Annotated in this window: 75 protein-coding genes and 1 tRNA gene (1 of these 76 only partly in view); 46 read left to right on the top strand and 30 right to left on the bottom strand. The window is 55.6% G+C overall.

The window, feature by feature from the left end; genetic code table 11:
• Positions 1 to 747 carry the 3' portion of an ATP-binding protein gene (locus tag SV7mr_RS16600; protein ID WP_145274587.1) on the top strand. The gene continues 690 nt to the left of window position 1, outside the view, so 747 of the gene's 1,437 nt are visible here — the last part of the coding sequence; its start codon lies beyond the left edge, outside the window; the stop codon is at positions 745 to 747.
• A 34-nt stretch (positions 748 to 781) separates the two neighbouring features.
• Here the strand turns inward: SV7mr_RS16600 and hemL are convergent, their stop codons facing one another.
• Entirely contained in the window at positions 782 to 2,104 is a 1,323-nt protein-coding gene (hemL, locus tag SV7mr_RS16595) for a glutamate-1-semialdehyde 2,1-aminomutase (protein ID WP_145274584.1), read from the bottom strand.
• Positions 2,105 to 2,413: 309 nt separating this feature from the next.
• On the opposite strand from hemL, the gene SV7mr_RS16590 reads away from it, so the two are divergent.
• Entirely contained in the window at positions 2,414 to 3,640 is a 1,227-nt protein-coding gene (locus SV7mr_RS16590) for a c-type cytochrome (RefSeq protein WP_145274581.1), read from the top strand.
• Positions 3,637 to 6,018: a PVC-type heme-binding CxxCH protein gene (locus tag SV7mr_RS16585; RefSeq protein WP_145274578.1), complete on the top strand. Its 2,382-nt coding sequence runs from the start codon at positions 3,637 to 3,639 to the stop codon at positions 6,016 to 6,018. Before SV7mr_RS16590 ends, SV7mr_RS16585 begins: the two co-directional genes overlap by 4 nt.
• 199 nt (positions 6,019 to 6,217) lie before the next feature.
• On the opposite strand, the gene SV7mr_RS16580 is transcribed toward SV7mr_RS16585, so the two are convergent.
• Together SV7mr_RS16580 and SV7mr_RS16575 are read right to left on the bottom strand one after the other, a co-directional pair.
• Positions 6,218 to 6,694: a hypothetical protein gene (locus SV7mr_RS16580; protein WP_145274575.1), complete on the bottom strand. Its 477-nt coding sequence runs from the start codon at positions 6,692 to 6,694 to the stop codon at positions 6,218 to 6,220.
• Positions 6,695 to 6,898: 204 nt separating this feature from the next.
• Positions 6,899 to 7,228 (bottom strand): RNA recognition motif domain-containing protein, encoded by a 330-nt coding sequence (locus SV7mr_RS16575; protein WP_145274572.1) that lies wholly within the window; start codon positions 7,226 to 7,228, stop codon positions 6,899 to 6,901.
• 492 nt (positions 7,229 to 7,720) lie between these two features.
• On the opposite strand from SV7mr_RS16575, the gene SV7mr_RS16570 reads away from it, so the two are divergent.
• The 9 genes from SV7mr_RS16570 (at position 7,721) to SV7mr_RS16530 (ending at position 14,659) form a co-directional block, all read left to right on the top strand.
• A complete protein-coding gene (locus SV7mr_RS16570) occupies positions 7,721 to 7,912 on the top strand; it encodes a hypothetical protein (protein WP_145274569.1) in 192 nt (63 codons plus the stop codon).
• 34 nt (positions 7,913 to 7,946) lie between these two features.
• On the top strand, positions 7,947 to 8,564 hold the full coding sequence (locus SV7mr_RS16565; RefSeq protein ID WP_419187493.1) for a hypothetical protein: 618 nt from the start codon (positions 7,947 to 7,949) through the stop codon (positions 8,562 to 8,564).
• Positions 8,557 to 8,961: a TadE/TadG family type IV pilus assembly protein gene (locus SV7mr_RS16560; RefSeq protein ID WP_419187492.1), complete on the top strand. Its 405-nt coding sequence runs from the start codon at positions 8,557 to 8,559 to the stop codon at positions 8,959 to 8,961. The genes SV7mr_RS16565 and SV7mr_RS16560 overlap by 8 nt, the downstream gene beginning before the upstream one ends.
• A gap of 17 nt (positions 8,962 to 8,978) precedes the next feature.
• Positions 8,979 to 9,566, top strand: a complete 588-nt coding sequence (locus tag SV7mr_RS16555) for a hypothetical protein (RefSeq protein WP_419187491.1) — start codon at positions 8,979 to 8,981, stop codon at positions 9,564 to 9,566.
• Between the two features lie 116 nt (positions 9,567 to 9,682).
• A complete protein-coding gene (locus SV7mr_RS16550) occupies positions 9,683 to 10,048 on the top strand; it encodes a hypothetical protein (protein ID WP_145274560.1) in 366 nt (121 codons plus the stop codon).
• 312 nt (positions 10,049 to 10,360) lie between these two features.
• Positions 10,361 to 11,446 carry a DUF4339 domain-containing protein gene (locus SV7mr_RS16545; RefSeq protein ID WP_419187490.1) on the top strand — a complete coding sequence of 362 codons (1,086 nt, stop codon included), beginning with the start codon at positions 10,361 to 10,363 and terminating at the stop codon, positions 11,444 to 11,446.
• A gap of 133 nt (positions 11,447 to 11,579) precedes the next feature.
• On the top strand, positions 11,580 to 12,128 hold the full coding sequence (locus SV7mr_RS16540) for a hypothetical protein (RefSeq protein WP_145274554.1): 549 nt from the start codon (positions 11,580 to 11,582) through the stop codon (positions 12,126 to 12,128).
• A 188-nt stretch (positions 12,129 to 12,316) separates the two neighbouring features.
• On the top strand, positions 12,317 to 13,825 hold the full coding sequence (locus tag SV7mr_RS16535) for a hypothetical protein (protein WP_145274551.1): 1,509 nt from the start codon (positions 12,317 to 12,319) through the stop codon (positions 13,823 to 13,825).
• Positions 13,826 to 13,891: 66 nt separating this feature from the next.
• Complete coding sequence (locus SV7mr_RS16530) at positions 13,892 to 14,659, top strand: CPBP family glutamic-type intramembrane protease (protein WP_145274549.1); 768 nt, start codon at positions 13,892 to 13,894, stop codon at positions 14,657 to 14,659.
• A 1,193-nt stretch (positions 14,660 to 15,852) separates the two neighbouring features.
• Here the strand turns inward: SV7mr_RS16530 and SV7mr_RS25500 are convergent.
• The gene (locus tag SV7mr_RS25500) at positions 15,853 to 16,068 is read right to left on the bottom strand and encodes a hypothetical protein (protein WP_419187489.1); all 216 of its coding nucleotides are present in this window, start codon (positions 16,066 to 16,068) and stop codon (positions 15,853 to 15,855) included.
• A 332-nt stretch (positions 16,069 to 16,400) separates the two neighbouring features.
• On the opposite strand from SV7mr_RS25500, the gene SV7mr_RS16525 reads away from it, so the two are divergent.
• The 3 genes from SV7mr_RS16525 to cbiE all read left to right on the top strand — a co-directional run bounded on the left by SV7mr_RS16525 (position 16,401) and on the right by cbiE (position 19,412).
• A complete protein-coding gene (locus SV7mr_RS16525) occupies positions 16,401 to 17,306 on the top strand; it encodes a rhomboid family intramembrane serine protease (protein WP_145274547.1) in 906 nt (301 codons plus the stop codon).
• A gap of 127 nt (positions 17,307 to 17,433) precedes the next feature.
• Positions 17,434 to 18,108 carry a redoxin family protein gene (locus SV7mr_RS16520; RefSeq protein ID WP_145274544.1) on the top strand — a complete coding sequence of 225 codons (675 nt, stop codon included), beginning with the start codon at positions 17,434 to 17,436 and terminating at the stop codon, positions 18,106 to 18,108.
• A 56-nt stretch (positions 18,109 to 18,164) separates the two neighbouring features.
• Positions 18,165 to 19,412, top strand: a complete 1,248-nt coding sequence (cbiE, locus tag SV7mr_RS16515) for a precorrin-6y C5,15-methyltransferase (decarboxylating) subunit CbiE (RefSeq protein WP_145274541.1) — start codon at positions 18,165 to 18,167, stop codon at positions 19,410 to 19,412.
• Positions 19,413 to 19,565: 153 nt separating this feature from the next.
• Here cbiE and SV7mr_RS16510 read toward each other — a convergent pair whose 3' ends face one another.
• The 3 genes from SV7mr_RS16510 to SV7mr_RS16500 form a co-directional block, all read right to left on the bottom strand.
• Positions 19,566 to 21,104 carry an FG-GAP repeat domain-containing protein gene (locus SV7mr_RS16510; RefSeq protein WP_419187488.1) on the bottom strand — a complete coding sequence of 513 codons (1,539 nt, stop codon included), beginning with the start codon at positions 21,102 to 21,104 and terminating at the stop codon, positions 19,566 to 19,568.
• Between the two features lie 298 nt (positions 21,105 to 21,402).
• On the bottom strand, positions 21,403 to 22,104 hold the full coding sequence (locus tag SV7mr_RS16505; RefSeq protein WP_145274535.1) for a YceH family protein: 702 nt from the start codon (positions 22,102 to 22,104) through the stop codon (positions 21,403 to 21,405).
• Positions 22,105 to 22,210: 106 nt separating this feature from the next.
• Entirely contained in the window at positions 22,211 to 23,566 is a 1,356-nt protein-coding gene (locus SV7mr_RS16500) for a dihydroorotase (protein WP_145274532.1), read from the bottom strand.
• Between the two features lie 232 nt (positions 23,567 to 23,798).
• Here SV7mr_RS16500 and SV7mr_RS16495 point away from each other — a divergent pair, with 232 nt between their 5' ends.
• Positions 23,799 to 24,995, top strand: a complete 1,197-nt coding sequence (locus SV7mr_RS16495) for an aldose 1-epimerase family protein (RefSeq protein ID WP_145274529.1) — start codon at positions 23,799 to 23,801, stop codon at positions 24,993 to 24,995.
• Positions 24,996 to 25,091: 96 nt separating this feature from the next.
• On the opposite strand, the gene SV7mr_RS16490 is transcribed toward SV7mr_RS16495, so the two are convergent.
• Positions 25,092 to 25,871: a metallophosphoesterase family protein gene (locus tag SV7mr_RS16490; protein WP_145274526.1), complete on the bottom strand. Its 780-nt coding sequence runs from the start codon at positions 25,869 to 25,871 to the stop codon at positions 25,092 to 25,094.
• Between the two features lie 21 nt (positions 25,872 to 25,892).
• Entirely contained in the window at positions 25,893 to 26,660 is a 768-nt protein-coding gene (locus SV7mr_RS16485; protein WP_145274523.1) for a metallophosphoesterase family protein, read from the bottom strand.
• A gap of 346 nt (positions 26,661 to 27,006) precedes the next feature.
• Between SV7mr_RS16485 and tsaB the strand changes: the two genes are divergently transcribed.
• Positions 27,007 to 27,789 carry a tRNA (adenosine(37)-N6)-threonylcarbamoyltransferase complex dimerization subunit type 1 TsaB gene (gene tsaB, locus SV7mr_RS16480; RefSeq protein ID WP_145274521.1) on the top strand — a complete coding sequence of 261 codons (783 nt, stop codon included), beginning with the start codon at positions 27,007 to 27,009 and terminating at the stop codon, positions 27,787 to 27,789.
• A 421-nt stretch (positions 27,790 to 28,210) separates the two neighbouring features.
• Here the strand turns inward: tsaB and SV7mr_RS16470 are convergent, their stop codons facing one another.
• Together SV7mr_RS16470 and SV7mr_RS16465 are read right to left on the bottom strand one after the other, a co-directional pair.
• Positions 28,211 to 28,690, bottom strand: coding sequence for a hypothetical protein (locus tag SV7mr_RS16470; protein ID WP_419187487.1), 480 nt, complete (start codon positions 28,688 to 28,690; stop codon positions 28,211 to 28,213).
• 314 nt (positions 28,691 to 29,004) lie between these two features.
• Positions 29,005 to 30,261 carry a peptidylprolyl isomerase gene (locus SV7mr_RS16465; RefSeq protein ID WP_145274515.1) on the bottom strand — a complete coding sequence of 419 codons (1,257 nt, stop codon included), beginning with the start codon at positions 30,259 to 30,261 and terminating at the stop codon, positions 29,005 to 29,007.
• Positions 30,262 to 31,200: 939 nt separating this feature from the next.
• Between SV7mr_RS16465 and SV7mr_RS16460 the strand changes: the two genes are divergently transcribed.
• Complete coding sequence (locus SV7mr_RS16460; protein ID WP_419187486.1) at positions 31,201 to 33,453, top strand: dockerin type I domain-containing protein; 2,253 nt, start codon at positions 31,201 to 31,203, stop codon at positions 33,451 to 33,453.
• On the opposite strand, the gene SV7mr_RS16455 is transcribed toward SV7mr_RS16460, so the two are convergent.
• Positions 33,436 to 34,614: a redoxin domain-containing protein gene (locus SV7mr_RS16455; protein WP_419187485.1), complete on the bottom strand. Its 1,179-nt coding sequence runs from the start codon at positions 34,612 to 34,614 to the stop codon at positions 33,436 to 33,438. The genes SV7mr_RS16460 and SV7mr_RS16455 overlap by 18 nt on opposite strands.
• Before the next feature lie 178 nt (positions 34,615 to 34,792).
• Complete coding sequence (locus SV7mr_RS16450; protein WP_145274506.1) at positions 34,793 to 36,028, bottom strand: NAD(P)/FAD-dependent oxidoreductase; 1,236 nt, start codon at positions 36,026 to 36,028, stop codon at positions 34,793 to 34,795.
• Positions 36,029 to 36,327: 299 nt separating this feature from the next.
• On the opposite strand from SV7mr_RS16450, the gene SV7mr_RS16445 reads away from it, so the two are divergent.
• A complete protein-coding gene (locus tag SV7mr_RS16445) occupies positions 36,328 to 39,411 on the top strand; it encodes a DUF7133 domain-containing protein (protein WP_145274503.1) in 3,084 nt (1,027 codons plus the stop codon).
• A gap of 19 nt (positions 39,412 to 39,430) precedes the next feature.
• On the opposite strand, the gene SV7mr_RS16440 is transcribed toward SV7mr_RS16445, so the two are convergent.
• Positions 39,431 to 40,480 (bottom strand): Gfo/Idh/MocA family protein, encoded by a 1,050-nt coding sequence (locus SV7mr_RS16440; protein ID WP_145274500.1) that lies wholly within the window; start codon positions 40,478 to 40,480, stop codon positions 39,431 to 39,433.
• 282 nt (positions 40,481 to 40,762) lie between these two features.
• On the opposite strand from SV7mr_RS16440, the gene mfd reads away from it, so the two are divergent.
• The gene (gene mfd / locus SV7mr_RS16435) at positions 40,763 to 44,029 is read left to right on the top strand and encodes a transcription-repair coupling factor (protein WP_145278520.1); all 3,267 of its coding nucleotides are present in this window, start codon (positions 40,763 to 40,765) and stop codon (positions 44,027 to 44,029) included.
• 87 nt (positions 44,030 to 44,116) lie between these two features.
• On the opposite strand, the gene SV7mr_RS16430 is transcribed toward mfd, so the two are convergent.
• The 3 genes from SV7mr_RS16430 to SV7mr_RS16420 all read right to left on the bottom strand — a co-directional run bounded on the left by SV7mr_RS16430 (position 44,117) and on the right by SV7mr_RS16420 (position 52,962).
• Positions 44,117 to 48,061: a DUF6797 domain-containing protein gene (locus SV7mr_RS16430; protein ID WP_145274497.1), complete on the bottom strand. Its 3,945-nt coding sequence runs from the start codon at positions 48,059 to 48,061 to the stop codon at positions 44,117 to 44,119.
• A gap of 149 nt (positions 48,062 to 48,210) precedes the next feature.
• Complete coding sequence (locus tag SV7mr_RS16425; protein ID WP_145274494.1) at positions 48,211 to 49,662, bottom strand: sialate O-acetylesterase; 1,452 nt, start codon at positions 49,660 to 49,662, stop codon at positions 48,211 to 48,213.
• A 537-nt stretch (positions 49,663 to 50,199) separates the two neighbouring features.
• Complete coding sequence (locus tag SV7mr_RS16420; protein WP_145274491.1) at positions 50,200 to 52,962, bottom strand: serine/threonine protein kinase; 2,763 nt, start codon at positions 52,960 to 52,962, stop codon at positions 50,200 to 50,202.
• Between the two features lie 164 nt (positions 52,963 to 53,126).
• Here SV7mr_RS16420 and SV7mr_RS25495 point away from each other — a divergent pair, with 164 nt between their 5' ends.
• Entirely contained in the window at positions 53,127 to 53,480 is a 354-nt protein-coding gene (locus tag SV7mr_RS25495; protein WP_419187484.1) for a hypothetical protein, read from the top strand.
• A 249-nt stretch (positions 53,481 to 53,729) separates the two neighbouring features.
• Positions 53,730 to 55,931: a threonine--tRNA ligase gene (thrS, locus tag SV7mr_RS16410; protein ID WP_145274488.1), complete on the top strand. Its 2,202-nt coding sequence runs from the start codon at positions 53,730 to 53,732 to the stop codon at positions 55,929 to 55,931.
• A 164-nt stretch (positions 55,932 to 56,095) separates the two neighbouring features.
• Here thrS and SV7mr_RS16405 read toward each other — a convergent pair whose 3' ends face one another.
• Positions 56,096 to 56,578 (bottom strand): CBS domain-containing protein, encoded by a 483-nt coding sequence (locus tag SV7mr_RS16405; protein WP_419187483.1) that lies wholly within the window; start codon positions 56,576 to 56,578, stop codon positions 56,096 to 56,098.
• Between the two features lie 283 nt (positions 56,579 to 56,861).
• Between SV7mr_RS16405 and SV7mr_RS16400 the strand changes: the two genes are divergently transcribed.
• Positions 56,862 to 57,341 (top strand): hypothetical protein, encoded by a 480-nt coding sequence (locus SV7mr_RS16400; protein WP_145274485.1) that lies wholly within the window; start codon positions 56,862 to 56,864, stop codon positions 57,339 to 57,341.
• Between the two features lie 14 nt (positions 57,342 to 57,355).
• Here SV7mr_RS16400 and SV7mr_RS16395 read toward each other — a convergent pair whose 3' ends face one another.
• Entirely contained in the window at positions 57,356 to 58,636 is a 1,281-nt protein-coding gene (locus SV7mr_RS16395; protein ID WP_145274482.1) for a DUF1501 domain-containing protein, read from the bottom strand.
• 186 nt (positions 58,637 to 58,822) lie between these two features.
• Positions 58,823 to 62,665 carry a DUF1553 domain-containing protein gene (locus tag SV7mr_RS16390; protein WP_145274479.1) on the bottom strand — a complete coding sequence of 1,281 codons (3,843 nt, stop codon included), beginning with the start codon at positions 62,663 to 62,665 and terminating at the stop codon, positions 58,823 to 58,825.
• 485 nt (positions 62,666 to 63,150) lie between these two features.
• Here SV7mr_RS16390 and SV7mr_RS16385 point away from each other — a divergent pair, with 485 nt between their 5' ends.
• Positions 63,151 to 64,581, top strand: a complete 1,431-nt coding sequence (locus SV7mr_RS16385) for a hypothetical protein (RefSeq protein ID WP_145274476.1) — start codon at positions 63,151 to 63,153, stop codon at positions 64,579 to 64,581.
• 121 nt (positions 64,582 to 64,702) lie between these two features.
• On the opposite strand, the gene SV7mr_RS16380 is transcribed toward SV7mr_RS16385, so the two are convergent.
• A complete protein-coding gene (locus tag SV7mr_RS16380; RefSeq protein WP_145274473.1) occupies positions 64,703 to 65,074 on the bottom strand; it encodes a hypothetical protein in 372 nt (123 codons plus the stop codon).
• Positions 65,075 to 65,545: 471 nt separating this feature from the next.
• Between SV7mr_RS16380 and SV7mr_RS16375 the strand changes: the two genes are divergently transcribed.
• Both SV7mr_RS16375 and SV7mr_RS16370 read left to right on the top strand, forming a co-directional pair.
• A complete protein-coding gene (locus SV7mr_RS16375) occupies positions 65,546 to 65,824 on the top strand; it encodes a hypothetical protein (RefSeq protein ID WP_145274470.1) in 279 nt (92 codons plus the stop codon).
• Between the two features lie 34 nt (positions 65,825 to 65,858).
• The gene (locus tag SV7mr_RS16370; protein WP_145274467.1) at positions 65,859 to 66,917 is read left to right on the top strand and encodes a PA0069 family radical SAM protein; all 1,059 of its coding nucleotides are present in this window, start codon (positions 65,859 to 65,861) and stop codon (positions 66,915 to 66,917) included.
• A 93-nt stretch (positions 66,918 to 67,010) separates the two neighbouring features.
• Here SV7mr_RS16370 and SV7mr_RS16365 read toward each other — a convergent pair whose 3' ends face one another.
• Complete coding sequence (locus tag SV7mr_RS16365) at positions 67,011 to 69,161, bottom strand: sialate O-acetylesterase (RefSeq protein ID WP_419187482.1); 2,151 nt, start codon at positions 69,159 to 69,161, stop codon at positions 67,011 to 67,013.
• 2,924 nt (positions 69,162 to 72,085) lie between these two features.
• Positions 72,086 to 72,439, bottom strand: coding sequence for a transposase (locus SV7mr_RS16360; protein ID WP_419188479.1), 354 nt, complete (start codon positions 72,437 to 72,439; stop codon positions 72,086 to 72,088).
• Positions 72,440 to 74,028: 1,589 nt separating this feature from the next.
• On the opposite strand from SV7mr_RS16360, the gene SV7mr_RS16350 reads away from it, so the two are divergent.
• From SV7mr_RS16350 to SV7mr_RS16335, 4 genes are all read left to right on the top strand, one after another.
• Positions 74,029 to 74,763, top strand: coding sequence for a hypothetical protein (locus SV7mr_RS16350; RefSeq protein ID WP_145274455.1), 735 nt, complete (start codon positions 74,029 to 74,031; stop codon positions 74,761 to 74,763).
• A 759-nt stretch (positions 74,764 to 75,522) separates the two neighbouring features.
• Positions 75,523 to 76,494 carry a formylglycine-generating enzyme family protein gene (locus SV7mr_RS16345; RefSeq protein ID WP_145274452.1) on the top strand — a complete coding sequence of 324 codons (972 nt, stop codon included), beginning with the start codon at positions 75,523 to 75,525 and terminating at the stop codon, positions 76,492 to 76,494.
• 99 nt (positions 76,495 to 76,593) lie between these two features.
• Complete coding sequence (gene avd / locus SV7mr_RS16340; protein WP_419187481.1) at positions 76,594 to 76,980, top strand: diversity-generating retroelement protein Avd; 387 nt, start codon at positions 76,594 to 76,596, stop codon at positions 76,978 to 76,980.
• Positions 76,955 to 77,995, top strand: coding sequence for a reverse transcriptase/maturase family protein (locus SV7mr_RS16335; protein WP_145274446.1), 1,041 nt, complete (start codon positions 76,955 to 76,957; stop codon positions 77,993 to 77,995). The genes avd and SV7mr_RS16335 overlap by 26 nt, the downstream gene beginning before the upstream one ends.
• A 1,316-nt stretch (positions 77,996 to 79,311) precedes the next feature.
• Here the strand turns inward: SV7mr_RS16335 and SV7mr_RS16330 are convergent.
• Positions 79,312 to 79,385: transfer RNA gene (locus SV7mr_RS16330), tRNA-Arg, on the bottom strand.
• Positions 79,386 to 80,309: 924 nt separating this feature from the next.
• Here SV7mr_RS16330 and SV7mr_RS16325 point away from each other — a divergent pair.
• The 3 genes from SV7mr_RS16325 to SV7mr_RS16315 all read left to right on the top strand — a co-directional run bounded on the left by SV7mr_RS16325 (position 80,310) and on the right by SV7mr_RS16315 (position 83,811).
• Complete coding sequence (locus tag SV7mr_RS16325) at positions 80,310 to 82,052, top strand: sensor histidine kinase (RefSeq protein ID WP_419187480.1); 1,743 nt, start codon at positions 80,310 to 80,312, stop codon at positions 82,050 to 82,052.
• A 10-nt stretch (positions 82,053 to 82,062) separates the two neighbouring features.
• The gene (locus SV7mr_RS16320) at positions 82,063 to 83,406 is read left to right on the top strand and encodes a sigma-54-dependent transcriptional regulator (RefSeq protein ID WP_145274441.1); all 1,344 of its coding nucleotides are present in this window, start codon (positions 82,063 to 82,065) and stop codon (positions 83,404 to 83,406) included.
• Positions 83,407 to 83,553: 147 nt separating this feature from the next.
• On the top strand, positions 83,554 to 83,811 hold the full coding sequence (locus SV7mr_RS16315; protein WP_145274438.1) for a hypothetical protein: 258 nt from the start codon (positions 83,554 to 83,556) through the stop codon (positions 83,809 to 83,811).
• A gap of 418 nt (positions 83,812 to 84,229) precedes the next feature.
• On the opposite strand, the gene SV7mr_RS25490 is transcribed toward SV7mr_RS16315, so the two are convergent.
• On the bottom strand, positions 84,230 to 87,082 hold the full coding sequence (locus tag SV7mr_RS25490; protein WP_419187479.1) for a hypothetical protein: 2,853 nt from the start codon (positions 87,080 to 87,082) through the stop codon (positions 84,230 to 84,232).
• Between the two features lie 1,395 nt (positions 87,083 to 88,477).
• On the opposite strand from SV7mr_RS25490, the gene SV7mr_RS16305 reads away from it, so the two are divergent.
• Positions 88,478 to 90,163, top strand: coding sequence for a S41 family peptidase (locus SV7mr_RS16305; RefSeq protein ID WP_419187478.1), 1,686 nt, complete (start codon positions 88,478 to 88,480; stop codon positions 90,161 to 90,163).
• An 80-nt stretch (positions 90,164 to 90,243) separates the two neighbouring features.
• On the opposite strand, the gene SV7mr_RS16300 is transcribed toward SV7mr_RS16305, so the two are convergent.
• The 3 genes from SV7mr_RS16300 to SV7mr_RS16290 all read right to left on the bottom strand — a co-directional run bounded on the left by SV7mr_RS16300 (position 90,244) and on the right by SV7mr_RS16290 (position 94,031).
• The gene (locus SV7mr_RS16300) at positions 90,244 to 91,065 is read right to left on the bottom strand and encodes a polyprenol monophosphomannose synthase (RefSeq protein ID WP_145274432.1); all 822 of its coding nucleotides are present in this window, start codon (positions 91,063 to 91,065) and stop codon (positions 90,244 to 90,246) included.
• Positions 91,066 to 91,181: 116 nt separating this feature from the next.
• Complete coding sequence (locus SV7mr_RS16295; protein ID WP_419187477.1) at positions 91,182 to 92,819, bottom strand: ExeA family protein; 1,638 nt, start codon at positions 92,817 to 92,819, stop codon at positions 91,182 to 91,184.
• A gap of 111 nt (positions 92,820 to 92,930) precedes the next feature.
• Complete coding sequence (locus SV7mr_RS16290; RefSeq protein WP_145274426.1) at positions 92,931 to 94,031, bottom strand: hypothetical protein; 1,101 nt, start codon at positions 94,029 to 94,031, stop codon at positions 92,931 to 92,933.
• Positions 94,032 to 94,216: 185 nt separating this feature from the next.
• On the opposite strand from SV7mr_RS16290, the gene SV7mr_RS16285 reads away from it, so the two are divergent.
• From SV7mr_RS16285 to SV7mr_RS16250, 8 genes are all read left to right on the top strand, one after another.
• Positions 94,217 to 94,891: a phosphoribosylanthranilate isomerase gene (locus SV7mr_RS16285; protein ID WP_145274423.1), complete on the top strand. Its 675-nt coding sequence runs from the start codon at positions 94,217 to 94,219 to the stop codon at positions 94,889 to 94,891.
• A 630-nt stretch (positions 94,892 to 95,521) separates the two neighbouring features.
• Positions 95,522 to 96,868, top strand: a complete 1,347-nt coding sequence (gene ahcY, locus SV7mr_RS16280) for an adenosylhomocysteinase (RefSeq protein WP_145274420.1) — start codon at positions 95,522 to 95,524, stop codon at positions 96,866 to 96,868.
• Positions 96,869 to 97,357: 489 nt separating this feature from the next.
• Positions 97,358 to 98,104, top strand: a complete 747-nt coding sequence (locus SV7mr_RS16275) for a ParA family protein (RefSeq protein ID WP_145274417.1) — start codon at positions 97,358 to 97,360, stop codon at positions 98,102 to 98,104.
• The gene (locus tag SV7mr_RS16270; RefSeq protein ID WP_419187476.1) at positions 98,097 to 99,110 is read left to right on the top strand and encodes a ParB/RepB/Spo0J family partition protein; all 1,014 of its coding nucleotides are present in this window, start codon (positions 98,097 to 98,099) and stop codon (positions 99,108 to 99,110) included. The genes SV7mr_RS16275 and SV7mr_RS16270 overlap by 8 nt, the downstream gene beginning before the upstream one ends.
• Positions 99,111 to 99,415: 305 nt before the next feature.
• Positions 99,416 to 101,740: an NfeD family protein gene (locus SV7mr_RS16265; protein ID WP_145274411.1), complete on the top strand. Its 2,325-nt coding sequence runs from the start codon at positions 99,416 to 99,418 to the stop codon at positions 101,738 to 101,740.
• A gap of 3 nt (positions 101,741 to 101,743) precedes the next feature.
• Positions 101,744 to 102,460: an NfeD family protein gene (locus tag SV7mr_RS16260; RefSeq protein ID WP_145274408.1), complete on the top strand. Its 717-nt coding sequence runs from the start codon at positions 101,744 to 101,746 to the stop codon at positions 102,458 to 102,460.
• A 496-nt stretch (positions 102,461 to 102,956) separates the two neighbouring features.
• On the top strand, positions 102,957 to 104,057 hold the full coding sequence (gene floA / locus SV7mr_RS16255) for a flotillin-like protein FloA (protein ID WP_145274405.1): 1,101 nt from the start codon (positions 102,957 to 102,959) through the stop codon (positions 104,055 to 104,057).
• 53 nt (positions 104,058 to 104,110) lie between these two features.
• A complete protein-coding gene (locus SV7mr_RS16250; protein WP_145274402.1) occupies positions 104,111 to 104,491 on the top strand; it encodes a hypothetical protein in 381 nt (126 codons plus the stop codon).
• Positions 104,492 to 104,613: 122 nt separating this feature from the next.
• Here the strand turns inward: SV7mr_RS16250 and SV7mr_RS16245 are convergent, their stop codons facing one another.
• Positions 104,614 to 105,558: an IS110 family RNA-guided transposase gene (locus SV7mr_RS16245; RefSeq protein WP_145274399.1), complete on the bottom strand. Its 945-nt coding sequence runs from the start codon at positions 105,556 to 105,558 to the stop codon at positions 104,614 to 104,616.
• A gap of 679 nt (positions 105,559 to 106,237) precedes the next feature.
• Complete coding sequence (locus tag SV7mr_RS16240; protein WP_145274396.1) at positions 106,238 to 109,246, bottom strand: vitamin B12-dependent ribonucleotide reductase; 3,009 nt, start codon at positions 109,244 to 109,246, stop codon at positions 106,238 to 106,240.
• A gap of 921 nt (positions 109,247 to 110,167) precedes the next feature.
• Between SV7mr_RS16240 and SV7mr_RS16235 the strand changes: the two genes are divergently transcribed.
• The 4 genes from SV7mr_RS16235 (at position 110,168) to SV7mr_RS16220 (ending at position 115,167) form a co-directional block, all read left to right on the top strand.
• Complete coding sequence (locus SV7mr_RS16235; RefSeq protein WP_419187475.1) at positions 110,168 to 110,452, top strand: hypothetical protein; 285 nt, start codon at positions 110,168 to 110,170, stop codon at positions 110,450 to 110,452.
• A 201-nt stretch (positions 110,453 to 110,653) separates the two neighbouring features.
• On the top strand, positions 110,654 to 111,466 hold the full coding sequence (locus SV7mr_RS16230; protein ID WP_145274393.1) for a TatD family hydrolase: 813 nt from the start codon (positions 110,654 to 110,656) through the stop codon (positions 111,464 to 111,466).
• Positions 111,467 to 111,604: 138 nt separating this feature from the next.
• Complete coding sequence (locus SV7mr_RS16225; RefSeq protein WP_419187474.1) at positions 111,605 to 113,788, top strand: amino acid permease; 2,184 nt, start codon at positions 111,605 to 111,607, stop codon at positions 113,786 to 113,788.
• A gap of 71 nt (positions 113,789 to 113,859) precedes the next feature.
• Complete coding sequence (locus tag SV7mr_RS16220) at positions 113,860 to 115,167, top strand: serine/threonine protein kinase (protein ID WP_145274390.1); 1,308 nt, start codon at positions 113,860 to 113,862, stop codon at positions 115,165 to 115,167.
• The last annotated feature ends 176 nt before the right edge of the window (positions 115,168 to 115,343 follow it).

The following is a 115,343-nucleotide window of genomic DNA, read 5'->3' as shown; positions in this document are numbered from 1 at the left end:
CTATTACGAGCTCGTGAAAGGCAGTTGCGTGAAAGCCAGTTGGCTCAGGCGGCGGATCGGCGTTTGGAGGCCCTGACGACTCTGGCCGCCGGTGCGGCTCATGAGCTTGCCACGCCGCTTTCAACCATTGACGTCATTGCACGCGAATTGACTCGGCACTTGGAAAGCGTTCCCAAGCCAGCGACCGTCGATCAAGATTTGAAACTGATCGATCACCAGCTGGATCTTTGTCGCCATATCTTGCAGCGGATGCGTGGTGCGGCCGGGGATTCAATGGCCCAGCAGTGGTACGAAACCACCGTTGGAGATTTGATTGATGCGACGCTGGAGGGGATTCGTGATCCGCACCGGGTCGATGTGATCGACAATTCGGAAGAGGTTGAAAATGAAACCTTGTGGATGCCAGAAGAAGCTGTTGCCCAAGCGGTGCGCAATTTGATCCACAATGGCTTGGATGCCAGCGGTGCAGACGGTCGCGTGCGTGTCGAGTCGCGGCTGGATCAAGGCAACGTGGAATTCATCATCACCGATCAAGGCGAGGGCATGGACGTCGAAACCTTGCGCCGAATCGGCGATCCATTCTTCACAACCAAGGAACCAGGACGAGGCATCGGCCTGGGGCTTTATTTGACTCGCAATGTGATCTCACAACTTGGCGGCACGCTAGACTTTAAGTCGATCCCTGGGCAGGGAACACGAGCGACCGCTAGCCTGCCGGTTTCCAATCCGCAGAACCATCAGGCGTAGTTCGCCCCATGGTCCTGCGTCAGCGAAGCCTTGCTTATCCGCGGGCCAGCACGCGATCCGCCGCGTCAATGGTCTGTGCGATCATTTCTTCGCTGTGATGAATGCCAAAGAACAATGCTTCAAACTGGCTGCAGGGCAGGTAAATGCCTTCTTCGATGAGTCCCCAGAAGTATCGTCCAAACGCCTCGCGATCGCTCTTGTCAGCCTCTTCCCAGTTCGAAACGGGGTCAGGGTTGAAGAACAGCGTCAACATGCTGCCAACGTGCTGCACTTGGTGTGGGACGCCATGTTTGGCGGCCACTTGAGTGAGGCCTTTTGCCAGTTGATTGCCACGTTGATCCAGTTGCTCGTAGGGTGGATGGGTCTCCAGTTCCTTCAGCGTCGCGCTACCGGCGGCCACGGCAACTGGATTACCGCTCAGTGTCCCCGCTTGGAACACCTTGCCTGCCGGCAGAACGTTATCCATGATGTCCGCTCGTCCGCCATAGGCTCCCAGCGGCATACCACCGCCGACGATCTTGCCTAACGTTGTCATGTCAGGGACCACGCCATAGCGTTCCTGAGCGCCGCCATAGGCGAGCCGGAATCCGGTCATCACTTCGTCAAAGATTAAGACAGTCCCCGACTTGAGCGTCAGCTCTCGCAGTGCGGTCATGAATTCCTTGGTGGCGGGCACGCAGCCCATGTTGCCCACGACAGGTTCCAAGATAACGGCAGCAATCTGGTCACCTTGTTCAGCAAACGCATTTTGTAGGCCTTCGCAATCGTTGTAACACAGGACGATGGTGTCTTGGCCGGCCCCCGGAGTGACGCCGGGCGAGTCTGGCACGCCCAGGGTTGCAGCTGCACTGCCAGCAGCAACCAAAAGACTGTCAACGTGCCCGTGATAGTTGCCAGCGAATTTGATAATCTTGTTGCGTCCGGTCGCCCCGCGAGCGACGCGAATCGCGCTCATCGTCGCTTCGGTGCCGCTGTTGACCAAGCGAACTTTTTCGATGCTGGGAACCGCGTTTATGATTTGCTCTGCTAAGCGTGATTCGGCTTCCGTTGGGGCGCCGAAACTGGTCCCTTTGGCGACCGAACGCTGAATCGCCTCGACAACAGCTGGGTGTTGATGTCCCAGGATCATCGGACCCCATGACCCGATGTAGTCGATGAATTGCCGACCATCAATGTCATAGAGATAGGGGCCTTCACCGCGATCGATGAACAACGGTGTTCCGCCGACGGCACCAAATGCTCGCGCGGGGCTGTTGACCCCGCCTGGCATCAGCTTTCTGGCGTTCTCAAAGGCCGCTGCACTCTTGGGGCCAATGGAAAAAGACGGGCTGGCATGGTTGTCGGTCGAATGGCTCATGGTTTCCTCTGCGTAACTTGGACCACCCTATTTTGACCGAATTGCGGAACTTGCAAACCGCTGACGCAGATGAACACCTGTTCGTTTTCAAAAATTGATTAAACTATGGAGTGCTGGCGCAGAACGCAGGCTGTTTAATCGCGCAATAGACTGCAGTGTGTTCGTTCGGCCAAAAGGCTGTTTTTATGGCCAATCGACTGCGGTTTCTTTGTCGTCACCCTGTCAGCTGTTCGGCGTCGAACAGGTTGTCGATTGATTGACCGCCGGCCTCCTTCCCACCTGGTTTCCCTCCCTCTGGCTTTTCTCCTCATGATTTGGAACTCGATAAACGGCAGAGTGAAGCCTGCGACATGGTTGCTGGTCTTGACCTGTTTCTGTATTGGCCACGGTAAACCGGCTTGGTCGCAGAAGCTCACTGATTCTCAAGCCCTGGACTTGATCGTCGCTGCCGTTCAGCAGACTCCCGATGCAGACGTACAAGCTGCTTTGCTGGAAGGGATGTTGCAGGGCTTGGAAGGGCGACGCAACCTGAAACCGCCAGCCGGATGGGCACAATTACAGCAACAACTCGCTGCCAGCAACGAGTCGCAGTTGAAACAGTCCGCACAGCGATTAGCACAGATGTTTGGTGATTCGGCTGCCACAGAAACTGCGTTTCGAATCGTGTTGAATCGAAACGCGACAACTGATGAGCGTCGCAAAGCCTTGGCCGCCTTGACCGCCCAGCGCTATCAGCCCTTGTCGGCAAAGCTGATCGAATTGATCGACGACCCCGAATTACAACTGCCAGCGATCCGTGCAACCAGCGTGCTGCCAACAAAGAATGTCGCCGATCAGTTGCTGAAAAAGTACCGGAGCCTTGATCTGGCGGCGCAGCGAGTCGTCGTGGAAACTCTGGCAACTCGGAAAGACTTTGCTGCGGCCATGGTCCGCGGGCTAAACAGCGGGACGATCAACACGCAAGATGTGCCCACCTATGTGGCTCGTTCGATGCGCGAGATCGCCGGTAAGTCCTTTGTGGATGCTTATGGTGAAGTGCAAGAGCTAAAACAAGACACGGCGGCAACGATCAAAAAATACAAGTCCATGATCACACCGACCGCGCTGGCCAAAGCCGACGCGGGTAAAGGACGCATGGTTTTTAAGAAGACTTGCGGTGCCTGTCACAAAATGTACGGTGACGGAGGATCGGTGGGGCCAGATTTGACCGGATCCAATCGCGCTAACCTGGACTACTTGCTGCTCAATAGTGTCGATCCCAGCGGAGATGTTCCCGAAGGCTATCGCACTGTGATCGTTCAAACCATTGATGGCCGAGTGTTGACCGGTGTGATCGCTGAAGAAGACAACCAACGGGTGATTCTGAAGACCGTTGATAATCCTCGGGTCGTGATCGCAAAGGATGAGATTGAATTTCGCAAAGTGTCCCCCAAGTCGATGATGCCCGATGGGCAACTTGATCAAATGAAGCCGGCTGAGCTCTTGAACTTGGTCAAGTACATGCAGACCACTTCTCAGGTGGAGGCCGTCAAATGAGCTGGAAAGTGAACCCCGCTGTTTGTCACCCCTCTCGCAACGACGCCGTCCCCTCCACTGCCATTAGTCTGACCATGAATCATCGTTTGCTCGCCATTGTCGCTGTCTGTTTGCTGGCTGTCACTTGTTCCGGCATCGCAGAGGCCCAAAACACGCTCCCAAAGAAGCAGCATCGCACCAGTGATGCACCGTTCTTGAGTCCCCCACAAGCTGTTAAAGCGATGTCGATCCCCTCGGGATTCGAGGTTTCTGTGTTTGCCGCAGAGCCAGACATCGCCGAGCCGATCGCGTTCACGTTTGATGATCGTGGCCGCATCTGGGTGGTCGAAAACATGAACTACCGCACGCGACGGGCGCACACCGATGATCCGGTCACGCGGATCGTGATTTTAGAAGATACCGACAGCGATGGCGTTTTTGACAACAAGAAAACGTTTGCTGACAACTTGACCTTTACCTCCGGGATCGCGATCGGTTTTGGAGGCGTGTTTGTCGGTTCACCACCGAACTTCAGTTTCATTCCGGATGCCGATCAAGATGATCGTCCCGACGGACCGCCTGTCGTGCTGCTGGACGGCTGGGGCATTAATGATCGGCACGAAACACTGAACAGTTTTATCTGGGGACCCGATGGCTGGCTGTACGGTTGCCATGGCGTGTTCACCCAGTCACGTGTTGGCAAACCCGGTGAATCAGCCGAACGCCGACAGTATATTGATGGAGGCATTTGGCGCTACCATCCAGTGACTCAGAAGTACGAGGTCTTTGCCCGCGGATTATCCAATCCCTGGGGCTTTGATTTTGATGATCATGGACAAGGCTTCGCAACCTGCTGTGTGATTCCGCACCTGTTTCATATCGTGCAGGGGGGAGTGTTTACAAAGCAAAGCCGGCCTCACATCAATCCCTATATCTACGATGACATCAAGACCATTCGAGATCACACCCACTTGTCCGCTCATGGAGGAGCACGGTTTTATCTCGCTGATGCGTTTCCCAAAGAGTACCAGGGGCGTTTGTTCATGTGCAACATTCATGAACATGCTGTGTTGACCGATGTGATGGTGCCCAGTGGATCAGGATTCATTGGCAAGCACGGTGATGATTTCTTGCCGACCAACGACTTGGCTTGGGTGGGATTCAGCGTTGAGATTGGCCCCGAGGGAGGCGTCTATTTATTGGATTGGCACGACACCGATGTGTGTGGCAATGCGATTAACTTTCCAAACAGTGGACGCATTTATCGCGTCATGCCGAAAGGCAGCAAGCCGATTCAGCGGCCAAACCTGAGGCAGCTCTCGGACCTAGAATTAGTCGAAATGCAGTGGCATGCCAACGACTGGTATGTCCGTCAAGCACGCACGCTGCTGCAGCATCGCGCTTTCACCAAGTCTTTAAAAGCCGATGCGGTCCGGCAGAAACTGATCGCCATGTTCGACCAGGCCGCTGATTCTGCACAACGCTTGCGAGCCCTATGGGCAATGCACGTCACGCAAACCATTGATCAACAGGGCTTAATCGATTTGCTCGATCATGAGGATCCCTATGTGCGTGCGTGGAGCATTCAATTGCTGGGCGAAGCGACTCAGGTGGATTCCTTTTTCCTGGTAGACGTTGAACAAGCAACCACTCAGCTTCCCGATTCGCTACTCGCTCGATTCAAACAGCTGGCCGCCAATGATCCCTCGCCTGTGGTGCGGTTGTACCTGGCAAGTTTGCTGGGCCGTTTACCGTTTGACCAGCGCTGGCCAATCTTGGAAGCCTTGGTTCAGCACCGTGACGACTTGCAAGATCACAATCTGGCTCGCATGTATTGGTTTGCACTCGAACCGATGGTGCCAACGCATCCCGCGCGGTCGCTCAAGCTGGCAGTCGAGGGGAAGTTGCCAAACCTGCAGCAGCATGTTGCTCGGCGGCTCGCCACCGGCGGCATGATCAGTTCCGGAGGCATGGATTGGCCGAAAGTCGTCAAGCGTTTTGCGGATGGATTCAGCGTCAACCACGTCGGTGAAGGTGGCGTGGTGGGGCATGATGTCTTTCGTAACCTTCCAGCGATGCAAACCCATCCCAAGGATCGAAAGCTTCCCTGCCGCATTCAGAAAAACCTGAACATCCCCGCGAATCGAACGACCACGCTGAAGCTGAAAGTCAGTCACCATCCGCACGGAGACTGGCAATTGCGAGTGTTGGCTGACGGCAAAGTCCTGGCGGATCAAATTGTCAGTTCAAAGACTGTCGGTGACGATGAATGGCTTGACGTTGATGTCGATCTGTCACCGTTTGCCGGAAAGGCAATTCGTTTGGTGATCGAAAACCGAGCGAATGACTGGATGAACGAATGGGCCTACTGGAACAAGATTCAACTCGTCAGTGAGTGATCTGTCCCGGTGATCGGCTGCTGGCAAGCTCCAGGCAGTGAATCAGTAAACGCCGCGAAGATTGTCCGTCATGAACTGGCTGGGCAATCTTGCTGGCTGGGCAATCATCCCCGTGCGACGAAAGCGTGCTTCGGTGCTCGTTGTCGCGGCCGAGCCCACTGCGGTCTGCAATGTGACTTGCGTCCCGGTTTTGGCAGGGCTAGGACCGAAACAGGCGGATCATGTTCATGAGGCTTGGTTCGTCACGGAAGTGTTCTTGGGGGATGTTGTTCACGTTCATCCATTCCAGCAGATCAAACAATTCCTCTGCGGTCAGTTCTCGACGCAGCGTTGGATTGATCGGATCTGGAAGCCCGTGCTGTTGGATCTTTTGGCAGACCTCTTGCAGTTCTGAGTGGCCCATCAGATTGGTTGCACCTGCCATGATCAGGGCGTGCACACCGAAGGGAGTTTGAGCGGGATTGTCGACGATGTACTGATCGGCGACTTCCCAAACACTGGCGACTTTGATGGTGCTTTGACTGAGATTGATCTCTTGCGTGTCGTCCGCTCGCAGCGTGGCTTCGCTGATGAGGGGGGATTCTGGTTCGACCGGCGCGGTTGGGGCGGATCCGACAAGAGATCTTAGCCAGCGAAACATGTGCAGTCCTACTTGCGGTGGGTCGATTGAGGGCATCCAATCGATTGTGAAGGGCCAAAAAGAAACGCGGTCGTCGAGCCTCGACGTCCGCGTTTGAATTTCAGTATGTTTGATTGCCGCACAGGCACAAAGCTTTGTGGCCGGGGCATTCAGATTGACGGTCATCGCGACTGACTGAGGGCTAGAGAGGGGACGTGATCCCCGGGAACAAGCCTTTCAGTTAGCTTCGCACGTCAGTGACTAATAGGAGCCACTGCCGGAGCGATTGGGTCCGCGTCCGCCGCCACCACCACGGTGACCGCCGCCGCCACCACCGCCACCGCTGCGTGGAGCACGCTCTTGGGCTTGGTTGACACGCAGTGGGCGACCTTCAAAGTCCATGCCATCCAGGGCTTCGATCGCTTCCTTAGCAGCATCGTCAGGCATTGTCACAAAGCCAAAGCCGCGGCTTCGACCGGTTTCACGGTCCGTTAAGACAATCGCGTCTTCAACTTGACCATATTGTTTGAACAGATCATCTAACTTGTCGGTCGTCACGCCCCAAGCTAGGTTTCCTACATACATTTTCATCGCAATCTATCTCCTAATACCAGAAGGCCTTCGCACTCGGAGCTGACTGCAACGCTATTAACACGTCCATAACATTCTGAGAGTTCGGTCTTCAATCCAAACGGACGACGCCGTTCGCCGTCCGAGCCATTCATTTAGTGTACCAATCGCCCCAGGGTAGGCGGGTAGAAATCTCCCCGGAATACAGAATTGTTTCGAAATTCCCTCTTGGCGCAGCTTGATCCGTGATTCCACGCTCAAACGAGCACGGGCAGGTGTTTCTCGGTCGCCCCCACTCTACTGAAATCGCCCAGTCGCACAGCCTGTCCAGACAAACAGTGTTCTAGGCCACTTCAGCCAGCCCACTTCAGCCAGGCCGGTTGAGGCTCCGGACCCATTGGCAGGTGTCGATCGCTCTGGAGTTCCGTCCACTGACCCCGGTGGCGTCGCTTTTGCTGATCGGGGACCCAACCGTGCATTGGGCACCGAAACGCTGTTTTCGACTGATTTTCGATGTTGATTTTTTGCAACAATCTGCCGCCAAAAACGCTAGATGTCGGCAATCGTGTCCTAGAGTTGCAGGAAGTGGTCAACGCAATGTGGCTGGCAACCACTTTCTTTAATTCGCTTTGGCACTGTGGCCTTGGTGGTGGACGCTCTGAGCGACTGCTCGCGGACACCCCAGACGGTCAGCAGTTCAAATAGACGGCGTCGAAGCAGTCCCAGCACGATGATTGCAATGTCACAGAATCAAAAGAAACGAACGCGTACGCTGGTGGATCTGCAGGTCCAACTGGGTTTAGTCCGGCACCTTGTTGTTCACTGGATCGTGTTTTTCCTGGTCAACACCTGTGCGTTGGTGATCTGGATCCGTCTGTTTCAGCGGCCAGATTTGACCTGGGGAGAATCGATCGCGGAAACGGGACGCCAGTTCTTTCCTTTCTTTGTGGTCACGGCAGCGTTGATCCCTGTCTTCGCTTGGGATTCACTCAAGCTTAGCCATCGTTTCGCTGGCCCAATCAGTCGCCTGCGAAGGACTTTGTTGGACATCAAAGCAGGTCGCGCTGTGGCTCCGCTGAAGTTTCGCGAAACCGATTTCTGGCAAGAGATCGCCAGCGATTTCAATGACGTGATGGAACTAGACGCTGCCAGTCAGCAATCCGATCGCGAAACGGTTCCGGCCTGGGTCGATACCGAACCAAACAGCCCATCGGTCGATGACTCTCAACCGATCGCAGCGGAAACCCCAAAAGGGGACGGCGTGGATTCGGCTTCGCCATCGGCTTCCCAAAGCCCCGTCGTGATCCCTCGCCTGACTACGCCCAGCGTGACGACCAATGAGGCCGGGCATGTTTAAAACAACTCTAGTCCAGCCCGCCAAGCGACGCGGCCAGTTGCTGATTGAGTTCGCCGTTTGTATTCCAGCACTGGTTCTGTTGGTGTTTGGTGCGATTGAATTTTCCGGTTATGTCTCGCTAAGTGATTCCGCAAACATGGCCGGACTAGAAGGCGCGCGGGCCGCGTCTTTGGTTGCCGCGACCGAACAAGAGGCACGTCAGGCTGCTGAACAGATCTTGCAAGCCCATGGCGTCAAGCAGTTTCAGGTCTCGTTTTCGCCACCCCTGGAGAGTGCTGATCGAGGTGACACCATTGAGTGTTTCGTCGAAGTCCCAATTCGCGATAACAGTCGTTTGCTGGGCCGGTTGTCCAGCGATCGCCAAATCGTCTCGCAGGCATTCATGGTCAAGCAGTGATGAGTGAATCAGCCCTAATGAAGACAGCCTCAATCAAGACAGGACGGCGCACTGCCAGGAAAGACGCCGCCAATTCAGTCACTCGCCCGCGTCGTCGCGGCGCCATGGGAACGCTGATGATGGTCGCCGCCTGCGGGTTGATCGCCACGGTGGTGTTTACCAATGACCTGGCGCATATGTACTTGTTCCAAACACAGATGCGCACTGTCGCCGAGGCAGCCGCATCGGCAGCGGCGATGAAGTTGCAGGCAACCGGAGATCGTTACCAAGCGCTCCAGGCCGCCCAGCAGATCGCTGATCGCAATTTGGTTGGCACAGCCTCCGTGGAGATCAGTCAAAAGAACCTCCAGTTTGGGAGGGCGATCAACAGAGGCGGGCAGTGGTGCTATGCGGATTCCGATCTGTCACCCAAAAACACGGCGTCCTCCGCTGAACGCACCTCCAATGCCGTCCGTGTCACCATTGATCGGCATCCTGACAATCTATTCGGCCAAGCGGTCCATTGGTGCTGTGCACAACTGGGCTTTGTTCGTTTGGATAAGCAATTCACTGCCGCAGCCTATTGTCCTGCGGCGGACCAAAATGTGATTGAGTTAACCGAGTGATGCCAAATCATCTATCTAGTCTGAACTCCAGTCCGGTTGCCTCACCAGGGCAACGTCTTGGGCGACCACACGCTGTGCCGCGTGCGCGACGTGGTGGGATGGCTTTGCAATTTGCAATGCTTGTTCCCTTGGTCTGGTGCGTGTTTTATCTGTGTTTTGAGAACTGCCGCGTTTCGCTGATTCCCAAAGCCGTCGAAAGCGCCGTCTACTCTGGATGTCGGACTGCTGCGTCCGCTGGATCAACCACGGCCCAGGTTCGACAACAAACCGAGCAGCAGTTGCTGAGTTTGGGAATTTCAAAGGCCACGATCAAAGTCATCCCAGCGGTGCTCGATGATTCGGTTGGCGAAGTAACCGTTCGCGTTGAAGTTCCGGTCGCAGAGAATAGCTTTCTGCTCGGTCACGCCGAAGGCTGCGAACACGTAGTGCGTGAACTGACCATGAACCGCCAATCAGCAGCCACTCGGTTGCCAAACGGGTGAACCGATTGATCGGGTCGTACCATGCTGGTGACTTCTAGCGGTTGCAGGGGCGGCTTTCGGTGGGGGCGTTCGGCTAGCTCTTTGAAGGCCGGGAATTCATTCCCCCTTTGTGACAAAAATTGGTTAGAATAGAAGCCTTTCAGAAGCTTGTCTCACTGGCAGCATGATGCTCACTGCGCAGCGGCATGCTGTGTGTTTGATTGGATGCAGAGCGGTGTTCACATCACCCCGCGTCAATCAGATGGCTCGCCTTACGGGTCGCTTGCCGGTGTAGGTGAAGGTTGTTTTTCTGTTCCAACCAAGAATGATTCTATGGGTGTTCGTTTTCGCTGTCACAGCTGTGCCAAACCGCTGAACATCAAGCAAGAACTTGCCGGACGCCGCGGTGTCTGTCCTGCGTGCAAGACTCGGTTTCGGATTCCATTGCAGGACGCCGATCTCTCCATTGCGCTGAACGATCGGGCTACGCAAAAAGTTGCCACGCAAGCTTCCGCCGGTCAGTCAGCACAACCGTTTGATGACGCGATTGATGATGTGCTGGGGATTGGCGCTCACAGCGCTGCTGGCGCGACCGGTTCAGCATCGATGCACTATGGCGGTTCCGATCAGGGGGGCAGCGACGAAGGCGGAGTTGCCACCGTTGTGCAGGACACACAAACCAACGCACCAGATCAGCCAGTTGATCAGCCCGTTGATTCCCAGCAGGACAGTCAGGGCGAGGTCCAGTCAACGCAAAGCGATCAGCAGTGGTTGGCCGCCCAGCAATTGAACGCCGAACCCAATGCCGCGTGGTACGTTCGGCCACCAAGTGGCGGTCAGTACGGACCGGCCAACACCGAAGTCTTCCAAGAGTGGATTCGCGAAGGCCGAGTGGCACGCAATTCGTTGATATGGCGCGATGGCTGGGCGCAGTGGCGACCGGCCAGCGAGGCGTTGGAGCAGTTAGGCGCCAGCCTGCCGGCACCCGCCAAGAAGCGTCCCGCTGCAGCCAAGCCGGTCAAGCGAACTGAGGCGCCGGTGATCCAGACCGAAAGCTCGTCGCCGGCCTCCCGAGCACCTGTGCCGGCCTCCCGAGCACCTGTGCCGGCCTCCCGAGCACCTGTGCCGGCCTCCCGAGCACCTGTGCCGGCCTCCACGCCCACTTCATCCCAGAAGCCAGGTGTTGGCCTGGCCAGTTCTGCGGGGCGTTCGGTTGCCACCAATTCCGAGGGATCGGCTGCGGCCTCTGCCGGCTTCGATCCCAGCGAGCGTCTGTCCGGTTCTGCCGAGCTGGGGATGGTCAAGCGACAGAGGACCCGCAAACGCATGCTGTCCGCTGGGCTTCTGTTCGCGGTCGCCTTGGCGTTGATCGTCGTTTTGGTCGTGGTGGTCATTCAGACTTCGCCGACGCCTGAGTGAATGCCTTCAAAATTGCATGATTTGGGAAGCATTGGCAGGTCCTTGGGGTTCTGTCCGTTGCCCATTAGCTTACAGTAAGCTAGTAACTGGTAATCCTTTCCCACATCCACTGTGTTCCGTTGGAGTCAATTCCATGCGATTGTTTTCCGCATTCACTCTATGCGCTCTTGTTGCTTCTTTTACTGCCTTGAATGTCACTGCTGAAGAAAAGGCAGACAAGCCATCGGAAGTCAAGATGTTCAAGACCGGCAGCTTGAGTGTGCCCGCTGTCTTCAAGAAAACCAAACCTGCCAACTTCGTCATCGAAGAGGAATTCAAGGCTGGCGAGGGTGAAAAAGCCGCTCGCTTGACCATGATGCACGCCAGCGGTGGCGTGGAGGCAAACATCAAACGCTGGAAAGGTCAGTTTGCCGGCGGTGATCCAGAGGCTCAAAAAGAAGAGGCCTTTGACGTCGGTAACTACAAGGTGCATGTTGTCGACATCTCCGGCAGCTTCGCCGAACGAATGGGTGGCGGTCCCTTTGCTGGCGGAAAGGTCGTTCAGCGAAAAAACCATGCCATGGTCGGTGCCATCATCAAAAGCCCCGATGGTCCCACCTACTTCGTCAAACTGATCGGACCTGCCGAAACGGTGACAGCAAACCGTGAAGCGATGGTCAAGATGATCAAAGCGGCCAAGTAACTACCGGTTGCTTGATTCGATTGATGCACGTGACATGCGGTTGAGGCGGGACTTGACCGTCACTGTGCCCAGGATTCTTTTTGTTCATGGCCGTTGCGGCCATGACGTCTATTGGTCAAACCTAGGTGCGACCCTCTTAAATGGTCCCGTCCAACCGGGCTAACCTCGGCGAACGAATTGCTTAGCTGATGAATATTCAGAGCTTTCTAGAAGCACATGGAATTGTAAGAAATCCGTTTGCAGAAGAAGACGCGCAAACGGATCAAGTGTTTAAAGAGCACTGTATCACCAATGCGTATCATCCCGTTTGGGATAAAGTTTACGGTGATCCCAAAGAACCCTCCACGGCGATTGTGTGTGGGCCGAAAGGCTCTGGCAAAACAGCCATGCGGCTGCAGATCCGCCGACAGTTGGAACAGTACAATCGGGAAAATCCCGATCAGCGCGTGTTTCTGATTCCCTATGATGACTTCAATCCGTTCCTGGATCACTTTAGTCAACGACTCAGCAAGCGGACCAACCGCAAGCCCGAGCGCGTGCTGGCGGGCTGGAAATTATGGGATCACATGGATGCGATTCTCTGTCTGGCAACCACCCGCGTCGTGGACCGGATCTTGCGCCCGGAGGATTACTCTGACGGATTCTCGCGAAATGATCTCACCAAACTGGATCGGACGGCATCGCGTGACTTGCTCATGCTGGCCGCTTGCTATGATCAGTCCAGTGAAGGCGCGTTTGTTGACCGCTGGAATCGTCTGCGTCGTGCGCTGGGCTATCGTAACGTGCAAGCCAAGGTTTCCTGCTGGGCGGCGATCGCGTGGTGCGTCTTGACTCTGGCGATCAGCACTTATCTTTTGATCGCGTGGGGTGTCAACGGCGGCGAGGAAGGCAGCAAGACCATTTGGGACTACTTATGGGCCGTGCCCTTTATCATGTTCGCTGGCTCGGCGCCCTACCTGTTGCGGTTGCTGAAGACCAGTTGGTTGACGTGGAAGATTCGTCGTCACATGCGTGTCGGGCGGCGCGACTTTGGGTCCTTGCGGAAACTGCTGCATGCGATCCCCGGCAAGGAGCTGGCGGGCCAACCCCTGCCACGCTACAGCAGTACCGATGATCGCTACGAATTGCTGAACAAGTTTCAGTTGCTGCTCAATCGTCTCGGTTACCGCGGGATCTGTGTGTTGATGGACCGCGTTGACGAGCCGCATTTGACCGGTGGGAAAGCCGAGTTGATGCGACTGTTCGTCTGGCCCTTGTTGGACAACAAACTGCTCAAACACCCTGGCATCGGTTTCAAAATGATGTTGCCGCAAGAGCTGCATCGGGCGATGGAACGCGAGACCCCTGAGTTTCATGAGCGAGCGAGATTGGACAAGCAAAACCTCGTGCCGGCTTTTCAGTGGACCGGTGAATCGCTCTATGACCTGGCTCGAGCACGCATGATCGCTTGTTCCGACCCGAACCAAATGGACAACGTCGGCGCCTTGGAACCCAAGAACCTCTTTGCTGACGTTGAATATGCACGCTTGATTTCAGCGTTCAACGACCTGCGAGTGCCCCGGCATCTGTTCCGATTTCTGTACCGTGTCCTGGTCGAGCATTGCAATTCGTACACCGACGCCGACCCACAGTTTAAGATCCGATCACAGGTCTTTGAAACTGCGTTGGCCGTTTACATGAAGGAAGTCGATGGCTGAGCCACGCTTGCGATTGGGACAGCCCTGGCGCTCGGTTGCGCCGCCAAGTCTTGAGGGCACCAGCTGATGGTGACTCAAGCGGGAAAAACGAACTCTGCAGAGACAAAACCTGCGGGCGTGCAGTCCGCTGGCTGGCAATCAAAGGCGGTTTGCATTTTGCCGCTGGTTTGCTTTTTTGTCTTGGGGGCGTTGATCGACACGCAGCCAATGGAGGCGGGACAGGCGATCAATCCCCAGGCCTATCAGTGGTTGGTCGTGCTGCGTGTGTTGGCGATGTCTGCCGTGGTGCTGACTTTTGCCTCCGCGCTGCGAAGAATGTTCCCGTTGCAGATGGACCACTGGGGGCTGGTGGTCGGTATTCTGGGCGCCGTGCTGTGGATTGGCATCTGCCACCTGCAACTGGAGCGATCGTTATTTGGCTTGCTCGGTGCGGGGGATTGGTTGCCCGATCGCGACGGTGTAAACCCCTGGCAGGTTTATCCGGATGCCGGCCAGCGGTTCTGGTTTTTGGTGTCGCGGTTTAGCCTCTTGGCGGTTTGCGTGCCTGTTGCAGAGGAGTTGTTTCTGCGTGGTTTTGTCATGCGAGCGGTCGAGTTTGAGGCCTGGGACAGCACGCCGCTGAATCGAATCGGTCGCACGGGACTGTTGGTCGGGACGCTTTACGGCGTGGCCACGCATCCCGCTGAGTTGTTTGCGGCGGCCGTTTGGTTTTCGCTGGTCACCTGGCTGATGGTCAAAACGGGTAAGTTCTGGAATTGTGTGCTGGCACACGCGGTGACGAATTTGTTGCTGGGCATTTACGTTTGCTGGTTTAGTCAGTGGCATCTGTGGTAGCACACCCCAGACCTCGCCACGCAAAAGCTCCGCCCCGAAGAAGCCACAGTAGGCATCGAAGCAGCCATTCCCACTGCCTCGCCAATCATGCTTGATGGCGGGGAGACGAGGTGCTTCGGAACAGCCAAACGGCGTCCCTGAAAGTGTGCCGGTCGCTGGAGGGTTGTGTCGGCGTATTGTTTGATGCCTGTCTTATCGCTGGAATCAGCATTGGCAACGATCGGACTGAAAATAACCAACATCGCCCGCCGCAAAACGGGGCGGAATGCTGAAGTCCTCTCCAGTTGTCGGCCCTTTTGATTTCCCACTGGCCAACGTTTCAACGCTCCTCGTTCGCTGCCGCCTGCAGGTTGCCAGAGGTCAGAAATCGCAGGGATTCCGGTGCTGGAGGTGTCGATGCTGCCCGTCTCTGTTTGCCTGATCGGCACGAACGAACGCCCCTCCGGCGGGTGTTTCGATTGCTGCTGGAGTGAAAACAGGCAAGCTTGCCAGCGCTGTTGTCTAGGCAGGCCCCATTACGGGTTGCTGTGGCGTTAATTTTTGCTAGTCTTTGGGTTGACCCGATCGCTGCGCCGACGGTGGGCCGGGGATTTCGCACAGATTTACAAGAGGCCGATCAAGTCGGCGACAAGACTATTGGAGACAATGATAGGTGGGTACAAAAAAGACAGGTAAAGGCCGACGCAAGGTAGGACGAAAGAAACGACGCATGCGCAGCAAGATTCGTCACCGTAAGAAATAGGTGAGATTGACCAGAAGCCTTTCTGGTCAGCGGCGTTCAACATGAGCGTCGCTCATGTGGTTTGGCCCGTCAGGGTGTTGTGTCGAAACACGCCCTGCTGACCATCACCACAGCTGCACTGATCAAACGTGCGACTTTTTTTGAGCCATCATGGACGTTTGAGCCCTCACGAATTGAGGCACCGCATGCTTGCGGTGCCTTTTCTTTTGCGCTGCTGGCAGCGACCGACAGCATCAAGCACCTGCAGGAAAGCCTTAGGCACGCGTTGAGCTGGTCTTAGGCACGCGTTGAGCTGGTCTTAGGCACGCGTTGAGCTGGTCTTGAGCACGCGTTGAGCTGGTCTTGGGCTTGCAAGGGACAACAACGCCGTTTGGCGGCACCGGCCTGGCACGGATGGTGATCGCCATAGAAAACGGTCAGTAATGCTTACCCGAAAGTGCCAGGCGGTTGCTTAAGACTGATCTAAGCTTTCAGCAGATCTTAGCCCATGTTTGTTCGTTGACAGCGTCTTCATGTACAGCGTCTTCATGTACAGCGTCTTCATGTACAGCGTGTTCATGTACAGCGTGTTCATGTACAGCGTGTTCATGTACAGGGTTCGGTGGTGTCGCCCCGCGTGCCACCGGGTTCTGTGCTTTTTCTGGTAGGGCTGTTTTCGATTGGTCATCCATGGCAGGACTCAAAGTTCAGTTGTTTCGATGCTGCACGGCCGATGCGTCACTCTTCGCCGATCTTCGCCAAAGATATCGACGTGGCACTAGCAGATGGTCTACCATGCTTTGACGGGCAAATCATTTGCTTGAGCCCCAAGGATTCCGGCCGCCGCGTGTTTTCTGAAACCGAGGCAGTGACAGCTTGCACAGTGGCTCCAGCGGTATTCAGTGGCTCCAGCGGTATGATGTGGGGACTCAGGCAGTCATGTGCCAGTGACTTGGTTGGTACGAGGCTCCTTCTGTCGCTTTGGGTGGTCCAAATTACACACAGTCGAGAAGCATTGGCATGGGATTAGACAATCGGGATTATGCCCGCGACGAGCCGCTTAGCCCTTGGGAGCAGCATCTGCGTGAGCGCGATCGTCAGCCGCTGAGCATGACCGCGAAGTTAATCATTGTGAACGTGGCCGTCTTTGTGATCGCCATGCTGATCACCGGTGGCAAGACCGGCGGAGTGGTCTTTGAGTGGTTTGGGCTGCCGGTTGAAGCTCTCCAAAAGCCCTGGCAGTGGTATCGCTTTCTAACCTATGGCTTTCTGCACAGTTTTAGCAGCATTCTGCACCTCGCCTTCAACATGATGGCGCTGTTCTTCCTGGGCCAGTCCGTGGAACGGCGGATGGGCAGGATGGAATACCTGAGGTTTTACTTGGTTGCCGTGGTGGTCTCGGGTGTCTTCGGCGCCATCGGTTACTGGATTGGTGGGGCTACCAACGTCAACATCGTGGGGGCCAGTGGCGCGGTGGTTGCCATCACCATTCTGTTTGCCTGCTATTTCCCGAATCAGGAAATTTTGCTGATGATGGTGTTGCCGGTCAAAGCCTGGGTGCTGGCGGCAATTGTGGTGGGATCGAACCTTTATCAGTCCATGGTGCCGGCAGCCAATGGAGCTCAGGAGGCAACGGCATTCACGGTGCACTTGGCCGGCGCTGCCTTTGCGTTTCTCTATTACTTCCAGCATTGGAATCTGGGCTGGCTGAATGTTGCTCGATTCAAAAATCCGCTGAACAAGTCGCTGCGTCGAAACCGCTTGAAGCTGCATGATCCCGACCAAAAGATGCAGCGTCAGAGCGAAGAAGTCGACGAGATCTTGGCGAAGATTCATCGCTCCGGTGAAGAGAGTTTGACTCGAGCCGAACGGCGGGCTCTGGAAAAGTACAGTCGCGCCAAACGCGAAAAACGCGGCGAAAGCTAACCTGTTCGGTGCAGCCAACAGCCTAGCGAGTCTGGACTCGTGGACCGGTGGACAGGAGCAGCGTTCGTTCATTGCTAGGCAGGTCTCGTTTTTTAAAAACTTCCACTTTCCCTCAGGCATCATCAAGATGATTTCGCTTCATTCTGCTTTGCGTCGTCTCCCGGCTGTTCCACAGTTGGCGTCGTTTGGATCGATCAGGCGTCCCATGGCCAGCGTGTCCGCCGCGGCATTGCTGGTGTTGGCCGCTGCGGTGATGGCTCCCGCCGCTGGTGCGGTGACTCCGAAGGGCCCCAACGCGCCAAAGGTTGGCCAGAAAGCCCCTGATTTTGAGCTGTCCGTATTGGGCGAGCAGGGATATCTGACACTTTCGGATTTGAACGCCAGCGGCACGGTCGTGGTGGTTGTTCTGCGAGGATTTCCGGGGTATCAATGTCCGCTCTGTCGACGTCAAGTCGCAGCCTACATGAATCGCGCGAACGCGTTCGTCAAAGAGCTGGGGAACAAAGACATTCGTTTCGTCATGGTTTATCCCGGTGCGGAGCAAGGGCTGGATGCGAATGCGAAAAAGTTTTCCGCTGGACGCACGTTGCCACTGCCGATGGCGATGGTGACTGATCCTGACATGAAAATGGTCTCCGAGTGGGGGCTGCGTTGGGACGCACCACGCGAGACCGCGTATCCGTCGGCCTTTGTCATCGGCCCCGGACGACGTGTTCTGTGGAGTAAAGTCAGCAAGGGACATGGCGACCGAGCGACAGCAGAAGATTTGCTGGCCGCGATTCGAGCAGCCAACAAAAAGTAGCGATTGGAGCAAGGTCCCGTCGCGCCAGATCAACCGTTGAGAACAAAGGACACAGCGTGACTGCGAAAATCTATATCGTTGGAATGGGTGATGACGGACTGGATGGATTGACCGGCCATGCCAAATCCAAGGTGCGTCGCGCCGAAGTCATCGTCGGTAGCACGCCGCTGTTGCAACGCGTGCCAACTGACCATCCCGCCGAACGCATTGTCTGCGATGGGGGCATGCAAGAGCTGGAATTATGTGTCGAGTCACTGGCGGATCGACCGACCGTGATGTTGGCCGGTGGCGATCCTTTGTTTTACGGCATCGCTCGTTTCTTGACCGATCGCATCGGCAAAAATCGCTTCGAAATCATTCCTCACGTCAGTAGCATGCAACTGGCGTTTGCCCGTGTCAAGGAAAGCTGGGATGATGCTTTCTTGACCAATCTGGCTGTTCAGCCGCTGGATCGCGTGGTCGACGTGGTTCGCGCCGCTGAGCGGGTTGGCATGTTCACGACCGAAGAGATTTCACCCAGCGTTGTGGCTGAATCCTTGTTGGACCGTCGCATTGATTACTTCAATGCTTACGTTTGTGAAAACTTAGGCACTCCCAACGAAACCATCACCGCCGGTGACTTGGCATCGATCCGTGGTCAAGAGTTTTCGCCGCTCAATGTGATGGTGTTGGTGCGACGAACCGGTGCTGCAGATCTGCCTTCGGGACCCGCAAAGCGACGTCTGTTTGGTAACCCCGATGACTACTTTTTGCAGTCGCGTCCCAAACGCGGTTTGTTGACTCCCTGTGAAGTTCGCTGCATCGCGATGGCTGAACTGGAGATTCAGTCCAACAGTGTTGTCTGGGACGTCGGTGCAGGCAGCGGGGCGCTGGCGATTGAGGCGGCTGCGATCGCGCGTGAGGGAGTGGTGTATGCCATCGAAATGGACGTCGAAGATTACAACTTGATGATCGAAAACGCCCAGCAGTTCAATGTGCCTTCGCTGATCCCCGTCCACGGACAAGCCCCGGAAGCCTGGGCGGAACTACCTGATCCAGACGCCGTGTTTGTCGGCGGCAGTGGTCGAATGGTGCCGGAATTAGTCGCCGGGGCGATTAGCCGTTTGAAGGACGGACGGATCGTGGTGAATGTTTCCAGCCCGGATAACCTGGTCGCCGTTCAAGCCGTTTTGGCCGAGCAGGGATTCGTCTCCGACGTTCGCATGATCAATATCTCTCGCGGGTTGCAGCAATTGGATCGAGTGCGATTTGAAGCCCTCAATCCCAGCTTCCTTGTCATTGGCTATCGCGAATCAGCATCGTGATTGGCGGACTGCCAAAGCACCGTTCGTAGCGGTCTATCGCAGATTTTGCCGAAGCCATGTTTAGCCGCAGCCATGTTCAGCATTGGCTCCGGTTCGGCTGCTTGCACGCACGACAGGCTGACCGGAGTGGGTGCGAAACCGTCCGCCAGACCGTTATTGCGATTGCCAGATCAGCAGATCCGGGGCGCTCTGGCGGTTGCGACTTTCCGGGTCATGAGGGGCAAAATAGTTTCCAATGGCGATGTCATCCATGCCATCGTCGTTGAAGTCACCGCAGCTAATCGCTTGCGATTCATGCAAGCGTCCGGAGAGATGAAGCGGGATGAACTGTCCGCCGTCGCGTTGTTGCAGCATCACCAAGGGCGAGGCTCCTCGGGCAATCCAGCGCTTGGAAAGTTGAGACGGCAACTGGGCGACCGTCATCACATCCAGATCCCCGTCTCCATCGAAGTCGCCAGCCTGCGCGGAGTAAATGCCTGGGGACTGGAACAATTCTCGTGACGTTAATTCACCGTCACCGTTGTTCTCCAGCCAGTAGATCCCTTGGTCTGCCCGCGGTTCTTGATCTCCAAAATCTCCATTGCAGAGCAAAATGTCTAGGTCCGCATCCTGATCTAAATCGACGATTTCAAAGTCGCTGCAGCCGAACGCGGGATTGTCGGCATCAAAGAGAGTCTCCGCAATGAACTCGTGTTTTCCTTCGTTGCGAAGCAAGATCACACGTTCATGCTGGCGGCCTTGCAGTGCCACCAGGTCAACTTTGCCATCCTGGTTAAAGTCGCTGGCCTCCAAGGCGATCAAGTCTGGAACTGCGTCCAGGTTGATCAGGTTGACAATCGGTTGGCCATCATCGGCGATCAAGACATGATCCAACAGGACCAGACTGTCAGGCTGGGCAACGACCACATCCTGGTCACCATCACCATCAAAGTCTCCGGCAGTGACGACGGTTTCAGCGGCGAGATTATTTATCAGAACGCGCATCGCATAATGATCTTGATCAGCCGCTTTGGACAGCAAGAACAAGCGGCCATCACTTGTGTCGACAGCATCCGTCCGGCCCTGGTCCATGACCAAGAAATCCATTTGCCCATCGCGATTGATGTCGTTGCAAACGATCTGACTGGGGCTGATCATGCGGGCGATGATGGAGACTTCACTGGAGAAATTGCCGGGCTGATAAAGGTTGACCGTTCCGCCGCCTTCGTCGCAGTAAACCAGTGTTTTGTTTTGTGAGTCACTTGTCGTCAACTGGCACCACTGAATGTCGGCAACACGCGCCGGGCGAACGCGTTTACCAAACATGCCATAGCGGTGATGTGGGACAACGGCCGCCGAGAGATTCAGGGCGGATGCGGGCGGCAGGTCGATCGCTTCGGGCGCATAGGCGACGAAGTAGCGTTCCACTTGAGCCGGACTGGGAAGCACCAGGTCCTGTCGGCCGGAAAGCCGGTAGTGGTCATAGCCACGGCTGATCACCGCAGCCCATTGTTTCTTGGTGTAGCTCTCGGCATGCGGCATCGCATGGCAATCGGCGCAAAAGCTTTGCACCATTGGCTGAGCGTTGGCTAGCCACTTGGATTCATCTGTCTGCGTCGTTTCACTGGATGTCGCGACGATTGGATCGGGCTTGGACGCGTTGGTAACCTTGGGCGTTTGCTCTCTATTGCAACCGGTCTGTGTTGACAGCAAGATTGCCAACAAAGCAACGGAGCCAAGCGGGCACCGTCGCCAGCGCGCAGGGCTTCGCGAACATTGTGCGCGAACTGGGCAAGATTTGGATGAGGTCACAGGCATGGTGGACAGACCAGCAGAATGCGGCCGAATAAGCTTTCCGAGTCTCTTTAGCTTATCATCTTTGCGCAGATGAAAAGTCATGTTTCTAGGCTTTTCGGCTAGTTTGCACCAGTCAGCGAAGCCTTTTCCACCTGAAAAACAGCAGGTCGCCATGCAGGACACCGGGCACGCCAGCGGTTGGATGCCGCTTCGTTCAGCGTTCGTTGTTCTCCAGTCGTTTTAACCGTTCTTCCAGGTCATCAATTCGTCCTGTCACCGCGTCCAGGCGTTCAATCAGCTGGTCGATCCGCTGTTGATGCTCATTGGGCAAGGCTGGGGGCGGATTGGTTTCAGTCGCAGCATCGCTGATTTTTTCGATTTTGGCGTTCAGGTGTGGCTGTTCTTCGGGGGGATACAGTTGGTGAGCAAAGACTTGGCCACGTCCACTTGGGGTGACCGGTTGGGCAAGCTTTTTGGCCTCCAACTCCGCCAGCGTTGATTTGACTGCGTCAAGGCTGGCAAAGTCACACATTCGCGAGGCTCGCGACCTCAGTTCACCAACCGTCTGTGGCCCGCGCAATAAGAGTTCGGTCATGATGGCAGATTGCGGGTTATCGAGATCCAGCCATTGATAGGCTGCATGCCGATACTTAAGCACTCTGCCATTGCCGTGAATCTCACGGGCCGCTCCAACCTGCCGAAGTTCATCCAACGCGATCAGCACCTCGCCTTCTGCAAGTTTCATTTGGGGCGAGCGATTGGATTTTTGATTGCTGCCAGCGATCAAGCCGGCAGCAGTCAACGGGTAGCTGTCCGGGGTGGTTTTCGCTTTTTCTAGCAACACACCGAGAACACGTCTAGCGTTGGCCGATAAGGGGACGATGGGATGGCTTGAGTCTTCGCCTGCTTGATTCATTGCGGAACGCCAGAAGAGAGGAGTGGCGTCATCCCTGACAATCAAATTGAATGTCAACGATTCCGGTTCGTTGACAAGCGTGAGAGGCTGTTCGGTTGGGGCACTTTTATTGTGTCGGGCCAATTCCGTCGGTCGTCTGATAGAACCCACCGCGACTGTGATCAAAACGCAGTTTTTTGCCGCGAAATGATTCGTCGAATCCCTGGTGCTGATCAAAGACTCGGTGGCCGCCAACGTAGGTTGCCACGGGCCAGCCCGTGAGTTCCGTGCCTGACCAGGGGCTCCATTTTGTCTTGGTGTGTTGATTCTGATCTTCAATGGTACGCGATTGTTGCATGTCGACAAGGACAAGGTCGGCGTCGTAGCCTTTGGCGATTCGGCCTTTGCCTACAATCCCCCAGACTCGGGCGGGGGCATCGCTCATCCAACTGGCGACTTGCGTGAGGCTGCATTTCCCTTGATTGACCTGATTGAGCATAAGCGCCAAACTGTTTTCGACGGCTGGCAATCCGGACGGACTTTCAGGGTAAGGCTTCGCTTTTTCTTCTAAGGTGTGTGGTGCGTGATCGGTTGCGATCACTTGAATCGTGCCGTCCAACAGGCCTTGGTACAACCGTTCATTGTCCTTTGCCGTTTTGATCGACGGGTTCATTTGAATGCGGCTTCCAAGGCGTGGATAGTCGTCCACATTGAAGAAGATGTGGTGCAGGCAGATCTCTGCGGTCAGATACGGGCCCGCTTCGCGAAGCAACGGCAGTTCGGCAGCCGTGGAAACGTGCAGGACATGGAAGCGATGCTTGTGGCGCTGCGCCAAGTCAATGGCTCGTTTCGTTGCGATCACCGCGGCTTTTTCATCACGGATGCGAGAGTGATCTGCAATGTCGTTGGTGCCAGCGAGCCGCTGAGCATTTTCGCGGACCGTTTGCTCGTCTTCGCAGTGAGCACAGATGGGAAGCGTGGTTTCACTGAAAATGCGCTCGAGTGCTTCCTGCTGATCAACCAGCAAGTTGCCGGTGCTGCTGCCGATGAAGATCTTAATGCCTGGCACATCGGTGGCTTTTTTTAATTCGTCGACGTTGTCAGGAGTCGCGCCGATGTAGAACCCATAATTGACCAGCGACTTTTCAGCGCCCAGGGCATCTTTTTGTTTGACGCCTTCGACCGTGACAGCCGGCGGTTTGGTGTTGGGCATCTCTAAAAAGGAAGTCACACCGCCGGCGGCACAGGCATGGCTGGCAGTGGAAAGGTCTTCCTTGTGTGTGAGCCCCGGATCGCGAAAGTGCACCTGATCGTCAACCACTCCCGGCATCAAATGCAGGCCTTGGCAATCAACGACCGTCTGGGCGTTGGTTGATGGGGAAGCCGCGACATCGATGATCACGCCATCTTCGACTAAGACATTGCCTTGAGTGACTTGATCCGGAAAAACCACGTTGGCGTTTTGAAACAATGTGCGTGTCATGGGATTGATCTGATTTGAGAGGACAGGCTGCTCCAGCAAGCCAATAACCTAAGCTTCCGAAGTTGTACAATTCAAAGCCAAAATCCTATCCGCGGCAGGCCCAATCGCACACCCGGTTAGAGTACGATACGACAAAGCTGGACCTGATTCCTGTCGTTAGGTTTTCCCCACTGGCAAAACTCCCCCGGTTCGTTTTGCCGGTTGCCCCTCCCTTTTTCTCGGATTTGCATCGATGAACTCTCTGTTTGCACCCGCCGGTTTTCGAGCGATTTGCAGTCTCATGCTGTGTTGTTTTAGTCTGTCCTGGGCCACCGGTGTGAACGCCGGACAGCGACATGTGTTGATCAGCGCTAAAGAGAACGTGCACGTTGGTGACCACCAGATCAAGGGTGATGGTTGGAGCGTGACCATGAAACGCTTGCATGGTGGCAAGCAACAAGGCGTCGATTTGATCACCGTCGATGCGGGCAGTGTACAGTTTGATGTGATTCCGACTCGCGGAATGAGTGTCTACCAGGTGCGCAGTGGCGAGATGGTTTTTGGCTGGGATTCGCCTGTCGATCCGATCGTCAACCCTGCGTTCATCGATCTGGAATCTCGTGGCGGACTGGGGTGGCTGGAAGGCTTCAACGAGTGGATGGTTCGCTGCGGTTTAGAATTTGCCGGACACCCTGGCACGGATACTCAAGTGGTCGACGGTGAAGAGAAGTCGATGGACCTGACCTTGCATGGCAAAATCGGCAACATTCCCGCGCGTGAAGTCGAAGTGACCTACGACGAAAAAGGTGAGGGACGCTTGCGCATTCGAGGTGTGATTTACGAAAAGTTCTTTTATGGACCCAAGCTAAAACTCGTCACTGAGATCTCCGTCATTCCTGGCCAGTCAACCTATCGCATCGATGATACGGTGACCAACGAAAGTTCACTGCCGCAAGAATTCCAAATCATCTACCACGCAAACTATGGCGCCCCCTTGCTTAGCAAAGGAGCCACCATGCACGCGGCCATCCAATCGATCGAAGGGATGAACGATCACGCGACCGACCACATCAAAGACCATGCAACCTACTTGGGACCGACATCGGGCTTTGCCGAGCAGGTGTATCTGATTGAACCCAAGGCCGATGCAGAAGGCAAAACCATTGCCGTCTTGGAGAGTGCTGATGGTCAACAAGCCGCGTCAATCACTTGGAATGTAAATCAATTGCCACACCTGACTCAGTGGAAGAATACGGCAGCGGTCGAGGATGGCTATGTGACGGGCATTGAGCCGGCGACCGGATACCCGTTCAACCGCATGGTCGAACGAGAGGCGGGACGTGTCCCGGTTTTGCAGCCCGGTCAAACACGACGCTTTACACTCGATTTTGGCTTTCACAAGAATCGCCAAAGCGTGCAGAGCGTGATCAGCAAAGTGAATGCGCTCTAACGCGGTTAACAGGTTCATGCCGCCGGCTGCATTGGCAATGCCGGCGGGGGTGTCGCTGGGAAGCAACAGGCAGGCGCTAACGGCAACAGGCAGGCGCTAACGGCCTTCACGCAATCGATAGCCCAAGAAATTATCGAGTTCCGCTTCGGCTTCGATTTGGCGAACCGTCGCTTCGATATCGTATTCCACGCGATGGAAGAAGACGCGGCTCTCATCGAGCACGACATAACAGCTGCGCGGATCCAGGTCCCGTGGTTGCCCAACGCTACCGACGTTGATCATGTACCGGGCATCGGGTTCGCTTAAGTCGTAGCCGTCGTCATCGATTTCTGCTGGCGGAGTGAACATCAGGTGATGTGAGAACACTCCGGGAACATGCGTGTGACCTTGGAAGCACAGACGTTGGACCAAGGAAAACAGCTTTTCCATTTTCTTGGTGTTCTGAATGTCTTCAGGCATCACGTATTCGTTGGTGGGTCCACGTGGTGAACCATGCACGAACAGCACGTCCTCTTCGCGGACCGAGCGCGGCAGGCTGCACAGAAAGTCCAGACGTTTTCGCGACGGACTGACTTCGTTGGGGGCCGATTCTTCTTGGTCGGGCAACTCTAGTTGAGCGCGCGTCCAGAAGATCGCTTGTTCGGCAGCCGAGTTAAATCCCTCGGGGTCAAACAGAGCGCTGCTGTCGTGGTTGCCAAGGACACAGAAGTCGAAGCCTGCCACGATGTCCAAGCATTCTTGAGGCTTGGGGCCGTAGCCGACCACATCGCCCAAGCAGACGATCCGATCAACGGATTGGGTCTTTACATGCTCGAGCACACTCTGCAAGGCAGTCAGATTGCCATGAATGTCGCTAAGGATTGCCGTTCGGGTCACTTCGCTTTCAATCCGTAATGTCTATCGTCCGTGCTTTAACCGATCGCCCAATTGATCCGACAGGTCGGCTTCAGCGTAGATTTTGTTTGCTGTTTGCTCAATGTCATATTCGACACGGCGATAGCTGACCAGCGGCCCGCCTTGGTGGTCCATGTCCAGGACAACGTAGCAAGCACGAGGATCTTCGTCGCGCGGTTGGCCGACACTGCCGACATTGACCAACGCTTTTTCGTTGCCCAGTTGGAAGTTGTAATCGCACTCATCGGGCTGAACAAAGTCACAACCCGTTGTGAATACACCTGGCAGGTGAGTGTGGCCCATGAAGCAATACTGAGTCACTTTGCCAAACAGAATCTCCATTCGGCGTTGATCAAAGATGTACTCTGGAAACACATACTCGTTGGTGGGGTCACGCGGTGAACCGTGGACGAACTTGTAGGTGCCTTCATCGTGGAACCGTGGCAGCTCGCCAAGGAAATCCCAGCGACCGTTGACCTGTGCTGTTGACCCGGGACCATTGTCTAGCTGGTCGCGTGTCCAGTAAATGGCTTGCAACGCCATTGGGTTAAAGCCATCGGGATCAAACAAGGCCGCTTGATCATGGTTACCCAGGATCGTCACTTTGGAGCGACGCATCACAAGATCCAAGCACTCACAGGGGTTGGGCCCATATCCGATAATGTCGCCCAAGCAGTAGATTTCATCGACCAACTGGGTCTGAATATCAGCGAGAACCGCTTGCAGCGCTTCCAGGTTGCCATGAATATCGCTAATCAGTGCTCGCTTCACTTCGATGCTCGTTTCACTGTGGGGAAAACTGTGGGGAATGGTTGTGAGGGTGACTTTGGCGTCGCGGCGTCAACGCAGGCCTTTCAGCAGTGCGTTGGGGGCGTGGTTGCCAGTCTTTGTCGCTGTCGAAGCGGGGTTGTTATAGTTCCACCCATTCAGGCGGAGGATTGTCGGCGCGTTTTGCCTTTTATTGACCGTTGGACCTTAACGTCTTACGGCGGCGTTCCTGTTTTTCATCTTGATCGGAAAGCCTGATTGTAAAGGTAACCAAATTATGACAACAATCCTATGATGTCTAAGCGTTCCCTGCCACGATTCCCCGCATTGTCTGGAAAGAAGTCCCCCGATGTTTCACCTTGCTCTTGAATCGATTGCGAAAACGGGCTCCCTGGCCATTTTTAGCGACGGCGAGGTGCTGTGGCATCGAGCGATCGGTGATTCTGGACGCACGGCCGCGGAATTTGCGGTGGTTTTAGATCAAGCCTTGCGTTGGCTGGAGAGCCAGCAGCAGCAACTTTCCTTCGTCTCGGTGGCCGCTGGGCCCGGTTCGTTCACTGGGCTTCGTGTGGGGATCACGACCTGCAAAACGCTGGCCTACGCGCTAAAGATACCGGTCATGCCAGTCGGGACAATGATCGCAATTGCATGCAATGCAGCGATCGCATCAGAGCATGAACCGGCCAGCGATTCCCCAGGCAATGCTTGGCAGGCAACGCATCGCTTTCAGGTCGGAGTCAATGCGTACCGAGGGCAAGTGTTCCGGGCAACGTTTACTGGAGCCGAGCTCCAGCGGCCGGAGATCAAGGGTCGGTCGGCAACGATCTGTTCTCGCAGCGAGTGGGACGCGCTGGTCAATCAGGCGGTTGCGGATCAAGAGACCGTTTGTGCCGATGCAGCCATTTTGCCCAAGGGCGATCTGCCGCCGGGCGTTTCTGAGATTCCAAAACTGCTGGCCATTGGCGTCGGCATGATTGCGTTTCGAAAACTCAGCAGCCAGTCGGCGGCAGCGGATCATCCATCGCTTGGGCTGCAGGTCGCTCAGGAGAACGAGTTGCTGATCGATCCCATGAAGCTGACCGCAGATTACATTAAGCGCAGTGCGGCTGAGGAGAAGGCAGATTCACGCTGATGCGTTCGTCATGCCTGCGGCTACCATCGGTGCCGTAATAAATGGTTGTTTTCTGTCGGCTATCATAAACCGCGGTCAGCTTGACACTCCGCGGGCCATGAACACAAAAGTAAAGTCCACACGAGGTGCCACCTCGAAGGACGGGTCGTTTGGTCATTGGAAATTGTCCGGTTTCCAACTGTCCCAGTCTGCACAGCATGGATTCGACATGCTGGCAAAACTGTTCAAACGAAAGGGTCGGCGAATGAAATCCTATCATGCAGTCAAAGACACCATAAAATGAAGCGGTTGGTGGATAGAAGAACGCCTGCTTAGAGTTAACGCTTTGTAGGGAAAAGCGAATGCGGGTAAGCTGGCAGCGTTGGTATCGGCGCGCGAAGCCTGGAAGATTAGTTTCCAGGAAAAACTTTAGATCGCGCGATCAGCGCGTTGGGGCGGTGGCTCGCGCGAAAATGTCCCTCAAAATCCGCTGTTCAAGTGAAGTGTCACGGCCTTGCGCGATCCAGCCAATGGTTTGTGGCAGGTTCTGATCAGCTGCATTTTGACGCACCATCGAACCGTCATTGCGCCGTGTGATTGCAGTCTCTGTCGAAAACTGTGTGCCATCGGTGTTTTCAAGATCCTTCTGCACAATCACTTCAACCAGGTATCCGGCTTCGCTCGGCCGGACGATAACAGTTGCTTTGCGGCGGATCGTTTGCAGCGTGCTCTCCCGCACTTCAAAACCCGCTGTGCTGTCTTTACGCCACAATTCACCGATCGAACCGCCAATCTGATAGGAGGTTTCTAAGCGGCCATCAAGCATGTACTGGTTACTGTTTTGAACGGGTTGTTCGGTCGCGATGCGAAAGTAGTCATCCACCGTGTCCACGACTTGTTGCCACAAGTACGTGTCTTGCATCGCCGGCAGCTCTAAAGGGTTGGGAACAAATTGTTTGGGTGGTCGACGGTCCAATCGGTAGCGGAGTTGTCGACAGCCAACGGCGCCGATCAGAAACAGCGCGAGACAGATGATTGAAAAGAATTTCCAAGATGAGCGATTTCCCCAACGCGCGTTAAGACTGGTACGCACTTGTTTCACCAATGGCTTGGTGGGGTGCCTTGTCACAGCTGTCGGCGCGATCGCGGATTGCGACGGGGAGGATTGTTCAAGCATCTTGGGGAGGGGACGTCGATGCCACCATCGGTGACGAAGGCGAATCGTCCGAGCAAGGATTAACGAAGAAGTGGAAGTGATTCGGGAACGTCGTCAGGAAACAGGGTCCAGACTGCAACACGGTGCCGCATCTTTTTAAGCACCGATTTCTGAGCAGCTTGAATTTTCTCTTTGCGAATTTGATCGATGATGTCTTCTTGGACCTCGGCAAAGCTGCGATAGCCACTGTCGGTTCGTTCGAGAACGCGAATGATATGCATGCCTTCATCATCGGTAATGAATTCGCTCAGCTGGTTCAGCGGTAACGAAAAGATCGCCGTATCAAGTGGTTTGGAAGCCAGCGAACCTTTGCTGATCCAGTCGTGAATGCCTCCGTCCCCGGCATAGGCTTCTTCACTTTTTTCTCGCGCGACAGCGCTGAGATTGCCGCCGAAGAAGGCCTCGCGCCCCATCAGGCCGAGCGTTTTGCCCGCCTCCTCAGGGCTGGGATGATTTTTGAACAGCACGGTGAGCTGTTCCCAGCGCGCTTTTTCAGGTTGATAGTATTCGTCAACCTGCTGTTGGTAGCGCTGGAAGGCCTCGGCGAGAGTAACTTTGGGGTTGTCGTCAACGACGCTGCGAATCCACATGCTAGCCAACATCTGATCGATGAAGTCACGTTGTTGCATTTGCAGGGTGACGCCGGTCTCCGTCAGTTTGGTCTCAAGTTCCGCCAGAGTGAGCGCGTCGTGCTTTTCCAATAAGCTGGGAACTTGTGTTTCAAAGAACAATTGACGTGCGCGGCTTTCCATTTGGTCTTGGACTTCTTTGCGCTTGTCCGCCGGTTGCGTTCCCACCTGATCCAACAGGAAACACTCTCGCATCTGTTTGTTTTGTATCGTCTGAACCAGCAGACCACGAGCAACCTGCGTGCGAACCAACTGCAACTGGTCGTCAGGGACTTTCTGGCCTGTCTTTTTAGACACTTCACTAATGCGAGCGTCGACGCGAGGCAGGATGTCGCCCAAGAAGATGGGCTGCTCGCCAACCACCGCTAAGGGCGCCGCAGGATCATTCGGCAACAGGACTTTCGGTGGTGCTGGAGCTTGCGGCGCAGAACGTCCCGACGGAGCACCTTGTTGAGCACCACGCGAACGCATTTGCTGGGTGGGTGATGCGAACTGTGCTTGGCTGATGTTGGCGGGCAGCAACGCTACCGCAAACAGTGCCAACAACAAACGGGCTGTTGTGCCTCGTTCATTTGAAAGCGTGATCGTGCCGCCATGCTTTAGGGCTGATCGTCCGACAGGTCGAGTTTCACGCAGTAAACGTTTCATGAGTCAACGAATGAATCAAATGAGAAGGTGTCTTGCCTTTAACAGGGCGTTTCAAGTTCGCTTGTAGGCAGTTTTTCCGGCTCAAGACAAGCCCACTCTCGGCGCAATCTAATTCCTGACAGCAGTCCGAATCGATTTTTGAAATCAAGCTTGACAGCGCGTTCGAGCTCTGGCTATTGACGTTCTAAACATTGCAAATGTTGGTTGCAGGGACGAAGTCCGTCCCCGGTTCTTCGGGCGCTTTCACTAACGCGTGTTTAGACAATCAGCTTTCCAAAACAACCGATTGATAGCTCCCGCTGTCGCACGGAACAATTTGGAGGTTACCAAGCGTAAGTCAACGTTTTGCGGGAATCGTTGACTTTCCCATTTCCGTGGGAGTGAGCAATAAAGCAGATTGAAGACGGTTTCTGGGTCAACCGTCTTTGTCAATGCTGTTCCACGCCGATAGCCTCCAACGTCGGGGCGTTGGTTCGCCAACGCCCCGACGACCCTTTCTCTGTCACGCCATCTCCGTGACTGCCAGCAGTGACTGCCAACATCTGCGTTTCGTGTTGCACGCTCGTTGCGACCCGCGTGGGCTTGATCCGTATCCCAGCGTCGCCACATCAACGTGACCGGTTCTGCCGCCCCAATTTTCCACACCAATCCTGACGCCGCGGGCATTCTGGATGGAATTTTGTAGGGGCTTTCTGTGCCAGATGGCGTTCTGTGGCGAGACAGGGTGGATGAGGGGATTGGCCTACTCTTTCTTTAGGGTGAGCTTGCCCCCGCCAGGGAACTTTCGTCATATTGGTATCGTCTAACCCACACTGGACAGTTCCCACTGGCGGCCCCACCGTGTTTTTCACGCCACCTGATTTTTCCGCCAACGCCTTGCTGATGGTCTGCGGCCAGTCCATTCAGCCGTCCATTGAGCGTTGGCAGAGGTGTTTTGCCATGTCCCTGCGAATTCGATCATTGCGCAAACGCACCAGGCATGCTGGTCTGCGTCGGCCAGTGCTGGAGTCGTTGGAGTCTCGATTAGCAATGGCTGCTGCGGTGGCGGTGGAGATTCCAGGGCCAAGCGCCGTTGAGGAGTCCGATTCCCAAGGTCTGGTGTATCGCTTCACACGAGATGACGCGACATCGCCGTTGGCGGTGGCGTTTGAGATCGATGCTCAGGCGACCTATGGAGAGGATTTCTCTATCCCAGGCGTTAATCGGCATCCAGTGTTTCTACGAACCATCGACGATCAAGTCGTCACTAGTCCGAAGCTGGTCGGTTCGGTGCAGTTTTTACCTGGTGAGGCCTCCGTTGAACTGACGTTGAAACCCGTTGACGATGCTAGAATCGAACCCGATGAACCCATCACTGTGCGGTTACTGGAGCCAGCAGCATTTGGCCCGGTGACCGGAGCGGCTAACAATCACGACGCACAAGCCGACCAAACAACCTATTACGTTGTCGACGCGTTCAACCGGCTAGGGGTGATCGATACGACGACCGGGATTGTTGATGTTGTGGGCACAATCCCAGTGCAGGGCACGATTACCGATATTGCCATCAATGAATTCGGGCAAGTGTATGTCATCACGTTTGATAGCTTGTACTATCTTGGACAGGTTGATGGTCTTGCAGCACCGCTTGGTGCGCTGAACCTGGGGCCTCACGGGGTGACCGATGCGAACAGCTTGGTGGATGCCAGGAATGGGGACTTCGGTAGTCAAGCCGGGGATCTGTTCATTGCCGGTACGAACCAGCTTTGGATTCAGCGAATCGACCTGGTTGAATTCAACCAACTGCCGGTCAAAGAAAACGTGGTGCCCGTATTTGCGGTTGATCAGGCGCTGTTCAATCGCGCGTTTCCTCATCAATACGTTGCTTCCGGTGATTTGGATTACGACCGTTCGGATGACTTAATTCTTACCGCTCGTCATGTGGACGAATCCTTTGATTCGATCATTGAGATTGAAGCGTCCGCAGAGTTCGGGATCATTGATAAATTGCCCGTGCCAGCCCAGGATATTCGGGAAGACTTCGTGGGAATCTCGGGAGTGGCCAGTTACGGCAGTCAGGGCTTTGGATTCGCTGGCTATCTTCAGCTGAGCGTCAATCAGATTACGCTGAACTCCAATCGTTCCCTGGAGATCGTTGGACGTGACTATGAATTGTCTGAAGGGGCCAGTGAGGCAACTGGCGAAATTCTTGGACAGCCCATTGATCCACCGATCGTGACACCGAACGCAGCTTTACCGGATGCTTTTGACTTGTCGCGTGGGCCGCAGCCAACGTCATGGCAGCAGCAGGCATCAACACTGCAGGGGATCTCGATCCAGCTGGGCGCGCCGATCGATGAGATTCCTTTGGATCAGATTGCCTTGACGAATCTTGGAGTGAACGCCTCAGCGACGCCAGAAAGTGTGACGCTAGATGCATCGCAATTGACACTGTCCGCATCAGGAGATCGGATCGAGATTTCGTTCCAACCAGGTGACCTGGCTGATGGCCGTTACCAGTTAGATTTAGGGCCCGATGTGACGAACGGACCGCCGTTGGAATTGCGCGGGGATGTAGGCAATCAGCTGTTTGTGCTGCGCGGCGATTTCGATCGGAACGGTCACGTGGACGCCCGCGATAGTGACACGCTCGCTTACTGGTATGCGCAGACAATCTTTCAGGCACCAAGCTACGTTGATCTGGATGGATCACGACGGATCGACGAGGGAGACTTGGAGGTCCTGCGCCAGCAGATTGGTGCAAGTGTTGTCTTGCCTGCGTTAAGTGATCCGCAACCCGAGTTTAACACCCCGCAAGCCATTGACTCGGCCATCTCAACCATTCTTGATCCGCTGGATGTCAATGGGAATGGGCGGGTCACGCCTTTGGACGCATTGATGGTGATCGGTCGATTCGTCCGTCAAATCGAAGGTCCACTGGATTGGCGATTCGACGTGAATCGCAACGGTTCGGTGAGCGTCTCGGACGCGATCTTTGTCATCAACTATTTGTCCAGCATCTACGCATCACCCGGTGGTGAATCCATCGAGATTGATCCAGAGGATGGATCTGGACCGCAAGCCAAAGCGTTGTCTGGGAATGCGTCACTTCAACCAATGGGGCCGCATCTGATTGACGACGGCCAGGCTGAGACTCGTCGCAGCTGGGAGCAGAATGTTGATCTGCTGGCCGCGTCACGCGTCCTCGGCTAGAAGTTGCTCGATGGTCTTGCGCATGTCCTTTTCGCCTTCGGTGCCTTGCCAGTTCATCTCGCCTTGCCACCAACGACGTAAGTAGCCCTGCTTGTCAATCAAGTAAACCGTTGGCCACATGGTGTTGCCCCAAGCGTTCCAGTTGGATGATTGACCGTCCATCAATACAGGGTACTTGATCTGCTCGTCATGCGCCGCTTGCAGAACCTTTTCCGGTGACCGTTCAGCGCTTGTTTCCGGCCGCTGAATGCCGATCACAACCAGCCCTTGGTCAGCGTAGTCTTTGTGCCAAGCGTTGTAGTGCGGCAGGTTTCGCCGGCAGTTGATGCACTGAAATGCGTAAAAGTGCAAGGCGACCACTTTGCCTTCGAGTTGGGCCAGGTTTAGCTGCTTGCGACCCGATTCAGGCAATGACTGCAACCACTGTGAACCTTGCATCTGGATCTCGGGAGCCAGTGGTAGCGAGCGAACCACTTGACTGAAATCAAACGTTTTGCCTGTCACGGTGGAAAAGCGTTGTTGCTGAGATTCAGTCAAAAGATCGCGAATCGCTTCACGTTCATCGACCTTGGCTTGGGCAATCGCCTTGGCCGTTTCCTTTTGATCCCACTCGCCAGCACCCAGCTTTTTCTGTGCGTCGGACACGGTGCTGTCTGACTGCTGATACAACGCAATCAATTTGTCACGCTGTGCGTCAGTGATCTTTAACGCTGCGGAACATTGGGGACGCAGGAACATGCGGGTTCCCAACGCTTGGTTTTGCAGCTGGTCCAGGCGTTCGATTTGCGACTTGCTGAGAACAGAGCCTAACTTGGATTGCAGGTTTCCAGTTAGCACGGCAACCGTTTGGCGACGACTCTTCGTTGGCGTGATCCGCGACCGGAACCAGATGCCGTCCGCCTCTGGTAACAGCGTCTGCACTTGCTGTGATTGAGTGTCACTCAGTCCCAGTTCAGCGTGGATCGCGGAGTCGCGAATCATCTTCAGCAGCACCGGATCAATTTCAATGTCCAGCACGCCGGATGCCTGTTCACCGGTGGCGGATTGACTGGCGCCAGTTTGAGCGGCGGCGTGGAAGCAGGCCAGTGTGTTGATCACAAGGCAAGCCAAGACCACTGCGGATTGCAGAGCGATTGAGCGCGGTGACTGAAGCGGCGACATAGAAGCACCAAAAGAAAAGAGACGAGTCAACATCCTTCTGCGAAGCGTGCAGTTGATTTTCGTGGTAATGGCTAAACCGCTCCGAAGGCCGCCACGAGAACGTTCACTCGGCAACATTCCCGCTTGGCCGGTCGAAGCTTCAGCGATTGACTTGTCAAGCAACGCCGCGGGCTTCGCTCTAGACCGCCATTTTGGCCTGGGCAATCGACTCGTCCATGTCTGCGAACAGCTGGGATGCATCTTCATCAAAGATCCGGCCGATCAACACGTTTGTCAGGTTGCCGTGATGTTCAGGATGCTCCTTCATGAACCGACCGATACTGAATTCCTTGGTGTAGAACGCATGGACCAGTTTGCGAACCCAGGTTGCACCCTTCATGAAGTCGTCGGTCCAGTTGCCGAGCTGATCTCCGGAGAGATCACCGTTCTTGAAACCTTCCACAACAGCGTCTCCTGCACGCACTCCCATATCCAGTGCGAAGTAGACTCCGGACGAATAGACCGGATCGATAAAGCCCAACGCATCGCCAACCAGCACCCAGCCGGGACCGGCATGTTGCTTGGTCATGTACGAGAACTCCTTGGCAATCTTAAGGTCACCAAGACGAGTCGCATTTTCCAGTCGGGGAGTCAAACCTGGGCAGCGTTGCAGTTCTTCAAGGAATGTTTCTTCCGGTGTACCGCGTCCTTTTAACATGTAATCGTTGTCGCCCACACAGCCAATGCTGGTCACGCCGCGTGAGAGCGGGATGAACCAGAACCACGATTCTTTGTTTTCCGTTTGCAAAATGATCGTTGCGCCAGCGTGTTCGCCGTCACCGCGGACGGCGTCTTTGTAGTATCCCCAGACGGCGGCTTTCCGCAGGTCAGGGTTGACTTCCTTGATCTTCAGTTTGTTGGCGAGAAATGACTGCTGTCCGGTGGCATCAATGACGACTTGGCACTTAATGTTTCGCTGCTGTCCCTGATCGTCCTTTAGGGTGACTCCACTGATCGCGGCATTGTCGTCAAAGTCGACATCCAGAAGCCGGGTGCGGTCCACACAATCGGCGCCGAGTTCCGCGGCGCGGTCGAACAGCATCTTGTCGAACTCACTGCGTTCAACTTGCCAGGTATCGCTGGATTCTCTGGAGTCGTGTTGCCGGAAGAAGAACGGTGCCGACTCTGTTCCGCGATGGGTGACAAACTGGACCGACTTTTTGACTTGCCATCCGGATTCTTTGACTCGCTCGTTCAGTCCGAGACGCTGCAAGGGCCAGTAAGTTTCCGGCATCAGAGATTCGCCAACATGGAAACGTGGAACCGACTCACGCTCGACGAGCAACGTGTTCAAACCACCTTGGGCCGTGATTGCAGCCGCGCTGCAACCTCCGGGGCCTGCCCCAATGACGACGCAATCGTATTCAGATTTCATCAGAAATGATCTAGCTTAAAAACCAAGAAATTGTGTGTTTGTGTAGTCGCAGCACACAGCGAATCGGCACGGATTGATCCGCCGCAACAGTGTACCAGATGGTCTAGCGTGCGACGCACCGCAGATCGGAGCTTCCCGAGTCGCGTTTGGAACGCCATGACGCTCTCGGTGCGTGACTGGCCAGCGATCTCCATCTGTCGGGGAGGGCAGGGGGCCGCCTGGCGGTTCTGGTGTCTGCACCGCGTTGCTGTTGGAGTATACTTTGGGCTTCTACTTGCCCCACTAACCGCCTGCCTCTGATGATTCGTAACACTCTTTTAGCGATCTTTTTCTCGTGTCATTTGCTGCAAACTGCGTTTTCCCAGCAAATGAGTTCCGTTGCCCCTCCATTGTCGCCACAAGAATCGATCGCGACGATGAAGATCCAACCGGGCTATTCCTTGGTGCCCGTGCTAACCGAGCCGCACATCCATGAGCCCTCTGCGATCGCCTGGGATGGGAATGGTCGCATGTATGTGGTCGAGATGCGGACTTATATGCAGGATATCGACGGCAACGATCAACTGACCCCGACAAGTCGTGTTTCGCGTCACGAGGACACCGACGGCGATGGGGTTTATGACAAGCACACCGTGTTTGCGGATAACCTGGTGTTGCCGCGAATGGTTTTACCGCTGCTTGATCGAGTCATCATTCGAGAAACCAACACCCTGGATTTGAAGAGCTATCAGGACACCGATGGCGATGGCGTTGCCGACAAAGTCGAGCTTTGGCACGAAGGTGGCAATCGAGGCGGCAACTTGGAGCACCAGCCGAGTGGCTTGGTTTGGAATCTGGACAACTGGCTGTACACCACTTATTCCCGTCATCGCTATCGATTCACCGGCGGCGAAGTCATTCGTGAACCGCTGCCTCATGGATCAGGTCAGTGGGGGCTAACGCACGATGACGAAGGACGCCTGTTCTACAGCACGGCGGGCGGCGAAAACCCCGCGATGGATTTTCAGCGGCCGATCATCTATGGACAGATCTCGTTGCCCGGTGAGCAGGCTCCAGGGTTTCGCGAAGTCTTTCCCATCGATGACGTTCCAGACGTTCAAGGTGGATTGGGGCGAGTTCGCAAAGACAACTCATTGAATCGCTTCACTGGATGCTGCGGTCAATCCATTTTCCGCGGAACCGGCCTGCCCAACGACTTCGCCGGTGATCTGATCATCCCCGAACCTGTGGGACGATTGATTCGTCGAGCGAATGTCATCAATGATGAGGGCCGAATCATTGTTGACAATGCTTATGACAAGCAAGAGTTCATCGCGTCGACCGATCCAAACTTTCGCCCCGTCAACAGTGCCACCGGACCCGATGGTTGTTTGTACTTGGTGGACATGTATCGCGGCATCATCCAGGAAGGCAATTGGGTCCGCCCCGGATCTTACTTGCGCGGTGTCGTCCAGAAGTACGAGCTTGAAAAGAATATTGGTCGTGGTCGAATCTATCGCGTTGATCACACCAGCACCAAACGTGGTCAACTGCCCAAGATGCTCGATGAGACTCCACAGCAGTTGGTCGCTCATCTTTCCCACGCCAATGGCTGGTGGCGTAGCGAAGCACAGAAGCTAATCATCTTGCATGGCGATCGATCCGTGCTGCCGCAGTTGCGTGATTTACTGACCAGCAGCGATCAGCCGCTGGCCCGTTTGCACGCTCTATGGACCTTGGAAGGCTTGGCCGGCACTTCGCCGTCGCTCTTGTTGGCCGCCATGCAGGATGCCGATCCACGAGTGCGTTCAGCTGCGATTCGCATTGCGGAACCCGAACTGGCAACCGAGCCGGGCTACGCGCCAGCGCTGGCAAAGCTGGCAAAAGACAGTAGCCCCGACGTCAAAATTCAATTGATTCTTTCCCTGGGGCGCGGTGGGCATGCTCAAGCGGCTGAACTCACCGATGCGATTGTCAAAGCAAACGGGGACAATCTGGCAATCAGTAAAATCGCCGAATCGTTGACGAGTCGTTTGGCATCCATGGAGGCGGAACGCAAGAAACTGGCCGAGTTGCGGCGGCGCAACAAGGTGCTGGCAGAGTCCGTGATTCGTGGGAAAACGATTTACAGCACCTTGTGTGTGACCTGTCACGCCGTCAACGGCAAAGGACAGCCTTCGCCCGATCATCCCGGCGTCATGTTGGCTCCGCCACTGGTCGGATCCGCGCGAGTGCTGGGGCATAAGGAACGCTTGGCACGCATTCTATTGCATGGCCTGATCGGACCGGTGGACCAAAAAGATTACACCGCTGGCTTGATGCTGCCTATGAAAGCCAATGATGATCGTTGGATTGCCGACGTTGCCACTTACATTCGCAATGAATGGGGGAATCAAGCGCCCCTGATCGAAGCGGACGATATCGCTCGCATTCGCAGCGCAACGGAGAAACGCCTAGGCCCTTGGTCACTGCGGGAATTGCAAAAGTACGACCCTCCTGCGGCCAATCGATCCGCGTGGAAGCTCACTTCGAGTGACAACCTGGGCAACGTCAGCAATGCCATCGACGGCAAAGCAAGTAGCCGCTGGGACACCGGTCGCACGCAGCGCCCCGGCATGTGGTTCCAGATCGAATTGCCCGAAGCGATTCGCGTGATGTCCCTGATTCTCGACTCCAGTGGCTCCAGTTTAGATTACCCACGCGGTTATACCGTTCAGTTATCCAATGATGGAAAAGCGTGGAGTGATCCGGTTGCACAAGGCAACGGTGATTCGAAAATCACAACCATTGAGATCGATCAAGAGCAACCTGCACGATTCATTCGCATCACTCAGACTGGATCCTCCAATAGCAAGTATTGGTCGATTCACGAGTTGCAAATCAAAGGCTTCGCAGCCGGCGAGTTGGAAGAAACCGTATCGCTTGCCGAGGTGTTGGGCAACATGGATCGTCAACAGTTAGCTCAGCAAGCTCGCTCCATCGGCAAAGCCGAACGCGGTGAAGCACTGTTTAAAAGCAATACACTGTCTTGTGTGAAGTGCCATGATGCGAAAAACAAAAAGCCCATCGGGCCGGACTTGAGCATCCGTCGCGATGAAGTGACCGATGTGTTCTTGGTCGATTCGGTCTTAGAGCCTTCGAAGGTGATTCACAAGGATTACAAGCAAGAGCAAGTTCTGACCATCGATGGTTTGGCCGTCACTGGCTTTGTCATTCAAGAGGACGATCAGCAGATCACGGTGCGTGAACCAGCCGGTGGGAAAGAGATCAAGATTCTGCAAGACGACGTGGACTTGCGACGCAAGTCCGACTTGTCCGCCATGCCTGCTGGCTTAGTCAATCAGTTGGAAAACCAGCAGCAGTTTCTGGATCTGATTCGCTACCTGATGGAAATCAGAAAGTGATCGCGAGGTTGAATTCGTCTCACTGTTGATTCAGTGAGACGATCTTGCCTGTCTTGGCGCTTTCATAGATCGCACAAATGACTTCGACGCTGCGGCGGCCTTCGTGACCGTCCAGCATCGAGGGGCGACCTTCGTTGATCGCGGCAACCATTTCTTCAAACATTTTCATGTGGCCAACGTGATTGATCGCTTTGGGATCCGCTGCGCCGCCTCCGGTCTGAGTCTTGCCCTGCATTTCTTCGCGGATCTGTTTGTCGGTCTCGGTTTCATCAGCAAAGTCCCATTGCTTGATGTCTTCTTCTTCTAAAACCGCGCTACCGTTGCTGCCGCTGATTTCGATGCGTTTCAGAGCGCCAGGAAAGGCGGTCGTGGTCGCTTCGATCACACCCAAGGCTCCGTTGGCAAATCGCAGCGTGGCCACCACGATGTCTTCGACTTCGATTCGCTCATGAGTCAACGTGTCGGCCATCGCGCTGACCTGAACCACCGGGCCCATCAACCAAAGCAGCAAATCAACGCTGTGAATGGCTTGATTCATCAACGCGCCGCCACCGTCCAAATCCCAGGTGCCGCGCCAAGCGCCGCTGTCATAGTATTCCTGAGTCCGATACCATTTCACATAGGCGTCACCGAGCGTGATTTTTCCAAACCGATCGCCTTCGACCGCCTGTTTCATCAGTTGACTGGATTGATGGAATCGACTTTGGAACGTGACGCCTAGACGGACGTTATTCTGTTCGCAGGCCTGAATGATCTGGTTGCAACGCTGTGGGGTGATCTCGAGTGGTTTTTCAACAATGACGTGTTTGCCGGCATTGGCAGTCGCCACGGCGGGATCAAGGTGATGGCCACTGGGAGTGCACACTGAGACGGCGTCAATCGCTGGGTCAGCCAGCATTTCGTCCAGTGTCGCGTAGGCCTGACAGCCGTATTCCTGGGCAAATGCCTGAGCCGCATCCGGCCGACGAGCGGTGACGCCGACCAAATGTGCCCCTTGGGCATCCGCGATGGCTTTGGCGTGAAAGTTGGCGATCATCCCGCAGCCGACAATTCCGATTCCAATACTCATGAGGCTCCTGGCACGCAGTGCAAAAGGGGTAGTTGGGTTTCTTCGATTGTCATCATAAAATTGGTCCCTGTGAACCGCCCCTCGCTCAGAACGTGTGGGCCGCCGTGCATCACGTTGTTGTACCGAACACGCTGTCGATTCACCAACCTGCTGCAACTGACTACCCTGCTGCAACTGACTACCCTGCTGAAACTGACTACCCTGCTGCAACTTAACCGGCAGCCGCTCCCCTAGCCCTCGGATCGTCCTTTGACTGTTACCAAGCCAATCTCTGCCGAACGAATGAGCCAGGTTGTGGACGTGTTGGATCAGCAGAGCCAGGTTTCAAGACAGGTCGCTGAGCTCAAACCGGGGCAATTCCTTTCCTTTTCAGGCGTCTGGGGCTCCTTGCGTGCCGTTTTGGCCTCGGCGACCACACGCGGTCGCAGCACGGTTTTGATGCTGTTGCCACAGGCTGCCGACGCCGATGTCGTCGCTGGCGATGTGCGTGAATTCGGTGTGCCCGATGCCTATGCGATGCCGCTGAGCGTCGGACGTGGCTCGAAACACGCCCCGGACAAGGATTTTGCTGAACGCCTGCAATTGCTACAGCGACTCAATCGACGCCAGGCGGGCGATGATCCGTTGGTGGTCACTGCCTATGTCGGCGGTGCCATTCAGATGGTTCCCAGCCCCGATCAGTTGCAGCAGTCCAGCCGTCGCTTGAAAGTTGGACAGCAATTGGCGATTGAAAGTTTGGCCGATTGGTTGACCGACGAAGGGTTTGTGTCCACCTCGGCGGTCGAACTGCCCGGTGAGTTCGCGATTCGTGGCGGCTTGATGGACGTCTATTCGGTTGACCAGTCCAATCCGATTCGGATCGAATGGTTTGGTGATGAAATCGATTCCATTCGACATTTTGACGCCGCCAGTCAGCGCAGCATTGAAACCGTTTCGGAAGTCGAGTTTACGTCCGTGCGGGACGAAGCCCAGTCGGAAGCCGAAGGGCTCGGTTCAATTGCCGAATACTTGCCTGAAGATACCTGTGTGATCATTTGTGAACCACACGATTGCAAGCTGTCGGCTACCAACCTGTTGCAGCGAACGGACGATGACTCGACGTTCCTTGAATACGAATCGTTGCTGCAGTCACTTGCTGAGTTTCCCATTGTTTCGGCGTCGCTGTTGCATGAAGGTGGCGAAAGCACAACGGATTTGCAATCAACAAGCGCCGAGGGCTTTGCCCTGTCGCTGGAAGAAACACATACCCGCATCGACACCGTTGCCGCTGATCATCAAATTTTGCTCGTTGGCGATACTGCCGCCGACAGTGAACGGCTGACGGATTTATTGGCCGGGACCAATGCCGCGATCCAAGGACGCATGAAGCCGGTGGTGGCGGAGCTGAGCGGGGGATTTCGGTTAGCAGGCGCCAAGCTGTTGGTGCTGACGGGTGCCGAGTTGTTCCACCGCAGTCCCGTCAGACGCGGCAAGTCCAAGCCGGCCGGCAAACCGATCACCGGTTCGATGCAACTGAAAGCCGGTGACTTGGTCGTGCACCTTTCGCACGGGATCGGGCTGTATCGTGGCTTGGAACACATTGAAAAGAACGGCCAGCATCTCGAGCACTTAGTCGTTGAATTTGATGGCGGTTCAAAAATCTATGTTCCCGCATCACGAATTGGATTGATCCAGCGTTACGTCGGTGGCACATCAACGCGGCCGAAACTGGCAAAGATTGGTGGACAATCCTGGACCAAGCAACGCAAGGCTGCCGAATCGGCCGTCACCGATATGGCGTCGGAATTGCTGGAGTTGCAAGCCACACGAACGGCCCGAAAGGGACTGACGTTTGATGCAGACAGTCAATGGCAGCACCAGTTTGATGCCAGTTTTCCCTATCAAGAAACACCGGACCAAGTCACTGCCATCGCCGCGACTAAGCAGGACATGGAGACCGCGAAAACAATGGACCGGCTGATCTGCGGCGACGTGGGGTTCGGCAAAACCGAAGTTGCGATGCGAGCCGCTTTCAAAGCAGTGCTAAGCGGGTATCAAGTCGCTGTCTTGGTTCCCACTTCGGTGTTGGCTGAACAGCACTTTCATAACTTTAAAAATCGCATGGCGGAGTTTCCAGTCCGAGTCGAAAAGCTCAGCCGTTTTGCATCCTCCGCCGAGCAACGCGAAACACGCGCGGCACTGAAAGATGGCAAAGTCGATATCGTGGTTGGAACGCATCGAATCGCCGGCGCGACGATTAAGTTCGCGAATCTTGGTTTGGTCGTCATCGACGAAGAGCAACGGTTCGGCGTCGCAGTCAAAGAACGCCTGAAGAACAAACATAGCAACGTGGACGTGCTGACGCTGTCCGCCACGCCGATCCCCAGGACGCTGCACATGGCGCTCGTTGGCGTGCGAGACATCAGCAACTTGGAAACCCCGCCTGCTGAACGACGCAGCGTCGAAACCGTTGTCACTCGTTGGGATAAAGAAATGATTCGCACCGCGATCATCCGTGAATTGAATCGTGGTGGGCAGATCTTTATGGTGCACAACCGGATCGCTGACTTGGATGATCTGGCCGCCAAGATCAAAGAGATTGTTCCCGAAATTCGTATTGTGATCGGCCATGGACAAATGCAAGAAAATCAGCTCGAACAAGTCATGGTTGACTTTATCGAACACAAGTACGACATGCTGTTGGCAACCACCATCATTGAAAGTGGATTGGATATTCCGAACGCCAACACAATGTTCATTGACGATGCTGATCATTATGGGCTAAGCGATCTGCACCAATTGCGCGGCCGTGTGGGGCGATACAAGCATCAGGCGTTCTGCTATCTGATGGTTGCTCCAAATAAGCACCTTTCGCCAGAGGCCACCAAGCGACTTCGTGCGATCGAAGAATTCAGCCAGATGGGGGCCGGCTTTGCGATTTCAATGCGGGACTTGGAAATTCGAGGCGCTGGTAACTTGCTCGGCAGTCAGCAAAGCGGTCACATCGCCGCGATTGGCTATGAGATGTATTGCCAGCTGCTAGAAGACGCGGTGCGGCAGATTCAGAATCTTCCGCCCGCGCTGTCCAGTGACGTCGAAATCGATTTGCCGGTGGAGGCCATTCTGGATCCAGACTACGTCCCCGATTTGCGTCACAAGATCGATTTGTACCGGCGGATTGCTAAACTGGATTCACAGGACAGCTTGAACGCGATTGGCGAAGAGCTGAGGGACCGGTTTGGGCCGCTGACGGATTCTGCTCGACGCATGTTGGAACTCGCTGAGCTGCGGCTTGATGCGGCGGCGTGGGAGGTCGATTCGATTTCCAGTGACGCGCGCTTCCTGGTGCTGCACTACAAGGAACGCGGCCGCATTGAGTTGCTAGCCAAACACTCCAAATTTCCTGTGCGAATCGTTGACCAACGCCGCGCTTACGTGCCCCTGCGGCCACAGAAGAAACCCGGTGCCAAGCAGCCGCCGCCAAAGAACTATGAAGGGATTGATATGGATCATCCCAGCGGCAGCGGCTTCATCGCCCTTGCTCGCGGCGTCTTCCACGGCAAGGAATAACAGCCACTTTTCGCCAACCCATTCGCCTATTCGATCGCCATCCCAGCGGCTTTGCGCCGCTTGCTCAATCGCCACCGCGACTCTCGATCACTCGCCTTCCGGGATCGCGTTGATCGTTAGATAAAGGTCTTCCACGAACGCTTGACCGTCGCGATCCTTGAGCTTGACTTTCATCAGCAGTTGGTTGCAGACCTTTAAATCAGGGATGTCCAAACGCACCGTCTGATTGTCCAGTGGGATGCACTTGGCGATGGTTAGCTTGTCGCGTCCCTTTTGGTCAGGGTTGTTGACCGAAAACTGATCCGAACCATAGCGTCGCGACCAGAGGTAGTTCCACATTTCGCTTTGGTACGAATCAGGGTCCGTTGCTGAGGCTTGGGCGAGATCGAAGTTGAATCGCAGGACGATTCCACCCTGGACGACTTTGACATCATCGATCAAACGCGATGCTTTGCCCGTGTATCGTAACCGTTGCAAGCAACCGTCTTTCCCGCCACGAGGTCCTTGCCAGCCAGAGAGGCCCGTTCCATAGACTTGGCCGTCAGCGGGATTCACTCGCAATCGCATCACGCCTGCATCCCATTGATGGGGCAGGGCCACGATGGATGATTGTGCCTGATCACCGACTTCTTGCAGCGACATGTAGTACAGCCAACCTTTGCCAAACGACGAATGAATCAATCGATTTGATAGGGGGCCAAACCGCTCGTCGGTGGACCAAACTTGACCACCGCAAGAGTTATCCAATTCCTGAGGCATCCAGATGATCGGTTGATCAAACGTCGTGGGTAGTTCGCCTTCGTAGCGACCACGCAGCCATGCGTCTTGCTCTTTGTTCAGCGGCATGTTGCCATAGAATCCGTTTCGTTTGATTAGCGAGATCTTGCCCGCTGGCATCCAAGGGCCTTGGTTGTCTGAAACCGTGAAGCGGTCATCAAACAGTTTGCCCATGCCGTTGGGAGTTCGTAATCCCCAGGCGACGATGTCGACTTTGCCTCCGTCTGGCGGAATACGCATGATCGTGCCGGGACGATGGTGCTTGGTGTATTGGCCTGCTTTGGCAAAGTAAAAGTAACCTTCCGAATCGGTTTGCAAATCAAAGTTGTAGGCGTGGAACATGCTGGAGACGTCATCGTCGTTCCAAAAGCATTCCACGAAATCGACTTCATCATCACCGTTGTAGTCATGCAAACGCTTCAGCCCATCGCGACAGGTGACATAGACCACATCATCGATCACGCGAAGACCAAAGGGCTCAAATAGCCCCGAGACATATCGCTTCCAAACCACGCGGTCCAGCTTGTCATCAATGCCGTCGACCAAGAACACATCACCGCCGTGAGTCGACACGACAGCGCGGCCATCACTTAGGAAATCGACGGCACTGGTGCGCAACCATGCATTCCAAGGGTTCGAATCTGGAACTGGGACGGTATCCAAAGCGTAGCCGTTGATCGGTTCACCCAGTTGGCCTTCAACAACCAGTTCTTGGGACCAACGGCGAGGGCCGCCCTCGGTCAGTTCGGCAGGGTCCAGTCGCGGCGCCTCTTTGGCAAGCGCCAACACATCGGCAAGGGTGGAACGCAATTTGGTCGGGTCGCTGTCGGTGTATTGAGGTCCGATCAAGGCGTCGGTCTCCGTCGAACAGCGATGAACGCGTATCAAACGAGATGTTTTCGCAGGTGGAATCGTCAACACAACGCGTCCACTGGGAAACACATCCCACTGCAAACTGTCGACCTGTCCATCAACTGACGCCGCGAAAGCAGATTGGTTCTCTGTGAGTGAAGGTTCCGTTTTCGGGGCGGCGGGCTCAGCGGGGGCGTCGGATTCAGGTTTCCAGTTAAACAAGACGTTGCCAATCGCATCCACCTGTTGAGGCTGATTCGGTTGAAGTGACTTGATTTCGTCGGCCGTCAGGGCGCGATCGAGGATCTTCACCCAATCAATGGTGCCTTGTAAATCGCCGCCAAAGTTTGTCGCTGTCGCGCCGATCTTCAAGACATGCTTCTTCTCGGCCGGGCGGCGGAACTCTTTTCGCTCGGCAGCCAGTTTGCCGTCGACGTAAAGCTTTGTGATGTCGTCGCGAACCACCAATGCCGCTTCATGCCACTTGCCATCACGCACCGGTTTGCCGCTATCGATCGCACCCACCCAACCGATATCAAACACCAGTCGGTTGCCGCGAATGAAGAGCGATTTGCCGTTCGCTTCCCACTTACCCTTTTCCGGGCCGGATGAGATTAGTGTCCCCGTTCCATCGGCGCGAAAGCGGACGATGACCGAGCGGTTGGGTGTTCCCAGGTCCAATTCGGTCGCTTGCTTGCCTTTGACGATGTGAACGGTCTGGTTGGTGAAGGATTCTTTGGCTGCCTTGGCGGCAGTCTGGCCGGTGACGATCGGCAGCGAATCACTGGCCGATCCACTGGTCATCAACTCTGTGGAATTGCGATCAGTGATCAACCCTGCAGGCCAAAACGCCTCTGATTGTGCACTCGCTTTCTTGACCGACATTTGCCCCACGGTCAAACGTAGTGGCTTGTCACCCGGTCCAACGCGAAGCGTGTGCTGCAATAACTGGACAGGCCCCAGTTGATTGGCATCAATGGTTTCCAGGATCGATCGTTGATGCATGGTGTAGCGCAGGACCGCTTTTTCACCATGCAAATAGTAGCCTTCAAAACTTCCGATCGAGGTGTCGATGGGACCGCGATCGGGTTTGCTGCCGGTCGGGATTTCGAACGCATCGTCGGACAGTGAATCTCGGTAGGCCCAGGACCAACTGCCCAGACCTGTGATGCGGTCACCCTTGATCTGTGGCATCCGTTCACCACGCTGCAAATAATGCTGCGTCTGGCTCAGATCCAGAAAGCCGCCTTGCCAAGCATCGACAAAACGTAGTCGATGCATGTCGTATCCGACCGAGACATCCCCAGGCAAGCGGAACGTCAACGCGACATTGACGTCGTTGCCAATCTGCGATCCCAGCACGGGGCCAAAGTCGCGATCTCCGTCGGGTAAACGCTGGCCAGTGCCGGTGCCTTTGGGCAAGGAAGCCAGGTAGGACTCGTCAGCGGCGGTGAATTCCGGATTGCGGCCACGCATCAACGATTGGCGGATGTAGTGGATCACCTGATAACGCTGTTTGGGGGACAGATGCTGCATCGGCGCCATCAGGCCAGCGCCTGTCGTCAAGGTTTGCAACATGCTGTAGGGATCGGCGCCAAATTTTAGTTTCTGTGAGCCAAACGCTCGTGCGGTGGGCAAGGTCGGTGTGTTGCCATCAATGCCGTGACAGTTCTTGCAATGCCCGTTGAAAATCTGTTGGCCAGCCTGCAAGTCTGTCGTCCCCAAGGAACGAATGATTCCAGCATGATCCAAATCGGCGGTGTCATCGACAACGATCAAATCGGCCGCGGCAGGTTGGAGCTGTGCTTGACGCGGCTTGCCGCCGCTGGCGACTTCGTAAACATAACGCGCCAGGTCAAGAAACTCGCGGCGATCATTCAACGACCCCACCAGGCCAGCGGGCATTAATGACTGTTTGTTGGTGCGTTTGTTTTCGACCGTCTCGGTGGGAATCACCGTTTCTTTGCTCAAGTCCGTGCTGGAACGCAAGGTGATTTGCTGGTCCGTCTCGTTGACAATCAAGCCGGAGATGATTTGGCCTTCATCAGTCAGGATCGAGACCGTTTCATAGCCTTTGCGGATCGATTTTGATGGTTGCAAGATCGATTCCACGATGTACGTTGCGTCGATCTTTTGGTCACTACCTAAACTGGCAATGTCTGGGCCAAGCGGCGAGGCCTTGGCGCCGCCAACATGACACTGGCTGCACGCGGCAGCTGATTTGAAAAAGAGCAGCGCACCTCGCTGCGGGTCGCCTTTGGTCAAGACCTCTGCAGCCAGAGTATCCAGGTCGGCCGCTTGCAGTCGGCGTTCGAGTTCCGGGTCGGCCGCCGTTGTGATGGTCGGAGCGAGCGCCGTCGAGATTGCGACGAGACAAAGGAAATGCACGAGTCGGCAAAGCATGACGACGACCTCTCAAGAGAAGAAGCTAATGGGAAAGAGTGCGGTGAAAATCAAATCAAGGCGTCCAGGTGAACTGCGACGCCTTGATGGCAATGAATGATTCTCAGTCAGAACCATGGCCAGGGCCAGACGGTTGCTGCTAATGTGGTTTAGTCAACCGTCGTAAACGGTGACGCAGGAAGGCCCGCGCGGTTGTACAGGTTGATGGTGTCCGGATTGGACTGATAGCCGAAGCGTACATTTTGTGGCTTTTCAACACCTTCGGCCGAAACGACCACTTGATCACCATCAATGGTTGCCTTGGCCCAGTGCCAGCTACCATCTTCAGCCTGGACGGCAAACTGAGTCAGCTCTTTGCTGTCGGTCAGCTTGGTCGGTTCGAGGCCGTCTTTTTTACCGGCGGCTAGGCCGCCACCGACGTGCTGGAACGAGACGCGGATCGTGTTGCCTTCGACCTTGAAGGATTCAAACAACGGTCCAGAGTAGACGATGTCTTTGCCGTAGTCCTTGGCCAAGGCCCATAAAGCTAGCCGTTTGCCAACGTCTTGTTTGTTGCGTGGGTGAATGTCTTTGGCTTCACCGATGTCGATGATCACAGCCATGCCGGTTTTAGGCAGACGCAGCGCTCGCCGTTGGCCTTCACGCACGGGGCCCCAGCCACCGCCTGCTGGATTGTCGGATGGCTCGCGAAAGTTTGCCAGCTGAACCCAGTAAAACGACAGCTCGGGATTCTCGAAGACGTCTCGCCAGCCTTTAACTAACGCTTCCTTTAGGTAGTCGTAGCGCAAGCCATCGCCTGCATTGGACTCGCCCTGGTACCAGATGGCGCCGCGAGCGGAGACGGGGGTCAACGCGTGAACCATTCCGTTGTAAAGACGCGTTGCTCCGCCCTTGGGCTGTTTCTTGGCATCGGAGTTCTTAATGCTTTGCCGATAGTCTTCTAGGCTTTCGACGGCGTCAAAGCCAACCGGCGGTGTCCAAGGTTCGATCCGTGTGCCGCCCCAGTTGGTGCCGATCAATCCGATAGGCACCTTCAGTTCTTGATTCAGTTCGCGACCAAAGAAATAGCCGACCGCGGTGAAGCCACTGATCGATTGTGGTGAGCAGAGAGCCCAGTTGCCGCGAGGGTCGTCGGTGGGTGCTGGCAGAGAGACGTGACCGTTGACGTTAAACAGTCGAATGTTGGGGTGATCGGCTGCGGCGATTTCTTCTTGAGCGTTCTTGGACGCGCGCACGGACCATTCCATGTTGGATTGTCCAGAGCAGATCCAAACTTCGCCAAGCAGCACGTCACGAAGAGTGATCGTGTTTTCGCCTTGCACAACCAGTTCGTGCGGTTTGCCATCAGCTTTCATCGCTGGCAGTTCCAATCGGAAGCTGCCTTCGCCGTCGGCTTTTCCGCTGGCTTGCTTGCCGTTGAAGCTAACCGTGACAGCTTCGCCCGCGTCGGCTTTGCCAAAGATGCGAATCGGCATCTCTTGCTGCAACACCATGTGGTCAGAGAATAAACCCGAGAGCTTTACCTCGGCTGAAACTGGGGACGCTGCGATAGCCGCTAGGACCAGTGCCGCGATGGAGGCACTCAGGGAACGAAGTCTCATTGGAAATCCAAAAGATGTGGGGCAGGAAGGTGGGAATGCAACTCTTGGCCTGAGCTGACTGAGTTGTGCTCAGGCACATTGGGGCCGCATGAAGAGAGCGGTCACGGTGGCTCGGTCGCGTGCTTGCGTGGCAGGAAGCGAATCCATTTGCAACGGGACTGGCGAGCACAACCGCAAGAGTTTGCATGACCGTCCTATGATAACATCCGGCTCAAGAATTTGCTTGCCCTGGCACCGTCGCAATGGCGACTGGAATGAGATTTGTTGAAATCCGTTTCCTGGCGGTGTTCAACGCTGGCGAGAACGCCGGAACGCCAGCATTGCTGCACCCAATCATTGCCTTCTTTGAGCCTTATTTGAGCCTTCTTTCCAACGGAGCTTTGAAAGATGAGCGCAATCGCCGTTTGGAATTTGCCGATGGACGCTGGCAATCAATGCCGCAAACGGATCGACTCCCGAGGGGACTTTGGCAGACTGTGCGAGTGGTCCCCGGGCTGAGCATCGCATCAACGTTGGACAGCTGGAGCCAGGCGAAGCTTACTTGCCAACGGTGAGTTCGAGGCTAACCTGCGGGGCGGCCTTTTTTTCCTTTGACGGAAAGCTCACGCGATTGGTGCCGGCCTTGAGTTTCAAGATTAGGGTCACAGACTTGATCGTCGAGCCCCCGGCCAGGTCCGTGATCCGCTTGTCTTCGATGCTGATGATTTGTCCCGCTTTGACACCGGCGAGACTTTTTTCCGCCAGCAACTTGACGCCTTGCAAGTTTGATTCAGACAGTGAGTTTTTCCAGTTGAGAACTTGCTCTGGCCACTTGTCACTGACCGAATCATTGATGCCGTAGACCTGCAGGACGGTGTCGTTTCCAGCATCACTGGCCAAGATAGGCAGCTTCAATGTGGCGTCCAGCACGGGCCGGTTCGCTGGCGGCTTCTTGCCTTGCGAGTTAGACCCCGCTTGAGTTCCGTAGTCGGATTGATTGCTGTAGCCAGGCTGATTGCTGTTGGGGACGTTGGCCGTCTTGGTTTGCAGTGAGGTTAAATCGAAACGGACATAGCTGTGTTGGATCTGGCGGTTGTCGCGAGTCTGAACGTGGAGGTTTTGTTTACCACCCAGCGGGGCGTTGCCACCTGACTTGCTGACCGCAGCATCCGCACCGTTACCCTTGCCAGCTTGGAAGACAAGCTTCTGGCCGCCGGTGGTCTTTGGATTCTTCGGTGGCGCTGTTGTGGGGTTGTTGGCCGGTTTGGGCTGTGGTGGGCCGGCGGTCTTGGCAGTGGCTTTGTCAACAGAAAGGATGACTCTGTCGAGGGTTGCACGTTTGCGAGTCTGTGTGGGATTGGTGACCTCGATGATGAGCTGTGGCTTTTTGTTTGCCATCTTCTGATTGATTGCCAAGTCATAACCTGGCCGGCTGGCTTTGCCGCCGGTTGCTGGCGTCTTGATGTCTGCGACCTGGTAACGATCTGGTTTGCCGTCACTGCCGGTCAGTGCTATTAGCACGCGGTATTCTGACGTTCCTTGGCCGTTGCCACCGATGCTGAAACTGACTCGCAACACATCACCGGCTTTGCACTGATAGGCCAGTGGCGAACTGTGCAAGACGATTTGACTGGCCGGACCAGCGAACGCCTGAGTGAGTGTCTGTTGGTCTTGTTGTCGGTTGAACTTAAACCATCCACCGGACTTGCCCGATTTCTTGAGCGTCCAACCGGGGATGTTTGCCGCTGTGGTCTCTTGAGTGCCGTCTTCGAAAGAGCCATTGCCTTTGCGATCATTAATCAGGATCGTCTGTCCGGCGTGACTTGGCGAGTCGAGCTTGTTGCTGTTTGTTGATGACGCCGCCACATGCGTGAACGTAGCCCGTGCTGGTTGCTGCGGTTTAGGCTGTTGCGACTTGGGCTCGCGGTTCTGGTTCGGCTTGTTGGCGTTGCGATTGGGCTTGGTTTGGTTTGGCTTATTTGGTGGCGGTGAGTTGTTCGATTGAGGGTTGGTCTGGGAGCTGTTATTGGGTGTGGTCTCTGCAACCTGTTCCGTGCCGCTGTACAGATAAATGCCGATTCCGATCGCGGCAATGACTGCAATGGCCAGACCAATCAGCCCGCCAATCAATCCCGGGTTTAGTCCGCTGCTGGACGGGTTCTGAGCTCGTTTCCGGGCCGGTTGTGGCCGCATCGCCGGGTTGTACGCGGTCGTGTTGGCGGGGGCTGGATTGGGAAACGCTGCATTGGCCTGCGTCTGACTGGCTAGGGCTGGATTGGGAAGGGCTTGCAGAGTTTGTGATAAATCAGGTCCTGCGGCGATCGGTGCCGGTGTCAGTCCAGCGACCGGTTTCGCGCTCGGTGTGGGCTCTTGTTTCTTGGTCACCGCCTGCTGCAAGCCTTGGGCGAGCTGGTTGATGGCCTGGGCGACTTCGGTCTTCGATTCGCAGTCCTTTTCAACTTGGTCGAGCAGGTCTTGTAGTTGGTCAGCCGATTGCACTCGATCGCGAGCTTCCTTGGACATTAATCGTTCAATTAATGCAGCCAAGGGTTCGGGGATGTTGCTGTTGTGCTGACGAACGGGGACGGGATCGTGAGTCAGGATCGCGATCAGCTGTTCGGCGACGGTGGTCGCCTTAAGCGGCAACTGGCCGGTTGCCAGTTCATAGAGCAGGACTCCGACGGCATACAGATCGCTGCGATCGTCCAGCGGTTCACTGCGAGCCTGTTCGGGGGACAGGTAGCCGGGCGTTCCAACCACTGCGCCTAAGGACGACAATTGATCTTCTGGTGACTGAGCCAGCGCGAGCCCAAAGTCCAGGATCTTGATACGATCCAGTTTGTCGTTGTACCAAATGTTGGCGGGTTTGATGTCGCGGTGAACGATGCCGCGTGCATGGGCGGCGCTCAAGCCACGTGCGATGTCGCGCGCAAACTGGATGATCTTTTTAAAGTCCGGTTGGCCGAACCGCTGGTTGTACTTTTCCAGCGTGCCGCCTTCGAGCAGTTCCATGGCCATGAACGGCGTGCGTTTGACTTCACCCACTTCAAAGATGGTGGCGACGTTGTCATGGTGGACCGCGGCCATCGCTCGTGCTTCGCTGAGAAAGCGTTTGCGGCTGCCAGGTGAACCCGCCACCTTCTTGTTCATCACCTTCAAGGCAACCATGCGTTCGAGACGCTTGTCCTGAGCCAGCAAAACAAATCCCATGCCGCCGCGGCCGATCTCTTTCAAGACTCGGTAGTTGCCCAGTGTTCCGAGTTGCTGGTCGCCACTTTCGCTGGTGTCTAGGAATTCGAAATCCAGTTCCTTGGACGCCATGGGAATTTCAGATGAAACACGAGGATGAGTTTGGGGACTGCCAGGGGCTGGCCGGCACAGTGGCGTCGCCGCTTGATCGTGAAAAAACACAGGGGCGACGCCAGCGGCAGGATGAGTCTTCGTCGTGCCAAGCACAAACAGGTACCGCTTGATACATTATAGGCATGCTTGCCAAGTTTGCGCGGCCAGAATGTTGTCAACGGCATATTTTCCACCCTGGCGGGCCGTCTGTGTGTGGCAAGGTGGGGAAGGCAGGTTGGCAGCGTCTTGGCACTCAGCAGGGCAGCACTCGGCAGGGCAGGCTTTGCCGGTCATCCGGTGCTCTGGTGACCGGTGCTCTGGTGACCGGTGCTCTGGTGACCGGTGCTCTGGTGACCGGTGCTCTGGTGACCGGTGCTCTGGTGACCGGTGCGCGAACCAAGTTTCTGCCCGCGGCCTCTTCGAAGATCGACTACCGAGCGCTGATTCCGCCGGGCAACCAGCGGGCACATCGCCAGCGTCTGGATCGTCAAGCCTGATGACTGTCAGCGTTCGGGGTGACTCTCAGAGATCCGTGTGCAGCCAAAAACTTGATTGGTGGAGAGTGCCCGAAGGGGAAACGTGATCGAAAATGCCGCAAAAACAGCGGTTAATGTCGGTTGAATTCGTGTCCGTGCAGCCTGAACAGGCATTGACTCCAGCTTCCCCCAGCCGTCATTCTTCTAGCTCGGCCGACCTCTTTCGTTTTGAGGGGCCAACTCATTCCGACTCTACGAGTTTCTCAAACCATGAGCCAAGTCAATTCTGGCCTTTCCGACGCGTCGAATTCTCCCGTCGAATCAGTCACCGTACGCCTGCCCGACGGCACCGTTCATCAGCATCCTGGGCAGACCACGCCCTTAGACATTGCCACCGGGATCAGCGAAGGCCTCGCCCGCAGCGTTGTTGCCGCCGACGTCGATGGGAAAGTCATCGATGCGGATCGTCCGCTTTCTGAACTTGCCGACAGTGAATCTCAGGAACTCGGACTGCGTCTGCTGACGTCTCGCGATGACGAAGCCTTGGATGTGCTCCGGCACTCTGCGGCCCACGTCATGGCTCGCGCCGTGATGCGTCTGTACAAAGGCGTCTCCTTGGCGTTTGGACCGACGACCGAAGGCGGATTCTATTATGACTTTGCTTTGGACACTCCGATCAGCGAAGATGATTTTTCGAAGATCGAAGCCGAGATGAAGGCGATCATCAAGCAGAAGGAACCCTTTGAGCGTTTCATTCTTGAGCGTGACGAAGCCCGTCAGCTGTGTGATGATTTGGACCAAGATCTGAAGGTCGAACACATCGACACGGGCTTGAAAGAGCATCCCACGGTCAGCTTTTACCGCCAAGGTGAATTCGTTGACTTGTGCCGTGGACCTCACATTCCTAACGCTGGGAAAATCAAAGCCATCAAGTTGATGAGCATTGCCGGTTCACACTGGAAAGGTGACACCAACAATCGCCCCTTGCAACGTCTGTATGGCACCGCGTTCTTCGACAAGAAACAGCTCAAGGCCTACCTGGAACGGTTGGAAGAAGCCAAACGCCGTGACCACCGCGTGATCGGGAAACAGCATGGATTGTTTTCGATCACCCCGGAAGTCGGTCAAGGGTTGTGTTTGTGGTTGCCCAAAGGGGCGCGGGTGCGCGTTGCCTTGGAAGACTTCCTACGCAAGGAATTGCTGTCTCGCGGTTATGATCCCGTTTACAGCCCGCACATTGGGCGAGTGGAATTGTACGAAACCAGCGGACACTTCCCCTTCTATCGCGACAGTCAGTTTCCACCACTGTTTGGCAGCGAAGTCGGCGCCCTGCTGGATTCGTGGAGCAATCGCTTGGAAGCAGGCACGATTGATTCCGACGGCGAAGACAAATTAATGGCTGCCGTGGAAGTGCTGGGCGTTGACTTGCCGGACTACAAACCGTCGATGAACGCAGAAGAGAAACGACGTGTGCTGCATGAATGGCAACTGGGCAACGAGCGATACTTGCTGAAACCCATGAATTGCCCACATCACTGTCACATTTTCAAGGCGCAGGCACGCTCGTACCGTCAATTGCCGTTACGACTGTTCGAATTCGGTACCGTTTATCGCCACGAACAAACCGGCGAGCTAAACGGGCTGTTGCGTGTCCGTGGGCTGACTCAGGATGATGCACACATCTTCTGTTCCCAGGATCAAGTTGAACAGGAGTTTCGAGCAACGATCGAACTGACTCAGTTCGTGCTGCAGTCGGTGGGCTTGGACGACTACCGCGTGCAGTTGTCACTGCGCGACCCCGATAGCAGCAAGTACGTGGGCAGCGAAGAGCAGTGGGATAACGCCGAAAACGCCTTGCGCGGAGTTCTGGAACAAAGCGGCATGGATTTCAACGAAGAACCTGGCGAAGCTGCGTTCTATGGGCCCAAAGCTGACTTCATGGTCCGCGATTGTATCGGTCGATCCTGGCAGCTGGGCACCGTCCAACTGGACTACAACCTGCCCGAACGTTTCAAACTGGAATACAACGGAGCGGATAACACGGCGCACCGGCCCGTGATGATTCACCGAGCTCCCTTCGGTTCCTTGGAACGATTCACTGGCATGCTGATCGAGCACTTTGCCGGTGCCTTCCCTATGTGGCTCTCGCCAGAACAAGTTCGTGTGTTGCCGCTGAGTGATAAGTCGCTTGACTACGCCGTCAGCGTGGCAAGGCAGCTCGAAGAAGCTGGCTTGAAGGTCACCATCGATAGCAGTGGCGGTAAAGTCCAGGCCAAGATTCGCAACGCGCAACTTGACTTGGTCAACTACATGGCAGTGGTCGGACCGAAAGAAGCTGAAACCGGCCAGCTGGCGCTGCGTGATCGCATCGATGGCGACCTCGGGTCGATGCCTGTTGCTGAAGCAGTGGCGCGGTTGACCAAGGAAGTCAACCAGCGCACCGTGCGTCAGGCCGTCAAGATCGAAGAATAACCGGCCTCCGTCCCATCAGCCCCGTTTTCCATCGGCCCCGTTTTCCATCAGCCCCGTTTTCCATCAGCCCCGTTTTCCATCGGTCGTCTTGGCGTTCGCCACGGCCCCGGTGACTCGGGGCTTGATGCCCGGAGAACCAGGCCCAACGGCCTCGCTCCCCGGCGCTAACGCACGCGACTGGGACGCTCGTTGCGCTGCAGCACAGCACTTAGATACAGGCCGGAATCGCTGTCCACGCGGTCGGTCCGCTTGAAGTAGTCACGGACTTCACGCATCACGTCGCGGCGGGAAATCTGGCCCAGCAAACGACCCTTGCGATCCAAGACCGGTAACCGACGACAGGCCGCGTCCAAGAACGTTTGGGCGATGCTTAGCAGATCGGTTTCCAAGGTGATCGTTGGCGGATCACGGTCAACATAGGGCATCAGTTCACACGCAGGGATCGACTCATAAGCGGCGTTGACCACGAAGCGAATGCAGGACTTCTCAGAGAACGTGCCGATGAAGATCCCCTCTTGATCTACCACCGGGGCTCCTGAGATACCGTTACGAAGCAGCACGTCAAGAGCTTGCAAGACATCCATGTCCGGTGACAAGGTTGTCAGGTTAGCGACCATCATGTCGCTAGCGCGGGTATTTGGCATCATGGCAATCACCTATCGAAAGAATGCGGTTTGCAATGACAGCGTTCATCACTGCGATAGACCTTAAAGGTTTCCAATGGTCAGCCCCAATGTCAAGGAAATTTGGGGCTGGGATTTCCCGCATCAAATGAAGTTCATTCCACAATTCATGCCGGTGTCGGACTTGGTTTAGAACAGAAATTTGCCTTCTGGCTTGGGGTTTTCGAATGAAAACTGCTATCCTGGTGGTTCACGCCAAACAGTTGTGTTGGTGATGTGATTCTTTTCACAAGGGATGGGAAATCTGATGACTGGTCAGTGGGTCGAGATTGAATTCGATTGTTTGCCGCTTCGCAGTGTGAATCGTTTGGACGCGCCAATCGATGCGTCACCGAAGTACGCTGCTTTTGTTCAGCGTGTCAAATCGGCGATGGAAACTCATGGTTCACACAACTCGTATTACCTGCATCGAGGTCTCTGTCGGTTCCACTTGACCAATGCCAGCGACCGAGGTGAGATCTCATTCCGTTTTGAAGGGACAGTGCTGACCGGTCAGGAAGACCGTAAGACGCGAGCGATTGACCTGACCGTTGACCTGCAAAGTGAAACGTGTGGATGGCTATCGCAGCCCATTGTTGAATTCTTTGCCGAATCCGTGCAGCACGCCGTGCTGGTTGAATTCGATCGCTACATCGAAGCGGGCGATTTATCCAAGACCGAGGAACGGATGGAGAAGCTAGCCGAGGAAAACGAATTGTCGCAAGGCTTTGTCGGCATGTATCTCTAGCGGATGGCCGGAGGCTAGCTCAGTAGGGCAGCGATCGGGTTGCCTTGATCGGTGATTGGCACCGGTCGATCGCCATCGTACAAGTTTTTGTGAGGGTCGATTCCGACCGCCGAAACGATGGTGGCAAAGAAATCGGGGACGCTGACTGGATTGTCAACGATCTTTTTGGAAAGCGCGTCCGTTTGCCCCCAGGCACCTTTGTGATTCAATCCACCGCCAGCCAAGACGCAGGAAAAGGCCGATCCTTGGTGCCCGCGGCCGCCGCCACTGTCAAATCCTGGTGGGCGACCAAATTCAGTGGTGATCACGATCAGCGTTTTGTCCAGCAACCGCTTGGACTGCAGATCGATCATCAGTGAGCTAACGGCCCGATCCAGTTCTGCGATCAGTCGATGTTGCTGCTCGATCCCTTCATTGTGAACGTCCCAGCCGGCGCCGTTGAGAAAGTTGAGGTTGTGGGAAACTTCAACAAACCGCACCCCGCGTTCAATCAAGCGACGACTCAATAAGCAACGCTGGCCGAATTCGTCGCCATAGCGATAGCGCAGCTGATCGGGCTCGGATTCCAATTGGAACACGCGATTGAATTCCGGTCCGCTCAGTTTTAGGCTCTGTTGCTGGGCGGCTTCATAGTCCAGAACTTTCGCGGTTGCTTGGGATCGTCCAGCACCCACCGCGTCCAGCAGCGATTCGCGACGAGCTTGCCGTGATTCACTGATCCCGGGAGCTCTTGAGAGTCCAGCCGGTCCGCGTCCCGTTTCGGTCAGATAGAGGTAACTATCCTTCGACCCCAGGAATCCAGGCCCTCGCGTGACGTTGGGATAGCCGATCAGAACATAGGGCGGGACATCTGGGCTGACCGCGCCACGCTGATTGGCGATGATGGAACCGATGCTCGGATAGGTGACCGTCCCGCTGATGTTGCGACCGGTGTGCATTCGGTTGGTGGCGGCGGCATGTTCGTCGATCACATCATGATGGACCGAACGTACGGCGGTAACCTGCTCCATTTGCCTTGCTAACAGGGGCAGGTGCTGACAGACGCTCACGTCCGGAACGGCGGTTTCGATGGCATCGTAATACGAGCCGGGCTTTTTCGCTTTTGGATCACCTTTGGCTTTGGGGTCAAAGGTATCGATTTGCCCCATGCCACCACCCAACCAGATTGAAATCACATGCTCCGCTTGCCCCAACAAGGGCTGATTCGCGGTCTCAGGCTCGGCGGCCAACGCAGGACGCGTCGCACAGGCTGCAGTTGCGGATAGGGCGGCAATCGCGGTGCGTCGATTGATCATGTCACTAGCCGTTCACGAGAAGGGAGGGGAAGGGTGGCGGAGGAGGAATCATGAGGGGCATCTATTCTAACGTGCTCGCGCGGTGGTCGCGAACATCGGCGGTCCGTTTTTGCGGTCAACGCCTGGCGACTTTTCCGGTCGCGTAAGGATGACGGCAAAGGCTGCAGGAGTTTTGTGCCCCGTGGATCAGGGCACCCAAACAAATTCCGGCGAATTGATCAGACTCCAGACGAAGTCTTCGTAAACTTCTCGCCACTCGGTGGTCAGTCTCGGATCAGGAGCCGGGCCGCGGCGGACACGGGCGTCGACTTCAAGCTGAATTTCGTTGGCTTGGGGAACCAAGTGATTGGTCCAAGTCACTTGCGGAAGCGCGCGCTCTGGAACTGGCCAGCGAACCTTTTCACGGGGAACCAAACGATCTGCAAAGTGAGTCGACAAAATGTTCACGAAGCGGCTTTCTTCCTCTGGACTTGGCGGGCGGGAAAGCAGTGTCGTGTAGAGCTGTTGGATTAACTGCTGAGGTGATTCACTGTTGACAGCCAAGTCCGCCAGCGAAGAACCCGCTGCAGCGCGAGTCAGATTCTGGGACAGAACGCCGTTCGCCAGGATTCCTGGTTGCAGCACATTGGGTTCTGACTCGCGGGAGACGACGGGCATCTGCCGAGATCCTTTCCAGCCGAACGCGAGTAACACATCCGCGATCACCTGTGCTCGGGGCAGTGATAAACTGGGCCGGTCCCGTTCGTTGTTCAAACTGGCAAACATCCAGGCTCGCGTGGGTGTGCCCAGAGTCAAGCGGTTCTTCAACGGATGAACGCCATCGTGGACGAAGGTTAGTTCTTCCACATCCATGGATTGACCTGTGACGGCAAACAGCGAATCGACGATCTGTTCTGCCGTCATCCGACGCGCCGCCGGGCCAGCAAAAAAACGCTGCTCGGGCGGAAGTTCGTCGACAGTGTCAAGTGGTTGCTGCTGATACACACGCGAGTTCATGATCACTCGCACTAGATGTCTCAGGTCGTAGTGGTTGGCGACCAATTCATCGGCCAGCCATGCCAGCAATTCAGGGTGGCTGGCGGCGTTGCCTTCCCAATCGTTGATGGGTTCAACGATGCCGATCCCGATGAGCCGCTGCCAGACTTGATTGGCGATCACTTTGGCAAAGCGATCATTCTGTGGCGAGGTGATCAGCGCAGCCAAGCGTTCACGTGAATCCGTGGGGTCGCGTAACTTCATGCCGTTGAGCACCGAGTCGTCTACCAGGGTTTGTTCTTCCAGGGACCACGTGGGTTGGACAGCAACGCCGGGAGCCAGGGTGACTTCAATCAGCGGCTTCCGCTGACCCAGGCTTTGGAAAAACGCGTCAGGAACGCGGCTTGAATCCGGCGGGGTGATCGGCTTGCGCGCTAGCATGGCGGCGAGTGAAAACAGGTCTGCTTGTGTTGTGCGATGAAAGGGCGAATCGTGACAGCGCGCACATTGCAGGTCGACGCCCAAAAAGGATGACGCCAAGATGTGTGCTTTGGCAGCCATCGGCGAATCATTCTCCGCCGCCATCGCGAAGCCAGCACTACCGCCTTGAGCCGCATTACCGCGCATCATGATCAGTTCGCTGACCATCCGATCAAGTCCTTTGTTGTCCTTCAACGCATCATACAGGAACCAGCGAAACGGCCCGGTACTGTTAAGGGACTGGTTCAGCAGCGTTGGATTCTCAGCGAGTAAGTCCAGCCAGACGCTGATCCAGTTGTCAGCAAAGCCGGGACTGGCGAGCAAGCGGTCGATCACTCGATGGCGTTTGTCGGGATCTTGATCAGCGACAAAATCTTGCAGCGCCTCGGCGGTCGGTGGAAGCCCTAAAATATCAATGCAGGCACGACGCAGGAACGCGGCATCATCGATCACCGGCAATGGTTTCTCAGGGAGTGTCACATTAACAAGCGGCTGTCTGGGCCATTTCGCGCCCTGTCGGATCCATGTTTCCAGAATGGCGACCTCTTGTTGGTTTAAGCTTTCTGATTCGGGCGGCATCGCGCCGTCTTTGATTTGAATTAGCAACTCGCTCTGTTCGGGATGTCCTGGAACGATCGCCGGAACCTCTGATTCGCCGCCTTTAAGAGCCGCAGCGCGTTGATCCAATCGCAAGCCACCTTTGGCTTTGGTGCCATGGCAACGATTGCACTTGTTTTCTAGGATCGGAAAGATGGTTTGGTAAAAAGCTGCGCTCGCCGCGTCATCGGTCACCGCCGATTTCGTGGACGACGTGGATGCCGATTGAAAGCGATTGATTTTTTCGGTGATCAAGCGGTCGATCGGATGCAGCGACAGTGGCGTCTGTGATTGATGCTCGGACCACTGTGCAAACGTTGGGGGGGCTGAGTCTGCAGCCAGTTGACGGCGCGAGTCAACCACTTGGCGGGCAAATTGATGACGATCCTGCCAGTAGCTGTCCTGGCTGGAGGCGTACTGGTTCCGTCGTCGATCATCGTCAAACTCAGTCAGTTGCGTTTCAATGGCTTGCAACGCGGGAATCACCTGTGCGTTGCTAAGCGGCAGCACTGGTTGGTTAGCAGGACGCAGGACATCAAACCAGGGCTGATTCATCGAAGCGATCGCGACACAGACTTCGCCGGTTTCGGTGCGCTGTTGTTTGCCGCCGACCATCAGTTCTAACACAACGCGTGCGGTCGACGTTCCACTGGTGTCGGTGTCGGCAGCTTCGATCGTAAAGGTGCCCACAGCGTCCTGCTGAGCAAAGGGCGTGACGCGAGCGTCTGGAACGCTGGGTTTAGGGATGGGCACGATGGGTTCCAAATTGATACGCCGGCGTTTGTTGACCGTCGTGTCGGTGACCTGTTGGCCGTTGACCCATAATCGCCCCAACTGTCGGGCTCGCAGCAGAATGCGATACTCTCCGGCCGGGAGCTCAACATCCGCGGCGGCACGCAGCATCACTGGGGCTTGCCAAGCATTGCGGATGCCCCAGCTGTCATAGGCTTGAGGCAGTCGTGGCAGCAGCAACTCGGTGCTCGACCAGGTTGCCGTGGGGGCTGGCACACTTTGTTCGTTGAACGGCCACTGCTCGTGCGAATCAAGGCCTTGGTGGATCGAAAATTGGACCCGTTGAGGATCTGGGAGCTGGATCTCCGGCATTCGCGGTGGCTCTGGTTTGACAATGATGGAACCGCCTTCGCGATCGAATCTGGCAAGTGCTTGTTCGGTGGTAAACCGCGCACGGTGCAGACGGATTTCGTCGACCGTGCCAAGGAAGCTATTGCCAGTGTTGCCGTTCTGGCTGGACCCGATGTAAATGGAGTCGTTATCGACAATCGGAGCACGGTCGGTGGCCCCGGCCATGTCCCATGTGCCGGTCGTCTCGATGCCGTCGATCCAGCCAGTGATGGATTTCGCGGACCCAAACGAGTACGTCACCGCGAGGTGATGCCAGCCGCTGGCCGGCGGAAAGCCCAGATCAGAAACCCAGCGATGCCAGCTGGAATTGCCTGCTGCATCGCGCGAGGCGAAGAGAAAGCTGAGGCGGATGGTGCCCGCTGTTTTGACGATACGAAGAGCCCAGTTCTGATTGTTGGCCTGGAAGGCCGCCTTGCCGCTACGCCCTTTGCCAATGATGTATTGCTGCTGACCGTTGCCAGTGTTACTGGGACGCACCCAGGCCTCGATCGTGATGTTGTCTCCAGTGGAAAAGTCGTAGCGACTGTCTGGGCCGGGATCCTTGACTTCCAGATAGCCTTGGGCAGAAAACGAAACGGCCCGGTTGGTGGACGAATGCCGCGTGTGCAGTGGGCCTCGGGGGCCGTCGGCATCGAGGTTGACCGAACCGATGACGCGGTAGTTTTGGGGATCGGTTGTCTCAAAATCCCAATGTAGCGTCGGATCGGCCGGTAATGGCGCTGTGGCGTTTGAGGCGGGCGCTTGTTGACCGAAGAGTTCACTGGAACTGAACAGCAAGCCCAGCAGGAGCAGAACCGTTCGCAGTCCGCTCGTTCGAAGCAAGATCAAAGGCATGAGGACGATGTCGATGGGAAGGCCGAGGGAGGAGCACGCCGCGTGCAGGTCCGGTTCAGCGCCGCTGAGAGGCACAGAGCGGCCGGCGGTGTTGCTGTGGCTGGTGGGAAGGGTGGGGACAGAATAGCTAGTTTAGTCCATTCTTCAGCCCTGGTGTGACGAATCGTCTGGGGCATGTGACCGGCGGCGACCACCGCCGTGGCATCTGACTGCTTGCCGAACGCTCTCTGGAGTGGGGGCTCGTTGGGGTTCCAGGGGTTCTGGGTGTGCAATGGATGCACAGCTTGCAAAAATCGTAGCGTGAACCCGGTCCCAATGGTGAATGTTTCACGATGGCTCGTTAAACTGTGTTTTTGACGAAGTGTTGTTTCGAGGCACCTTTCCCTACGTTGGATGGGCAACCTCAACTGTAACGGCCGATTTGGTTTTCCTGGCTAAATGGGTCTCGCTTTTCTTATCAGGTCTTTTCTGGACGCAAGCTGACAATGGCTGAGAGTGCGCAATTGAACCAGTTGTACCAAGAGTGGTTGCAGATCCCGGAGGAACGCTTGCCTCCAAACCACTACGCTTTGCTGGGCTTGGATGACTACGTCGATGACGTGGAATCAATTGAGCAGGCGGCAAAGGAACGCAATGCCTACCTGCATCAGTTAGCTGCCGGTCCGCAGCGAAAGATTGTCCAAGAGATGCTTGGCAAGATTGCCATCGCGCGGCGAACGCTGATCAATGCTGACGCGAAAGCAGACTACGATCAAAGCCTGCTCAATCCAGCAGCTGAGGTCGCGATCTTGGAGAGCGTCGATTACATCGAAACAGAACCGCCACCGATTGCTCAAGACGAGTTTCAGGACGACGCACAAGACGATGCTCCCGAACGCCCTTCGGCAGCTGAACGCATGGCTGCGGGGCGCCGCCGCCGAGCACGCAATCAGTGGATCTACCATGCCATTAGCGCATCCGTTCTTCTGGCCATTGTCGGAGTGATTTACTTGGTGAACCAGGGTGGTGGTCGGCGCTTGGTCCACCAGCAAAAAGAATCCACGTCGTCGGACAGTCCAACCAGCAACGATTCCAACGCGCCCAAACGTGTTGCCGCCCGTGCATTAACCTCGTCCGACCCGCGTCCCGCAAAGGCTCGTAGCACGCGGCCCGTTAAGCCACGCAAAACGAATAGCGGCCTTGGCATGGGTTTAAGTGGTGACATGTCCCAAGTCTTTGCTGAGATCAATTCGGCAAACGGAGAGGGTGAACCGGAAGCAGCGAAGCCAGCAGAGAGCGTCAAGCCAGTCTCTCCCGATCGCATCGATCAAGTCAAAACAAATATGAACCCCGGTACGATCTTGGGCATGGCTAAGTCGGTCGAGTCGCTGCCCAAGGCTCTCAATGGAGAATTTAGCAGTAACCACGGCAAGGATTGGTTTAAAGTTGTCGAAGGAAAGGTCACTGTCCCCCATCGGGCCGAGAAACGCTACATTCGCCTGACTGCCAAAGGCAAACCGTTTGCACTTGGAAAGATCGTTGCTGTGACCAGCAACTTGGTGCCGGGAGCGGGCGGGGATGCACAAGTCGGCGTGATGGCCGGTGGCGTTCGAGTCGGATTGAGGGCTCGAGGTGAACAGTTAGAAGTGTTTGCCAAACCGGCCAAGCAAGAAGTGAAGCCCGTTGTGCTCAAGTCCATCGATAAGAAAGCCATCGGAGACAAAGCGGACAAAGCCACGATCGCGCTGGTCCGTGACTTGAAAGACGCCAACCGATTTCACTGGATCGTTCGCATCGGTAACTCGATGGAAAATGGTGCGATTGCCGTCGGCGGTGTGCCTGGCCAAGCCGACACCAGCGTCTTTGTGACCGCACCGAGCAAGAAGCTTGACGCCGCTTTCGAAGTCAAAGCCATCGGGCTCGGCAAGTTGAAATAGGTCGCAGCCAAAGAGAGAGGCTCCGTTGCGGATCAGTGACGGGCTGCATCGCTCACCCACACCCTGGTTTGTCAGGGCGTGGTCTGTCAGGGCGTGTTGGTTCGCTTTTACACAGAGCTGGTTACGGCAACGGCATGCTTTTCATGAAGTCCATGCCACTTTTTGCCTCGTTGAATGTCTTGCTGATCATCACTTTTTGAAGTCGCATCATTGCGCTCATTAAATCTTTCTGGTGACGCTGCATCAGTTCGGCCTTTTCACTGTCGGACAGGTTCAACGCGTCAAGCTTGGCAGTGACGGCTTCGCCACGCTTGCTTAGCTTTTCCATCGACGCCTTCGCGTCATCAAGGGAATCGGCGGCTTCAACCGTGTCTGCCGTTTCATTGATGATGGAGATTTGCTCTTTGATCAGTGCATCGGGCGATTGCGGACCGCAACCGGTCAAGCAAAGGCAGGCAAGCAGAAGGCAAGAGGTAAGAAGGTACTTCATCATGATCCTGTTTCGTAGAAGGTTAACTGGCGACGTGACATTGAAGCGTTTTCACGACGAGATCATCAGAGCTTTGATTTCCATTCGGAGTTTTTCACTCCCGATTGGCGTTTTCAAACGCACACCGAATCTTTGTTGAATGAGTCGCCAGCAAGCAATGGCCTGGCGACGTATCACCCCGCGATTGAATCCAGCGTTTGATGATCTGCTCTGAAAGCTGGACCTGAGAGAGCGGTTGCCCAAAAGGAGGAATCAAGCGATTTGTCGGCCGATGGGTGTCGTGAGTTCGAGATGGAGAGAGCCTTGGAAAATCGGCTCGCCTTCAGCGACGTCCCGCGACTGTTGTAACAGGCAAGTGGGGGGCGTGCAACATCTTGGTGGGATTGGTCCGTCAACTCTGGGCCGTTTCAATCGTTTTAAAAGCTGGTGAGAAACCGATGAAGTTGCTGGAGTTGCCCAAAGGAGATTCGATGGTTGGCTGTGCTGGATGCCCCAGTCAGTCTGATCATGTTTGTTCCAGGTAAGGCGATTCCGCTTGAAATCGACTCTTTTTCGTCGCACGGCGGAGCGGCGATCATTCGACGGCAAGGAACTTCAGGATTTATCCGTTTGTCGTTATCGATCCATTCTTCTAGGAAACGTTCAGCAATCGCCAGTTTTTCCGTTGGAACGCGACGTCAAATCGATCAGCGAACACCGCTTTGGATCAGCCAGCCAATGGAGCAAACCGGCCTCGGCGGTATAATCAACTGACTCGATTTTCTGATTGGAGTTTCTGGAAGGTGTCATGCGTCACGGTTCAAATCTTGATCCCCCTAATCGCTTCGAAAAGCTGCATTGCGAAGCCGATCTGGAACACTTGGAGTGGGATCAAGAGCATCTGCGCACGCTTGAGAATCGTCGCGTCGAATACCTCTTTGATGCGTCAAAAAGCATCGTGTCAGAGAACAAGTCGCCTGACATTCCGTTTCGCTATAGCATTAATCCGTATCGCGGATGTGTGCACTCTTGTGCGTATTGCTATGCTCGGCCCGGGCACGAGTACTTGGGGTTTAATGCGGGGCTGGACTTTGAGACCAAGATCGTTGTCAAACGGCAGGCTGCTGAACTGTTTGCTGAGTTCCTGGGCAGGACATCGTGGCAGCCTGAACCGATCACGTTCTCGGGAGTCACCGACTGCTACCAGCCGGCCGAACGGGAGTTTCGTCTGACGCGGCAATGTTTGGAAGTGGCGCTTGAATGTCGCCAGCCGATCAGCATCATCACCAAGAATGCGTTGGTGTTGCGGGACTTGGATCTGCTCAAGAAACTGGCGGCCGATCGTTTGGTGCACGTCTATTTGTCGATCACGACGCTGGATGCTCAGTTGGCTCGCGAGATGGAACCGCGAACCAGCATCCCCAGTGCCCGACTCCGGGCGGTTGAGTCACTGGCGGATGCCAATGTCCCCGTTGGAGTCATGATGGCGCCGGTGATCCCCGGACTGAATGATTCAGAAATCCCCACGATTCTAGAAGCTGCCAAGCAAGCCGGTGCGATCACGGCAAACTATGTGTTGCTTCGATTGCCATTGACGGTCGAGCCTGTTTTCGTCGAGTGGCTGCAGAGGACGCGGCCGAATCATTCGGAGAAAGTCTTGGGCCGAGTTCAGGAAACGCGCGGCGGACAGCTGAACAGCGCTGCTTGGGGAGAGCGAATGCGGGGAACGGGAATCATGGCGGATCAGATTCGCAGTCTGTTCCAAGTCTTTCGCCAAAAGCATGGTTTGGATGCCAAAATGCCGGCTTACAACTGCGACCTCTTTGAACCACCGCGACCCAAGTCCGGCCAGCTCAGGCTATTCTAGCGGTACGGCTGGGCGGTTCGGCGCGAATCGCTCGTCACATGAAAGCCGTCAGCATCGATGTGCCTGGGCGCTGGCAGCTCTCGTATTGAGTGTTCAGTTCGCTTTGCCGCCCACAACGGATTGGTAACTGGTGCCGACTCTGATTTCATCGTACTGGCCTTCGCCCTTCAGGACCAAACGGTTCAGTTTGGACTGATCAATGTTGAATGGCGCCGCAGGCCGGCCGTGCTTTTCAGGGATCTGCAAATCATGTCCTGGAGTATAGGGGACAAAGGTGTCGTCTGATCCGTCTTTGCCCCAAACGATTTTGCCAACCACCAGAGTCGGAGTCTCGAGCCGACTGGACGTGATGCGGACGCCTTTGGGTTTCCCATCGACAACCACCACGGTGCGGAATTCTCGATTGTCAGCCATCAGCCCCACTGCTTGGCGAAGATCGTCGGTACTTAGCAGGACTGTGCCGCCGCCTTGACGATGTTCGATGTCCTTGGTCAGTCGAAAGACAAAGCTGATCCAGAGTGTGGCACCGTCTGCGAGTAGCCCCGCCTCGCGAAGGCTGTCATCAAGCTCGATGGCACAGCCGGGACTCCAGCGATGGCTGCTGCCGCGATTCCCAGTGACCGGAAGTGCTCCAAAGCTCAACCCGCCCCCGATCGCCGCAGGAGCACGTTCAAGTTTCTGGTCGCTGAGGTAGTCATATTCGCCCTTGGTTCCCGCTGCCCCGCCCAAACCCAGCAGACTTCGCGGCTGATCTGCATCGGCTGGGTAATCAAAGGGCTCGTAGAGCAGTGCGCCACCGGGATCTGCAGGTCCCAATTGAACGCTGAGACTTGCCGGCGTCGACGAACCGGTGGTCGGAGTCACGATGTACTGCACGTTTCCTTGTTCGGGTGCTTGTTTGTCTAAATAGGAACGCAGGTCGCCGGCCAGTTGGTTGGCAATGACTTGACCATCGCGGCGGATCTGAAAGCCATCGTACTTGCCACATGCGTCCCAGTTTAGCTGAACGCCAGTCGAGCTGCGGTAAGCCTGGAGTTTGCCAACCGACGTGTCACTTGTCACGCTTAGTGTTTGCAGTCCATCAGATGGCATGTCGAACAAGAGCTGATAAGTGTTCTTGCCGGGTGTTGCCCTGGCATCGGTCACCGTGGTCAGGCTGGCGGGCAGATTTGCGGCCAGGGGCTGACCGTTCCTGAGCAGTTTAATCGTCGCTGGCGACTGACGGCCGACTTGCCAAGTCAAACGAACGCCTTGAGCTGTCCCGACGGCTCTCAAGCGGGATGGCAATTTGGGTTTGCTTAAGGTCTGCATTTCGGTGGCCATCGCGCGGCCGATGTTCAGATAGCTGTGGGCATGGTTGTTCCAGTGGTAGCCCACTTTGTCTGGGGAGCTCTCTGTGTAGAACTTGAACCCCAGTGCTTCGGTGCCATAAGGTTTGTCGGTATTGACCACACCCACGTTGCCAGCAAACTGTGGATACTTCGCTGGATCACCCATCGCCAGCTGGCCTCGCTTGATCGGTGAGTCGTTTTCGATCATGCCGCTGGTAGCAATGACCACGGGCAAGTCGGGAATGCCTAAGCCATGTTCGGCGCTGCGGATGTCGTGAATGAAGGCCGCGAGGTTTTGTTCATAGCGTGCGTCCAAGCCGCCATACTGGTCGTTCCAGCCTTGGTGATAACACAGACCGGCAATTTCGATTCCCTGTCCCTGATAATCTGGGAAGTAGGTTTCAATGTTCCTTGTGACGTCATCGACAATGCGGAGGATCTGGTGGTAATAGAAACCAGGGTCGGCGGGTTGGTTGGGTGGGGGATACTGACCGACGCTGGGAGGCAGGAAGTTGTGTCCCAGGCTTTTGCCGCCCCAGCAGGCTTTGATCAGCAGGGCTTTGCCTTCGTAAGATTCTCCGATGACGTGTCCAAACCCCAGTTCCGGTCCAATGACTCCGCCGTGAGAACCATAGCCCGGTTTGAGTTTGCCAAAACGCAGATTGCCAGGGCCCGAGTCGTAGTGAATCCAGACGTCTTGCCGTGACCGCCAGTTCCCCTTGGGGTCGACAAGAAACTGGTATTCCTGATTCGGGTCATGTTGAACCAGGTAACGCAGGCTGTTGGATTGATCCCCTTCGACCGCACCTTTTCCCTGCATATTGGACTGTCCAACCAACACGTAAATCTTCGCGGGCGGTTGGTATGTGAGGTCCGCAAACGCCAGGGAAACCGTGACACAGGTAATCAGCATCGTCGTAACAAGTCGTTTTATCATCATGCAGTCGAGGAGCAAGGAGTTGGAGGTTTTCTGCCTGGAGAATGCAGCGAGCAGGTTCTGGTCCATCAGATGATTCAGGTCCATGTAGGTTTGGTTCTTAAGGAGCTGCTCGAGTTTGGCGTCACCGACGTGTTTTCATGTGCTTGCGATCTGGTCGTCAATTGTCTCAGCTTGTTTATCAGCGACTCCATCGCTGATGAGCAACGTCATGTGAAGCACAAGGCAGGCACAGGCTCTCATGATTGGAGATTGGTCAAAGTGATCAGTGTACCGGATCCGGTCACAGAGGTTGGTTCTGCGGCGAGGTCATCGAGATAAAACCCCCCGATGATTGTTTTGTCCCATGCCACGTTTGGATCGAAACGCACCCACGTAGGGTGCCGTGCTTGCACCACTGCTTTGAACATGTTGTGACTCGGATTGACCTTGCTTTTTCCTTGGTTTTTTGGCCCTGTTAGGATTTCCTCGTACCGGGATCGGGTCATGGACGACTTTGCCAATAAGGTTCAAGCAGCGGCTTCGCTTGCAGATGCTCTCTTTGTTTGCTGGCGGTACATCGCAGATGAGAAGTGTCTCAACCAGGTCTTTGAAAGATCGCGGGGGCGTTGCTATTCGCGTGAGGTCTCGTTTCCGCTCATCGTGCAACTCGTCCATGATGCTCTTGGCGTGTTCCCCAAAAGCTGATCCAACGGTTAGCAAGGTTGACCGGCCTTGATCGTCAGGATCAAGGACTGGTTGCACAGCCAGAAGATTCGCTTGCCTCTCAATGATCACATGAGAGACAACTGCTCTGCGCGTCTTACGACATCTTGCCAAATGAGCCAGCACCGCTGACAACGTATGGCAGAGAAACGCACTTCGGTAACCTGCCAAAGCCAAGGCGATGGCTTTCACAATCGCATCCAGATTTCCGAACGCCGAAGGTGTTCTACCCCATAGCCCAGGGTCGCGCAGCGCACCCTGGGGACAGGCCCCCCACACATCGTCTCCGAACGCCGTAGGTGTTCTACAACGGGTTCGGGAGAGTGCGTTGGAACGCCAAGGCTTCTCGCCCAAACCCTTGCACTAGAAAAGTGACACCAGCGCCGCTGGCCATGCAAACGCTCATAATCTGCCGGGGACAGTCCACCGAAACTTGCAATCGTCGCAAAACCGGGTATGAACCACGAAGGACACGAAGAGCACGAAGGAGGTAGTCACAATAAACGTTGGAATTGCTCGACGAGAATCGATAGGATGCTGTGCTTGCGCGCACCAATTCACTCCGCACAAGCGGCAATCACACCAGCGGCCACCCCCATGATTGACAACAACGGGGCCACGACCGATGAGCGAAAAATTGAGCCGTTCAAACTCGATCCGGCTAGCGGCATGCCATTACCAAATCTAAAGCCCTCAAAGCCAAGCCATTTCAATCAACCGGGCCAATCAAACGCACTCTTACAGCGTCAACGCATTGCCAAGCCGTCAAACGCACGGCCCTTCTAGCCCAGTCGCCCAACCCAAAAACGCCTTGGACACCCAAGTAAAACCAGGCAACCCATCAAGGCTCAAACTCCGTCCCCACATCAAAACTCGGTTGGTGGGTTATTAAGTCAAGTCAATCGTCCGCCGACGGATTTAAGAGGCCTGACCCCTTAGATTTCTGTACCCCTTAGATTTCTGGTGCGCGGTCAAACACGTGGTCGGCACGTTCGCCAACGAACGGGCAAAGTTATTCAATCTGCGCGGATACTACTCTTTCTAATCGCCATTGCTGAAGCAAAAAGCAACGCTGCCGATACCAAAGCGATCGCTGACCAGCGACTATTTCCTTGAACGAGCATCGTCAGACCAGCCAGTAACGCTGCAATCGAAGTAACGAAAACTACAGCCGATTTCACATTCAACATTTTGTCCTCTCAACTCGTATTTATCTACTGCACCGTCGCGAGCACACTCGTATGCCTGAACCACGGCAGCCCGTTGGCCCACAGCACCGCGACACGCAAGTTCGGAAATCTTCAACCTCCTCGCTGTCCTCGAGAGCTTGGTTAAGACAGTCAGCGGCCGCTGTGCACCCCGCAGCTGCTCCACCACTTACCGCCCCAATACAAGCCCCGATCGTAATCGGCGTCCACGAAGCTGGAGAACATGCAGCCGGAACAGAGCACAATCCACCAAAGCACCAAAACATATTTGCAAGGCACGACGCTGGAAGATCGATTCGTCCCGCTCGAAACTTCCCAGACGGATCCAGCCCATCCAACGGCGATCCATCGACAAATTGATAAAGCCCGAAACGGCTTCCCGCATACCCAATCGGATCTCTGGAGCAAGTGTGGGGTTGGTTGTTGCTGGGATGGTTTGCTTTGCTGGTTTTGCGGTGTTTGCTTGGTGAGGTGTTGTGGTGGCGGGTTGGGGGGCAGGTGCGATTCGCTCGGCGCGCGCGTGGGCATCTTGATGGCGATGCGGGGCGATGGCGCTCGTGAGTGATGTTGATTGACATGCCCTGATTGTATCAGATTGCCGATGCCAGAGCGCACCTGTGCTGTCACTGTTGGCGTGCTCCCGAAAAGCTGATCCAACGGTTAGCAAGGTTGACCGGCCGAGATCGTCTGGATCAAGGACTGGTTACACACCCAGATGATCCGCTTGCCTCTCAATGATCACATTAGCAAACAACTGCTCTGCGCGTCTTACGACGACTTGCCAAATGAGCCAACGCCGCTGACAACGTATGGCAGAGAAACCTCCGGTGCAAGCCTGTGCAGCAGAGAACACTTGCTCTCCGGTCGGTGTGCCCCAAACCGCATGTAGAACACCTACGGCGTTCGGCAGGCCAGGCTGACGTTTCTTCGAAGCACATGATTAGAGAAGCACGCCCAAGTAACCTGCCAAAGCCAAGGCGATGGCTTTCACAATCGCATCCAGAGTTCCGAACGCCGAAGGTGTTCTACCCCATAGCCCAGGGTCGCGCAGCGCACCCTGGGGACAGGCCCCACACACATGCGTTTCGGTTCCCAGTCCTTCTCATCACGCAGCATTGCCCAGGCGATCACGGCGATCTTCCGTGCCAGCGCGATCCCCGCTTTCTTCTTGCGTGTTTTCTGCTGGCCACAGATTCTCTCGTAAACGCCCTTGGCCCAGGGGGTGTACCGGAGCGACGTCCAGGCGCACTCGACAAGGATCGTTCGCGCCAACGGATTACCACGTTTGGTGATCCGTCCGTTGCGGTCGGTTTCGCCGGACTGATACTGACGCGGGACCAGTTTCAGGGGACAGTCCCGGTCAGGCGAGATTGCTTGATAGCAAATGGGATTGATTCGTCATTTATAAGCGGAAGCGTATTGGCGATTCTAGAGATTGGCTCTTCGGGTTGTAGGAATTTCAAGGTCGAGAGTCGGTAGACGCTTGACTGCTGTTCGCTTGGTTCTTAGAACCATCTCGATGTTTCAGGGTGTGAAGATCCGCCCTTTGATTAAACGCATGGTACTGGCAGGTACGCGTGGCTTGGTCCTGCTGCTTTTCCTTAGGAACCTTGCGTTTATGTGTCGTGACCCTCGTTCAGAGGTGCTCGATCCTCATCAGGTCGAAGCGGTGCACCTCTATAATCGGACCATTGATGGCCTTTATCTCTTAGGCAAAAATCCAGACACCGGCGAGGACTTTTCCTATCGCCAGGGTTGGCTGGTGGACAAAATGAACCAGCTGTTTGCACACCTGTGCATTGAGCTGCTCAGTTATGGCGTGCTGTCGAATCACTATCACCTCAACGTTCGCACTCGGCCNGACATTGCTGCGTCTTTGACCGATCGCCAGGTGGCCGAGCGTTGGCTGAGTGCGTTGTCAGGTCAGCCGGACAAGGACGGGAATTTCAAGCAGCCCTCTGAGCAGGCTATCGAGATGTTGATGGCCAACAAGGAGAAGCTGGAGAAGTGTCGAACGCAGTTGAGTGATTGCTCGCACTTGATGAAGCAACTCAATCAGTACCTTGCTCAGCGGGCGAACTACGAAGACGGTCGCCGCGGGAGTTTTTGGGGTGGGCGTTATGGATCGACTCGGCTGGTCGATGATGAGGCTTTATTGGCATGCACGGTCTACATTGACTTGAATCGGATTCGGGCGGGTCTTGATAAGCCATTTGACCAGCACAATAGTGGGGCGTTGGGGCACCGGATCACAGAGGTCTTGCGAGCGCAGTACGAAGCGGATCAGGCTCAGGCGGAGGCATTGGCTCGTCGACACCGGTTTGATTTGCGCGAGAAAGGTGCGGATCGTTGCCGGGTGTTATCGAAGTTGGAGATAGACGAGGCGCGTGATGCGGTGGGTTCGGCGCCGAGTCGATCGGGAAAGCGTTGTAGCGACAAGGGGTTCTTGCCGATCAGCTTTGAGCGTTACATGGAGTTATTGAAATGGACGCTGGGGATGCAAGAGGACGGCGAGATTGAGCTTCCTGCGGCGCTCAGGTTTTCCAAGTTGCCGGCGAAGGCATGGCTATCGATGGCGAATCGATTCGGCGAGTTGTTTGGGAGCATTGCTGGATCGTTGGATTCGATGAAAGAGGAGCGCAAGCATGTGAGCGGTGATGGATATTTCATCCGCAAGCAGGCTCGTGTGGTGCTGCAGATTTGAATCTGCAGTTAGCCAGAAATCCACACCTATTATTTGCCATCTTTTTCAAGCGATCTGAGAGCTTGTAGGCTGGGGTTGTGCGCTGAGCGTCGCCAAAACCGTTCGAATTTGAACGGTTTTTCTCCTTTCGCCCCATGAAACTCATCCGTCGGCAGGCGGTCTCTTGCCAGCCCCACCCAACTTGCCCAGGCCGCTAGCAGCGTCCTCCCCCAATAGGGACGCACCCTTGCTAGACGGGGACGCACCCTTGCTAGACGCTGATGAGTGTGGGTGGCTGGGAGCTGACTCCAACAAGAATCAATGCTACGTCAGACGAATCACGCTCGAGCTTGATGATGGTGCGGAGTTATCGATCGTAACGGAGCTTTTTGGCGTTCGCAAATATCCAGCTGCCGATCTTTTGTATCTCTATGGAGAGCGTTGGGAGATTGAGCGTGTCTTCCAAAAGGTCACCGAGGTGTTTAGTCTCAAGAACTTGATCGGAAGTACACCTCAGGCAGGTTTGTTTCAGTTTGCAATTTGCCTTTTGCTTTACAATCAACTGCAACTTCTACGCAGCTACATTGCTGGGCATCAAGACCGAGAAACGGAGATGGTTTCGATTGAGAAACTGTTCAAAGATGTCCAGCGCGAACTAGTCACCTGGCAAGTTCTGTTGTCAACGTTTGATATCGAGACACTCGTTCCGATACGAAACGCAGGGGCTTCTCAGCAGCATCTGCATGAGTTGCTACGAATACGGTGGAACGACTTCTGGATCAAATCGACGAATTCCAAGAAACGTAAGCCGCAGAAGCGGAAAACCAAAAAGCGTCCAAAATCCGTGCACAAGATTCTGAACGCGAAAACAGACTATCCAAAGATGTTCAAAGCAGTGGTGCAAACACGGCACCCTGCGTCTGCACCCTACGTCGCTGGTTTCATTGGCTTTGAGACGGTTCTCGATGTGGGATTTTCCTGAAGTCGACTCTGAACTGCAAGTCATCTGAGCTTGCTAGTGGTCTACTGACCCACGGCGGATCGTGGAGCGAATAATAGTGTGCGAACGCTTGTTTCTTTGGGGAGAGGATAGGATTCCCAAGGCGTCTCGATCTGTGCGCGAACCAACTCGAAATCTGCATTTCATCATGTGTTGTTGAGCCGGCTCCCGATTAGCTGCCGCGAAGAATCGCTGACCCATTGAGCAACAGCTTTACGCTTCAAGTGTAAATGTCGCAGGACTCATAATCGGGCACTGAATTGTATGGTTTTGCTTCGCGGTGTCTTTTGATCGAAACTGAGCGACTTTGTCGCGGCGGGCCAAGACATTTTCCACTGCTTCGGGCATTAGTCTGTTTTCGTGAGTTGGATGTAGCAACTGAGCGGAATCTACGGATAATACGGATAATACGGACCTACAACACAACTTCGCGTTAGGACGTGTCTAAAGCTGAAATAATCGTAAGCGACGATTTCCTGTTTTTTGATAGGCCCACAGTCAAGCATATTCAGCGAACGATGCGAAGGCATTTGTTCTGGGTTATCCCGATGCGCTTTTTGATGTGTATAGGAATTTACTTCGCGGCAAAAGAGTTCCAAGTTCAAACAATACGAGGGTTAACTTGTGCGACAAAGAAAAACTGTTTCGAAGGATTTTATCGCTTGCGTGCGGCAATTAGCCTGTTACGACCTTCCGGGGTGGAAATCAAAGTTTCTCTTGATCAACCAAAGAGTCTCCATCATGCGACGCATCTCCATTGGACTACTGGCCTCTGCCGGCTTCTTGACGCTTCTCGTCACTCCGCAAGCCGATGCCGGTGTGATCACCTTTGGCAGTGGTGCCAACAAGTTCGAAATGACGTTCGTCGAGATCGGCAGTCCCGGCAACGCGGACGATTTGACGGGCTATCCGAGTCCCGCTGGCAAGGTCGAGTACACCTACCAGATGGGGAAGTATGAAGTCAGCGAAGACATGTTCACAAAGTTCAATGACTCACAATCGTTGACAATCACGACGGACACGCGCGGGCCGAACAAGCCAGTGACGTATGTGTCGTGGAATGAAGCGGCTCGATTTGTGAACTGGCTGAACACCAGCCAGGGATTTCAGGCGGCCTATAACTTCACCACCAGCGTCGTGAACAACAATATTGACGTGTGGAGTTCCGGCGAGGCTTGGCAACTGGGCGGTCAGAATCTTTACCGTCACAAGGACGCCCACTATTGGCTGCCGAGCTTGGACGAGTGGTACAAGGCGGCGTACTACAATCCGAATACAGGAGTGTATGGGGACTATCCCAGCTTGACTGGCAGTGTGCCGGCCGCCGTGTCCAGTGGCACGGCTGACAACACGGCGGTGTTCACCTTGGCGCAAGGCCCGGCGGACATCACTCAGGCAGGCGGGCTGAGTCCGTTTGGGATCATGGGTTTGGGGGGCAATGTGTCTGAATGGGAAGAAACGAGCGTTGACCTGAGCAACAGTACAGGTTCCTCGAATCGCGGGATCCGCGGCGGCTTCTGGGACGGCAACTCCGTCTTCTTGTCGTCGTCGTTCTGGGCCGACTCCGACCCGGCGGGCGGGTTCATCAGCGTCGGTTTTCGCGTCGCAAGTCTTTCCTCTCCCGCCACCGTGCCAGAGCCCGGTTCGCTGGTCGTGTGGAGCGCGATTTGTGTAGGCGGTTTGTGTTACCGAAGAAGGCGGGCGAGGAAATAACCCTTTTCTCTTTTTTCCTTTTATCCTTTTTCTTCGCCGCCGCAGGCGGCGCGCGATTTTGAAAATTGAAATGGTCGTTGGACGCGGGAACTGTGTGACGTGGCGAAGCCGACCGACCCACCGGTGGTTCTGATCAAGTGGTACGATTTCACGAAGTGGTTGCTGGATCGCGTTGATGGTTTCCCGAAGAATCAGCGATTCATTTTCGGGCAGCGACTAACGGATCACGCTTTGGACATTCTGGAATTGTTGGTGGAGGCGGCCTACAGTCGCCGCAAGTCGGACTTGTTAGCGACCGCCAACCGAAAGATCGAAATGCTCCGCTGGCTGTTACGGCTGGCCCAAGAGCGAAACCTGCTCAGCGGCAAGCAATATGAGTTCAGTTGCCGGGGCGTGACCGAATGCGGTCGAATGGTCGGCGGCTGGTGGAAGCAATCATCCAGCAAGGAAAGTGTCGGAGATGCACCGCCACAAACATCTGTTTGAGCAAGTTGTTTCGTTTGAGAATGTGCTGGCTGCCGCCCGTGAAGCCTTGCGAGGAAAACGTTGGCGTGAGCCCGGCGCATCGTTCTACGCAGATTTGGAGCGGCAGGTGGTCGATCTGCAAGCGGAACTATCGGGCGAGGTTTATCGTCCCGGCGAGTACCACTATTTCCGGATCCACGAACCAAAAGAGCGATTGGTGGCGGCCGCACCGTTTCGGGACCGAGTGGTGCATCATGCGATTGTGCGAGTCATCCAGCCCATTTTCGAGCGGCGATTCATTGAAGATTCGTACGCCAGTCGTCCCGGTAAGGGAACGCATGCGGCAATGCGTCGGGCCTCGCAATTCACCCGGCGATTTGATTACGCCCTCAAGTGCGATGTACAGAAGTACTTCCCCAGCATCGATCATGGCGTCCTGATGTCCTTGGTCAGTCGGGTGATCGGCGACGATCGTCTGTTGGTGCTGATCACGAAGGTGTTGGAGACGCATCACGACCGTGTGCGGCAGGAATGGTCCAGCGGCGGCGACTTGTTCGATGTGCGGCTCCACAAGTGTGGATTGCCGATTGGAAATCTGACGAGCCAATTCCTGGCGAATGTTTATTTAGACGCGCTCGACCACTTCGTGAAGCACGAACTGCGAGTGAAAGGCTACCTCCGCTACCTGGACGATTTCCTGCTTTTCGGTGATGATCGTCGGCGATTGAAAGAGCAGGGTCAGCGTGTCAAGGACAAGCTCGCATCGCTGCACTTGTGCATGCATCCCGACAAGTATCGTTTGCTGCACACTCGTAGCGGTGTCGACTTCGTCGGATTCGTAGTCCGCAGGGACGGTCGTATCCGGGTTCGAGCCGCAACGGCTCGTCGGTATCAGGCGAAATTCCGAGCCATGCGTTGGGAGGTGGGACAGGGGCGATTGCCCGCATCAACTTTGACCACGAGCGTGCGGGCGTGGGTGGCACATACAAAACATGCGCAAAGTGTGGGTCTACGTCGAGCGGTGTTGAGCCGCTGACGATAGGGAGGGGAATCGGGATCAAGGGTTCGTCGAATCGCGGGATCCGCGGCGGCAACTGGAACAACAACTCCAACAACTTGTCGTCGTCGAACCGGAACGACAACAACCCGGCGAACGAGAACAACAACAACGGTTTTCGCGTCGCAAGCCCCGGTACGGTGTGCGGTGGAAGCAGACTGTTTGGGCCAGAATCGTTGGGGTCGTCAAAACGGCTCCAGCGGCCGTGCCCACACAGGGACTACCCGATTCTCCAGCGCACCGGCGAATTTGCCGGTGGGCGAATAAGGTGGTGTGCGGCGGTGGCGAGTCGTTTCGATGAAAGGCGCGGCCGCACGGAATACGGGCGGGCCAACCGTCGTTGCTCGAAGGTTGGCCCGCTTTTTTTCGACCTTCATCTCGCCCTGTTTGCGGCCGCCTTTGCGCCCTTTTGTCTCGCGGCAGAGGAGCATCAGACCGGTTCCACCGCCAGATTCATACGCATAGACGCGGCTACCTCGTAAGCGCTATCGAGAGCTCGTGACAACTGTCACGCTGACCGAGGCTTGACACTCGCAGGATGTCTTGCAAATTGCCAAGGCACACCATCGCATATTCAACCACCACTCGTTCAAACAACCGCCAGTCGCCCCGACTTTTTTTCAAACAAACCCATCGTCGTTTTCGGCGGTGGGCTTGTTGCTTGGAATCGTAGCATTGCCCGTGATCACGCAAAGTCCAAACAGCGTTCTGTTTTTTCAGGGTTGAACGCACGACTTTGACACAAATCGTTGGCACGCCTCAGCTTGACATGGTTAGAACGGCGGCAGGCCGGTGCTTTCACAGAGGCACAAGGGCGCGACGGCAGCCATTGGCAGCTTGAACATCGGCTGCATCTTCGATGCTTCTTCATCCGCGAACGCGCGGAAGTTGCATCGGCCTACCAGATTTTGGCTTGCATCCAAGTCGCTTCGGTCCTTTCACCGCTGCACCATTTTTTGCGATTAAGTGTTCGACACTAAGGCTCGGATTTCGTTCAGAGTCACTCCATCACGGACGTGGGTTCGAATCTCACCCGCACCACTCAAACGCGACATCGCTAACTTATGCGGCCTAAAACAGGAGAGAGTCTGAGAGCGGGAGTGCCGGAGTTCGAACTTTGGCGGTAGTCAGCGGCCCGTGATCAAGAGTGGCGATCAACTCAGAGAGTCTCACTCAATCATTCATCGACGTAAGTCATTGCCAGAAAGTACGTTATAACGCGGCTTATCAACAGGCTTTGTGACCACAGTTGAGAGTCAACTTGTGGTGCATAGTCAAGCGGTGACCGGAGGAAGCACCCTTGGCAGGATTCGAACCTGCGACCGTTCGATTAGAAGTCGAATGCTCTATCCAGCTGAGCTACAAGGGCGTTTGGGGGGGCCAAGGATAAAGGATTGACGGGGGAATGCAATCACAAAAAAACCGCTTGCCGTGACCAAGGTAGAATCACGACAAGCGGAATATATCTCGCGATCAAAAAGATGATCTCGAGTGGGGAAGCTGACCCATAGTGTCAGCCCGCCGACCACGTCTACGGGTTGCTCCCCCGTTGGCTAGTACAGCAATAATCCACTTGATCACCTCCTTTTTAAACTTGGTTTGACGCCGCCGATCTCTTGCGCCAACAAGAGTGAAACCGGGGACGTTCGGAAGTAGTCCAACGCACCGCGTCAGTGCGAAACGACGTGGCAATTATCGAAACATTGCCCGAAAAAAGCAAGTAAATTTTGGCAGACTGGGGTGACTCCGCGGAATTCCAGGTCTGCGTAAGGCGGTCAGAAGGGGTGGAAAGGCCGGTTTTGGGGGAATTTCCGTTCCCAAGCGTGGGGTCCAAACTTTCCCGCCAGGGTTACTGTTTTCGGTCGATGTCGGTGAGCAATTGCCGTGCTCTCGCCAGCGTTTGGCCAGCGTGATTCGCTGGCCGGATAGACACTTGGGGCCGCCGCAGGTTCGCGCGCTGGAATCTGCCTGCAGCACCGCGACCACGCTTGGGACGCCGATCGTGAGAGCAATCGGCCATGAACTTCCAGCCATGAACTTCCAGCCATGAACTGCCAGTGGGCCATTGGTTGCCAGCTGGGCGATTCAATCACGTAACCGGCATTGCAAGCGGCCGATGGGCTGCGGAAACACTCGCATTTTCGCTCGACAAGGGGCTCAACACGCTCGCGGCGGCGCTTTGATCTGACCTTGCGATTCCGTGGGGGCAATGTCTATCGTCGTCAATGCGGCCGTTTTGGACGGTGCCGCGCAAGCACGTGCTAACAACAGATTGACAACGGACTGTAGTCTGATGATGGGAAGCTGGAAAATTCGGACCAAGATCATTGCAGGACTGATCGTTCTGGCAGTGGTGTTCTTCGTCTTGGTTGGTTGCAGCTTGTACCAGGTTCGCCGCGACCGCATTTTGACCAAAGAGTTTGAGCTGCTAAGTGCAGAGATCAAACACACCAGCGACTTGTATAGTTGGGCGCTGCGGCTCCGGTCGGCCACGGTCAGGCTTTCTACCAGTGAGCGGATCAGAAAGTCCAACGACACCTATGAACAAGTCTTTGGGATGCGCGATGAAATCGAAAATTCATTGCACAACCTTGAACTGGTCCATGTTCAGTTGCAGCGGACGGTCCAGGGAAGTCGTGAATTATCGGAGTTGCCAAACACGGCGGTTCTACGCGTCGAGCAAACGCAATCGCTCACGCGCTTCGGCCGAGAGCTGGAGCGGTATCGGCCCGCCTATGAGGACTTTGAGAGGACGGCGGATGTCTTCTTGGGAAAATCAGATGGTGACGAGGCGTCTTTCATCGCCGCTGATGAGCATGCGATCTTATTGGCCATCGCATTGGAACTTGAACAACAGGCGGGTAAGGAAATTCGTTTGCTGACGCATGGCGTGAATCAGTTCCTGGCAGGGATGACTCAGCAACAGCGGAACATGCGTTCGTCGATGGCATTCATCGGTGGTGTCGCATTGGTGCTCTTTGTCGGCATTGCTTGGTACTATTGGAACAATATTGCATCGCCGTTCAACACGCTGTCTGTGGGCGCCCAAACGATTGCCGACGGTCAGTGGAGTAACCAGATCATTTTGGAACACGACGACGAAATCGGTCGTTTGGCCAATACCGTGAACGACATCACAGGTCGGTTTCGTCAAGCACTGAAGGATCTGCAGCTGGCAAAAGAGCAGGCCGAGGAAGAGGTGCGGCTGCGATCACGTGAATTGATTCAAAACGAACGGCTGGCCAGCGTTGGATTTCTTGCCGCCGGGGTGGCTCATGAAGTCAACAACCCGATGGGCATCATCGCGTTTAGTGCCGAAATCATGGAAACGCATCTTGAAGACCTGCCCGAAGAACAGTTGAAACAGTTCGATCCAGCCTTCCTGGGCGAGCTTTCAGAGACCCTGGAGACCATTCAATCGGAGGCGTTTCGGGTCAAAGGCATTACCAAGCGGCTGTTGAACTTTGCTCAACTGGGCGATTCCTCGCGGAGCGATGTGGACTTGAAGGAACTGGTCTCCAACGTCGTTTCGATGGTCACCAAAGTGGGCCAGTACCGATGCAAAACAATCACCGTTCACGCCGATCAGCCCGTGCTGGCGCACTGCAATTCACAGGAAATCCAGCAGGTGTTGTTGAACCTGATTTCCAACGCCTTGGAATCGGTGGACAACGAGGGGAAAGTCGACGTGACTGCGCGTTACGACCGCGATCCGTTGACGGGTGTTCGCAGCGCCATGGTCTCGGTGGATGATGATGGTTGCGGGATGGACGCCGAAGTCATCAATCATCTCTTCGAGCCCTTCTTTACGCGCAAACGAGACAACAGCGGCACCGGCTTGGGGTTGAGTATCAGTTACCGAATCGTCTCCATGCACCATGGATCATTGACCCCGTTTAGCGAAGGTGAAGGCAAAGGTTCCAAAATGATCCTCCGATTGCCTGCGGCGGCTGATCAGCAACAACCGGTTCTTACCATCGGCAACAAGGCCGATTCGAAATCCTTGGAATGGAATGATGTCAGAAAAGCAGCCTAGATCTGAATCCATGCACATCCTGTTTGCGGACGATGAGCCCAAACTGCAGGAACTGATGCGGCAGCAGTTGGATCGCGCTGGACATAGCGTGGTCGTGTGCCCCAATGGCGAGTTGGCCGTTGAAGCGTTGGAGCACGAACCGTTTGATTGCTTGATCGTCGATCTGGACATGCCCGGCATGCATGGGTCCGAAGTCATGAAACGCGCTCGGGCGATTCAGCCTGAGATTCAAGTCATTGTGTTGACCGGCAAGCCCGATCTGCCCAGTGCCATGATCGCGATCGAAAACCAAGCGTTCGCGTTTATCGACAAACCCGTTCGGTTCAAGGAAGTCAAGGCACTGCTTAGCGGCGCCTATCATCAGCTTGATCGCTGGCGGAAGATGGCCGCCATGGAACATCGCTTGGAACAGGTTGAGGGTTCCAATGAGTTGATTGGCCAGAATGGAGCTTTTGAGCAGGTAAGGCAGGCGATCAGCAAAGTTGGCCCGACCAGCAGCACGGTGATGATTCGCGGCGAAACCGGATGCGGAAAGGAATTGGTCGCCAAGGCAGTGCATGAAAGCAGCTTGCGAGCCGACAAGCCGATGGTCTCGATCAACTGTGGAGCCCTGCCAGAGAACCTGATCGAAAGTGAGCTCTTTGGTCACGTCAAGGGAGCCTTCACGGGCGCCGACTCAGCCAGAGTGGGACTGTTTGAAGTCGCTGACGGTGGCACGATCTTTCTGGATGAGATCGGTGAGTTGCCACTCGCGATGCAAGCCAAGTTGCTGCGCGTGTTGGAAACCGGTGACATTCGGCGACTGGGAAGCAACCAGAGCAAGCGAGTTGACGTCCGCGTTGTCTGTGCGACGCACCGCGATCTGGAACAAATGGTCCATGACGAAGCGTTTCGCGAAGACTTGATGTTCCGCATCAATACTTTTGAAATTCATGTGCCCCCTCTGCGTGATCGGACAGACGATATCATGCCTTTGGCTCAGCACTTGCTGGTCAAAGTTCGCCCCGAAGCGGCCGGACAAGCATGCTTTACCGAGCGAGCGGAGGCGGAACTGAAGGCGCATCGCTGGCCTGGCAATGTGCGTGAACTCGCCAACGTGGTTGAGCATGCTTCGATTCTGTGTGACCAGTTTCCCATTGATGCTGAGCATTTGCCGCGACACTTTTCGCTTCGACAATTGCGTAGCCAAGTCCGCGATGAAGCTCCGATGACGCTGAAGGAAATGGAGATGCAGGCCATTCATCGTGCGTTGGAAAGACACAGTGGTGATAAGAAGGCGGCCGCAGAAGAGCTGGGCGTTAGCAGCAAGACGCTCTACAACAAACTGAATGCAGAAGCCAGTAAGGCCGCCTGATGGCTGTTGAATCTGGACGTTTAAGTGAATGAATGTGGCGGGATAACCTCACGCTGATTGGGGCTGACGGACAAGGGATGATTGACCGTCACGGCCTATCATTGGATTCGCAAGTATAGCTTTTTACTCAAATTGGATTTGGTAGTAATGTTTCGGTTTGTAATGATCCTTGTGGTTCTCGCTGGTTTGGCTTTCATGGCAAATTGGTTCACCATCAATCGAGATGAAGAGACCACGACGATTCAGATTGATCGCCAACAGATTCGCAGTGATCTTTCGAAGGCCGCTGAAAAGGGACGCAAGCTGATTGAAAAGCATCGCAAAGAAGGCGAACGCACCGTCGACGCGGGCAGTCAGCCCGTTGAGAATTCCGGTGGACGCTTTGAAGGCATTAACTGGGAGTAAACCGATCCCGTTCTAGCCCCACTGTTGTGCAAGGCCGGTTTCATTGGCCTTGTCTGATGGCCAGTGTTTGCAACTCACAGACGTGTCGTTCAATCACAGCACGTCGTCTGGGTCTCGGATTGGCAACAGAATCGATGTTTCAACGCCGGACCACCGCCGCCCTGAAAAGGGAGAGAGAGAGGCGGTGGTCGTGACGCTGTTCCGGCTGTCGCATGCACACCCAGAGCGATCAGCGAATCGATTTTGAAAAGAGCATTGAGCTGGCAGGGTTTGACAAACGCAGTAAGTCAAGCCAGGCCATGTGAAGGATTCCCAGGAACGAATCCTTCACGTTCAATCTTCCCCAGGCACACTTTCTGGGACGCATCCCCAGTCCACTGGCCAAATGGGATTGGCCAAATGGGACTGGCCTGCTGGGCTATCGCAGCGTTTGGCTGTCGCTGTTTTCGCTCGAGTCAGCAACTTTGGCAGCCGCTTGTGCTTGCCGCTGGATGTCGTCGACCAAGAACTTCGAGGCGTCAATCACGTTGTCCAGCAACTCCTGATAGGGTTGCAATTGATTTTCTGTGCTGACGACAGGCTCTTGTGCGGTGACGATCGCGTCTGCTGCGGGGGCAGTAGACGTCACTTCAGTCGCTGGCTCCACATCGGCGGTTGCGATGCGTTGCTCGTCATCAGCTAACTCTTGCACCATCACGGGCTGGGGAGCAGGCTTGGCAGCGGGTGCAGGCAGCTTGGTCGCGATCTCCGTCAGCACGTCCTGGGTGACGGTGGTGTAACGATCTGACAACTGAACGATGGCAGCACCCAAATTCTCGGCGTCGGAGAGTTCTTGAACCCAAGGGTTGTCTTGGGCCAACAAGTCAGCTTGCCAGAGCCAGTGGTCCAGCAGGCAGTCAGCCGATCCCACCAAAGACTGAGGCAGCGGGGGAGTGTCCGCGGCGTCAGCGATTTGCAAGACAGCGGCAGGCTCTGCTGTGACGGGTTGCTCTTCGGTCGCCCCGCTTTCGGTCGCAGCGATCGCGTCGTTGTGCTCAGCTTTCAGCACCGTCAGTGCCCGCGGCTGAGGTTCTTGGTGGAAAACGCTCCAGCCCGGTTGGCGAATGACCCAGCAGGAGTCAATGGTCCAAGGGCGATCGGGATTGATGAGGCGGTCGATCGCAGTGATGGGTGCCGCGGTCTCGGTGCTTTCGGGCTCGATTGCTTCAGGCTCGATTGCTTCAGGCTCGATTGCTTCAGGCTCGATTGCTTCAGGCTCGATTGCTTCAGGCTCGATTGCTTCAGGCTCGATTGCTTCGGGCTCGATTGCTTCAGGCTCGATTGCTTCAGGCTCGATTGCTTCGGGCTCGGTAGCTTCGGGCTCGGTAGCTTCGGGCTCGGTGTCTGCTGGCGTGCTAGTCTGTTCCGGCATCGCTTGAACATCCGAGTCAGCTGGTTGCGTGGTGTCCAGCTGGGCGATGGTGGCCTCTGGTTCGGAAGCACTGGCAACATCGTAAGGTTGGTACTCTTCTTCGATGGTTGCGATCACAGCAGAGCTGCCCACTAGGTCCGCTGCGGTGGGAGCGTCTTGTTCCGGCTGAGATTTAGCAGGCTGTTCGACGGTGGCCAGGGCATCGCTTGATTCGGCTGGGCTGACCGGATCGGCCTCAGCGACGGCATCTTGGTAGATCGCTGCCAGAGGCTCGCTCAGTTCGATCCAGGACATGGTGCCGGGAGTCGAGGCCACGGCCAGTGAAGCGAGCCATTCGTTGAACTCGTCCGAAGTTCTGCTGACGACGGCAGGAGTTTCGTCAATCACCGAGTGATCGGTCGCGGTTTCGCTGTCGGCTCGTTCATCGCTGACGACGACTTCGTCTAGCAGAATCGGAAGCGTTCCCTCAGCGGTAACTGGACCTTGCACCACCTGTTGGATTAGGTCGCTGTTGTCCGCGAGTTCCGCTTGTTCGGCATCCGACGCTTGCATTGCAGGCGGGGTGATCACGACGTCGTCGACTTGGTCAAAGGAGTCGTCATCGGTGGCCGTGATCTCTTGTTCAGCAGTGACGTCTTCTGCGGTGATGCTTGGGGCTGCTTCCGTTGCGTCAGCCGATTCGGCCAGGACAGAGTGTCCGGCTTCGTCAAGATTTGCCATCGCTGGGTCAGCATCAAGATCGGCGTCGGACAGAGTGGGCTCTTCGAACACCACGTCGATTTCCGCTTCAGTCGTCTCGGCTTGAGCGATTTCAACGTCAGCGACTTCGGTTTCGACGGTTTCAGTTTCAACGGCGACAGCGTCGATGGGAGCTTCGTCTAGAGCGACTTCAGTGACGTTGGTTTCCGCGTCCAGGCTGGCTTCGGCGGCACGTTGGGTTGCCATGTCAACACTTGGAGTGTCGCTAATCATGGGGCTGTTGTTGGTTTGCCCGTTGACGGCCAGTTCGCCATTGACGCTCAGTTGGACGTCATCAACCGGTGTGCAAACCGTCGGAGCGTTTGCAACGGTGATCTCCGGTTCGGCGATTGGTGATTCCGGGTTCCACGGTTCGGCGACGAGGTCTTCTTGATAGTAGCGATCTTCATCGTAGTACTGATTGTCGTAGTACTCATCGTCGTCGTACGCGTCTCTGTAGTATTGGTCATCGACGGCGTCAATTGCCAGGTCATCGACCCGTTCAGCTTGGTCGGTGCTGGCGACGGCTTCGTTGGGAGCAAATTCCTCGGCGGCTTCCGCGTCGGCCACTTCGGTGTCCATGGCTGAGTCTTCGACGGCGGCAACAGCGGTGCTTTCGTCGGCGACTGCTGAGCCGAGTTCGGCGTCGTCCGCTTGAAGGACTCCGGCAGTCTTGTCTTGGTCTGTCGCTTCGGTGGTCGTGTTGACTCCGGGGACAGAAGCCAAGACGTTCTTGAGCCAATTGTCGTAGTTGCAGGTGGTGATGCGTAGTTCGTCGTTCTTGGTGATCGAGACCAGAGGCATGCTGACCGTACCGAATAGTTCGGCTTGCTTTACAACCATGACCGAGGGGGCGGTCTTGTTGTTGGCGTCCGATTGCTTTGCTGTCAGAGCGTTCGGCTTTTCGTCGGTCGATGTGATTTGGGGAGGGGGGGTGTTCGAAGCAGCATTGAGTTGCTCTTCGACCGTCCAGCCGCACCAATGAACACTGTCATGGCTGGCTAGTTCAATGTGTGGCTCGCTGGCATTAAGAGGGGATGTCAGTGATGTGCCAGAAGCTGCGATCAGCAAATACAGTGCAATGCGTTTAGCGCGTTTCCTGAGTGAGCTGGGGATTGTCATCGTGACAAAACTCCTTGCAATAGAATGCTTCATCGCTGGGAGGGATCTTCCTGATCACAATGTCTTCACTGGTTCGGGCGTTGGATTTGCAAGCCGTCTGATAACAGACCGAGTTGCAAAACCGGTTCCTTAGCAGGTGCATTGTCAGACGATAGCGTGTGAAGAATCTCTGTGTGCCGAGAGACTCAGTTGGCTGTGTCGTCCGCTGGAATCCATTCGCAATTGAAGCGGGGTGATATGGGCGGGTAGGGCTCAGCATTGAACCCTTCTGTCATGGTCGAGTCCTGCGACCAAGGTCTCGCAATTCCCAGTCCGTTAAATTGGGTCGGTTGCGTGACATAAGCAGCTATCGGACTTTCTATTGTTTACGTTTTCAAAAGCGGTGGACAAAACCTTGGGAATTGCCCAAAGCAGTCCGGTTGTAGCGGCCACCCCTATCAGTCTTGTTATGCACATCGCGGTGTGCTGAAGGGTTCTTTGGCAAACGCGATTGCCTTGGTGTCCAACGATTAGAGCGAGGTTGAGTGGCAGCGATGAAACTCTTTGAATCGCAGGGAAATTGCGGTTTTATTGGGTTCTATTGTCAATCAACGCTTTGCGGGAGTCGCTTGGAAGGGACATTCGGATTGGCCAGTGGCGTCTGACACAGTTATTGTGATGGAGACTCCATTGCTGCACCTGATGATGTTTGTTGGCAACAACATTTGATGCTCCTGACGAACCGTTGGCTGATGCGTCCTGTTTGTCAGCTCCATCACGCTGGACCATCAGCATCAACTTGGTCAGTTGCGTTGGTTCTTCGCGTCGGGGTGTCTGGCAGTCATCGTTAATGCCACGGCATCGCGTTGGCTGTTTGGCAACGGAGTCTCTGAGCGGCAGGCAGGCCGTGATCAGACCGTGATCGAGCGGTTACGAGAATGATTCTTACAACCACGACAAAGACGTCGTGTCTTGCCCAGGGATGGCGCATCCAGATTGCATTGGCCGAACGTGTCTGCTTTCAGCCAATCGGAAAGCGGGCTTTGGCGCCAAAAAAACGTTGTGACTTTTTGCGTGTCCAATCCGAGCAATCGCTGTAAACAGATGACAAGGTGTTAATTGGTAGCGATCAAAAGGCTGACGCGGAATGCTCAAACAAACGATTTTTGACCGGGCTTTTTCTGTGATCTATACTCGCGAGGCCTCGGATTTTGGGTGTCCCTTCGCGGCCGTACGTCAGCGTCATTGGTGAAGTCATCTTCACAGCGACTTTGCAGTTCTGAAATCTCGCCTGACCTGCCAACCCTCCCTCCAACGACACCCAAAAGAGATCCACACAGCATGGCAAATCCGATACGTCGATCTAGATTGTGCGCAGTTGGTCATCACCGGGGCATTCGTAAGGCAGCGGTCAGCGTGCTGTTGCAGCTGAGTTTGGTTTGCATCAGCTTGGCAGCTGCCCAGTGGGTGCACGCTGATCAACCGGCCGCTCCGTCGCATACCACTCCCACAACCTCTCCGCAAACAGCTGTCGCCAACGGTGGCGCCAATGGTGTCGAGGGTCAGCGGACGCTGCAAAGCGTCTTGCAGCGTGGAGCCGAACTTGAGACTCAGTCGAATTGGGGGCAGGCGGCTCGCTGGTATGAAAAAGCCAGTCGTGAGTTTCCCGAGTCGCAGCAGGTGGCCCAGCGTTTGATCATCTGCAAGCTGCACGGTGACATCATTCGTCGTTACAAAGACAGCAGCTTTGTTCAATCAATTCGCACCAACAACGCCTCCGAAGCACTGGACTTGTATTCAGAGGTTTTGGTCAATCTGGAAACGCACTACGTTGACCGATTGGATCTCGCTCGAGTCTTACTGCACGGAACAGCTTCGCTGGAAATCGCTTTAGAAGAAGCCGGTTTCGTCAACCAGAATTTGGCTGAGCAGTCGCGTGAACGCATTCAACAGTTCCAGCAGACCATTCATCAACGCATTGTGAACCGGCCCACTACGTCTCGCGCTGAACTGCGGCAAACGGTTTCCATGGTCGCTTCCCTTGCCCAGCAAGAATTGTCGCTCAATCCAACCGCTGTCGTGCTGGAGTACGTGGGTGGAGCAATGTGCACATTGGATCAATACACACGTCTGTTGTCCGGCGATCAGTTGGATGACATGTTTTCCAACATCGAAGGGAACTTTGTCGGTTTGGGCGTTGAACTCGAAGCCGACACGGATTCCTTGAAGATTCTGTCAGTGATCCCCGGTGGTCCCGCTGACCAAGCGGGGTTGAAGGCAGGTGAACGGATTGTCCGAGTGGATCACGCTGAAACCGGAACGACTGACCCGTCGGTTGCCGCCGACCTGCTGCGAGGTCCCGAGCACTCCAATGTCTCGATTTGCTTGCTTTCGGTGGACGGCAGTAAACGGGACATGACCATTCAGCGTCGCCGAGTTGACGTGCCATGTGTTGAAAATGTTCACATCGTTGATCAGGAACATGGTGTGGGTTATCTGCGACTGACCAACTTTCAAAAGACGACCAAACGAGAGATTGAACAGGCTTTATGGGCCTTGCATCAGAAGGGCATGCAGAGTCTGATTTTGGACGTTCGCGGCAATCCCGGTGGTCTATTAACGGCCGCGGTAGATGTTGCAGATCGGTTTCTGGGACAGGGTAAGATTGTCACGACACTTGGTCGCAACGTTCGCGAAAACTTCGATTACGTCGCTCACCGCACCAACACCTGGAATGGTCCCTTGGCGGTACTGATTGATGATAACAGCGCGAGTGCCAGCGAAATTTTTGCCGGTGCGATTCACGATAGTCAACGCGGTGTGCTGGTCGGAAAACGCAGTTACGGCAAGGGCAGTGTGCAGGGGATCTTTCGCATGCAGTCTGCAAAGTTTGGTCTGTGCGTGACGACCGCCAAGTTCTATTCACCCAATGGAACGGCCATCAGTTACAACGGCGTCAACCCACACGTGACCGTCGAATCCAAGTACATCGCCGCTCGGCCAGATGCTGAGGGGCAGATCGTCAGTGATCAACGCGATGAGGTGCTGCAATCGGCATTGGCTCAATTGCAACAGCATCGAGTGGCCGGCCAACCACGCTAAGTCATGCTTGGCCGCTGGAGTGTCGCCAGTTTGCGGTCGGCCGCCTGAGCCTGCGAGAGACGCAGCGCTTTGCCGGACGATTACACTTCCTGGCGGCGAATCCGAAGTTGCCAGGCGAGCTTCAAGAGAAACTTGACCGATCGAATCGCTTCGCCCAGGGACAGCTTGCTCTGTCCCAGTTCTCGCTCGGTGAAGGTGATTGGCAGTTCTGCCATTTTTCCGCCGCTGCGCTGGATGCGGACGAGTAATTCTTCCAGAACCGCGTATCCGGTGCACTGAAGGGTCGCAAGAGAAATCTGCTGCAAGCGACTGACGCGGTAGCAACGCATTGAACCGCTGCAGTCGGAAACGGGAAGGCCCAGGCAAGTGGTGGCAAAGGTGTTGAGCAACTTGCTGATCACGCGCCGTCGCAACGGCCAGCCAATAATGTTGCCGCCTTTGACATAGCGTGATCCGATGGCCACATCGATCTGTGGGTCTTCGACCGCCAAGGTTAACATCGCCGGCAGTGCCTGTGGATCGTGGCTGAAGTCAGCGTCCAGGTTGATAAAAAATTCGTAGCCCTGTTCGGTGGCGTGCTGCATGGCAGAGACGATGGCAGAACCCAAGCCCCGTTCATCGGTGCGCTGATTTAGTAGCAGTTTCGAATCTTCCGCTTGTCGCTGACGGACCAAATCGGAGGTGCCGTCGGGGGAGGAGTCGTCTACCACCAAGAGATCTGCATGCGGCAGTGCGTCGCGGAGAGCTGCCAAGATGGCTTCGATATTCTCTGCTTCTTGGTAGGTGCAAATCGCCACCAGGACACGTGGTGAGGCGGGCAGAGAATTTCCGGACGTTTGGGACAACGGTTCCGGATCAGAGGCTGCCGCGGGATGGGATTTGCTTTGCGAAGATGAAGCCATTGTCAGCTGATCGTTAAGGTTCGAGACCTCAAGGGTAAGTCAGCTGACCGGTGGACGCAATGTCTGGCGGCTGACCGGCAGGTTCGCCGGTCGGAATTTTGTTGCCGACTCGCGGCTTAGCCACGCATTCGCTGCAGGATTTCACGATGGTCGAATTGCAGTTTCTCGATCGCGTTTTGTTGGTCGTCCGGCGTGCTGTCCTGGACCGATCCAGCCGGAGTGCGCTGTTCAACTTCAACACTTTCTGTCACCCACAGCAGGTCCGTGTCGTCGGCCCGAACGACCTCCAACTTGGGGCTGCTGGCTTCTGAGGACTCCGTTTCTAGGTTGGGCTTGCTGGTCGGAAACGCCGGAGCACTGATGGGATGGGATTCGTCCATCCAAACCACTGTGTCCTGGCGGGTTGCTGTTTCCCGCGCTGGCACGGTTTCCTGAGCGACAGCGTCTTCCTGGACGGGGGACGCTTCGATGTCGTGGGCCATCGCCAGCATCGGTTCGTTGGTTAGGGTGTCGATTGAGCCGGCGGATGTTTCCGTGGTCTCTGCCGAAGCCAGCGTGCCAAACTCAGTTTCCCATTCTTCCGCTTCTTCAACGTATTGCTCGGGTTCCGATTGCTCGGGTTCGGATTGTTGAGGGGCGGTCTCAGGTGTGAGTTTGGTCTGGCTGGTCGCGACGTGGCTGACTTCGATCGCTTCTTCGATTTCAAAGCGGCCGAACAGTTCGGCAGGGTCAATGGCTTTTACTGGCGGTGTTTCCAGAACAGCCGATTCCTGAGTCTCTGTTTCCTCGATCGGCGCCGGTGGCATCCAAGTGGATTCGGGGTTGTCAAAGACTGGGGCCATGTCGGTTTCGTCGGAGGCCGAGTGTTCCAAATTGTCCAGGTCGGTGCCAAACTCGATGTTGGTCACCGGTGAGGACATTTCGGGTTCGTCAATAATGGGGCCAGGCAATTGCTGCAGGCGTGACCAAGCTTTTTCTACGACCTGATGGGAGATCTTTGTCAGTTCCTCTTCCGCGGCACAGTCGATCGCCTCGGTCATCAGTTGATTGATCAAGCGAGCGATGCCGCCGGTCGCATGCGTGACGGCATGAACTGCTTTTTCGCTGATCGTCTCTTCGGGCGATGCATGGCAGTTGCTGATCGACTGGTAGATGTACTGTCGAACTTCCTGGGCTTCTAAAGGATGCAAGTAGCATCGTGCGCCGATCCGTTGGACGAAGCCTTCGAGGGCAGGTTCGATCAACGTTTCTTCTAGCCGATGTCCGCCGGCCAGTAAGGCGGACAACATGGGGTGTCCAGCACGTCGTAGGTTGGACAGGCGGCGAATCGCTTCAAGAGTCTGGACGCTTAGGTCGTCTGCCTCATCGATGATCAGCAGGTTGGGTTTTCCATTGGCGTTGCGACCGACCAGGGCATCGTGGACTTGGAGTTCCAAGTGCATCGTTTCGTCGATCGACTGGTGAGCGTTGAACGCGTGCAGGATGCGCTGCAAGAATGCGTCGGTGGTCGCCAGCGAGGTGTCGCCCAGCGAGATCACATTCATTTGCGGGGTGAAGTGTTCAGCCACCAGTTCGCAGAGCAGTGACTTGCCAGTTCCCGGAGGGCCAATCACGGTTGAGAAAGGTTCAAAGGCTTGAATGCTGCGCTGAACGCGGGCGAAGGCATCGGCAACGGAGCCAACGGCAACAAATCGACTGGCGGTTGGGAAACAGGGAAATGGAGGGAGCGAAAAGTCTTGATCGCAAGAATTCATCGGTTTCTGCCCGAGTAAAGGTGGTGGCAAGGGTGGCGACCCCAACGGCATCTGGTCCCACAATCCGAATAATCGGCATAACCTGCCAGTAACCTGAATCGGATTTCGGACTTAACCCAAGAGTGTGGTGGATACCACGAAGCCGATCGCAGCCAGCACGGTCAGCGTGGCCCAACGCCCGATGACTTGTTGTGGTTGTGCAAAGAAGGGCTGGCCGGCGATGCGCGGAGACTTGATGCTCCATGCTTTAAACCCAACCGCCACCACAAGTCCCAACAGCAGGGCAACTTGAAATGCCAGCGGTGACCAGGACTGTTTGCGTGGCTTTAAGAAGCGGACGTCCAGCCGGCCAGAGACACCACCGATTGCCAGTGGATTGCTAGCCGCTTTGGCAACGCTCTGCCAGTAAGCCGCTCCCGCAGATCGCGGTGCCGACGCCGTCTGGGTTTCCACGACTTGCACAGGTGCCGGAGCGGGTGGCAGTTGGACGAATGAATCGCTGGCCCCCGAGGCCGTGTCTTGCGAGGTGTCTGAGTTCAGGCCGGCACTGGGGACAGCAACATTGGGAACGGTGACACTGGGTGCAGCGACATTGGGGACAGCAAAGTTCTGTGACGTGTCAGCGGTGTTGCCGAGCGCGACTTGGTTCGGTGCTGCTTGGTCTTGGGCGGCGCTGTGATGAACTGGGCTGCGATGAACTGGATTGACGGGCGCGGCACGCTTGTCAATTGTCAGTTGGTCCGCGGTGGGTAATCGGAAGGCCGCTTTACTGAATGCGGCTGCACGATCGGCAGCGACCGACTTGCTGGTCACGCCGCCGGGTGCAATGCCGCTGTCGCTAAGAGTGAACAGGTGCTGGCTGGGCTCTGGACGCAGCAGGGCAACTTTGTTTTCCGTCAGCTGTTGCTGCAGTTCCAAACGAGATTGGTCCAAGTTAGCGTAGTGGTCCGCCAACTGCTTTCTCCAACTTGCCAGCACCGTGGTCTCGGGATCGGCCGCTTGCTGGCGAGCTGTTTGCTGGGCGACCTGGCGCAGCCTCTTGAGGTCGGGATCATCGATCGCCAAGCAGTACGATGTCCAGGCTTCATCACCTGTTCGACACTGCACCTCTTGGACAGTAACGGTCGCCGGCCAAGCAGCGATGATGATGACGAAGGTTGACACAAAAGCCAGAGTGAGGTCAGTTGCCAGTTGGAAGGCTTTACTGTTCATTCGTAAGCTCGGGTGAAGTGAGTCGAGTTGCAGCGAGCGAGAGTGCAGCGCCGCAGCGGATCTGGCAAAGTAGGCTTGCCAGACGGCGCACTTTGCCACATCATCGCTTGATCGGCAGGAACCCCGTCGGCGATCAGTCTGTTTGTGACGGTGAAGCCAATTGGTGCGATTATCGGAGTAGGTGAGTGTTTCAAGTCAAAATCTGTGGCGTCCGGCATAACTGTGATGTTCAGTGGGTGTCCCAGGCTGGCGGCGACGCCATCGGGCTGAACTTCTTTCCCAAGAGCGTTCGCTATGTTGATCCGAAAGATGAGAGCACGGCAGAGCTCTGTCAGCTTGCCAACGAATTCGGGTTGCTGCGAGTGGGCGTGTTCGTCAATCGATCGGCCGTGCAGTGTCAAGAAGTTGCCGAGGCGGTTGGGCTGGATGTGATTCAGCTGCACGGTGACGAATCCGTCGATGTGGCTCAGCAGTTGACCGCCAGCGGATGCCGAGTGGTTCGCGCGATCAAGTTGCCGCTGGGAGAGATCGGCGCCCAAGCCATCAACGACCTTGTGTCACCCTGGCTGGATGCGGGCTGTCATCTGTTGTTCGACGCGGATGCTGGTGCTGCACATGGTGGCAGTGGCAAAACATTGCACTGGCAGTCATTGGCGGCTTGGCAGGAGAGTGACGGGTGCAGTGATTGGACGCTGGCCGGTGGCCTGAAGCCGGAGAACATCGCGGCCGCGATCCGCGCCAGCGGTGCCACCTCGATCGACACGGCGAGCGGTGTTGAATGCCCTCGGGGAGTGAAAAGCGAGGAGCGGGTCCAGCAATTCTGTCGCAGCGCTCTGGCGGCCTGGGCGAGCCAGTCGTGATGCCGGCACGCCGGTCGCGATTTGGGCGCTGGCAATCTTTTTCGAATCGGTCCGCCACAGACCTGCTCTCTGTGGTGCAGTAACGCTTGGCAACCGTGCTGTGCTGGCTTGGCAACCGTGTTGGGGTTTTCGCATTGGTGCGGATTGCCCCATTGCAGTGGGGCCGCGGCGCGGATTGGTGGAGGCTTCCCCGTAGATTGTTGGCCCCCGGTGACCGAATCGGTCGGGCAGGCTAAACTATGGTTTCCGCCGTCGGTGAAATTGTTCTTGGCAGGTGGCCGAGAAGCCCGACCGGGCCGATTGGATGTCGGTGAAAAAGCGGTCTTCGCCCAAGTCACAGTGGAACGCGAGGCAGGCGAGCAGAGCATCCATGCTTTTGTTCTCCCGTCACGAGGCTTTCCAAACTGGACGATTGCTTAGACCGAACCTGTGGTTTCTTTCGCTCGTTTGCGGGAGAGAATAGAGGTGGCCAGATGGAGTTCTGCGATGTGCAGACTCCCGAATGGACCATCGACTGAAAATTGGTTAATACGCGTTCGGGGAATGCGCGTGCCAGCGGGAGTCCCTGCGATCGGTTCGTTACCCCTCAATTGGCATCCAAGATGCCGTTTTAGAATCAGGAGTTTATCCGTGTCGCAAGTAGAAACACAACAACTGCCGTATAAGGTCAAAGACATTACGTTGGCCGAGTATGGTCGCAAAGAGATCAATCTTGCTGAAACCGAAATGCCGGGTTTGATGGCATTGCGTCGCAAGTATGGAGAGTCCAAACCGTTGGCAGGTGCTCGCATCGCTGGCTGTTTGCACATGACCATTCAAACCGCTGTGTTGATTGAAACACTGGTTGCATTGGGCGCAGATGTGACCTGGAGTAGCTGCAACATTTTCAGCACTCAAGATCACGCCGCAGCGGCCATCGCCGCGGCTGGCATTCCCGTTTACGCTTGGAAGGGAATGACCGACGAAGAGTTCGACTGGTGCATCGAGCAAACCTTGACGTTCCCTTCGGGCCAGAAGCTGAACATGATTTTGGACGATGGCGGCGACTTGACCGCGATGGTTCACGATCGCTTCCCAGAGTTGCTCGATGACATCCACGGTATCAGCGAAGAGACCACCGCTGGGATCCACCGCTTGGAAGTTCTCAATCGCAGCGGCAAATTGCAAGTGCCAGCGATCAATGTCAATGACAGTGCGACCAAGAGCAAGTTCGACAACTTGTACGGCTGCCGCGAGTCATTGGCTGACGGTGTCAAGCGAGCCACCGACGTGATGTTGGCTGGTAAAGTCGCTGTCGTCTGTGGCTACGGCGATGTCGGCAAAGGTTGTGCTCACAGTTTGCAGCGTTATGGCTGCCGCGTGTTGGTCACCGAAATCGACCCCATCAATGCACTGCAAGCGGCGATGGAAGGTTTCGAAGTCACCAATATGGAAGCCGCCAGCAAAGAAGGGCGTCTGTTCGTTACCACCACCGGTAACAAGGACATCATCTTGGGCGAGCACATGAAGCAAATGCCTGAGGATGCGATCCTTTGCAACATCGGCCACTTCGACACCGAAATCGATGTCGCCTGGTTGGAAGCCGAAGTCGACGCTGGCCGCGCGACCAAGGATGAAATCAAACCTGCGGAGATCGGTGCGGTCGATCGTTACACATTCGCCGACTCTGGTCGCAGCGTCCTGATCTTGGCCAAGGGACGTTTGGTGAACCTGGGCTGTGCCACCGGGCACCCTAGCTTCGTGATGAGCACCTCGTTCACCAACCAAACACTGGCTCAGCTAGAACTGTGGACCAACCGCGAAAACGACACCTACCAGACTCAGGTGTACATGCTGCCAAAGAGGCTGGACGAAGAGGTCGCTCGTCTGCACCTGGATCAATTGGGCGTCAAGCTGACTGTTTTGACTCAGGACCAAGCCGATTACTTGGGCGTTCCAGTCGAAGGTCCTTACAAGCCTGAGCACTACCGTTATTAATCGGTAGCGGCCAAGCCGCAGCACTCAAAGCTTAACGGCACGTTGGTTCTCCAGCGTGCCGTTTTTTCATGCGCTGTGTTGGTCTCTGGGCTGCCAAAGGCGTGTTGCGGGCGTTTGGCATTCAGCTGACACGACACTTGAAGTTCCCAGTGCCGGGGTCAGGTTCCCAGTGCCGGGGTCAGGTTCCCAGTGCCGGGCAAAAACAATCGAAGTGTTTTTTGCAGCTATCGAGCAGCGGTTGCAATGTCCGGTGAGTGGCGGCAAGCGACCGGGAATCGCGTGGAATCCTCAGCCTGGCGATCATGTTCCGAGGGCCAATGGACTCTGTCTTACCCAGTTTCTTGTGAAACCGATCTTGTTTCACCAGTCCGTTTTCGCCTAGTTTCCCGCGAAACCGGTTTAGGTTTCCAGAACCGCAGTGTTTATCAAAACTCGCTCGTGGGAGTGGCTTGATCGACATCTCGATGACACCAGACAGACAGTTGAACCGTGGGACGAATCCTTTGCGTTGTGAATCAGAAAGGCGGAGTGGGCAAGACGACCACTGCTGTCAATCTGGCTTCGGCGCTCTCCATGGCTCAGCAGAGTTGTCTTTTGGTGGACATGGATCCGCAGTGCAACGCAACAGGTTCACTAGGCATCACTCCCAGTAATGGGCATGCCTTAGTCGCCGATCAAGTGCTCAGCGAATCGATTCAGGAAACCAGCCAAGCCGGTTTGGCGATCGTCCCGGGCAGCCGAACCTTTCAGGATGTGGATCGGCTCGACTCAGGCGACGAAGACCAGGTTCATCGCGTACGCAAGCATCTTGATAGCGTGCTGGACCAGTATGATTTCGTGATCATCGATTGCCCACCCAGCGTTGGTGAACTCACTCAATCGGCTCTGTCCGCCAGTACGGAGGTTCTGATGCCGATTCAGTGCGAGTATTTTGCCATGGAAGGCCTGACTCAGCTGATCAAGATCATACGCAGCGTCATGCTCTCAACCGACGGCCGACTGACCTTCGGCGGAATCCTACTGACCATGTACGATCCGTCGCTGGAACTGACTCAGGAAGTCGACCAAGAGGTGCGTGAATTTTTCGGAGACATCGTATTTGACTCGGTCGTGCCCAGGGACGTCGCACTTAGCGAAGCACCCAGCCACGGCCAGAATGTATTTCAATATGCCCCTCGATCACGAGGCGCATTTGCATATACGCAGTTGTGCATGGAGGTACTGCAGCGTGACTAAATCAACGGCCGCATCCAAAGACCGACGCCTCGGAAAGGGGCTGGCAGCACTGTTGGGCGAACCGATGCCCGAAGACGCACCTATCGGGATGTCAGCAGGTTTCGGTGAGAATCAAACCAGCCAAAATCAGCCGAGCTCAGGCAGTGATGGGAATTCCCAGAACGGTCCACAGACCATTCTGTTGGAAGTCGATCAGGTCGAGACCAACCCCTTCCAGCCGCGACGTGAATTCAATTCGGACGAAATCGCCTCGCTGGCCGAAAGCATCAAGAGCCACCAGCAACTGCAGCCGATTCTGGTCCGCATCGTTGATGGCAAATATCAACTGATCAGCGGCGAGCGACGGTTGCGTGCCACCATGCACGCGGGCCTAAAAGAGATTCGAGCTGAGGTTCGTCAGGCCGACGACCGCCTGGTCGCCGAGCTGGCGATCATCGAGAACTTGCAGCGAAAAGATCTCAATCCAATCGAAAAAGCGCTCTCCTTCAAACGCTACATCGACGAACACCATTGCCGCCAAGACGATCTGGCGAAACGACTTTCCATCGATCGCAGCACCATCGCTAACTTGATGCGGCTATTGGAATTGCCTGAATCGATTCTCGATCTGTTGCAGGCCGGCAGAATCACCGCCGGTCACGCTCGAGCGCTGTTGCCAATCGGAGAAGAAGACATTCAGATCCATACGGCCAACAGAATCATGGCCGAACGGATCAGTGTGCGAGCCACGGAGAACCTGGTCGCTAGCATGCTCAAGAGCGAAGCTGACTCCGAGACCGGCCTTAAGGTCACCAACCGCACGCGACAAAAACGAAAAGACAATCGGCCTCAGATCGAGGCCTTGCAGCAAGACCTGCGGATGGTCTTTGGCTCGAAAGTCGAGATCAAAGCCAACACCCGAGGCCGAGGCAAGCTGACGATCCATTTTTCGGACAATCAGGACTTTGAACGCATTCTCGCGATGCTCAACCCTCAGCAGCCACCTCAGTTAAAGATCGCCGGTTAGCAGGTAGTTTGTCTTTGCTAGCAAAACACGTCCTCCTGTGTCATTCCGACCTTAGAGACCATTCAGACGCCGTGCCCTTGGGTGCGGCGTTTTTTTTTAGTCCACAGGCTGTTGCGGCAATCCCAGTGTTTGCCGGAACCGAAGCCGGCCGGCCAGCCCAGGCCTGCCCTGGGCAGTTGGTGGGGTGATTGAGTCGAGGATTTTCGCGGAAAACAACGGCCGCCCAGCGATCCGATCGCCTCGTTGCTGGGTGTTCGTGCCCTATACTGCAATAGGTATGGACTTCATTTGTCGGGGAATTTCAGATGGTATGCGTTGCACGATCCTCCAGAGCTCCCGCGCTGAGCTTTTGGGCGGCGTTGGCCGCTGCCCTGCTAGCGATTTTGGCCGGGACGCAGTGTATCGCCGGTGATCGATTCCCCGGTGATTTCGCGGGCAGAGACGCGTTTGCCATGTTGCCCCAGTCTGCTGAAACCGGGCCAGCTGAAATGCCCACTGCTTCTCCGGCAGGGCAGGGCAGCGGTAAAACCGATGAATCCGAGTCCGACGCAGTCCAGCAAGTTCCCGCTGAAGTCGGAAAACGTGGCTATCTGACCGAGATCACGCTGCCGCTCACCTCGCAATCGGTTGATGAATTGATCGCAGCCTTGAAGGTAGCGGCCGCTGCGACATCTGGCGCGGCGGGGCGCAAGCCGGTCGTGCTGCATTTTCAAAAACAGCGCTCGACCGGCGAGACCACTCCGTTCGAGGTGGCTCTGAAACTTTCTCGGGCGCTGACCGGGGCGGACACTCGGACACTGCGCACGATTGTTTGGCTCGACGGCCAGGTTAAAGGGCACGCGGTGTTGCCAATTTTGACCACCGACACCTTGTTGGTCGGCCCGGGGGCAGTGCTGGAAGGTTTCCTAAGTGAGGCCGAACGGGGCGACGAAATCATCCAAGTGAACTATTCAGGGCTGGCTGCCAAACGGGGCCTGTTCCCTGCACAGGTGGTCGAATGCTTGCTTGAACCGGATCGCGAGTTGGTCCGGGTGACCACGATTGGCGGGACGACCGTTTTTGCCAGTGGCGAAAGTCTTGTGAAACTGCGTGAAACAGGCCAGGCCGTCAACGAAAACCAGTGGAGCAGTGCGGGCCAGCCGCTGGTGATGTCAGCCAATCAGCTGGTCGAAGCACGCATCGCTGCTGCCATGGTGCAGTCGCAGAACGAACTGGCTGAATTTTTGGATCTGGCCAAACTGTTCCCGCTGCAGGGCGGTGCTGCCTTAGAGACTGCCCAGGGGGTTTTGTGCGAAATCACCGGATCGATTGCCAGTAATCGTGCCGATCGTTGGCAGAGCAATTTAAACGCCTCGCTAGCGGAGCCCACAACCAATGCATGGATGATTCGCATTGACAGTGATGGAGGCAGTTTTGATTCCAGTGTGGGGTTAGCGGAATCATTCAGCCAATTGAACCCTCCGATTCTTCGTGTCGCCGGTTACTTGGAAAACGAGGCGCGGGCAGATGCAGCGCTGGTCGCCCTGTCGTGTAAGCCGTTGCTGATGAATCCTCAGGCCATTCTAGGTGGTCAGGGAGCGTCAACGATTGAGCCCGAGCAGATTGAAATGCAGAAGGAACGGCTCGAATCCATTGCTCGACAGACCGGGCGGTCGCTGGGGTTAGTCAAGGCTTTGCTGTGCCCTAGCTTGGAAGTGTTTTCGTTCACCAACAAGAAAACGGGACAGATTGTTTATAGCACCGAGAGCGAACTGTTTGATCCAGCCGCCGATCCAGAACTCGAACGTCAACGTTGGACCAAAGGGCAGCGTGTTGATCTTTCCCAGGGAGTGGACTTGCCGACCGCTTTGGATCTAGGCTTGGTGGACGGGGAGAGCGATTCGTTGGAGCAGGCTTCGATTAACGCTGGTTTTGAGGCGACTCCGCCGCTGGTTAGCGAACGCAAATTGATTCGCTTTGTTGAACGTCTGGGGCGCAGTCGGAGCTTGATGACCCTGCTTTTGGTGATGGGGTTCATGGCGTTATCGGCAGAGTTCAATGCACCGGGAATTGGCGTCCCAGGGTTTATGGCCCTGGTTTGTTTTGGGCTGTTCTTTTGGATGAACATGCTGGCCGGCACCGCGGAATGGTTGGAGCTGGTCCTGTTGATGTTAGGCCTGGGGTGCTTGGCGATGGAGCTGTTTGTCTTGCCCGGATTTGGGATCTTTGGCATCGGCGGGTTGCTGATGGTCATTGCTGCAATTGTCTTGATGACGCAGACCTTTATTCTGCCGTCTAACAACTATCAATTGGGCGTTGCCACTCGCGGTGTGTGGGGCTCGCTGATTGGGCTCGTGGGCTTAATTGGTGGTTTCTTGTTGATGCAAAAGCTGTTTCCTCACGTGCCGATGTTCAGGCATTTGGTGATGGAAGCTCCCGATCTGGCCGCGATGGATGAAGCAGAGAAATTGGTGGACTATTCCAGTTTGCTACATCAACAAGGGGTCGCCACCACGGCGCTGCGGCCCAGTGGCAAAGCGATGTTTGGCGATCAACTGGTGCAAGTGGTCAGTGACGGCGGCATGGTGGAAAAGGGGACGCAGGTCAAAGTGGTCGAAGTCCATGGCGCTAAAGTCGTTGTGGAAGCTTGATCGATGCCTTTACTGTACGCGATCTTGTTGATGCTGTTGGCGCTGGTGCTCTTGGCGTTGGAATGTTTCTTGCCGACAGCGGGTGTTTTGGTGGGGATCGGATTGATCTGTGCGATCTCGTCATTGGTCTATGCGTTTTCGGTTAGTCTGACTGCCGCCTCGGTGTTGTTGCTGGTGATGTGCTTTGCGGTGCCTGCGACATTGGTCGTGGTGTTCAAGCTTTGGCCGCATAGCAGCTATGGTCGCCGTCTGTTAAACAGCGAGCTGGCTCTGGACCAGCAAGATGTGCCGACGACATTGCCCGATGGCAACAAGCGAACGGACTTGGTCGGGCAGACCGGTGTGGCGTTAACGGACCTGTTGCCCAGCGGGCGAGCGAGGATTGGCTCGCTGAAACTGGATGTTTATTCCTCTGGGATGGTGATTGATGCCGGGACGGAAGTCATCGTCGTTCGTTGCGAAGCTGGGAAACTGAGTGTGCGTCCGCTGACGGAGGCCGATCAGGTTGCCGTCAATCCAGCGGCTGGTCTGGAAAGTGCTGCGATTGCCCCGGTTGCCGATCAGGACCAGCCCGCAAACGGATCTTCATTGCCTGCTTCGGGAGAGGTGCTTGCTTCCGGAGAGGTTGGGCAGGAACCGACAAAATCCAGAGGCGGAATTGAGGAAACGCTGGCGTCGCTGGATTTTGACTCCTTGCGTGACGAGCCAGAGGCGCCCTGAACGGCCCGCGATTGGGCCTGCTGGATGAGCACGGTCCGAAATGCCAACGGAATTTGGCGAAATCTGCAGCTGAGACTGAAGAACGGGTCCGAGCGCCGCTGAACTTTGCCCTAGGTTTGATTCAGCTGGTGTGAACGTCTGGTTTCAGCATCTGGTCCCAGGATTGAGTGATTGTGTCTGTAAGCATGGTCTGACAGGCATTGTCAGATGGATTTGAATGTCAGCTGGATTTGGATGTGCTTGTGGGCATTGAAATCAGCTGCTGCAGTTGGGCTGCGGAATCCCCGGAATGGCTGGGGAATTTCATTGCACGCCGCACACCTGCGGCGCGAAGAACGTTATATTCAAAACGAACCCAAGTGGTCCCCGCTGATGGAGTCAGCGGAGGCGATGCGCTGAACAGAAGATGACGTCTTGGTCCGCAAGGCGTTGGCTGCTGAAGTCGTCGACGACTTGGGAGCAACTTGGTTTATTCACCTAAATAGGATGACGATCGATGGGAAATTCACTGAGTCAGTGGCCTGTGATTGCTAATTCGCTTTTGGCTCAATTTGAGCCGGCAGCAAAGAACGGCGAGAACGGGATCTGGCTTCTGATTGGCGTTGTGGTTTTGGTCGGCATGGCGTTGGTGTTTGTCGCCGTCTTTGCAAACTACTTCGGACTGTGGATTCAGGCGAAATTGACCGGGGCGAGCATCGGGTTCCTGGACTTGATTGGGATGTCGTTGCGAAAGGTGAACTCTCGGACGATTGTCCGCACTCAGATCATGGCGATGCAGGCCGGGCTTGATGATCCCGAAATCACCAGCTCGGCACTCGAAGCACATTACTTGGCCCAGGGCCATGTTCAGCAGGTCGTCCGCGCGGTGATTGCAGCGCGAAAGGCAAAGACCATTTCGTTGACCTTCCGTGAAGCGGCTGCCATCGACTTGGCCGGTCGCGATGTTTTAGAAGCGGTGACAACCAGTGTTTATCCCAAGGTCATTGATTGCCCGCCTCGCGGTTCCGTCAAGCCATCGCTGGATGCGGTCGCCAAAGATGGTATTCAGTTAAAAGTCCGTGCCCGAGTCACTGTGCGTGCGAACTTGCAACAGCTGATCGGTGGTGCAACCGAAGAAACCATTATCGCGCGAGTAGGTGAAGGGATCGTCAGTGCGATTGGTAGTGCAGAAAATCACGCGGCCGTGTTGGAAAACCCCGATGTGATCAGTAAGGCTGTGTTGGCTAAACGCTTGGACTCGCAGACTGCGTTTGAAATTGTTTCCATCGACATCGCCGACATTGACGTTGGAGCCAACATCGGTGCTCGTTTGATGGCCGATCAGGCAGAAGCCGACACGCAAGTTGCCCGGGCCAAAGCCGAAGGTAAGCGTGCTGCTGCAGCGGCCGAAGAAAAAGAGATGGATGCCAAAGTCCAGGACAGTCGCGCTAAATTGGTGCTGGCTCAGGCTGCTGTTCCAGAAGCCATGAGTGAAGCGTTTCGCACCGGTAAGTTACATATCTTGGATTACTACAAGCTGCAAAACGTCAGTGCGGACACCGAGATGCGTAAGTCGATTGCCGGGTCGGGATCGAGTACCGGTAAGTCAGGGGGTTAACTGACTGGTGATGGTGACACTGATTTGTTTGCGTTTACGGATGTGAGTTTAGCATGCCAGATGATCTTCAAGACTTCCTGCGGCGCGCCGCTCAAAAGCGAGCCGCAGGTCAAAAACAGCAGCGGCCAAGGAAGCAACCGCCTGCACAGCGTCGCCCGCCTGAGTACACCAGTGCGCGGACGGAGCGGCAGATCCGGGACATTGTTGATGCGGAAGAGATTGTTGAAGCGATTCCCGTTGCGGCCGTAGAGAGTGCCGTGGAGGTTGTCACTGCGACAGAAGTGCCGCCGACCTATGAAGAAATGACCGCCGATCGAGATCAGGCCTCAACTGCTGCAGCCCAAGATTTACGTGAGCTGTTCAATTCACCGCACGGCATTCGGCAAGCCTTCTTGATGCAAGAACTCTTCAACCGCCCCACCGATCGCTGGTAAAGCACCCCGATCGCTGTTCCCTCTCACGGTGTTGTCAGCAACACCCTCCCCCCAGCGGGAGTGTGAAGTCAACGGTTCTTTCAGCAATACCCTCCCGCTTGCGGGAGCGGCTGTGTTAGATGTCAAGCGTTTTGTGGATTTTCCCATGCTGTATTTGTTTTGACCATTGTGTTGAGTGTGATGAGGATTTTGCGCATGCATGCGGTAATAACGACCTTTGGAGGCTTGCCTTGTTCGGCCAGTCTCTTGGAAAAGGCTGCGATCGCTGGGTTGTATCGGCGAGCACTCAGTGCGGCCATGTAGAGCGCCGATCGCACTGATCCACGGCCTCCAAAAATCGAACGCTTGCCTCGCATCTGCCCGCTGTCCCGGTTGAACGGTGCTAGTCCAACGAGCGAGGCGATTTCCCGTCGGTTCAGGTCGCCAAGCTCTGGTAACTCTGCAATGATCGTTGCTGATGTCACATCGCCGATACCAGGCATCGTCCCAAGTAATTCGGCGCGATGCTTCCAGTCATCATCAGACTGCACAAGCTTTTGGATCTCACGATCAATCTCTTTGATGTCGTTGTTGATTGCATCGAGAACGCGCTGAATGCTCTTGCAAACCGCTCCGGACACGGCTTGTCCCTGTCGGTTCTTCTCGGCAGTTCTGGTGCCGATCAACTGTCTTCTTCGAGTCACAAGCTGATCCAATTCACCCTGCAATTGCTTGGTTTTGGCGACGGCTCGGGGCCTCGTCAATTTCCCAAACAGTGCGATGATGCGTGCGTCGATCTTGTCAGTCTTTGCCAATTGTCCAATCGCTTTGGCAAAGTCTCTCACTTGTCTTGGATTGACCACAGAGACAACATGGCCGGCTTCAACAAGTCGCACAGCGAGTGGACGTTCGTAGTTGCCAGTGGCCTCAATTACGATCAGGCAAGACTTCGCTTCTGGCAACAAATCCACTAGCTCATCAATTCCCTTTGGATCATTGGGAACGACAGTTGTCGTGGCTTGTTCATCAAACGCGAGATCAAGCTTGGCTTTTGAGACATCGATTCCGATAAAGTGTTGAAAACTCATCTTGGATGTATCCCTTCCTTGCAAATGCGAGCTCGAGAGCTTGTCTCGGCTCAGGCGGCTGTACGGGCTATTTACCAAAGGCCGACGACGATCCGGCTCCCGCACAGTGTCTGCGTTGCAGCACTCGAGGGTCAACGATCTGCCGTCGGCCGCAGTTGCTTTAGCCTCTTCGCTACGCTCAGAGGCTAAAGCAACTGCATCTGTAGTGTCCAACGAAACACCACTAGAATGTAACATACAAGGGTCGGCCGATTTGCGGCTGGTGGCGCGCTGAGGAATTTACAGAGTTGCAAGGCGGCGGCATTGATGATCTCAATGGCCGGCCGGGGAGGGTTTCGTTGTAGCCGCGAGCAGTTGGCAGTTGCCAACCACTTCACCCTCACCTCGCTGACGCTCGACTCTCCCGCCAGCGGGAGAGTTCAGTCAACGAATTTTCCATCAGCAACAACCTCCCGGTTTGCGGCTGGTGGCGCGCTGATGAGTGTGCCGAGTTGCAAGGCGGCGGCATTGGTGATCTCAATGGCCGGCCGGGGAGGGTTTCGTTGTGGCTGCCTGCGGGTTGGCGTTGCCAACCACTTCACCCTCACCTCGCCTAGGCTCGACTCTCCCGCCAGCGGGAGAGTTCAGTCAACGAATTTTCCATCAGCAACAACCTTCCGGTTGCGGTGACATTTGCTGCTTAGCTGCAGCCCATGCTGGCGCCACAGTTGTGGCAGAGATAGCAATTGCCGTTTCTCACCGTGATGCTGCCACAGTTATCGCAACTGGGAGCATCGGTTTGGAACCGAGCAAACTGATCTTGCCGGTTACTGTCCTTCTTGGCGGGCGAGCCATTGGCAGCACCATTGGTCAACGAAGACATGATCTCCGCTCGCTCTGCGGCAGCGATTCCAATGTCTTCGATCGGTGCTTCCGGTGCGATCAACTCCGGCCCGTTGCCGCTGTTGACCGGGTCACTCGCTGGAGCTGCCATGGCCACCGAGTTGTCGGCACTCATGAAGGTCAGCCCCAACCAGCGGGCGATATAATCGACAACACTCTTGGCAATGCGAATGTCTTTATTGCTGGTGTGGCCCATGGGTTCAAATCGGGTGTGACTGAACTTATTGACCAACACTTCCAAAGGCACTCCGTATTGCAGAGCGATCGACAACGCGGTGCCGAAGCTATCCATGATGCCGCCGACGGTCGAACCTTCTTTGGCCATCGTGATGAAGACTTCACCAGGACGTCCATCGGGGTATTGCCCGACGCACAGGTAACCTTCGTGACCAGCGATGGTGAATTTGTGCGTGATGCTGGTTCGCGTATCAGGCAACCGTTCACGGCGTGGCTTGTAAACGATCTTTTCAACCGTCTTGGTCACCACTGTTTCGGCTTCTGCTTTTTCGTCGCCTTCTGACTTGGTGTTCAGTGGTTGGGACTGTTTGCTGCCATCGCGATAGATCGCAATCGCTTTGAGTCCCAGTTCCCAACCCCAGTAATAGGCGTCGGCGATGTCGTCTGGCGTCACATCGCTAGGCATGTTGACCGTTTTGCTAATCGCCCCGGACAGGAAGGGCTGGGCGGCAGCCATCATAGAGATGTGAGCTCTCCAGGAAATGCTACGCACGCCATTGGCCGGAGTGAACGCACAGTCGAAGATCGACAGGTGCTCGGTCTTCAGACCGGGTGCGCCTTCGATGGTGTCATTCTGGTCGATGAACGCCAGAATGGATTCGATGTGCTGCTCTTCGTAGCCCAGTTGTCTCAATGCCGCTGCGACCGTCTGGTTGACAATCTTCAGCATCCCACCGCCGGCAAGCTGCTTGTACTTCACAAGTGCGATGTCGGGTTCGATGCCCGTGGTGTCACAATCCATCATGAAACTGATGGTGCCGGTGGGAGCCAAGACGGTTGCCTGAGCATTGCGGAACCCGTATCGAGCCCCGATGTCCAGGACATTGTCCCACAACTCTTGAGCGGCTTGCTTCAGTTCCGCGGGGCCTTCATCATTGATCTTGTCCGCTTCTTCGCGGTGCATCTGCATGACGTTCAGCATCGCCTTTTCGTTGTTGCTGTAACCGTCAAAGGGACCAACGACGCCGGCCATTTCCGCACTGGTGCGGTTTGCTTCACCGTGCAGCAACGCGGTCAACGATCCGCACAAGCCGCGAGCAGCGTTGGAGTCATAAGCTATGCCCTGTGACATGACCAGCGATCCCAGGTTGCTATAGCCCAGTCCCAAGGGACGGTAACGATGGCTGTTGCGAGCGATTGGCTCGGTTGGATAGCTGGCGTGGTCGACCAAGATTTCCTGGGCGATGAAGAACACACGAGCCGCAGCGCGGAATCGCTTGACGTCAAAACCACCGTCATCGGTGGCGAACTTCATCAAGTTGATGGATGCTAGGTTACAAGCCGTGTTGTCCAGGAACATGTATTCCGAACAAGGGTTCGAAGCGTTGATGTCGCCGCTGTTGGGGCAGGTGTGCCAGCGGTTGATCGTTGTGTCATACTGCACGCCGGGGTCACCACAGTGCCAAGCGCACTCGGCCATCTTGTTGAGCAACTCTTTGGCGTCGTAATCCGGTGGCGAGCCGTCCGATCGATCGGAGACCCAGCGTGTTTGCCAGCGGCCGCCATCGCGGACGGTTTCCATGAAATCGTCGGTCACGCGGACAGACAGGTTCGCATTTTGGAAACAAACGCTGCTGTACGCTTCACCGTTGAAGTTCGACTCGTAACCCTCACGGATCAGAGCATGGGCTTTCTTTTCTTCAGCCCATTTGCATTCAATGAATTCCAAGATATCTGGGTGCCAGATCTTCAGCGACTGCATCTTGGCAGCACGCCGCGTCTTACCGCCGCTCTTAATCACGCCGGCGATCGAGTCGTAAACTCGCATGAACGACAACGGCCCTGATGGCGTTCCACCACCGGACAAACGCTCGCGTGAACTACGAATGGTCGACAGGTCTGTCCCCGTTCCCGAGCCGAACTTGAACAACATCGCCTCGGCACATGCCAGACGCATGATGTCTTCCATGTTGTCATCGACCGCTTGAATAAAGCAGGCGCTGCCCTGAGGAAACTCGTAGGGATTCTCGGGCTGGAAGGTCTCCTCATCGGTGCGATCCCAAGCCCAATTGCACTTGGCTCCGGTCACGCCGTACTGATGACACAATCCAACGTTGAACCACACTGGGCTGTTGAACGCGCCATGTTGATGCAAGCACAACCAAGTGAGATCGCGATAGAAGTTTTCACCGTCTTCAGGGCTGTCAAAGTACCCATCGGCCAAACCCCAGTCCGCGATGGTACGCGTGACTCGGTGAATCAACTGACGCACCGAGCGCTCACGCTCGTCGTGGTTGCTGGGATCGCCATAGAAATACTTGCTGACCACCACGTTGGTCGCCAACTGACTCCAAGCGACAGGGACTTCGCAGTTGTTCTGTTCAAACAACGCTTTGCCGCTCTCGTCTTTGATCGCCGCCGAACGCAATTCCCACTGAGTGGTTGAGAAAGGCGTGTTGCCATCGGCCGGGCAGAAGGTTGGGCTGACTTTTAGCCCCGAACGATCGCCGCGAAGCGTCGTGCCAAATTTCTCGGTGGCGTATTCAACGCCATGTTGCTGGTTGACCTTTTCCAATGCTGCATCGCCGTCAGAGGAAGCAGCTGAGGCCGAGGGAAGAACTGAAGCCATCGACAAAAACTCCGTAAGTCGTCCGTGTGACCAAACAAACTAGCACTCCTAAGTTGTGGACCAAGCTTGACAACGCAGTTCCATTGCCCGCGCTCGTTTCTGCCTAACTGCCGCCGGCTAAAAAACGAGACGCTTGTGCATGCGTTCGATTGGCTACAACAAACGTTTCTTCGAAACCCCGCACGAAGAAAACAAAATGGCTAGTGGATTGATCGTCTGTATAGAACTGAATGAGACACCAAATGACCCCCAAACGGGCCGGTCGCATATAGAATAGATCCCCACTGGAATCCATTCCATCAACGCCGCCCTGGCAGCATCTGACCTCGTTTTCCGCCACGTTGGCGTTCAACTTGCAGCAGTTCTATCAGTTTTGATAGCACTACCGGTAGTGATGTTTTTGAGAGCAGATACTAAATGTGGGTGATGGGCAGAATCATAAAGATTGGCTGGCAACTGTCAAACTGTTTTCTCGATTTTACCTAAATACCTCAAGTCAAACGACTTACGGCAGCGTCCATGAATCGCCCCCCTGGCCTCGCTCGCCGCTTGAATTGACGTAAGCCGTTGCCACGTTAAGGGTTAGTAAAGATTGGCCTACCATTTCAGCCAGGACAACAAAACGCGACCCGGCAAAAACTTTTCTGTTTTCTCACCGCAAGCTCGGAATCGATTCCGCTAAGCACCCTGAAGGGGCAACTCAGGTAAACTGGTCTATCCGTAGGGATCACCGCTGGCAATTCAATGATTCGGTTAGACCGTGCCATGATCAGCAACTGCCAGCAGACTGAATGCTGGACTATAATCCGGCACTGACGCAACCTGGCGTCCTGAGAGGGGCCTATTGAATCGGGCCCACCCCATTTGGCCCGACCATTTGGCCTGCCCCTACGTAAAGGCACCCCACAGAGAGGCACATAGATGACCCCAGAGGGCAAGACGATCACCGAACGCACTGGCGACTTGATCATCGAAGAATCGTTCCTGGAAGTCCGAGCCAAGCTGCTGGAAGTCGCAGCGACGCTGGATCGCATCGATCGCGCCAGCAACGAAACGCAGCTCAGCGAATCAGCCAATGAGCAGCGAGCGCTGTTGCAGCAAGCCATTGAGATCGTCCGGTCTTCCTCTTCAGAACGCGCCACAGAGCTACAGCACTTGTTCTCACGCGAATACAAATCCGATTGGCGTCAGACCTTTGGCCTGTAATCACACCAGGCAACGGCTTGGCACGCAGCCGCGCGGACTCAACGGGGCACCACCGTTTTGAACGCCAAACTGAGCTCTGGCCGTGGTCGTCTCGGTGGCAGCGATCGGTGATCCGCTGGCGAACCGATCGCCCCAGCCGCATTGGTGCCAGATTCGTCCCTGCCATCTCACCCCAACAGCACTTTCAACTTAGCGTTTCCCATGGACTACATCGATCCACACATCCACATGGTTTCACGAACCACCGATGACTACGCCACGCTAGCGCGGATGGGTTGTGTCGCGATGAGTGAGCCAGCCTTCTGGGCGGGCTACGACCGCGGCAGTGTGGATGGCTTTCGGGACTACTTTCGCCAGCTGACCGACACCGAGCCGAAACGAGCGGCACAGTACGGCATCCAGCACTTCACCTGGCTGTGCATCAACGCCAAAGAAGCTGAAAACGTCGCGCTTTCACGGGAAGTGATTGCGATGATTCCGGAATTCCTGGACTGTCCCAACGTGCTGGGGATCGGCGAAATCGGGTTGAACAAGAACACGCCCAACGAAGCCACGATCTTTTTAGAGCACGTGGACTTGGCGATGAAGTTCGAGCAGTTGATCCTGATTCACACACCTCACCTAGAAGACAAGTACCAAGGCACGCGAATGATCTTGGACATGTTGTGCGGTGACTCGCGGGTCACGCCGGATCGCGTGCTCGTTGACCATGTTGAAGAACACACGATTCGCGAAGTCTTGGATCGTGGCTTTTGGGCAGGCATGACGCTTTACCCGGTGACAAAGTGCACTCCAGAGCGGGCGGTGGACATGATCGAACAAACTGGCGGCGAGCGATTACTCGCTAACTCAGCTGGCGACTGGGGGCCCAGCAAGCCGACCGCGGTTCCGGATCTGATCTTTGAAATGCGGCGTCGTGGGCTACCGGAGTCATTGATTCGCAAGGTCGTCTATGACAACCCGATCGAATTCTTCTCGAAGAGCAAGCAGTTCACGTTCCAGCGGCGAGCTTAGGCGTCTTGCGACCCTCACCATCTGGCGTGCAGCGGCGAGTGCCGTCACCGGCGTGTTTGGCTCTGCCACGATGGGTGAACCATGCGCGAGACCGACCGTTGCGATGACTGCCCGCGTCATTTGGACTGAGAATCAACCGTGAAAGAAAATCCAAAAGGAAACGCATTTGGAACCTTTGGCGGTGTCTTCACGCCCTGTGCGCTGACGATTCTAGGCGTCATCATGTTCCTGCGTTTCGGCTATGTCGTGGGCAACGCTGGGATTCGTAACGCTTTGCTGATCGTGATCATCAGTAAAGTGATCACGACACTGACGACACTGTCGCTTTCAGCCATCGCAACCAATACACGGGTCAGAGGCGGTGGTGCCTATTACTTGATCAGTCGCAGCCTTGGCCCAGAGTTTGGTGGCGCGATTGGCTTGGTGTTCTTTGCTGCCCAAGCCTTGTCGGTGGCGATGTACGTGATTGGTTTTACCGAAGTGATGCTGCAGTTTCTGCCCGCAGACACTTCGCCAGCCTTGGTCGCAACGATCACCAACTTGGCGGTCGCCGGCTGTGTTTATCTCGGTGCTGGCTGGGCGATCAAAGTGCAGTTCGTGATCCTGGCGTCGGTGGTGCTTTCGCTCGTCGCCTTTTTTACCGGCGCGATCCCAGCGAGCTCCTGGCAGCTTCTTACCGACAACTGGGCGCCGGGATACCAATCCGGGTCGTCCTTCTGGCTGATCTTTGCGATTTTCTTTCCCGCCGTGACAGGGATCATGGCCGGCGCCAACATGTCCGGTGATTTACGCAAACCGGAAGTCGCGATTCCCAACGGCACACTACTGGCCGTCTTGGCGACGTTGATCATCTATGTCGCGATGGCGATTATGCTGGGTGCCAGTGCAACGCGCGAGCAATTGATCAGCAACAATCTGGTCGTCAGCGAAATTTCAGCCTCAGAAGCATTGATCACCTTGGGCGTCTTTGCGGCAACCTTATCGAGTGCCATTGGCAGCATGATGGGCGCACCGCGGATCCTGCAATCGCTGGCCGCCGACGAGGTGTTTGACCGCTTGAAGTACTTTGGCGTTGCCGATCAAGATGGCGAGCCGAGACGGGCGATTATCGCGACAGCTTTGATCGCGCAAGCAGGCATGTTGGCCGCGGACCTCAACAGCATCGCGCCGCTGATCACCATGGCTTTTCTATTAACGTATGGCCTACTGAACTTGGCCACGTTCTATGAAACAATCACCAAGAACCCTAGCTACCGACCGACGTTTCGCTTTAGCAATCTCTACACCAGTGCATTGGGGACACTCGGCTGTGCTGCAGTGATGTTACTGATTGACTGGCAGTGGGCGATTCTGGCAGCCTGTCTGCTAAGCGGCCTGTACTACTATTTGCTCAAGCTAAACCTGCAAGCGCAGTGGGGAGACCTCAATAGTGGCCTGCTGTTTGAACGAACGCGGCGCAACTTGATGAAACTGGAAGACGGCTTGTTCCACCCCAAGAACTGGAGGCCCTTTGTGCTGGCGCTCTCGGGAACCGCTTTCTCGCGTCCCCATTTGGTCATTTTTGGCAACTGGCTGACGCAGGAATCCGGCATGCTGCTGCTGGGGCAAGTGGTTCCGGGTGACCTGGAAGACCAATCCGAGCGGCTGATCAATCAGGAAAAGATCCTCCATACGCTGATCAAAGACCATTCGTTGCAAGCGTTTCCTGCCGTCCTGATCGCGAATGACTACACTGCCGGCGTCCAGGCTTTGGTCCAGTGCCAGGGACTGGGGAGAGTCCGTCCCAATATCGTGCTGATGGGCTGTCCGCTGTCACAGGATCGGATGGCCGTGTTCTGCCCCCTGCTGCGAGGGCTGGCCAAATTGCAGCGCAGCATTGTCATCTTGCGACAGACCGATAACCCGGAACTTGACGGAATGCCACCAGAAGGCACCATTGATGTCTGGTGGCGCGGGCGAGCCAACGGCGAATTGATGGTTCTGCTGGCACATTTAATGTTGACACATCCCTCCTGGCGAGGCCGTGAATTACGATTACTGAGAGTGATTCAGAACGAATCCGCCGCTGAAGAAGTTCAGCAACACCTGAATCAGTTGCTCAGCGCTGCTCGTCTAAACGGTCATGTTCAGGCGGTAGCCTCAGCTGACCCCATCAAGACCATTCACCAAACCAGCCGCGACGCAGCCTTTGTGATCCTGGGTTTTGCCATTCCTCAACCGGAAGATGACGCAGAATTCTTGACGCGGATTGAAACCCTGGTCGGCTCGCTGCCTCGCGTGGCCATGGTCTGTAGCGCCGGTGAAATGAACTTAGAAAGCTAATCGCCTGGCCTGTTGGCACGCCTCGTTAACGAACCACTGACCAATCCCGATCATCAAGGAACCTCCCATCCATGGCTAGTGTTTTTCAAGACTCTGCAATTGCCAGCGGTTTGGTCACCGAGCGACAACTGCGGACCGTTATTGAAAGACTTCAGTCGGATGACGATCCGTCGGTGGCGGCAACACTGATCAAAAGCGGCTTGATTACCGAATACCAAGCCAAACAGTTACACGCCGGACGCACCAAACTGACCCTCGGCCCCTACCTGATCACGGACTTCATCGGTGAAGGCGGCATGGGGCAGGTTTTCAAAGGCGTGCACGATGTGATGGGACGTGAGTGCGCGGTCAAAGTGCTGCCGCGTGAAAAGTCCACCGAAGTCTCGCGCAAGTCATTCAAACGCGAGATTCGATTGCAAGCCGGTTTGGACTGCCCCTATGTTGTTCGTGCCTACGATGCCGGACAAGATGGCAAAGTGCATTACCTGGTGACCGAATATGTGCCTGGTACCGACCTGCGCAAACTCATTCGCAGCCATGGCGCTCTGAGCATGCAAGACGCCGCCTTGGTGATCTCTCAAGCCGCTCGTGGTTTGCAGTACGCCCATGATCTTGGCTTGATCCATCGCGACGTCAAACCGGGTAACATCCTGGTTACCCCCGAAGGGCATGCAAAGGTGTCAGACATCGGTTTGGCGACATGGAGCATGGGCCTGGATGATGATCCTCGAGCGGGCAAGGTGGTCGGCACCGCTGATTACCTGTCTCCCGAGCAGATCAATGACCCTGGCAGCATCGAAACGACCAGTGACATCTATTCCTTGGGCTGCACCCTGTATTACGCTGTGACTGGCAAAGTGCCGTTCCCCGGTGGCGATACCAAAAGCAAATGCAAACGCCACCGCGAACAGACTCCCTGGCATCCACGCAAGTTCGCCTCGGACATTAGCGAGGACTTTGTTGACATCATCGCGGATATGATGGAGAAAGATCCTAGTCGGCGCATCTCCACCGCCCTTGAGGTTGCCGAACGACTGGAACCCTGGTGCACGACCAGTTTTGAAGTCGATCGCCCCATTGATCGCCAAGCCTGGACCGCGCCGCCGATTGACGCCAGCTCTGGCGAACCCTGGCCGGGTGAATCACGCGAGCTCAGCTCTTCTGGCCAACACCCTTCGACACCGGGGGCGGTCCCCGGGGACAGCCACAGTGGAGGCTACAGCGATGGGAACAGCGGTCTGGTCCCGCCGCCGTTGCCCAGCGAAGCGGTGGATCCATCGATGTGGCGACGGACGGAGTTCCCCGTCGCCTTTGCATTTGGCGTCGTCATGGGAATCTTAATCGGCATCTTCGCCGTCCTGATCATCCAACGGATGTAGCTGCAAGCTGAACGCCAAAACCGCTGATCGCAAGGTAGGTTGCCGTGCTTGCACGCACCAGAAAAACGTGGCCACGCCAACTGCAAGCAGTCACAGCGAAGCCCTCCCCGGCCGGCCATTGAGACAACCAATTCCCCGGCTTGCAAATCGGCACACTCATCGGCGCGCCACCAGGT

It is taken from the genome of Stieleria bergensis (assembly GCA_007745635.1).
Taxonomy (GTDB): domain Bacteria; phylum Planctomycetota; class Planctomycetia; order Pirellulales; family Pirellulaceae; genus Stieleria; species Stieleria bergensis.
The sequence above is the reverse complement of the archived record's forward strand: the minus strand, read 5'-3'. Positions and strand labels throughout refer to the sequence as shown.

Coding starts and splice junctions, on each gene's coding strand:
- SV7mr_RS16290 (WP_145274426.1), bottom strand. CDS start 94,031: ATGAACAGTAAAGCCTTCCAACTGGCAACTGACCTCACTCTGGCTTTT.
- SV7mr_RS16295 (WP_419187477.1), bottom strand. CDS start 92,819: ATGAATTCTTGCGATCAAGACTTTTCGCTCCCTCCATTTCCCTGTTTC.
- SV7mr_RS16250 (WP_145274402.1), top strand. CDS start 104,111: ATGCCAGATGATCTTCAAGACTTCCTGCGGCGCGCCGCTCAAAAGCGA.
- SV7mr_RS16235 (WP_419187475.1), top strand. CDS start 110,168: ATGACCCCAGAGGGCAAGACGATCACCGAACGCACTGGCGACTTGATC.
- SV7mr_RS16525 (WP_145274547.1), top strand. CDS start 16,401: ATGGGATTAGACAATCGGGATTATGCCCGCGACGAGCCGCTTAGCCCT.
- SV7mr_RS16385 (WP_145274476.1), top strand. CDS start 63,151: ATGGCTGAGAGTGCGCAATTGAACCAGTTGTACCAAGAGTGGTTGCAG.
- hemL (WP_145274584.1), bottom strand. CDS start 2,104: ATGAGCCATTCGACCGACAACCATGCCAGCCCGTCTTTTTCCATTGGC.
- SV7mr_RS16405 (WP_419187483.1), bottom strand. CDS start 56,578: ATGATGCCAAATACCCGCGCTAGCGACATGATGGTCGCTAACCTGACA.
- SV7mr_RS16495 (WP_145274529.1), top strand. CDS start 23,799: ATGAACTCTCTGTTTGCACCCGCCGGTTTTCGAGCGATTTGCAGTCTC.
- SV7mr_RS16325 (WP_419187480.1), top strand. CDS start 80,310: ATGATGGGAAGCTGGAAAATTCGGACCAAGATCATTGCAGGACTGATC.
- SV7mr_RS16430 (WP_145274497.1), bottom strand. CDS start 48,061: ATGCTTTGCCGACTCGTGCATTTCCTTTGTCTCGTCGCAATCTCGACG.
- SV7mr_RS16460 (WP_419187486.1), top strand. CDS start 31,201: ATGTCCCTGCGAATTCGATCATTGCGCAAACGCACCAGGCATGCTGGT.
- SV7mr_RS16505 (WP_145274535.1), bottom strand. CDS start 22,104: ATGAATCAAGCAGGCGAAGACTCAAGCCATCCCATCGTCCCCTTATCG.
- floA (WP_145274405.1), top strand. CDS start 102,957: ATGGGAAATTCACTGAGTCAGTGGCCTGTGATTGCTAATTCGCTTTTG.
- SV7mr_RS16560 (WP_419187492.1), top strand. CDS start 8,557: ATGTTTAAAACAACTCTAGTCCAGCCCGCCAAGCGACGCGGCCAGTTG.
- SV7mr_RS16470 (WP_419187487.1), bottom strand. CDS start 28,690: ATGCAAGACACGTACTTGTGGCAACAAGTCGTGGACACGGTGGATGAC.
- SV7mr_RS16545 (WP_419187490.1), top strand. CDS start 10,361: ATGGGTGTTCGTTTTCGCTGTCACAGCTGTGCCAAACCGCTGAACATC.
- SV7mr_RS16265 (WP_145274411.1), top strand. CDS start 99,416: ATGGTATGCGTTGCACGATCCTCCAGAGCTCCCGCGCTGAGCTTTTGG.
- SV7mr_RS16445 (WP_145274503.1), top strand. CDS start 36,328: ATGATTCGTAACACTCTTTTAGCGATCTTTTTCTCGTGTCATTTGCTG.
- SV7mr_RS25495 (WP_419187484.1), top strand. CDS start 53,127: ATGCTTGCCAAGTTTGCGCGGCCAGAATGTTGTCAACGGCATATTTTC.
- SV7mr_RS16335 (WP_145274446.1), top strand. CDS start 76,955: ATGCACCGCCACAAACATCTGTTTGAGCAAGTTGTTTCGTTTGAGAAT.
- SV7mr_RS16555 (WP_419187491.1), top strand. CDS start 8,979: ATGAAGACAGCCTCAATCAAGACAGGACGGCGCACTGCCAGGAAAGAC.
- SV7mr_RS16580 (WP_145274575.1), bottom strand. CDS start 6,694: ATGCCCTCAATCGACCCACCGCAAGTAGGACTGCACATGTTTCGCTGG.
- SV7mr_RS16395 (WP_145274482.1), bottom strand. CDS start 58,636: ATGATCAATCGACGCACCGCGATTGCCGCCCTATCCGCAACTGCAGCC.
- SV7mr_RS16540 (WP_145274554.1), top strand. CDS start 11,580: ATGCGATTGTTTTCCGCATTCACTCTATGCGCTCTTGTTGCTTCTTTT.
- SV7mr_RS16550 (WP_145274560.1), top strand. CDS start 9,683: ATGCTTGTTCCCTTGGTCTGGTGCGTGTTTTATCTGTGTTTTGAGAAC.
- SV7mr_RS16500 (WP_145274532.1), bottom strand. CDS start 23,566: ATGACACGCACATTGTTTCAAAACGCCAACGTGGTTTTTCCGGATCAA.
- SV7mr_RS16420 (WP_145274491.1), bottom strand. CDS start 52,962: ATGGCGTCCAAGGAACTGGATTTCGAATTCCTAGACACCAGCGAAAGT.
- SV7mr_RS16390 (WP_145274479.1), bottom strand. CDS start 62,665: ATGCCTTTGATCTTGCTTCGAACGAGCGGACTGCGAACGGTTCTGCTC.
- SV7mr_RS16380 (WP_145274473.1), bottom strand. CDS start 65,074: ATGATGAAGTACCTTCTTACCTCTTGCCTTCTGCTTGCCTGCCTTTGC.
- SV7mr_RS25490 (WP_419187479.1), bottom strand. CDS start 87,082: ATGACAATCCCCAGCTCACTCAGGAAACGCGCTAAACGCATTGCACTG.
- SV7mr_RS16240 (WP_145274396.1), bottom strand. CDS start 109,246: ATGGCTTCAGTTCTTCCCTCGGCCTCAGCTGCTTCCTCTGACGGCGAT.
- SV7mr_RS16440 (WP_145274500.1), bottom strand. CDS start 40,480: ATGAGTATTGGAATCGGAATTGTCGGCTGCGGGATGATCGCCAACTTT.
- SV7mr_RS16520 (WP_145274544.1), top strand. CDS start 17,434: ATGATTTCGCTTCATTCTGCTTTGCGTCGTCTCCCGGCTGTTCCACAG.
- SV7mr_RS16535 (WP_145274551.1), top strand. CDS start 12,317: ATGAATATTCAGAGCTTTCTAGAAGCACATGGAATTGTAAGAAATCCG.
- SV7mr_RS16345 (WP_145274452.1), top strand. CDS start 75,523: ATGCGACGCATCTCCATTGGACTACTGGCCTCTGCCGGCTTCTTGACG.
- SV7mr_RS16565 (WP_419187493.1), top strand. CDS start 7,947: ATGTCACAGAATCAAAAGAAACGAACGCGTACGCTGGTGGATCTGCAG.
- SV7mr_RS16365 (WP_419187482.1), bottom strand. CDS start 69,161: ATGCTGATTACCTGTGTCACGGTTTCCCTGGCGTTTGCGGACCTCACA.
- SV7mr_RS16220 (WP_145274390.1), top strand. CDS start 113,860: ATGGCTAGTGTTTTTCAAGACTCTGCAATTGCCAGCGGTTTGGTCACC.
- SV7mr_RS16370 (WP_145274467.1), top strand. CDS start 65,859: ATGCGTCACGGTTCAAATCTTGATCCCCCTAATCGCTTCGAAAAGCTG.
- SV7mr_RS16400 (WP_145274485.1), top strand. CDS start 56,862: ATGACTGGTCAGTGGGTCGAGATTGAATTCGATTGTTTGCCGCTTCGC.
- SV7mr_RS16575 (WP_145274572.1), bottom strand. CDS start 7,228: ATGAAAATGTATGTAGGAAACCTAGCTTGGGGCGTGACGACCGACAAG.
- SV7mr_RS16245 (WP_145274399.1), bottom strand. CDS start 105,558: ATGAGTTTTCAACACTTTATCGGAATCGATGTCTCAAAAGCCAAGCTT.
- SV7mr_RS16315 (WP_145274438.1), top strand. CDS start 83,554: ATGTTTCGGTTTGTAATGATCCTTGTGGTTCTCGCTGGTTTGGCTTTC.
- mfd (WP_145278520.1), top strand. CDS start 40,763: ATGAGCCAGGTTGTGGACGTGTTGGATCAGCAGAGCCAGGTTTCAAGA.
- SV7mr_RS16570 (WP_145274569.1), top strand. CDS start 7,721: ATGTTGATTTTTTGCAACAATCTGCCGCCAAAAACGCTAGATGTCGGC.
- SV7mr_RS16585 (WP_145274578.1), top strand. CDS start 3,637: ATGAGCTGGAAAGTGAACCCCGCTGTTTGTCACCCCTCTCGCAACGAC.
- SV7mr_RS16465 (WP_145274515.1), bottom strand. CDS start 30,261: ATGAAACGTTTACTGCGTGAAACTCGACCTGTCGGACGATCAGCCCTA.
- SV7mr_RS16590 (WP_145274581.1), top strand. CDS start 2,414: ATGATTTGGAACTCGATAAACGGCAGAGTGAAGCCTGCGACATGGTTG.
- SV7mr_RS16530 (WP_145274549.1), top strand. CDS start 13,892: ATGGTGACTCAAGCGGGAAAAACGAACTCTGCAGAGACAAAACCTGCG.
- SV7mr_RS16230 (WP_145274393.1), top strand. CDS start 110,654: ATGGACTACATCGATCCACACATCCACATGGTTTCACGAACCACCGAT.
- SV7mr_RS25500 (WP_419187489.1), bottom strand. CDS start 16,068: ATGACCAATCGAAAACAGCCCTACCAGAAAAAGCACAGAACCCGGTGG.
- SV7mr_RS16260 (WP_145274408.1), top strand. CDS start 101,744: ATGCCTTTACTGTACGCGATCTTGTTGATGCTGTTGGCGCTGGTGCTC.
- tsaB (WP_145274521.1), top strand. CDS start 27,007: ATGTTTCACCTTGCTCTTGAATCGATTGCGAAAACGGGCTCCCTGGCC.
- thrS (WP_145274488.1), top strand. CDS start 53,730: ATGAGCCAAGTCAATTCTGGCCTTTCCGACGCGTCGAATTCTCCCGTC.
- SV7mr_RS16320 (WP_145274441.1), top strand. CDS start 82,063: ATGCACATCCTGTTTGCGGACGATGAGCCCAAACTGCAGGAACTGATG.
- SV7mr_RS16450 (WP_145274506.1), bottom strand. CDS start 36,028: ATGAAATCTGAATACGATTGCGTCGTCATTGGGGCAGGCCCCGGAGGT.
- SV7mr_RS16425 (WP_145274494.1), bottom strand. CDS start 49,662: ATGAGACTTCGTTCCCTGAGTGCCTCCATCGCGGCACTGGTCCTAGCG.
- SV7mr_RS16455 (WP_419187485.1), bottom strand. CDS start 34,614: ATGTCGCCGCTTCAGTCACCGCGCTCAATCGCTCTGCAATCCGCAGTG.
- SV7mr_RS16300 (WP_145274432.1), bottom strand. CDS start 91,065: ATGGCTTCATCTTCGCAAAGCAAATCCCATCCCGCGGCAGCCTCTGAT.